Consider the following 110,678-nt stretch of genomic DNA (forward strand, 5'->3'; position numbering starts at 1 on the left):
GATGAGCGCGCAGGTGGTCGCGATGGCGGCCGACACGAGCATCAACGGCGTCGCCCTCACGGTGCTGATCGCCCTCTTCGCGCTGGTCACGGTGGCCGGCTTCATGGCCTCGCGCTTCAAGCGCGCGGACTCGCTGGAGTCCCTCGACGAGTGGGGGCTGGGCGGGCGCAAGTTCGGCACCTGGATCACCTGGTTCCTGCTGGGCGGCGACCTCTACACGGCGTACACGTTCGTCGCGGTGCCGGCGGCGATGTTCGCGACCGGCGCGGTCGCCGGCTTCTTCGCCGTGCCCTACACGATCGTGCTCTACCCGATCATCTTCATCTTCATGGCCCGGCTGTGGTCGGTGAGCCACCGCCACGGCTACGTCACCACGGCCGACTTCGTACGCGGCCGCTACAACTCCCGCGCCTTGTCGCTGGCGATCGCGATCACCGGGTTCGTGGCGACGATGCCCTACATCGCGCTGCAGCTCGTCGGCATCCAGGCGGTCCTCGAGGTCGCCGGCCTCGGCGGCGGCGACAACATCATCGCCAAGGACGCGCCGCTGTTCATCGCGTTCGCGCTGCTGGCGGCCTACACCTACTCCAGCGGCCTGCGGGCGCCGGCGGTGATCGCGTTCGTCAAGGACATCCTCATCTACCTCGTCATCATCGTCGCGGTGATCTACCTGCCCGGGCAGGTGGGCGGCTGGTCGGAGATCTTCGGCGCCGCGCAGGACAAGATGGCGACCACCAACGAGGCGACGGGCAAGCCCACGGGCCAGTTCATCTCCGTCGACGGCACCCATTGGGCCTACGCCACCCTCGCGCTCGGCTCGGCGCTGGCGCTGTTTATGTACCCGCACTCGGTGACGGCCTCGCTGTCGTCCAACAGCCGCAACACGATCCGGCGCAACGCCTCGATCCTGCCGGCGTACTCCTTCGTGCTGGGCCTGCTCGCGCTGCTCGGCTGGGTCGCGATCGCGGCCGGCACGCAGCCGATCGGGCTGGACGGCGAGCCCAACGCGCAGCTGGTGATCCCGCAGCTGTTCGAGGACATGTTCCCGGCCTGGTTCGCCGGCGTGGCCTTCGCCGCGATCGCGATCGGTGCGCTCGTGCCGGCCGCGATCATGTCGATCGCCGCGGCCAACACGTTCAGCCGCAACATCTACAAGGAGTGGATCAAGCCCCACGCCACCCCGGCCGAGGAGGCCAAGGTCTCCAAGCTGATGTCGCTGATCGTCAAGGCGTTCGCGCTGGTCTTCGTGCTGACGCTGGACAAGCAGAACGCCATCAACTTCCAGCTCCTCGGCGGCATCTGGATCCTCCAGACCTTCCCCGCCGTGGTGTTCAGCCTCTACACGCGGTGGTTCCACCGCTACGCGCTGCTCGCCGGCTGGGCGGTCGCGATGGTCTACGGCACCGTCGAGGCCTACAACGTCATCAACCCCGCCACCGGCAAGCACTTCGGCGGCTCGCTGGCGCTCATCCCGGGGCTGGAGGAGATGGGCTACATCGCCATGACGGCGTTCGTGCTCAACCTGGTCATCGCGGTCGTGCTCAGCGCGATCCTCAACGCGACCAAGGTGTCCAACGGCGAGGACGAGACCATCCCGTTCGACTACATCGCCGACGCGGACGACCCGCGCGTCCAGAAGGACCTGGCCGAGCACCACTCGCACACCGACCCGTACGGCGACCCGGACGACATCCCGGGCAACGCCCCGGCCCGCTGAGCCCAGCCCGGCCTCACGCAGCGACAGGGCCCGCTCCCCTCACCCGGGGGGCGGGCCCTTCGCCGCTCACCGGGGGATCTGGAACCTCAGCAGCTCGGACTTCCCGTTGGCCGGGTTGGTGAGGGTCACCACGACCGTGCCGAGCGGCTGGGCAGCGAGCGTCTTGCTGGTCGCGGTGAGCGTGGCCGCCTGCCGCGTGAGCTTCTTCGCCTTCTTCTTCAGCTTCTTGGCCTTCTTCTGCAGCTTCTTCGCCTGCTTGAGGAGCTTGGCCGCCTGGGCGGGCGGCACGGTCGCGGCCTGCTTCTTGAGCTTCTTGGCCTTCTTGGTCAGCTTCTTGGCCTTCTTGGTGTTCTTCTTCGCCTGCTGGGTGGCCTCCTGGGCCTGGGCCAGCAGGGCCGCCGGCTGCGCCTTGGCCGCCTGCACCGCCGCGATGCCGGTGGGGGTGTTGGTGATCACCAGGTTGCCCGACCCACCGGCCGGGATGGTGACACTCCCCGTGCCGAGCGGCGTGGTGACCCGGGCCGCCCGCGCGTTCCGGCGCGGGACCACGTCACCCCAGCTGTAGAACGAGGCGGCGCCGTTGACGGTCGTCGGGATCGGACCGGTCGGCAGGTTGCTGACCAGCGGGACCGTGAAGGTCGACAGCGTCGGCGAGAAGCTGCCGGTCGTCCCCGGGGCGACGACGACACCCGTCGTGCCCTCGAACGGGTCGACCGCCAGCGACTTGCACTGCCCGGCGGCCAGCGTCTCGTAGCGGACGTTGTCCACGAGGGCCGCGCTGTCGAGGATGCCGTCGCCCTGGTCGAAGATCGTCAGGTAGAGCGAGTTGGTCGAGCCCGGCGCGACGGGGGCGCGCGCGACGAGCGGCAGGGTGCTGCCGTCGTACGTCGAGCCGGCCGCCTGCGCCGCGGTCATGGCGCTCGGGCCGGCGCCGTCGACGGAGATGACGTCCCCGGCCCCGGCCGCGAAGTTGCCGGGGGCGTTGACGGTCTGGGTCGCGGGGTCGACGGTGACGCCCCAGGTGTTGAGCTGGGCGATGAAGGCGTCGTTGAAGCCCATGTCGACGAACTCCGGGTACTCCTCGGACATGAACTTGAAGTCGAAGGCCAGGCAGTTGCCGGTCGCGGCACCGAGGTCGACGCGCAGGACCTGCCAGTCGTAGACCTCCGGGCCGATCGGCGTCGCCTCGACGCCCCAGTCCCAGCCGGAGCCCTCGTCGTCGTTGGGATCGTCGGCCAGCGCGGCGTCTCCCGAGGTGATGACGGTGTAGGTCGGCCCGTGGGTCGGGAAGCCGGCCAGCGGGGTGGTCCCGACGCCGGTCGGGCACAGGCTCTCGTCCTCGGGCGTGGCCGGGTCGTCGGCCTCGCACTCGTAGTCGACGGTCAACGCGGCGCCGGTGACTGTGGTGGCGGACATCGCCGCGGCGAGCGAGGCAGCGTCGTCGCCTGCCTGGACGACGGCTTGCGCCGACGACGCGACGAGGGCCAGGGCGACGGCCCCGGCTCCCGCGACCGCCACGCGTGAGCGGCGGTTCGACAAGGCAGCTCGCATGGGACACCTCCCGACGACGGCCGAGCCTCTCCCGGCCCCTCTCGGAACGTAGACCCGGCCGAGAGGTCGCCGCATGCCCGAGACTGGGGGTCTTCCCGACCCCGAGCACCGCCGTGGCTGGCTAGTCTCGGCGCATGGTGGACGTGCGCGTGGTCACCGCCGAGGAGGCGCCGTTGGTCGCCCGGCTGCTCGACGACTTCAACCGCGAGTACGACGAGCCGTCACCCGGTCCCGTGTGGCTCGCCGGCCACCTGGCCGACCTGCTCGGCGGGGACGACACCGTCGCGCTGGTCGCCGGGGAGGCCGACGGCCTGGGGGTGGTGCGGCTGCGGAGGTCGCTGTGGGGTCCGGCGCTCGAGGCCTACCTCGCCGAGCTGTACGTCGTGCCGTCGCTGCGCGGGCAGGGCATCGGCCGGGCGCTGCTGGAGGCCTGCATGGCCACCGCCCGCGAGCGGGGCGCGGACTACATGGACCTCACCACGACCGAGGACGACGTCGCCGCCCGGCGGCTCTACGAGTCGGCCGGGTTCGACCGTACCGAGGGCCGGCCGGACGGCGCACTGTCGTTCTACTACGAGCGCACGCTGGACTGAGCCCGTAGCAGGACGACGAACACGTGTCAGGCGCGGAGCGAGGTGCCCGCCGAGCGGAGGTTCTCGCAGGCCTCGACGATGCGCGCGGCCATGCCGGCCTCGGCGGCCTTGCCCCAGGCGCGGGGGTCGTAGGCCTTCTTGTTGCCGACCTCGCCGTCGACCTTGAGCACGCCGTCGTAGTTGGCGAACATGTGCGCGGCGACGGGGCGGGTGAAGGCGTACTGGGTGTCGGTGTCGACGTTCATCTTCACGACGCCGTAGTCGACGGCGGCACCGATCTCCTCGGCGGTCGAGCCGGACCCGCCGTGGAAGACCAGGTCGAAGGGCCGGGCGCCGGCCTCGAACCCGAGCTCGGAGGCCACGGCCTCCTGGGCGGTCTTGAGGATCTCGGGACGGAGCTTGACGTTGCCCGGCTTGTAGACGCCGTGCACGTTGCCGAACGTCAGCGCGGTCATGTAGCGGCCCTTCTCGCCGGCGCCGAGGGCGCGGACCGTGGCCAGCGCGTCCTCGGGGGTGGAGTAGAGCTTGTCGTCGATCGCCCCGACGACCCCGTCCTCCTCGCCACCGACGACGCCGATCTCGACCTCGAGGATGATGTGCGCGGCGGCGCACTTCTCGAGCAGCTCCTGCGCGATCTCGAGGTTCTCCTCGAGCGGCACGGCCGAGCCGTCCCACATGTGCGACTGGAAGAGCGGCGCCTCGCCGCGGGCGACCCGCTCGGCGGAGATGTCGACCAGCGGACGGACGAAGCCGTCGAGCTTGTCCTTGGGGCAGTGGTCGGTGTGCAGCGCGATGTTGACCGGGTAGTTCTTGGCGACCTCGGCGGCGTACGCGGCGAAGGCGACGGAACCGGTGACCATGTTCTTGACGCTGGGGCCGGAGAGGTACTCCGCGCCGCCGGTGGAGATCTGGATGATGCCGTCGGAGCCGGCGTCCGCGAAGCCCTTGAGGGCCGCGTTGAGGGTCTGGGACGAGGACACGTTGATGGCCGGGTAGGCGAAGGACTTGTCCTTCGCGGCGTCCAGCATCTGCGCGTAGACCTCAGGAGTGGCGATGGGCATGGCGGATCCTTTGGGAGGACTTCTCGGGACGACCCCGACCCTAGTGGCTACCCGTCGGTCTGCGAACGGCCCCCGAGCGGCTCCGGGACGGATACGCTGCAGCCTCACGGGGGTCGCGGTCGCGCGGCCGCGACACAGGGGGAACCACCATGACCGAGCAGCACGACGTCTCCGGCGGTCGCACGCGGCCCGTCGCTGCCGCGCACGCGCGCACCATGGCCTTCCTGGGGCTCGGACTCGGCCTCGTCGGCCTGATGGGCGGCGGCACGTTCGCCAACGCGCTCTTCTTCATGACGATCGACGACGCGTCGTTCGGCTCGAGCACGAGCGCTGTCGTGCAGGGACTGCCAGGCCTGGCGATGGGCCTCATCGGTGCGGGCCTGGGCTGGTCCGCGTGGACCTCCGACGAGGAGGTGGCCGGACCTGCTGGGCTCGCAGCGGGGGTGCTCGGCGGGCTCGCGGTCCTCGGGTCGATCGCGGTGATCCTCGCGGGGCAGGCCTGAGAGCAGTCGCACGACCGACGCAACCAACGGGGCGCCGGGTGCGTCTTGACTGAGGGCACCGCCGCGGGGGCGGACCGGAGCAGCAGGACCGGCAGCAGGACCGGCAGCAGGACCGGCGAGGGGGACACGCCATGACCACGACCATCGACTGGGTGCACGAGATCGACGCGTCGTTCGACGGGTACGACGTCGCCGACCAGGTCGCGCACGACGCGCGCCGCCGGCCGTCGACCCGCTGGCGCTCGCGCCGCGACGTACCGGCCGAGGGGCTCGCCGACTACGTCGCCGACCGCCACCAGCACGTACGCCGCGTGGCCCACGCGATCTGCTGCGACTGGGACCGGGCCGAGCACGCCGTACGCCGCACGGTCGCCGACCTCGAGGCCGCCTGGCCCCACCTCGCGGACGCCGCCGAGGCGGACGCGTTCGTCCACCGGGCGCTGGCCCGGCTGGACGTGCAGGACTCCCCCCGCCCCCGCAGCTGGCGCGAGGACCGCGCCGAGGACTTCCCGGTCGAGGACCAGTCGCTGATCTTCGACGGCCTCCAGTCGCTGCCGGCCGTGCAGCGCAAGGTCCTGGTCCTGCACGACTGGCTCGACCTGCCGGCCGAGGAGGTCGCCACCGCGCTCGGGATGGATGTCCCGACCGTGCTCCGGCACGCCGCGCGGGGCCGGGCGGCACTCGCCCTGCTGATGCCCGACACGGCCTGAGTGACAACCGATCGGCCCCTGGTTCCGTACTCACGGCGACGGGCACGACAGCAGGCGCGACGGGGAGGGGACACTGGTGACCGACACCAAGTGGGCGGAGGAGATCGAGAGGTCCTTCGGCAGCGGACCCACCCTGCCGCCGACCGCGACGTACGTCGCGAGCGGGCGCGCCGCCGTACGCCGCCGGCGCATCGCCGCGGGCGCGGCCTCGACCTTCGCGGCCGCGCTCGTGATCGGCGGGATCGGCTGGTCGGTGATGTCCGGGGACGCGCGTCCCGATGCCGGGCAGGTCGCCACCGATCCCACGCCGACGGCCGCGGAGAGCCCGACAGAGGAGGCCACCCCGTCCACCCGGGCGACGCCGACCGTCGCCCCGCTGGCGGACTCCCCCGACGACGTCCGGGTGGCCCGTGCCAGCGAGCGCGAGGAGATGGAGGGCTCGGCCGCGGTGACCGTCCTGGGCGACGGCACCCTGATCAGACGCCCCGGCTGGACCGTCGAGCGCCTGGAGGTCCAGCAGTCCACGGACCGGATGCGCATGTGGGGCATCGCCACGTCGCGGGACGACGGCGCCGAGGGCGAGTGGATCCTCCTGACGTGGGAAAGCCGAGGCACCAGCTCGGCGACCTGGAACCCTCCCGGTCAGCGGTTCGCCACGTTCGACGAGTGGCTGGCCGTGACCCTCGACGAGCAGCTGGGCGAGCCGGGGAAGCCGATCGCCGTGGTGCGCGACGGTGCCCTGGTCGTCACCGCGCGAGCGATCACGATCCTCCAGGAGGTGCCCGCGCCGGCCCAGGCGGCGGCGTACGGACCGGTCGAGGACCAGGTGGCGGTCAGGCTCCGGCTCGCCGACGGCACCGAGCTCTTCGGGCGCGTCGACCCCGCGGGCATCACCACGGTCGACCCGGCCGTCCTCGAGACCCCCACCATGGCGGCCTTCCTGCGTCACCTCGAGGCGCAGGGCGCCAGCGGGGAGGGGGTCCGATGAGGCGCGCCGAGCGCGAGGCGGCCTTCGTGGACTACGTCGCCGCCCGCCAGGTCCACCTGCGCCGGGTCGCCTACGCGATCTGCGGCGACTGGCACCGCGCCGACGACCTGCTCCAGACCGCCCTCACCAAGCTGTACGTCGCGTGGCCGCGCGTGTGCGGCAAGGGCACCGAGGACGCCTACGTCCGCCAGATCATGGTGCGCGCCAACATCGACGAGCACCGCCGGCCGTGGCGCCGTGAGCGGGTCACCGACGAGCTCCCGGAGACCGCGGGTGGTCCCGAGCACCAGCTCGAGGATCGGTCCGAGCTCTTCGCGGCGCTCCAGGACCTGCCCGAGATGCAGCGCAAGGTCATCGTGCTCCGGCACTGGCTGCAGCTCTCGGTCGCCGAGGCGGCTCGCGAGCTCGGGATCGCCGAGGGCACCGTCAAGAGCCACAGCTCGCGGGGGCTCGCGGCGCTGCAGGAGGTCCTGGTCGGGCGCTGACCGGCATCAACCGCGCAGTGCTGGTCGGCGCGCTAACCGCGCCAGGCGGCGTCGCCGGCGAGGTCGGCGTACCGGCGCACCCACGTGTGCATCGCGATCGCGGCGGCGGCGCTGGCGTTGATCGAGCGCGTCGAGCCGAACTGCGCGATCGAGAAGGTGCCGTCACAGGCGGCCCGGGCCTGCGCCGACAGGCCCGGGCCCTCCTGGCCGAACAGGAAGCACACCCGTCGCGGCAGCTCCATCGTCTCGAGGTGCTCCGAGCCCGGCAGGTTGTCGATGCCGAGCAACCGGACGGGCTCGTCGAGCGAGTGGAGGTACGCCGCGAGGTCCTCGGGCGTCGGGTGGTGCCGCACGTGCTGGTAGCGGTCGGTCACCATCGCCCCGCGGCGGTTCCAGCGCCGGTTGCCGACGATGTGCACCTCCCGGGCGAGGAACGCGTTGGCCGACCGGACGACGGTGCCGATGTTGAAGTCGTGCTGCCAGTTCTCGATCGCGACGTGGAAGTCGTGCCGCCTCGTGTCGAGGTCGGCGACGATCGCCTCCATGCTCCAGTAGCGGTAGCGGTCGACCACGTTGCGCCGGTCACCCTCGGCGAGCAGCGCGGCGTCGTACTGCGGTCCGGTCGGCCAGGGACCCTCCCACGGCCCGACGCCGACCTCGGCCGGACCGTGCGGCATCGGGTCGTACGGCGCCCGGGGCTCGTCCATGGGGAGACCCTAGGCCGCGGAAGTTAGGGTGAGCCGGTGACCCTGCTGCTCGACGCCCAGCACCTCCTCCAGCCGTTGTTGCTGGGCATGGACTGGATGGATCCCAACTGGCTCCTCGACAACTTCGGCGAGACCCTGTTCTGGCTCAGCCTGGCCATCATCTTCGTCGAGTGCGGGCTCTTCTTCCCGTTCCTCCCGGGCGACACCCTGCTGTTCGCGATGGGCCTGTTCCTCGCGACCGAGCGGATCGACATCTTCCCCGGCCCGACCTGGGCTGAGCTGCTCGTCGCCATGGTGCTCTTCGTGATCGCCGCCGTCGCCGGCAACATCGCGGGCTACGAGATCGGGCGCAAGGTCGGGCCGCCGCTCTACGAGCGCGACGGGCGGATCCTCAAGCGCAAGTACTTCGACCAGACGACCGCGTTCTTCGACAAGCACGGCAACAAGGCGCTGGTCATCGGGCGCTTCGTGCCGTTCGTGCGCACCTACATCACCGTGGTCGCCGGCGTGACCCGCATGGACCGGGGCCGCTTCTTCACCTGGAGCCTCGTCGGTGCGGTCGGCTGGGTCCTGTCGATCACCCTGCTCGGCTACTTCCTCGGTGCCGCGTTCCCGACCCTGGGCGAGAACATCGACAAGGCGATCATCCTGATCCTGGCCTTCTCGGTCCTGCCGATCATCTGGGAGTGGTGGCGCCACAAGCGCACCTCGGGCCACGAGGCCGAGGACAACGACCACGACGGCCGTCCCGACCGCGACATCGCCGGGCAGGACGTCCCGCCGCGGCAGCGGCCGACCCCCTGAGTCTCGGTCCCCTGATCGGCGCCGGTCCCCCGGTCAGCCCTGGGCGGCGTCCAGCTGGGCGCGGGTGAGGACCGAGCGGACCTCGAGGCCGACGTCGGCCAGCGGGTCCTCGCCCTCCGGCGACCGGTCGATGGCGCAGACCACGACCTCGACGGTCGCGCCCGCCGCCCGCAGCTCACGCGTCGCGTCGCGGACTGCGCCGCCGGTGGTGATGACGTCCTCGATGATCGTGACCCTGCGACCGGCTACGTCCGGCCCCTCGGCCAGCTTGCAGGTGCCGTACTCCTTGGCCTTCTTGCGCACGAACAGCGCCGGCAGGCCGGTCTTGGCCGACACCATGGTGGCGATCGGGATGCCGCCGAGCTCCAGCCCGCCGAGGAGCTCGGTGCCCTCCGGGAGCAGGTCGAGCATCTGCGTGGCGACGCGGTCGAGCAGCGCCGGCTGGGCCTCGAAGAGGTACTTGTCGAAGTAGGTGTCGGCGACCTGGCCGGACCGGAGGGTGAACTCCCCCGTCAGTCGGCAGGTCGCGTCGATGTCGCGGGCGAGGGTCTGGTCAGGCACGGCCCCGACCCTACCGATCCGACTACCCTCGCGAGCATGCAGACATCGTCAGCACGGGTCCGCTCGATCCCGCCGACCGTCTTCTCGGAGATGTCGGCCCTCGCGCTGCGCACGGGCGCGGTCAACCTCGGCCAGGGCTTCCCCGACGTGGACGGCCCGCCGTCGGTCATCGCCGAGGCGGTGCGGGCACTGGAGGGCGGGGCCAACCAGTACGCCCCCGGGATCGGCGTACCGTCCCTGCGCCAGGCCGTCGCGCGGCACCAGCAGCGGCACTACGGGCTCGAGGTCGACCCCGACACCGAGGTCGTGGTGACGACGGGCTGCACCGAGGGGATCGCCGGCGCGCTCCTCGGGCTGGTCGACCCCGGCGACGAGGTGGTGGTGCTCGAGCCCTACTACGACTCCTACCTCGCGATGATCCAGATGGCCGGCGGCGTACGACGTCCCGTCACCCTGCGCGCCCCCGACTTCCGCCTCGACGTCGACGCGCTGCGCGCCGCGGTCACCCCGCGGACGCGGCTCGTCCTGCTCAACACCCCGCACAACCCGACCGGCACCGTGCTGACGCGCGACGAGCTCCAGGCCGTCGCCGACGTCGCGATCGAGCACGACCTGGTCGTGGTGACCGACGAGGTCTACGAGCACCTGGTCTTCGACCACCACGAGCACGTGCCCCTCGCGACGCTGCCGGGGATGTGGGAGCGGACGGTGACGCTGTCGAGCGTGGGCAAGAGCTGGTCCTTCACCGGCTGGAAGGTCGGCTGGGCGACCGGTCCGCGGGAGCTCGTCGGGGCGGTGCTGGCGGCCAAGCAGTGGCTCACCTTCACCTCGGGGTCGCCGCTGCAGCCCGCCGTCGCGCACGCGCTCGACCACGAGCCCGACTGGCCGGCGGCGCTCGCGAAGTCGCTCCAGGAGCGCCGCGACCTGCTCGTCGCGGGTCTCGCGGACGCCGGTCTCACCGCGCGGGTGCCCGAGGGGACCTACTTCGCCACGACCGACATCAGCCACCTCGGCTGGGCGGACGGCCGGGAGTTCTGCCTGGCGCTGCCCGCCGTGGCCGGGGTGGTCGCCATCCCCAGCCAGGCCTTCTACGACGACGAGGAGGCCGGGCGCCACCTGGTGCGGTGGGCGTTCTGCAAGGAGCCGGACGTGATCCGCGAGGGCGTACGACGCCTCGCGGCCGCCGACCTGTCACGGCGCTGAGCGTGGGCTCGCCCCGGCTCCGGCAGGCCGTCCGCGCCCTGCTCCTCGACGACGAGGACCACGTCCTGCTCGTGCACTTCGACGGGGAGGGACTGGCGATCCCGGGCGGGTTCTGGGCCTGCCCCGGTGGCGGCATCGACCCCGGCGAGACCCCCGAGGACGCGCTGCGTCGTGAGCTCTCGGAGGAGCTGGGCCTCGACGACGCCGACATCCGGGGATCGGTGTGGCGGCTCACCCGGCTCTTCCCGATGGAGCACTGGGACGGGCAGACCGACGTCACCTACCTCGTGCGGGCTGCCCGCTTCGAGCCGCGCCCTCGGGTGGACCTGGCGGCGGAGGGTGTCCACGACGTCCGGTGGTTCTCCCCCGCCGAGGTCGCCGCCGGGGTCGTGACGTTCAGTCCGCGGGACCTGCACGCGCAGCTGTCCACGGTCCTGGGCGACGGCGTGCCGCACGGGCCGCGTGACATCGCCGCGCTCTGAACAGTGCCGGCGCGCGGCGCGATCCGAGCCGGGGGCCGTGAGGGGACGTCAGGACAACCGTGGGCCCGCGTGACCGGCCAGGCACTTCCAGCGCCTGCCTGAGCGGACCCAGACCTGGGTCATCGGCATCCGGAAGGTCTCCGAGGCGTGCCCGTCCGACTCCACCACGTCGTGCACCTCGGCGTACAGGACGGCGGTATCGCCGACTACCACTACCTCGGGATCGACCAAGGTCTGCGATCGCCAGACCGTGTGCCCCTCGGTGTTCCGGCGGACGTACTCGGCGCGGTCATAGGTGTCGCCCACGTGCGCGGTCCACCTGAAGTCCTCGTGCAGGAGATCGGTGAGTCGTTCGGCATCACCGTCCGCGAGGGCCACCGCTCTCGAGTCCGCAGCCGCAAGGACCTCCTGATCGACCGACATGTCCGCCAGCGTGCCACGCCGAAGCCTCCGCGCTCCGACAGCGTCGACCAGCGCCACACGCGGGTGTGCAGCGCCGGCCCACCAGTGGTCGTAGCCTCGCCGGCATGAACATCACCCGCACCGAGCAGGCCACGGCCGCAGCTCTCGTCACCGTGGGAGCGTTCCAGGTCGCGCTCGCGGTCGGCGCACCGTGGGGCAGGGCGGCGTACGGCGGAACACGTCCCGGCCCCCTTCCGAGCCACCTGCGCGTGATCAGTGGCGTGGCTGCGGTGGGCTACGGCACTGGCGCGGTCCTCATCGTGCGAGGAGCCGGCTCGGCGCAGGCCCGCGCCCGTGCCTTCACGACGCTGAGTGTGTTCATGACGATCGGAACGATCGCCAACGGCGCATCGCCTTCACTCGTCGAGCGAGCCATCTGGACCCCGGTGACGGCTGCGACGGCTGTCCTGGCCTGGCGCGCACGCAGACGCATCTGAGGGACCGCGTCCGTCAGTGTCGTGGATGGCATTCCCCATTTGCGTGGTCGTTCGGCCCGAATTTCGGTGGTCCGTGATCGCGGACGCACCGAGCTCCTATCTGCGGCGGTGGAACCGGAGGTCGCCGTTGGGGAGGCGGTCGTGGAGGTAGCGGTCGTCGTGGGCCCGATGGTGGTGATGACTGCAGAGCAGGACGCCGTCGTTGAGGTCGGTCTTGCCGCCCCGGGACCACGGCACCAGGTGATGGGCTTCGCACCATGCGGCCGGGGTATCGCATCCCTCGGCGCGGCAGCCTCCGTCGCGCAGGCTCATCGCTCTGCGCGACGCGGCCGGGTAGAGCCGTCTGCCCCGGCCGAGGTCGAGGACCTCGGACTTCCCGCCCAGGACGGCGGGGACCAGGTGGGCGGTGCACGCCAACCGGCGCGCCTCGGAGGCGGTGATCCGACCGCCGGTGTCGGTGGTCGCGACCCCGATCCCGGACAGCAGGGTCTCGAGGGGCATGGTCACCACGACGGTGGTGGCGGTGCCACCGTGGACCGGCAGCTTCGTGGGGTCGAGGTGCTCGAGCAGGTCGCAGAACGCATGCCCTAGCCGGACCGGGTACGTCAGCTCGCGCCTCGCGTCGCTGTCACCGGGTGCTCCGCCGGGGGTGCCGTCCTGCTTTCGCGGGTTGGTCCACGCGTGCAGGTACGTCAGGAGCCGGTCCGCGGTGGCGTCGGGGACCCGGATCCGGATCGTGGTCGTGCCGTCACCGTGCGAGTGGGTGGTCAGGCTGGTGGTCCTACGGGCGGCGCGTTCCTCGGCCTCGAGGCGCTTGCGTTCCTCGTCGTCGGCGACCTCGGGGGCCACGACGTCCAGGATCCGCCGGCCCAGGACCCGCAGCTCGCGGGGCGCGAACGACGCCGCGTGCTCGACCAGCACCCGCTCCGCCTCGTCCAGGATCCCGGCCGCGATGACCTTCGGCAGCGCCTCCAGCGCGCGGGCGATGACGTCGGCCTGCACCGTCGAGACCTCACCCGCGGCATGTGCCTGCGCGAGGACGGTCCACCGGCCCAGCGACCGGGCCAGCACCATCTCCCGGCGGGCGGCGCCCCGGTCCATCCGGGTGGTGCGTTGGCACCACGCGGCGATGTCCCGGTCCCCGGTCTCCTCGGCCACGTCCCCCGCCTGGTCGGCGGCGGCCACGACCCGTAGCCGGGTCGAGGACATCCGGGACTCCAGCCGGGCCAGCTGCACCAGCGCGTCGGCCTTCTCGGCCGCGGACAGGTAGAGCATCTCGACGGCTTCGACCTTGTCCAGGGCGGCAGCGATCGCCTCGCCTGCTTCTGCGACCAGGTGTCCACTCGTCATCTCAGCCCCCGCTGAATCGGCAGTGGGGCGTCCCCGTGGCGGTCCCGGCTGCGTGCAGCCGAGTCTAGTCGAACAGGTGTTCGAAGGCAAGGGTCGTGGGAGATCCGGTGGACAGGGATCAGGGCGGAGGATCGCACCGTCCAGGACCGTCACATCCTCCGTTCGGGGTCTCACCCGCGCCCCGCGACCGGACGGCGCGCACCCGGCGGGCGGCGTACAGCAGCGCAACCAAACCGCTGCTCGGCACGATCCAGCGCGACGGAAGTGCCCGGTCGACACGATCCAGCGCAACGAAGCTGCCCGGTCGGTGGGGCACGGCTGCGGGTCACTGCGCCCGTCCTCGTGCACTGGAACCCACCCGGATACATTCGCGGCCATGCGCGACGTCCTGACCACCACGGCCGGGGACGGACGTCGAATCACCCTTCGTCCCCTGAGGGCCGAGGACGCGCCGCGGGTGCAGGAGGCTTGCTCGGACCCGGAAGCGGTCAGGTGGCTCGGCGGCGAGATCATCAACGAGCGGTACAGCTTGGAGCACGCCCACGGGTTCATCGAGCGTGCGCTCTGTGGGGTCGGGAATGGAAGCCACATGAGCTGGGCGATCGCCGCCACGACGACCGACGAGCTGCTCGGACACATCAGCCTGATCGGGAGCGGCGGCGAGCTGACCGACACCGCAGCACTGGGCTATTGGGCCCACCCATCAGCCCGCGGCACCGGTGTGACCACTGCTGCCGCAGCAGCCGTCGTCGACGAGGCACTCACGCCGACATCCGACGGAGGCAGCGGTCTGCGTCGGCTCACCCTTCGTGTAGCCGTCGGTAACCTCGCTTCACAGCGAGTGGCTGAGGCCGCCGGATTCATGCGGACCGGCCGCACGCGGCAGAGCGATCACCTGGTCGATGGGACGTTCACCGACGAGTTCACGTACGACGTACTGGCGACCGATCCTCGCTGACCGCACGCTCGCGGCCAGGAGCAGCCTCCGGTCTGTGCGGTCCAGGGGCCACGAGCGGGGGACGTCGGCGGGTTCCAGCGGCACGAAAGTGCCCGGTCAGCGGCCGCCGGCGAGCCAGGCGCGGACCTCGGGCCGCCGCAGGGCGGCGACGGTGATGATCGAGGCGAAGGCGGGGAGGGCGAGGAGGAGCGAGGCGAAGGTGCCGATCACGCAGAGCACGGCGCTGACGGCCGCCGAGGCGGTCAGGGCCCGCGCGGCGCCACGGTTGCGACGCAGGGTGAGGAAGGCCAGCACGATCGCGACCGCGGCCCAGACGATGAGGAAGCCGCCCATCGCGTAGGTGGTCGTCTGGAGCAGCCCCTGCGTGACGCCCTGCTCGGCGAGGTCGGGCTGCTGGCGCTGCACCTCCTCCCACATCAGGTCGGGCGAGACGGCCATGACCACGACGCTGACGCCGGTCAGCAGCAGGACGAGGCCCGCCGAGACGAGGGTCAGCACGAAGGCGAGCGTGACGCCCTCGGGCCGGCGATCGGGCGCGGGCGTGGACGGCAGCGAGGGCCACGTGCCGTGCTGCGCGGGCCGGTCCGGGGTCGCGGTCTGCGGTCCCGTCCAGCCGGCCTGCGCACCGGACCCCGCCTGCGGACCGGCGGCAGGCAGCGACCCGGACACGGGCGGTCCTCCCGCGGAACCCGACCCGCCAGCCGTCGAGCCGGTGGACGAGTCCGAGGAGTCCGAGGAGCCCTCGTGCGGCGGAGGCGGCGGCCAGACGGGAGGCCGCGGCGCCTCGGGCGGCGTACGGTCCGGGATCGGGTCGCCCCGGAACCACTCGCGCGACGGCGAGACCCAGAGCAGTGCGATGGCGACCGCGACGATCGACGACATGAAGCCGCCCGCGACGATGCCGCTGAGGAAGAGCGGGACGGCGAGCACCGACAGCCCGATCCGCGCGGGCCGGTGGCCGCGGAGGGCGTAGACGCCGAGCACCGCGGCGACCGCGGCGCAGACCCCGGCGACCGTGGCGACGGCCCGCAGGATCTGGAGGGTGCCCTCGACCGTGAGGCCGAGGTCGCTCCCGGGCGGCTCGGAGACGAACTCCTCGACGGACTCGCGCGACTCGATCCCGCGCAGGCCGGTGATGGACTCCCACACCGTGAGGAGCAGGAAGACGGAGCCGAGGACGATCATCCCGCCGGCGAAGGTGGTCTGCCGCGGTCTGGTCTGGGTGCTCACGGGGTCATTCCACCATCGAGGTGGTGACCGGGCCCCGGCCGGGAGTCGCCGGCCGGAGCCCGGTGGCTCGGTGGATCGATCTGCGAACCGGTCAGCGGACGAGGCAGGGACGCTTGGGGTCGAAGCTCCAGTCCGGCACGAGGTACTGCATGGCCGCGGCGTCGTCCCGCGCCCCGAGCCCGTGCTCGAGGTAGAGCTCGTGTGCCTCGACGAGGCGGTCGCGGTCCAGCGAGACGCCCAGCCCGGGCGTCTCCGGCACGGCGACGTGCCCGTCCACGATCTCCAGCGGCGCCCGGGTGAGCCCCTGGCCGTCCTGCCAGATCCAGTGCGTGTCGAGCGCGGTGATCTCCCCCGGCGCCGCGGCGCCGACCTGGGTGAACATCGCGAGCGAGACGTCGAAGTGGTTGTTGGAGTGCGAGCCCCACGTCAGCCCGAAGTCGTGGCACAGCTGCGCCACGCGCACCGAGCCCGCCATGGTCCAGAAGTGCGGGTCGGCGAGCGGGATGTCGACGGCGTTGATGCGCACGGCGTCCGCCATCTGCCGCCAGTCGGTGGCGACCATGTTGGTGGCGGTGCGGAGTCCGGTACGCCGCTTGAACTCGGCCATCACCTCGCGGCCGGAGTAGCCGCCCTCGGCGCCGCACGGGTCCTCGGCGTACGCGAGCACGTCGCCCTTGCCCCTGAGGAGGCTGACGGCCTCGTCGAGGAGCCACCCGCCGTTGGGGTCGAGCGTGATCCGCGCGTCGGGGAACCGCTGGTGCAGCGCGGTGACCGCGGCGACCTCCTCCTCGCCGGCGAGCACGCCGCCCTTGAGCTTGAAGTCGCTGAAGCCGTAGCGCGCCCGCGCCGCCTCCGCGAGCCGTACGACGCCCTCGGGCGTCATCGCCTCCTCGCGGCGTACGCGCTCCCAGGCGTCCACGCCGTCGGGCTCCCGCAGGTAGGGCAGGTCGGTGCGGTCGGGGTCGCCGACGTAGAAGAGGTAGCCCAGCATCGGCACCCTGGTGCGCTGCTGGCCGTCGCCGAGGAGCTCGGCAACGGGGACGCCGAGCTCCTGCCCGGACAGGTCGAGCAGCGCCGACTCCAGCGCGGTGACCGCGTGGATGGTGGTCCGCAGGTCGAAGGTCTGCAGCCCGCGGCCGCCGGCGTCGCGGTCGGCGAAGCGGGTGGCGACCTGCCGCAGCAGGGTGCGGTAGCGAGGGACCGGCTGCCCGACCAGCAGCTCGACCGCGTCGGCGATCGTGGCGCGGATCGCCTCGCCGCCGGGCACCTCGCCGAGACCCTCGCGGCCCTCGGAGTCGGTGACGATGGCGATGTTGCGGGTGAAGAAGGGGCCGTGGGCGCCGCTCAGGTTGAGCAGCATCGAGTCGTGGCCGGCGACCGGGACGACGTCGACCTTCGCGATGGTCGGTGCGCTCATCGTTCGAGGGTCCCGTCGACGCGGCGGGTCAGGCCCCACGGGTTGTCGTCGCGCACGGCCTCGGGCAGCAGGTCGGCGGGCACGTCCTGGTAGGCCACCGGGCGCTGGAAGCGCTCGATCGCCAGGCTGCCGACGCTGGTGGTGCGGCTGTCGGAGGTCGCGGGGAACGGGCCGCCGTGGACCATCGCGTGGCCGACCTCGACGCCGGTCGGCCAGCCGTTGAAGAGGATCCGGCCGGCCTTGAGCTCCAGGACCGGGATGAGCTTGGCGGCGTCGGCGCTGTCGGCGGACGTCGCGTGGACCGTGGCGGTGAGCTGGCCCTCGAGGTCGGCGAGCCGCGGCAGGAGCGCGTCGACGTCGTCGTACCGGACCACGACGCCGGAGGCGCCGAAGACCTCGTGGGCGACCGCGCTGTCGGCGGTGAGCAGCTCGACCGGCGCCTCCGCGACGATCGGCGCGGGTGCGTGGTCGCCGCCCTCGGAGCCGCTGGCCACGACGCTGACGCCCTCGGTGTCGCGGAGCGCGGAGGTGCCGCTCGCGTAGGCCTCGGCGATGCCGGGGGTGAGCATCCGCTGGCCTGTGCTGGCCTTCACGGCCTCGGCGGTGGCGGCCAGGAACGCGTCACCGGCGTCACCGGCCGGCAAGAAGAGCAGGCCGGGGTTGGTGCAGAACTGGCCGGCGCCCAGCGTCAGCGACCCGACGTACGCCTCGGCGAACGCCGTGGTGTCGGCCTCGGCGAGCGCGCCGGGGAGCACGACGACCGGGTTGATCGACGACATCTCGGCGTAGACGGGGATCGGCACGGCGCGCTTGGCGGCCGTCTCGACGAGCGCGAGGCCGCCGGCTCGGGAGCCGGTGAAGCCGACCGCGGTGATCCGCGGGTCACCCACGAGCGCCTGGCCGAGCTCGATGCCGCTCTGCCCCTCGCCGGCGAGCAGGAACGAGAACGTGCCGGAGTGCAGGCCCGCGCGCTCGACGGCGCGGCCGACCGCGGCGGCGACGAGCGCGCCGGTGCGCGGGTGGGCCGGGTGGCCCTTGACCACCACCGGGCAGCCGGCGGCGAGCGCGGAGGCGGTGTCGCCGCCCGCGGTCGAGAACGCGAGCGGGAAGTTGCTGGCGCCGAAGACGGCGACCGGGCCGAGCGGGACCATCCGCTGGCGGATGTCGGCGCGCGGCAGCGGCTCGCGCAGCGGCATCGCGGGGTCGATGCGCACGCCGAGGTGGTCGCCCTGGCGGACCACCCCCGCGAACATCCGCAGCTGGCCCGTCGTACGCCCGACCTCGCCCGTGATGCGGCCCACCGGGAGGCTGCTCTCGGCGACGGCGGCCTCGATGATCGCGTCCTTGTCGGCCTCGATCTCCTCGGCGACGAGCTCGAGGAACTCGGCCCGCTGGGTGGGGGTGGTGGCGCGGTTCGACGCGAACGCCTCGGCGGCAGCGGTGGTCGCGGCCTCGACGTCGGCGGAGTCGGCCGGAGTGCCGGCGATGACGGAGCGGGCCTGGTCAGCGGTGCTGGTCATGGGTTCCTCTCGAGAACGGAAGACGTGGCTGGTGTCGTGGCTGGTCTCGACCGTACGACGTCAGGAGATGCGGGCGATCAGGTCTCGGAGCTCGGCGACCTCGGACTCGAGGAGGTCGGTCAGCGGCGGGCGCACCGGACCAGCGGGACGGCCGATCGCGGCGAGGCCGCCCTTGACGATCGAGACGGCGTAGCCCTGGGTGCGGTCGCGGATGTCGAGGTAGGGCAGCACGAACTCGTTGAGCCGGCGGTAGACCTCGTCGCGGTCCTGGGCGATGACGGCGTCGTAGAACTCGATCGCCCACTGCGGCACGAAGTTGAACAGCGCGCTGGAATAGGTGCTGACGCCGAGCTGGAGCAGCGGCAGCGCGAAGGTCTCCGCGGTGGGCAGACCGCCGACGTACATGAGGCGGTCGCCGACGCGGGCGTAGGTGCGGGTCATCTGCTCGATCGAGCCGACGCCGTCCTTGAAGCCGATCATGGTGGGGTTGCGGTCGGCGAGGACTGCGACGGCCTCGTCGCGCAGCACGGCGTTGGCGCGGCTGTAGACGACGACGCCGAGGTCGGTCGCCCGACAGACCTGGGTGACGTGCTCGACGAGCCCGGCCTGGCTGGCCTCGGTGAGGTAGGGCGGCATCAGCAGGATGCCGTCGGCGCCGGCGGCCGCGGCGGCTTCGGCCTGGGCGACCGCGTTGAGGGTGCTGCCGGTGGCGGGGGCGAGGACCGGTACGGCGCCCGCGACCTCCTCGACGGCGGTGCGGACGACCTTGTCGGTCTCCTCGGAGGTCAGCGAGAAGCCCTCGCCGGTGCCGCCCGCGGCGAAGAGACCGGCGACGGGGAACTGGGCGAGCCACGCGAGGTGCTTGCGGTAGCCCTCCTCGTCGAAGGAGAGGTCGTCGGCGAAGTGCGTCACCGGGAACGAGAGCAGACCGCTCTTCAGCTGGGCGGCCAGGTCGGTCGGGCTGTACTCGGTCACGGGGCGTCCTTCTCGTCGTCGCGGAACCGGCTCCTCGCCGGCCCGCATCACGCTAGGGGCGCGCGACGATGCCTGTCCAAGCCCGGTTTTGTATCCGATGATGCCGCGCGGGCATCAATACGCACGGCCCGCGATCGATCCGGAGGAACCCGAACGAGGCATTCCCGTCACCGCTGGTCGCGGCGCACAGTGGGTGTGGGGTCGCCGGACTGGAGGACACCCATGCGCCTGATCACCCCACTCATCTCGGCACTTCTCGTCTCGGTGCTCGTCGCCCCCGCATCCGCACACCCGCGGGACTCGTCCATCCCCCTCCCCGACGACTTCCAGCCCGAGGGGATCGCGGTCGGCGAGGGCAACACCTTCTACGTCGGCTCGTTGATCGACGGCGACATCTACCGCGGCGACCTGCGCAGCGGCGACGGCGCGGTCTGGGTCGACAACGACGCCGACGACGAGCGCGTGGCGCTCGGCATGCGGGTCGTCAGGCACCGGGACTGGCTGGTCGTCGCCGGCGGCCCCACCGGGCACGCCTACGTGTACGACACCGACGACGGCACGACCGTGGCCGACCTGGTGCTCGGCCCGGCCGGCTCCACCTTCGCCAACGACGTCGCCGTCACCCATGACGCGCTCTACTTCACCGACACGTTCGCACCGACGATCTACAAGGTCCCCCTCGGCCCCCACGGCACGTTCGGCGCCACCGAACGGATCGCGGTGGAGGGCCCCGCGGCCGCGACCGGCGGCTTCGGCCTCAACGGCATCGACTCGACCCACCGCGGCTGGTTGATCGTGAGCCACACCGACCTCGGGATCCTCGCGCTGGTCGACCCCACGTCCGGGGAGAGCAGGCAGATCCCGCTGACCGGCCCGGCCCTCGTCGCAGGCACCCTCGACGGCGTCCAGCTCGAGGGCCGCACCGCCTGGGTCGTGCAGAACTTCGCCAACTCGGTGGCGCGGGTGAAGCTCTCGCCGGACCTCACCACCGGGCGGGTCGTCCAGCTGATCACCTCCGAGCTGTTCCGGGTGCCGACCACCGTGGCGCTGCACGGGTGCACGCTGGCGCTGGTGAACGGCCGGTTCGACCTCGGCTTCCCGCCGCCCTTCGGTCCGGGGGCGCCTCCGGGCACCGACTTCGACGTGGTCCTGGTCCGCCCCTGACGCGGACGCGCCCGAGGCCAGTCGACATCACGCGACGGCTTCCACCCCTCGACGCACGAAGGGCCCCGACCGCGGGTGCGGTCGGGGCCCTTCGTGGTTGCGTCAGGAGACGCGGACGTTGTCCGCCTGCGGGCCCTTGGGGCCCTGGGTGAGGTCGAACTCGACCTTCTGGTTCTCGTCGAGCGACTTGTAGCCACCGGACTGGATCGCGGAGTAGTGGACGAAGACGTCCTCGCCGCCGCCGTCCTGGGCGATGAACCCGAAGCCCTTGTCAGCGTTGAACCACTTCACAGTGCCTTGAGCCATGTTCTTGTCCTTTGTTCGGTCGGGGGCAGGGTGCCCCGCGAGGCGCTGAAGACATCCACCATGCTGATGTCCAGCGAACCGAAGACCAGGAGTACGACGAGCCGCGGATCGTCCGCGGCCAGGCCGGCTGCAGCCGACCCTTCAACGCCGTCCACGGTACGGCATGGAGGGTGGGTTCGACGTTTCGGCGACGATCAGCTTCCCGGGGGCGAGTAGTCCACGCCGAGCTGGGAGGCGGCGTCGATCTGCTCGGCGGTGAGCAGCACCACGGTCTCGTAGCTGCTGAGCGCCCCGGTGCTCGTGACCGTCGCCGCGATCGCCGCCATCGCCTCGTGGCTCGGCGCATCGACGATGACGTAGACGTCGTCACTGCCGAAGGCGAAGTAGAAGGACTCCATCGAGCCGCCCACCCCCGCCGCGAGCTTGGAGATGGCTTCGGCCCGGGCGGTCCCGCCCTTCGCCAGGACACCCTTGATGCCCTCGGGCGAGTACGACGCCTTGATCAGGTACTTCGACATGTTGCCTCCCTAGGTCCGCGGCCCTCCTGTCATGGAATGACCGGGGTGGTGGCGCGGTCAATCGCCCGTCGGGGCTAGGACCGTGGAGCCCTGTCCGCGGGCCCGCGTCACGCCGCTCGTTCGAACCAGTCGAGCGCGAGGTCGGCGACGGCGGCGGGCGCGTCGTCGGTGATGTAGTGCGCCGCGCCGTCGACATGGGCGAACTCGGCGCGATCGGCGTACCGCTCGGGGTGACGGCAGACGCGCCGCATGATGCTCTCGTTCCAGTAGCGGTCGCTCCGGCCGAAGACGAAGAGGGTCGGCACCGTGAGCCGCCGGCGGCGGTAGACGCCGGCGAGCATGCGCATGCCCTCGGGCACGGCGATGCCGCGGGTCGTCGTCCGCACGGCGCCGTCGATCTCCGGCAGCTCCATCGGGGCCAGGTGTGCCTCGATGACGTCCTCGGGCAGGGGTCGGGCGACGTACCGCTCGGAGAAGATGTAGCGCATCGAGGCGCCCGGGCGGTGCCAGATGAAGGAGGGCAGGTGCCGGAACCCCGGGATGGTCCTGGGGCTGATCGTCATGAAGCCCGGCGGCACGGAGAGCTGCACCGCCGCCCGGACCCGGTCGGGGTGCTCGTAGGTCAGCTGCATCGCGGTGACTGCGCCCAGGTCGTGGGAGACGAGGTGGAACCGGTCGACCCCGAGGACGTCGAGGAGGTCGAGGACGTCGCGCAGCCGCGTCTCGCGCTCGACCCGGGGATCATCGGCGACGGTCCAGCCGGCCCCGCGCAGGTCGGAGCAGAGGACGCGGTAACCGGCCGCGGCGATGACCGGAGCGACGGCGCGCCACTGCCACCAGTGCTGCGGGAAGCCGTGCAGCAGCACGACAGGCTCCCCGTCGCCGATGGTGGCGAGGTGGGTGTGCAGGCCGGGCGTCTCGACGAGCTGGTGGTCGAACCCGGGCGCCTCGGGCATCGGCGGCGTCCAGACCGGGACGGGCGTGGCCACGGCGACCTCCCTCACGCGGCACTACTATCTTCATAGTAGACCTCGCGGAAGGGGGCGTCCATGGCCGCGGCCACCCGGGAGCGCGCGCTCGAGGCGGCGGTGGAGCTGCTCGGCACGCAGGGCGTGCGCGCGCTGAGCCACGCCCGGGTCGACGACCGGGCCGGCCTGCCGCCCGGGTCGACCTCGAACTGGTTCCGCACGCGCCGGGCGCTGCTCGCCGGGGTGGTGGACTGGATCGCCGAGCACGAGAGGGCCGAGTTCGACCCGACCGCGATGCCTGCGATGTCCGGGCTCGACGCCCTGATCGATGGCTGGTGCGCCATGGCCGACCTGGAGGCGGGCCCGTTCGCCACGCGCACCCGCGCGCGCTACGCGCTCTTCCTGGAGCTGGCCGGTGACCCCGAGCTGGGCGAGCCGCTGCGACGCCAGCGGCGCGAGTTCGAGAGGTGGACCGAGGCGATCGTGGTCGCGGTCGGGGTCGCGGACCCGGTGCCGGCCGCGCGGGCGCTCATGGCCCTCAGCGACGGGCTGCTCCTGCACCGGCTCACGGTCGACCCGGACCTCGACCTGCGCCCGGCCATCGAGCGCGCGGTGCGCGCCCTCGCGGCGTCCTGACCCGGTGCCAGACCGGCTCTCACACGCCTGTCCGGGAGGCCCGCCCCGGCGTACTGTCCAAGGACCCGGGCTCGACATGTCGCGGCGGATCGTGGTCGAGCGGCACAGCGGCGGGATCGAGGTGGACTCGCGTCCCGGGGACACGGTCCCGCGGGCCCCGCGCCGGCGGGCTCAGCCACCGAATCGATCGGCCACTTCGTCGAACCGATCGCGCGATCTCGCCACGATCTCGTGGTAATCGTCGTCGTCGAGCTGCAGGATCTTCATCACGGGCGTGACCTCACGGCGTCGGGCCACCTGGCTTTCCCGCTCCTCCGGGTCCGCGTCCCGGGTGGTGACCTCGAACGACATCGCGCACGCCAGCGCCACTGCCGCACTCACGGCGGACAGGTCTTCGTGCGCCTCGTGGTGGTCCCGGATGCCGTCGACGATCGTCAGCGGGAGTCCCCAGGCCTCGGCCACCGTTCCGCCGATGTCGGCGTGGGTCAGTCCGAAGACCACCCGCTCGGTCTCGAGCAGGTCCAGGCCGTCGGTGGCGGCGGCCAGGGCCAGCGTCTCCAGGATCTGCTTACCGAAGTGTCGGGCCAGCACGATCTTGCCGAAGTCGTGCAGCAGCGCGGCGGTGCCTGCCTCCGCCGGGACCGGAACACGGGCGCGGGAGCGGATCACCTCGGCCGCGATCGACGCGGCCACCGAGCGCTCCCAGAGCGCGCCCGACTGGAGGCCGTACGTCGGCAGCGCCTGCAGCATCCGGTCGCCCACACGCGAAGCCAGCGTCAGCGACAGCAGTGTGCTGATACCGAGCCGCACCACGGCGTCACGCACCGACGTGATGTTGGCGCGGTGGCCGAGTGCGGCCGAGTTGGCCAGGCGCAGCACGTCCGCGCTCAGCGAGACGTCGAGGGACACCGTCTCGCTGATCATGCCGATGTCGGAGTTCGGGTCCGCAACCAGCGTGGCCAGCCGGGCGACGGTGTGGGGCAGGGGTTCGACGGACTCGGCGGCGGCCAGCAGGTCCGCCGGGTCCACGAGCGGTGCGGTGGTCACGTCCAGGTGATCGGCACGCCGGGGCGAGACCTGAGGGAGACGGGGTCAGCAGAGGAAACTCGCATCGGAAGCGGTCGTAGCAGCGGCGCAGCTCGAGCACGCGAAGAAACGCCCAGGGGATGGCCGTGTGCCAATCCCGAGCACAGGCGCCAGGAGAGGAGCACTCCCATGCCGGGCGAGGCCGGCCTCCTCGCTCGGCGTACTCGACCGCTTGCCCGGGCCGATAGTGGACGAACACGTCCTCGCCGCCACCGTCCTGAGCGATGATGCCAAGCCCTTGTCAGCGTCGAACCACGTGACCGTGCCCTGAGCCGTGATGTGTTCCTTTGTTCGGTGCCGAGGACACGATGCCGTCCAGCCGCTGAGGACACGTGCATTGATGTCCAGCGAATCGAAACCAGGAGTACGAGAGACAAGCCACGCCATGTGTGCGGCCAGGACGACCGGTGCGGCCGTCCCTTCAACGGGACCCGCCGCGCGGCAACCCGCGGGGGCGCGAGGATTCCGCGCTGGCCTCACAGGGGGAGGCGGATGTGACGCTTACCGGCAGTGACGTCGACGGTGAACGCGCCCACCGCCCCCGTCCCACGCAGGGAGAAGGACCCGTCCCTCACGCGGGCGGACCTGACCGCCTTCCCGTTCTTGAGCAGGCGCACGCGGCTGCCGTCCTTGGCCGTCGTGCTGCACTTCAGGGTCCAGCCCCTGCCGCGCTTGGTGATCTTGCAGCTCGAGATGGCCGGAGCAGGCACGGCAGCGACACTGCCGGCATAGCCCCGATGCGGCTGGAGCGCGACGCGTAGCGAGGTCATCGACTTCTTGACCCGCCAGGTGAGGGCGAAGCGCCCCGATCGGTCGGCCTTGTCGCTGTCCACGACCTGCCACGGTGAGCCGACGCCCCGTTGAGCCTCGAGGACCAGCCGCGCTCCCTTGAGCTGCTTCGTCGTCTCGAACTTCGAGGTGAAGCGACCCACGCGACCGGTCACGGTTGCGGGCAGGGACTTGCGAGTCGGCTCGGGCTTCTTCACCTTGATGGCCGTGGCCTGGGAGGACCCCGGGCCGACGGAGACGGATCCGGGCGGCGGACCACCCGCGGACGCCGCCACGGTGAAGGTACGTTGCGTGCTGACCGTGGCTCCCGACGCCAGAATTCCGCGGGCCGTGGCCGTGTAGGTGCCGGCGCCCAGGGTGAAGTTCGCGCTCCATCCGCCCAGTGCGTCGACATCGGCAGCCACGGTGACGTCGTCGATGGTCACCGTGACGCCGTTGACCGACTCCGGCTGCGAGCCCGTCAGGGCCGCGGCCAGGGACGCCGGGCTCTGCACCACCTCACACGTCTCCCCGGTGGCGCTGGCCATCTTGTACAGGCTGGCAGAGCTTGCGCAGGTGGCGCCGGAGCCGACCCCGAAGCTGCGGAGCCGGACCTGGGACTGTTGCAGCTGCTGGAGAACTGCATCGGCGACGGGAGCGTCTCCGTCGGAGAGGAACATGATCCACTTGGGTCCGGCCGGCGCGGTCGCGAGCGTCGAGAGCGCGACCTGGATGGCCGCGTCGAAGTTGGTGCCTCCCTCGAGCTCTCGAGGGTCGTAGAGCCCGACGTTGAACATCGTGACGCTCCTGGCGACACTCTCGATCCGCGGGCGAGGATCGCCGCCGGTGAAGGTGGGCGGGACGAAGGACGCTGAGCCCGCTGGGTCCAGGTCGGCCGCGGCAGCCGTTCCAGCCACCCCCACGAGACCCACCTGGACTCCAGTCGTGGGAAGGCTCTTGTTGAGGGCAAGCACACCCGAGATCTCGCAGTCCAGGACGTCACCGACCGAGGCGTCGCCGTTGAAGTCGTCCTCCCCACCAGCCACGCCGTTGCCGGAGCAGTCAGATCCTTGCGGATCGCCCGTCGAGCCGGAGGCGTCGATCACGTACAGGACGCTCGTCACCCCGCTCGCGCCGGGCCCGACCTTGCCGGTCAGCCTGACCGTGCCGGCGACGGGCGCCCCCGGATCGTCGATGCTCACTGACGCAGCCGCGTTCACCGGGGATGCCGAGACCCCCACCACTGCCATGGATACCGCCACTGCGAGCGCCGTGCCGACGCCAACCGGTCGTGCCGCCATAGTCCCCACACCCTCAATCGGCCTGCATCGTGGAGAGGGAGAGGTTCCAACGGTCACCCACCCCGCCCTCGAAGTTCGTCCGAGCGATCCGCTGTCGCGTCACACGCCGGACCACTAGCAAGCAATAACTAGTCGTCGCTCACGGAACGCCGTGATGCAGTTACCCCAAGTTCGGTACTCCCGCGGAGCCGACGCACTCAGCCCTTCTCGCCCGCACGCAGGTCGAGGGAGTGCAGCAGTGTGTGCTGCACCTTGCTCCACTGGGCGCTCCAGGCCTGCAGCGGAGCCAGCGAGCTCTCCAGGACCTCCAGCTGGTCGTCCAGGACGGCCAGCTCGGCCGTGATGGCCTGGATGGTCAGCCTCTTGGCACGGATCTCCTTCAGGACGATCTCGAGCTCTGCGCCGACCTGCGGCGCCGACTCGACTGCATTGCGCATGGACACGAGCATGTGGTTGGCCGACGAGAGGACCGACTCAGGGACGACCGCCTGCGCGCCGGCCCCTCCCGCCTGGGCCACCTGTTCCACCAGCACCCGCGTGCTGTTCAGGAACCGATCCGTCGCCGAGTGCACGATGCCCTGGTGATCCTGCCGCGGCACATCGCTGGACCTCTCGGTGTCCACGCTGTCGTCCTGGTCCATGTCTCCCATTGTGGCTCACGCGGCCACCGCGGGTGATGCGTTGCGCAGGACGCGGCTCGCCGCCAAGGGCGGCACCCCAGCACCGTTTACTTCAATGGGGACGTGCGAACATGCTTGCGAACGGGCTCCGCGTTGGGCAGCGTAGGAGGCACGTTCCACGGGTCACCGGGTAGTCGAGATGCCGAGCTGGTGGGGCGAGTTGCGAGGGTGTGAGTAATAGTCCGAGATCCGGGCCTCCAGGAGCGACGACCGTTGAGTGTCACGCATGCGCGTGACGTCACCGTCGTCGAGAGGAGGCCGACCTCGACAACGCCGTGCTCCTCTGCAGCCACCGTCACCACCGGGCACACGACACCGGCTACCGCACCGACCGCCTCCCCAACGGCGACATCAGGTTCCACCGACGCAGATAGGTCTGCTCTCACGACCACACCGTGCCCTTGCGGGCGGAAGGTTCGTCGGACCACTCTGGTCAACCGTGTCGAATCGCGGCGGGACCACACGTCGAAGGAGTGTCGGCCGCGCACGGCCGCCTGTGCCACTCGACCCCACTGACTTTCGGGAGACCACGTGAAGCTGCTCCTCACCTCCGGCGGTGTGACGAACCCCAGCATCCGCGACGCACTCGTGGACCTCCTCGGCAAGCCGATCGAGGAGTCCACCGCCGTGTGCATCCCCACCGCGATGTACGGGCACCCGATGGTCGGCCCCGGGACGAGGGCCTGGCAGTTCATCAGCGGCAGCTCCGAGAACCCGATGATCGACCTGGGCTGGAAGTCCGTCGGCGTGCTGGAGCTCACCGCCCTTCCCAGCATCGACGAGGAGCGGTGGGTGCCGCTGGTCCGGGAGGCCGACGCCCTGCTCGTCGCGGGCGGCGACGTCCTCTACCTGAGCCACTGGATGCGGGAGTCCGGGCTCGTGGACCTGCTGCCGTCGTTGCGCGAGACCGTCTGGGTGGGACTCAGTGCCGGGAGCATGGTGATGACCCCCTACGTGGGGGAGGACTTCATCCAGTGGCGACCACCCACCGGGGACGAGACCACGCTGGGCCTGGTCGACTTCTCGATCTGCCCTCATCTGGCTGCCGACGGCATGCCGGGCAACTCCATGGCCGAGGCGCAGGACTGGGCGGCCGGCGTCCCGAACACGGCGTACGCCATGGACGACCAGACGGCGATCACGGTGGTCGACGGCGACGTCGCCTTCGTCTCCGAAGGGCACTGGAAGCAGCTCCGGACCTGAGTGTCGATCCCGGCGGCAGACGCTCTCCGCAGTCCCCCGAGGGCTCGGCAGGGACCGCGGCGGACATCGTCGGTGCCTAAGGTCGACCGAGCCGGGCCGTGCTGGGGATCAGCAGTGCCCGCGACGTCATGCCGACCGTGTGTCCCAGCGCGTCGAGGAAGCGGTCGCGGAGAATGGTGGTCCGGCGCAGCGCCCACAGCGTCTCGGCACTCACCCAGCCCAGGTCCCGGGCCTTGTCGATGTTCCACGTGCTGAGCAGGTGCACGACGGGGCCGATCCGGTCGTCGACCTCTCGCCCCAGCGTGTCGAGGAAGGACCGCCGGACACCCGACTCGACCTGGGCCAGCACGTCGTTGACCGCCTCGTAGTCATCGTGGAGATCGCCGGGGTCGAGGCCGAGGGCACGACACGTGTCGACCACGGCGACGGGCAGGTCGTGCTCGATGTGGGTGTTCATCCCGGCGATGGCGTACTGGACGGGGAGCCGACCCCCACGGCGCGCCTCGAAGATCGGCCGCCACGCACGCGTGACCTGACGGCCTGCCGCGTCGGCGTCGTACGCCTCCAGCCAGAGGTTGGCGAAGCGGACGTCGAGCTCGGCCATCGCCGGACCGTTGCGGAACGAGGTCCCGTGGGGGTTGCCGGGATCGGTGAGCGTCGCGGCGATGCGCTCGGTGACCGTGAGGTACATCCGGTTGAACACCCGGACGCCGTCACCGGCGGGCAGGTCGGCGTCGATCTCCTGCATGCGGGCGATGACCTCGTCGACGGTCCTGGCCGTGGCCATGATCGGAGTATGCCCGTCCTGCAGCCCACGTGTCAGCGACCAACGGCCCCGTCCGAGCGGGGCGGGCCGTCACTCTCCGCGCTTCTCGGCCTTCGGCTTCTCATCGTCCGTCGCCTCCGACCGCGAGCGACGCGTGGCGCGGATCGGGTGGAGGACCCGGCCGTTGTCGAGGTCCACCTCGTCGCGGGGAGCGTCGCCGAAGCGCCACATCACCAGGCGCGCGCCACGCTTGGGCGGGACGAGGAGGGCGATGGAGCCGAGCGGGGTGCCGTCCTTCGCATGACCGCCGGTGTAGTGGATGCCGAGGTCGGCGTCGACGGGCGGCGTGGACCCCGACCGGGCCGTCGGAGCCAGCGCCTCGGCGATCGCCTGCGTGGCCAGGGCATGCGGGAACCCGTACCTGCCGCCGCCTCCCACCGACGAGATGAGCGTGACCTGGGGCCTGATCCGCTCGATCAGCTCGGTGTTGATGCCGTGCTTCGAGGCGTGGTGGGAGACCTTGAGGATCTCCGCAGCCAGGTAGTCCCGCCCACGAGCCTCGGCGAGCCCGCGGTAGAGCGCCGCGTTGTGACCGCGGTGCAGCTGGGGGAACTCGGTCGTGGTGTGGGACCACGACCGGGTCTGGGCATCGGCCCCGAGGATGAGGGACCAGGGCCTGGGAAGGCGCAGGTCCATCCGGGACTCGCGACCGTCCCGGAGCCGTTCGGTCGCGATGCGGACCGCCGGGAACTCGACGCGCAGCACGATCGAGGCATCGTTGCAGTCGACGCCGTACGAGTCGTACGCGGTGCGCAGGTGCACGCTCGGCGCGAGCACCGTGATCTTGGTGCCGTCGACGTACAACGTGGTGCCCGCCGTCGGCTCTCCGTGCCGGATCCGCTCCTCTTCCACCGCCACCATCATCTCGGCGAAGGCGCCGGTCGGGGCGTGGTAGCCCGTCTCCCAGAAGTCGGCGATGCCGGCCGAGCCGTACGCCGTCAGCAGCTCGGCCATCCCCTCGATGTGGTCGTCGTGCGGGTGGGTGGCCACGACGAGCGCGCAGACCTCCTCGGTCCCCCCGGGCGAAGGGACCAGCCCCTCGGCGGCGAGACGACCGAGCAGGGCCGGCAGCTTCCGGGTCGTCCCGGCATCGACGACGATGACCCGCCGGAGCCCGGTCTCCGCCCGAGCCGGGAGGAGCAGCAGCTGGGTGTCACCGTCGCCCACGTTGAGCAGGAAGTAGAACATCGCTGTGGGGTTGCTCCGTATCGCGTCCACGACGTTGCTCGGCTCCTGGAGCCGTTTCGCCGGCAGCTCCCAGCGGACCGGTGACTCCCCCTGCCCGGGGACGACGTAGGGCCCCTTCCACGGGACCCGTCGGACCGTTCCGGTGCGCGCCTTCTCCTCCGGCAGACCGGTCGGGACCTGCCGCTGGGCGATCGCCTGCTCCATCGGCTGCACCCCGGACACGCCTGCGTAGAACGCGAGCTTCGCGACGTTCCTGGCCTCAGCAGTGAGGTCGCAGACCGTCCCCGGCAGCACCGTCGCCAGCCGGAGGTCGGCATCGAGCACGACGTCCTCACCCCGCCGCAACCGCTCCCCGACCTCGGCCGCCACCGCAGTCGCGAACACGTCCCCCGGGCGTGGGTCGCGGCGCAGCCACCCCTGGTAGAGCAGGTCGTGGAGCTCCCGCTGGTGCACCAGCAGGTGCCCCGGTCCGGAGACCGGGGAGCTCGTCGCGAAGAACCGGACCCTTCCGTGCCGGTCCGCGTCCGGCCACGGGCTCACGGTCATGGTGACGAGGTTCCCGACGACCTCGTCCACGATCACGTAGCTGAGGTCGGCGAGCCGCTCGCGGAGCTGGTCCGGGAGACAGGATGGGCGCCACGGGACAAAGGCATCTCGGTCTTGCCTCGACGACCCGGACATGGCGCCCCCTTCACGCCGACATGAATCACGGTGACCGCGTCGCGGAGGGCTGTCAAACGCCGGGCTAGACAGGGCGTGGAGCACGCACGGGAGGCCTGGGCGGACGTCCCACGGCGCTCGCTCCGCGATCGCGGGCCACTGCCGAAGTCACCCGTTCGGGCTATGTCCCGAGTCAAGTCGCCGGAGGATCGTGGCATCAGACTCCGGACGCGGGAGGGGCCATGGCGGACGTCGTCGCCGAGGTGGAGCTGCTGGTCCAGGACGGCTCGGTGTCCCTGGCAGGTCCGGGCGTGACGGCCGGCGCTCCCGAGAAGGAGACGAAGGAGCTGACCCTGCCCGGCGACGGGAACGACCGGTTCCTCGACGGGCCGGCGACGCGCCGCTTCGCCGTCGTCGACTTCGACCCGGCGACCGGAGCGCCCCTGCCGCCCCCCGCGACGTTCGTCCCGTTCCGGTCCAACCCGAGGTCGGGCAGGTACGTCGCCGGCCACGGGGACGCGTCGGCCGGAGACCTCGCGATCAACGCGTTCGGGACCGTCTTCCAGACCGTGCGCATGTTCGAGGGTCCGGACGCGTTGGGGAGGCGGGTCCAGTGGGCCTTCGGTGGGGAGCAGCTGCTGGTCGTGCCGCGAGCCGGCGAGTGGGCCAACGCGTTCTACGACCGCGGGACCCGCAGCCTGCAGTTCTTCTCCTTCGACGGCGCGACCGGCGCACGGGTCCACACGGCGCTGAGCCGCGACGTGGTGGCGCACGAGTGCGGGCACGCCCTCCTCGACGCGGTGGTGCCGTCGCTGTACGACAGCTCGACGCCGCAGTCGGTCGCCATCCACGAGGCCGTCGCCGACCTGGTCGCGGTGGTCATGGCCCTCGACAGCCGACGCCTGCGAGAGGCGGTCCTGGCCCGCAGCGACAACTCCCTGGCCGGGGAGAGCGCGTTCAGCTCGATCGCCGAGGAGTTCGGCATGGCACGGCCGAGCGCGGACGGGATGTCCCGCCGCGCCCTGCGGGAGCTGAGGAACGTCGACACCGTCCACACGTTGGCCGACGCGCGACCGCACGTCCTGAGCACCCTGCTGTCGGCGATCTTCTACGACTGCCTCAGCGGGATGTTCGCGACCCGGTTCGAGGCGGAGCAGTCGACCGACGCGAGCGGCGGCTCCACGGCGGCGGCAGCCAACAAGGCCCTGGGTACGGCGCACATCATCTTCCGGCGGTTGCTGTTGCGGGGGATCGACTACCTGCCGCCGGGTGAGCTCAGCTTCGCCGACGTGGGACGGGCGACGCTGGCGGCAGATCGTGCCGTGCGCCCCGACGCGGACGCCGGCGCCGCTCTGCTGCGGCAGCGCGAACGTCTGGCCGCGCAGTTCGTCGAACGGGGCCTGGTCGCGACGGCCGCGGACCTCCTCAGTCCTCGACCAGCCGACCTCTCCGTCCCTCCCGACGAGCTGCGGCGCATCCACGGCAGTGATTGGGCGGCCTACGAGTACGTCACCCGTCACCGCGCCACGATGGGTATTCCCCGGGACGTGGCCTTCACGGTGCTGCCGCGCGTCGACAGCACGAAGGTGGTCGGCCCCAGGCGCGACGGCGTGGCGCCGGTGCAGCGGGAGCTGATCCTGAAGGTCGCGTGGAACGTCACCGAGGACGCGGCCGGTGCGACCGGCCGGACACGCGTGGTCCCGACCGGTGCGACCGTCACCCTCGACTGGGACACCGGGGAGTGCCTGGCCATGGTGAGCAGCGACGTGACCGGACACCAGCACCGGACCGAGCGGGACACGTTCCTGCTCGAGCTCGAGCAGGAAGGACTCCTCGAGCAGGACGACGAGTCGGGAGTCGCGGTGCGCGGCGACGAGGACGCCGGTCTGCGCAACAGCCACCGACTGCTGCACCTGGCGGGGTGGTGGGGGTGAGCGACCTCGTGGTCCGCGCGTACAACGTCGGTTTCGGCGACGCGGTCCTCGTCTCGGTTCCGGAGCTGACCGAGGACGGGCACGAGGAGACCCGCCACGTGCTCATCGACGTCGGCAACCTCCTCGCCGGGGACGGCAACGATGACGAGGTGTTCACCGGAGTGGTGCGGGAGGTCGCGGACCGCACCGGGGGCACCGTCGACCTCTACGTGATGACCCACGAGCACCTCGACCACGTCCAAGGCCTGTTGGCCGCGCACCGGGCCGGGGTCGGCCTCGCTGCGCGCCACGCCTGGCTGACCGGCTCCGCGCACCCCGACTACTACGCGACCCACCCGGAGGCCGAGAAGAGGAGGCGCGTCGCTGCGCTCGCCCTGGAGGACGCGCACCGCATCGTGCAGGCGGCACCCGACCCGTGGTTGGACATGATGGTTCGCAACAACTCCGCTGGGCTGCCACCCGGAGCGCTCGGGCTCAGGACCAGCGACTACGTCGACCACCTTCGGGACCTCGCACCTCGCGAGCGGACCCACTACGTCGATCGCACCACCGACCTGCAGGGCAAGCACCCGTTCACGGAGGCGACCGTGCGCATCCTCGCGCCGGAGGAGGACACGTCGACGTACTACGGGCGTGCCCTCGACGGGCCGGCGCTCACGGCGGCCGGCGCGGCGGAGGCAGCATCAGGAGGACCGGCGACGCCTGCCCTGTCCGTGCCACCGGTGGGGGTGGAGCCCGGGGCGTTCTTCGACCTTCAGGCCTCCCGGCGAACGGGCACCCGTCGCCGGATCATGGAGATCGACAAGGCCAACAACAACACGAGCATCGTCTTCCAGCTCGAGTGGCGCGGGTGGCGGTTGCTGTTCGCGGGCGACGCCGAGCTGAAGTCCTGGAAGCGCATGCACGCACACGGACTGCAGCCGGTGCACTTCGTCAAGATCTCGCACCACGGCAGCCACAACGGGACGTACGACGAGCTCTTCGACGAGCTGATGCCGGCGCAGAGCCCGGACGGCCGGGAGCGGCACGCGTTGGTCTCCACCCACGACGGCGACTGGGACAGCGTTCCGGACGCGGAGGGGACGCTTGCCCTCTACTCGTCGCGCTGCCTCCTGCACGACACCCGCTCCGTGGCGCACGGCGCGTCCCTCGAGGTCACGTTCGCCGGTGGTCCCGACGTCCTCGGACCCAGCGACAGGAGGTAGGCAGATGAGCAGCGACGACGCACCGTCCTCGGCGCACGTACGGCGGGTCCCGGCCGAGGACCCCGTCCCGCAGCAGTCCGGCGGGGGTGACGCCCCGCCGTCGACAGGGACGGCGCTGTGCCTCTCGGGGGGCGGCTACCGGGCCATGCTCTTCCACGTCGGCGTCCTCTGGCGGCTCAACGACGCCGCGATGCTGCCCTCGCTGGACCGCGTGTCCAGTGTCTCCGGCGGATCGATCACCGCAGGAGTGCTGGCCCTGGCCTGGGACCACCTCGACTTCGACGACACCGGCGTGGGCCGAGCCTTCGTGACGCAGGTCGTGGACCCGGTCCGGCGCATGGCGGGCGTCGGGGTCGACGTCTCGTCGGTCGTGATGGGGCTCGGCCTCCCGTTCACGTCGGTCTCCGACCGGGTGGTCAAGGCCTATCGCAAGCACCTGTTCGGGAAGGCGAGCCTGCAGGACCTGCCGGAACGGCCCCGGTTCGTGATCAACGCGACGAACCTCGAGTCGGGGGTGCTGATGCGCTTCAGCAAGCCCTACCTCGCTGACTACCGCGTCGGGCAGGTCCTGCGGCCGGACCTTCCCCTGGCGGTGGCGGTCGCCGCGTCGTCGGCGTTCCCACCCGTGCTGTCGCCGTGCACCCTCGACCTCGAGCACGAGGACTGGGTGACCCTGGCGGGCAACGACCTCACCGGGCCGGAGTTCCGCGGTCAGATCCGCCTCACTGACGGCGGCGTCTACGACAACCTCGGTCTGCAGACGGCGTGGAACGAGTGCCGCACGCTGCTCGTCGCCGACGCCGGTGGTCGGCTGGACGCCGACCCGGAGCCGCCGACCGACTGGGCGAGGCACACGGCGCGGGTGCTGCACGTGATCGACAACCAGGTCCGGTCCCTGCGCAAGCGGCAGCTCGTCGAGGCGTTCCGGGCCGGCCGGCGCGATGGGTGCTACGTGGGCATCCGGAGCGAGGTCGAGGACTACCGGCTGGCGGACTCGCTGCCCGCACACCCGCGGGTCACGTCCCGGCTCGCGGCCACTCCGACTCGTCTGGACGACCTGCCGGCGGCGCAGCAGGAGCTGCTCGTCAACTGGGGGTACGTCATCACCGACACGGGTCTGCGCAAGCACGTCCGTCCCGACCTGCGTCCCGGCAGCCTGCCCTACCCCGAGCGCCCGCTGGTGGACTGAGGCGCCCGCCCGCGTCGCCGCCCCGACAGGGCCGCACCCGACGTTCCGATCGTGACCTCCCGCGGGCGCTGCCGGACCTAGACTGGGAGCAGGGACGGTGCCCATGTCGGAGGAGACAATCGCGCTGACGATGGGGAGTCTCTTCCTGCTGATCGCGATCGTCGGTGGAGGCTTCTCCGTCGAGCGTGCCCAGATACCGCAGGTCCCGACGTGGGCACGCGTCGTGTCCTCGGTGATCGGTGCGTCGTTCCTCGCGTTCTTCGCCTACGCCACGCTCGGCGGCAGCGGCGTCACGCCGGTCGTGGACCGCGCCACGGACTCCGTCGTCGAACGACAAGCCCCGACCGAGGCGCGTCCCCCGGCCGACGGCATCCACCGTGACGCCGGGCCCCACGCCACGGCCAGCGGGATCGAGCTCACCGACCTCGTGGCGTCGTGGCAGGACCCCCTGGTCGTCAACGACACGCTGGCCATCGGCTACCGGCTGACGAACGCCGGCGACACGTCCGTCGAGCTGGAGTACGTGTTCGTCGGCGTCCGCGACCCGGCCGACACGAACCGGGACAAGGAGGTGGACCAGCTGGTGACGCTCGCCCCCGGTGACTCGATCGACCTGCAGACCACGCTCCTCCTCGACCAGGAAGGGGTGTGGAGCATCTGGCCCTGCTTCGGTATCGCCGGTGGCACGGAGTGCCCCGACGAGTGGCGTGCCTTCGAGGTCGCGGTGACGGCGGGCTGAGGGCCGGGTCTCACGGCTCGGGCGCCGGCGGGCTGCTCCGGGCGGCACGACCGCCACCGGCCGCCAGCCGGGCCACGAGGTGGAGGACGATCGCCGGGGCCAGACCGATCGCGAGGGCCAGCACGGTGATCCCCATGGCCATCGCCATCCGCGCGCCGAACGACTCCCCGGAGTCCGCCACGGCTCCAGCCAGCCCGAACAGGATCGCGGCGGCGAACCACAGCAGCGCCCACGCCAGGGACAGGTAGTAGAGGACCCACGCCACCCGGGCCACCACCGTGCCGGGCTGGTGGTCCATCAGGAGCACCGCGCGGAGGAGGTCGGCGGACCGCCCCCGGTCCTCGTCCTGCTGCGCATCCTCCGTCGCGAGGCGCAGCTCCGCGTACGCCGCATCGAGCTCCCTCCTGAGCATCTCCTTCGTGGCTTCGTGGCTGTCGCTCGTGTCGTCGCCGTACGCAGCGAGCATGGACGTGATCGTCCCGATCCTCGCCTGCGCCGCACTCACCCTCCGCGCACTGCGCTGCGTGCCGCTGCGGGCACGCAGCCACACGCCCGCGGCCGCGAGGACGGCGGCCACGATCGGCGGTGTCGCTGCGATCAGCAGGTCCTGCATGCTTCGCACCCCTGTGCATGACCCGAGAGGACGAGCGTGGCAGATCATCCGTCCCGCGCCAAGGGCGGCGGCGTGCCGCTCGCTCCGGTCCTCGTCGTCGTCGCGCGTGGGCCGGACGACGGACGGTCAGGCGTCCACGTCGGTCCTCTGGCGGAGGACGTCGGGGAGCAGGTGCTCGAGGACGCCGACCTCCTCGACGTTGTGCACCACCCATGCCCGGGCCATCCGCTCGGGGAAGACCCTGGTGCGCAGGTACCGGTTCACGGGCGACAGGAGGGGTGACCTCGCACCGAGGTCCAGGACGCTGACGTAGTGGGTCCCCTGCCCACAGGCCGACCACGTGTGCTCCAGCTGGAACACCTGGATCCCGGCCAACCGCCGGACCAGCCGGATGCCGGCCCCGTCGAGCTTCTCCACGGTCTCGGTGCTGTCGACGTAGAACTCCGGCCGTCGGTCGAACGCCTCCACGATCCGGAACCGGGCTCCCTCGCCCACTCCCCCGCCGGAAGCGGGCCGGGCGAGCTCCCAGCGGATGTGGTCGAGCGGGTGCCACGCCAGGTAGCCCGGGATCTGCTTGCCGCCGTACGTCGTGGAGTCCCCGATGTGCTGGAACCACCAGAGCAGCATCGCCGGCGTGATCCCCGCCAGCGGTTGGTGGTCGATGGTCACCCGCATCCGGTGGTGCGGCAGGAGCTGGACCGTGCTCCGAGCGCTGTCGGCCGTACGCAGCGGATGGAGCAACGGCCGAGGGGCCGGGATCGGGCGTCGGGCCATGGCCCCACCATGGAGGCCCGTGGCGCTCGTGGCAACGACACCGTGCGCGGCCGATCTGACCGCGAGGCAGGGACGGGCCGTCAGATGCTTGTCACGGGCCCCGTTCGGGGCGCACGCTGGTCTGGCCGACAGGGGGTCAGTGATGGCGAGCTCGAGGGACACACCCGACGAGGTCAAGATCCGCGCGACTCCACGAGAGCCGGTGACCGACCCGACCCTCGGTGTCGAGGTGCCGCGGCCGGCGGCCGTGAAGGCGAAGCACCGCTTGGTCACGATCGGGGACTCCCTCACCCAGGGGTTCATGAGTGCGGCGGTGCACCGGACGGACCTGTCCTGGCCGGCGATCACGGCGTACGAGCTGGGCCTGACCGCCGAGCGGTTCACCTTCCCGACGTACGAGTGGCCGACGGGCCCGGGCGGACTGCCCCTGGACCTCGAACGGCTCGCGAGGTCGTTCGAGAAGCGATTCGGCGCGCGCCTGGACTTCTGGGAGATCGTCACGGCGGCCCTGTGGCTGCGGTCCTACATGGACCGGATCGAGGACCACTGGGAGCGCGGTCCCGGCTCGAAGACCCCGCCCGGCGGACCCGCGTTCCACAACATGGCGGTCTACGGCTGGGACCTCCTCGACCCTCAGCTCCTCACCTCGACCAGGGTCGCCGCCCGGCTGGCCCGCCCGACCTCGGACGACCCGCTGTCCCAGCTGGTCGAGCACCACCAGGACCGCGCCGCCTGGCCCGTGCTCCAGCGGGCCCGCAAGGGCAACCGCGGCCGCTCCGTGCTGGACGCCGTGGCCGACATGAGCGGACCGGGCCAGGGCATCGAGACGCTGGTGGTCGTGCTCGGCTCCAACAACGCCCTCGGTTCGGTCGTCTCGCTGGAGCCCGCGTGGACGCCGGAGGGGTACGCCGACCTCCCGGCCGAGAAGCGCCTGGCGGCCCGCGCCGGGTGCAACCTGTGGCGTCCCAGCGCGTTCGATGCCGACTGGGCCCTGCTCGAGGCGAAGCTGCGCGGCATCGACGCCCAGCACACCATCGTCGCGACGGTGCCGTCGGTCACCATCGCGCCGATCGCCCGGGGCACCTTCCGGAAGGTGTCACCGAAGTCCCGGTACTTCCCCTACTACACGAGGCCGTGGATCAGCGACGACGACTTCGACCCAGGGCGGGACCCCCACATCACCGAGGACGAGGCCCGGGCGATCGACTCCGCCATCGACGCCTTCAACGAGACGCTGGTCGCGTCCGTGGCGGCCGCGCGTCGCGACGGCCTCGACTGGTACCTGTTCGACATGGGGTCGCTCCTCGACCGGCTCGCGACCCGTCGCTACATCGACAGTCCCTGGGCGCGGCCGGAGTGGTGGACGCCGTACGAGCTGCCTCGCGCGCTGCGCCTGCTGGACCCGGTGCCGAACACCCGGTTCTTCCGGTCGGGCCCCGGAGGCCGCACGGACGGCGGGCTGTTCTCCCTCGACGGCGTGCACCCGACGACGGCCGCCTACGGCATCCTCGCCCAGGAGGTCATCAGGGTGATGGAGCTGGCCGGGGTCGAGTTCGCCGACCGGAACGGGCACCCGCGATCGGGTCCCGTGATGGTCGACTTCGAGCGGCTGCTGCGGGCCGACACCCTCCTCAGCGACCCGCCCGCGGCCGTCAGCGACACCCTGAGCCTGATCGGCTGGCTCGACGACCAGCTCGACCTGGTCAACCGGTTCCTGCCCTTCGTCCACTCGCCCCTGTGACGCGTGGGCCGTCACCTCAGCGGCGCCGGCGGGCGGCCGTGTGACCGCAGCGTGGCGGGCGCACCCCCGACGGCGGACCAAGGGCCGGGTACGTCGATGACGGCCACCGCCGACGTCGGCAGCCGCACCTGTCCACCGGTCAGGCTCTCCGCCAGGTCCTCCATGCCCGGGTTGTGGCCCACGAGCACGACGGTCCCCGTCTCCGCCGGCACGTCCCGCAGGACGTCGAGGAGCTCCCGGGCCGAGGCGGCGTACACGCGCTCGTCCTCGCGGACCGGCGGAGCAACCGCAAGCTCCGCGGCCGCGAGTCGCCAGGTCTCGCGGGTGCGCTCGGCGGGCGACACGATGGCGAGGTCGACGACGCCGACGTTGTCGGCGAGCCACCGACCGGCCTCGGGCACCTGACGCCGCCCGCGGCGCGCGAGTGGGCGGAGGTGGTCGGGTTCGTCGCCCGACCAGTCCGACTTGCCGTGGCGGAGCAGGACGAGGGTGCCCACGGGCGAGGCCGGGTCAGAAGCCGCCGAAGTCGAAGCCGCCGCCGTCGAAGCCCCCACCGTCGAAGCCTCCGCCGTCGCCGCCCCCGTCGAACCCGCCGCCGTCACCGCCGCCGTCACCGCCGCCGTCGCCACCGTCGCCGCCACCGTCCCCGCCGTCGTCGTAGCCACCGCCGAAGCCGCCGAACATCATGCCGCCGAGGAACATCCAGGTCATGGGTCCGAAGGCGCCGAAGTAGCCCATCGCGTAGGGCTCGTAGGCGCGGCCGCCCTGCCAGTAGGGGACCCGCTGGGCGCCGACCATCACCTTGCGGATGTCGGGCTCGGCGCCGGCGCGCACGCGCTCGACGTCGAGGGCGCACGCGGGCACGTCGCGCTCGACGCCGTCCGGCGGGACGAACGGGACGTCGGCCACCGAGGGGCCGTGCCGAGGATCGAAGAAGCAGGGCGGCCGCCGGGTCGGCAGCGGCTCGCCGGCGACGCGGGCGCGCACGCACGCGACGGCGTAGCGACCGTCCTCGACGATCTCGGTGATGTGCTTGATGTCCTCGGGCTTGCCGATCGAGTCGCCGGCGACCTTCGCCGACTCGTAGGCGTCCAGCGCCCGTTGGTAGTCGGCGTTCGCGCCGGCATCCAGCTCGTGGCCGCTCATCTCGAGGTCGAGCTGCTGCAAGTCCTCGCCGAACGCCGTGATGTCCTCGAAGGCCAGCTTGCGCACCGGGGCGAGCTCGTCCTCGCGACGGGCGAGCTCGCGCTCCTTGTTGCGGCGTGAGGCACCGACCGCCACGGCCCCGAGCACCGCGAGGACCAACAGCAGCAGGATCAGCTCCATGACGAGAGCCTACGTCCGGCGTGGAAGCGGGCAACCCGTCCTGCCTGACTATGCTCCCCCGCGTGAGCGCCACCCTCGTTGCGAAGAACCTGTCCGGCGGGCACGGACACCGGGTCCTCTTCGAGGGGCTCGACCTCACGGTCGCCCCCGGTGACGTGATCGGCGTCGTCGGCGCGAACGGCGCCGGGAAGTCGACGCTGCTCTCCCTGCTCGGCGGGGTGGCGCAGCCGATGGCCGGCACGGTCGAGTGCGCGCCGCGGGACGCCTTCGTCGGCTGGCTGCCGCAGGAGCACGAGCGGGTGCCCGGCGAGACGGTCGGCCACTACCTCGCGCGGCGTACGGGCGCGGCCGAGGCGACCAGGGCGATGGAGGAGGCCGCCGGAGCCCTCGGCTCGGGCGACGCCGCGGCCGACGACGCCTACGCGGTCGCGCTCGACCGGTGGCTCGCGAGCGGGGCGCCCGACCTCGACGACCGGGTCGCGCCGGTGCTCGCCGACCTCGGGCTCGACGTCGGCCCGGACGCGCTCATGACCACGCTGTCGGGCGGCCAGGCCGCGCGGGTGGCACTGGCCGCGCTGCTGCTCAGTCGCTTCGACGTCGTGCTGCTCGACGAGCCCACCAACGACCTCGACCTCGACGGGCTGGCGCGGCTGGAGGCCTTCGTGCAGGGCCTGCGCGGCGGCGTCGTGCTGGTCTCGCACGACCGCGAGTTCCTCGCGCGCTGCGTCACCCGGATCGTCGAGCTCGACCTCGCCCAGGGCCAGGTCACCGTCTACGAGGGTGGGTACGACGCGTTCCTGGAGGAGCGGGCCGTGGCCCGACGCCATGCGCGGGAGGCCTACGAGCAGTACGCCGAGACCCGCGCCGACCTCGTGCAGCGCATGCGCACCCAGCGCGAGTGGAGCTCGCAGGGCGTGCGCAACGCGATCCGCAAGAACCCCGACAACGACAAGATCCGGCGAAGGGGGTCCATCGAGTCGGCGGAGAAGCAGGCGCAGAAGGTCCGCCAGATGGAGTCGCGGATCGCTCGGCTCGAGGAGGTGGAGGAGCCCCGCAAGGAGTGGGTCCTGCAGTTCGACGTCGCCGCCGCGCCACGCTCGAGCTCGGTGGTGGCCACCCTCAACGAGGCGACCCGGACCCTCGGCGACTTCCGGCTCGGCCCCGTCTCCGTCCAGGTCGACGCCGGCGACCGGATCGGCATCACCGGTCCCAACGGGGCCGGCAAGACCACGCTCCTGCGGCTGCTGCTGGGGCTCACGGACCCGGACACCGGCACGGCGTCGCTCGGCGCCTCCGTCGCGGTCGGCGTGATCGACCAGGCCCGCACCGGCCTGGCCGAGGACCTACCGCTCGGCGCCGCCTTCGAGGCCGTCGTGCCCGAGATGACGCAGGCCGAGGTGCGGACGCTGCTCGCCAAGTTCGGCCTCAGGGCCGACCAGGTCACGAGCAAGGTCGGACGCCTCTCCCCCGGCGAGCGCACCCGCGCGGCCATGGCACTCCTCCAGGCGCGCGGGGTCAACCTCCTCGTCCTCGACGAGCCCACCAACCACCTCGACCTGCCCGCCATCGAGCAGCTCGAGCAGGCCCTGGAGTCGTACGCCGGAGCGCTGCTGCTGGTCTCGCACGACCGGCGCCTGCTGGAGAACGTCCGGCTCGACCAGCGGTGGGAGGTCGACGCGGGCCGGGTCGTCGTGCGGCACGCCTGACGGGCCCACGGCGTACGATCGGCGACTGCGGCGAGGGGGAGATGATGGACGAGAGAGAGTGGCAGCTGCTGTCGGCGATCGCCCGACGCTTCTACCTCGAGGACGCCTCGAAGATCGAGCTCGCCGCGGAGTTCGACATCAGCCGGTTCCGCGTCGCGCGGCTCCTGCAGCAGGCACGCGAGCAGGGTGTCGTCACGATCGAGATCCACGACCGCGACGAGACGCGGGAGGGGCTGAGGACCGAGCTCGCCGACCACCTGGGCCTCGACGAGTGCGTGGTCGTCAAGGCGGGCGACAGCGAGGACGACAACCGGCGGCGCCTCGCCAGGGCCGCCGCGCCAAGGATCGCCGGGACGGTCCGCGACGGCGACGTCATCGGGCTCTCCTGGGGTCGGACCCTCGTCGCGATCGGCGAGGAGCTGCCGGCGCTCCCGCCCAGCACCGTCATCCAGCTGACCGGGACGGTGGGCAACGACTTCCGGCAGTCGCCCGTGGAGGTCATCCGCCGGATCAGCGGGCGCTCCAGCGTCGAGGCCGTCGCGGTCTTCGCCCCGCTGTTCGCCGCGTCGGAGAGCGCCGCGGAGACGTTCCGGAGCGACCCCTCGATCCAGTCGGCCCTGAGCCGCTACGCCGATCTCGCCGTGGCGGTCGTGGCCGTCGGGTCCTGGGACCCGCCGATCACCCAGCTCGGTCCGCTCCTCACGCCCGCCGAACGGGCCGAGCTCGAGCGGGAGGGAGTCGTGGCGGAGATCGCCGGCATCTTCCTGCGCGGTGACGGCTCGGTCATCGAGACCGACCTGAGTCGGCGCCGCATCTCGGTGTCGGCCGACGAGCTGATGCGCACGCCCCGCGTGATCGCCGTGGCGGGCTCGCCCGAGAAGGCGGGGGCGATCGCCGCCGTCGCGCGCTCCGGGATCCTCACCTCGCTCGTGACCGACGACCGCGCCGCCGCCGCCCTGCTGCGGCTGCAGCGGGTCGACGTCCAGGCGCAGCCGCGACGCCGCGCCTCCGGGCGCTGACGCACCCCGTAGCCCGACCGACCCCCTCCTCCGCCCGATACCGGAGGGATCGCGCCGCGTCCGTGCGCGACCACACGGCGCACCTCAGCGCTCAGATGAGCACCCTCCCAGTCCTGCGCGCCCTGCGGCGCCGGCGCGGCCCTTGACCCTGCCGCCGGCCCGTGCTGTAATCCAGATCACTCTCAAATGTGCAGAGTTGCTCATATGAGCATCTGGAGGTTCCCCCCATGACCACCGACTCCCCCGCGCCCCGACCGGGCGACCGCTCCGTGCGGACCCTGGTCAACGGCCTGGAGGTGCAGGCCCGCGTCGACCGGCACCTGGTCGAGGAGACGCTCCTCCCCGCGCTGGGTGCCGCGGCGGCACGTCCCCGCACGCACCGACGCGCGTACGCGTTCCTCGTCGGCCCTCCGGGCGTGGGCAAGTCGACCCTCGCGACGGTGCTGGCGGACGCCGCCCGACGTCGCGGGGAGCACGTCGACGCCGTGGGCATCGACGGCTTCCACCACCCGCAGAGCTACCTCACGACGCACCACCTGCACACCGACGCCGGCCCGGTCCCGCTCAGCACCATCAAGGGCGCACCCGAGACCTTCGACGTGGCGTCCCTCGCCCAGCACCTCGCGGCCTCGGCCAACCGGGACGTCGTCTGGCCGACCTACGACCGACGGGTCCACGACGTGGTGCCCGGGACGGACCGGGTCAGCGCCGACCTCGTGCTGGTCGAGGGCAACTGGCTGCTGCTGGACGAGCCCGGCTGGCGGGACCTGTCGACGTACGCGTCGTACGTCGTCTTCGTGGCCGCCGACCCGCAGCTGCTCCGCGACCGCCTCGTCGAGCGCAAGGTCCGCGGCGGCCTCAGCCGCGCGGAGGCAGAGGCCTTCTACGAGCGCAGTGACCGCCGCAACGTCGAGCGGGTCATGGCGTCCTCCGACCTCAGCAAGGTCGACCTGGCGTTGACGGTCCAGGCCGACGGAACCATCGAGCAGGGAACGATCCGACAAGGAGAGAACCGATGAGCGAACCGATGACCGAAGTGTCCGAACGCAGTCCCGCGACATCGTCAGGCAGGAGCGTCCGGGCACGTATCCAGGCCTTCGGCGGCTTCCTGACCGCGATGGTGATCCCCAACGTCGGGGCCTTCATCGCCTGGGGCCTGCTCACGGCCCTGTTCATCCCGACCGGCTGGCTGCCCAACGAGGACCTGGCCGCACCGGTGAGCCCGATGATCACCTACCTGCTGCCGCTGCTCCTCGCCTACACGGGCGGCCGGTTGGTGCACGACCACCGGGGCGGCGTGGCCGGCGCGGTGGGGACGATCGGGCTGATCGTCGGCGCGGACATCCCGATGTTCCTCGGCGCGATGATCATGGGCCCGCTCAGCGCCTGGCTGATCAAGCAGGTCGACCGCGCCCTCGAGCCCCGGATCCGCTCCGGGTTCGAGATGGTGGTCAACAACTTCACGCTGGGCTTCCTGGGCCTGGGGCTGATCCTCTCGTCGTACAAGGTCATCGGGCCGGTCATCAGCGCGCTCAACGACCAGCTGCTCCGGGCGATCAACTCGCTCGTCGAGACCGGAGCGCTGCCTCTGCTCTCGGTCATCAACGAGCCCGCCAAGGTGCTGTTCCTCAACAACGTGATCGACCAGGGGATCTACTACCCGCTCGGCCTCCAGGTGGCCGCGGAGGAGGGCAAGTCGATCTTCTTCATGGTGGCCTCCAACCCCGGTCCGGGGCTCGGGCTCCTGCTGGCGTTCTGGCTGTTCGGTGACAACCGGGTCATCCGGGACAGCGCGCCGGGCGCCATCATCATCCACTTCCTGGGCGGCATCCACGAGATCTACTTCCCGTACGTGCTGATGAAGCCGCTGACCATCCTCGCGATGATCGCGGGCGGCGCGTCCGGCATCGCGATGTTCATGCTCTTCGACGTCGGCCTGACCGCCGGCCCCAGCCCGGGCTCCATCTTCGCCTACCTGGCGCTCACCCCGCCCGGCGACCACATCGGCGTCATCGCGGGCGTCCTCGTCGCCGCCCTGGTCAGCTTCCTGACCACCTCGGTCATCCTCAAGCTCGGCATGGGCGCGAGCGAGGACAGCACCACGGACCTGGACGAGTACGCCGACCGGTCGCGGGCCATGAAGGCCGAGGGCAGCGCGGTCCTCGCCGACGCCATGGGCGACTCCGGCCGCGCCGGCGAGGACAGCGAGGACGTCCGCAAGGTCGTGTTCGCGTGCGACGCCGGCATGGGCAGCAGTGCCATGGGCGCCAGCGCGTTCGGCAAGCGGCTGCGCGAGGCCGGCCGTGACGACATCACCGTCGTCCACGCGGCGATCGAGGCCGTCCCCGCCGACACCGACGTGATGGTGGTGCACCAGGACCTCGCCCACCGGGCGGCGTCCGCGCGACCGGGCGTCGAGATCGTCACCATCCGCAACTTCCTCGGCGACCCCGCGCTGGACACCCTGGGCGACCGCCTGACCGAGAGGACCCACCATGAACAGCACTGACCCGACCACCGACCTCCGCCCCCGGACGACGGAGCGGCTGACCCGGGCGGCCCGCATCCACGGGACGCACAAGGTCGCGGTGAGCGAGTTCGCGCTCCCCGACATCGGCCCGGACGAGCTGCTCCTCCGCGTCGTCAGCAGCAGCATGTGCCTCTCGACGTACAAGGCCCTCTCCCTGGGCAGCGAGCACAAACGCGTGCCGGACACGATCTCCTCGGACCCCGTCATCACCGGCCACGAGTTCGCCGGCGTCATCGAGGAGGTCGGACCGGAGCTCGAGGGCGAGTACTCGGTCGGGGAGAGCGTCGCCATCCTGCCGACGATGGGCCTGCCCACCGGCGAGTCCCCGGGCTACAGCTACCCGTTCTTCGGCGGCGACGCGACGTACTGCATCGTCCCGCGGATCGCCATCGAGAAGGGCTGCGTCCTTCCCTACGACGACGGCTACTACGCCAACGGGTCCCTGGCCGAGCCGATGTCCTGCATCATCGGCGCGTTCCACGCCAGCTACCACACCGAGCCGCTGGTCTGGGAGCACCAGATGGGGTTGCGCCCCGGCGGCAGGCTCGCGCTCCTCGGCAGCGGCGGCGCGATGGGCATCGGCGCCCTCGACTACGCCCTCAACGGGCCCTTCGCCCCGAGCTTGGTCGTGGCCGTGGACGTCAACGACGAGCGGCTCGCGAGGCTCCGCGCCCTGTTCCCGCCCGACGAGGTACGACGGCACGGGTCCCGCCTGGAGCTGGTCAACGCCTCCGAGGTGGACGCGGTCCAGACCCTGCGGGAGCTCTCCGGCGGTGACGGGTTCGACGACGTCGTCGTCTTCGCCGCGGTCCGGGAGCTGGTCGAGGTGGGTGACGCCGTGCTCGCCCACGACGGCTGCCTCAACTTCTTCGCCGGACCGACCGACCGGTCCTTCGCGGCCGAGCTCAACCTCTACAACATCCACTACGAGAGCACCCACCTCGTGGGCACCTCCGGCGGCTCCCGCAGCGACATGGAGGAGAGCCTGCGCCTCTCCGCCTCGGGGGACATCAACCCCTCGCTGATGGTGACGCACGTCGGCGGGCTGGACGCCGTGCCCGACGCGTTGACCAGCCTGCCCACCTTCACCGGGGGCAAGATCCTGGTCTACCCCCACGTCGACATGGACCTCACGGCCATCGCCGACTTCGCCGACGCCGGGCGCCACGACCCCCGGTTCGCGAGGCTCGCCGAGCTCTGCGCCCCGCACGACGACATCTGGAACCGGGACGCGGAGGCCTACGTCCTCGAGGCGTTCGCCGGCCCGACGAACGGAGCCCTGCGATGAGCGGGGCCGGAGGCACCGTGCTGGGCGACGACGCGATCGTGCTGCCCGGCTCCGCCCGGACACGGGACGAGGCCATCACCGAGGCCGGGCGGCTGCTCGTCGCCAGCGGCGCGGTCGAGCCGTCGTACGTCGACGCGATGCACGAGCGGGAACGCTCCGTGTCGACGCACATGGGCAACGGCCTGGCGATCCCGCACGGCACGCTCACGGCCAAGGCCGACATCCGTCGCACCGCCATGACGTTCGCGCGCTACCCCGACGGGGTCGACTGGAACGGCAACCCGGTCGAGTTCGTCGTCGGCATCGCGGGCGCGGGCGACGACCACCTGGAGCTGCTCTCGCGGCTGGCGGGCGTCTTCACCGACGACGACCAGGTCCAGCGGCTGCGCGCGGCACGAAGCCCCGCCGAGGTCCGCGGCATCCTCGACGGCGCGTGAAACCCGGGTGCCGGCGGGGTGGGCCGGATCCTAGGATCCCGCCGTGACGCTCCGCCTGCACACGCCCCGGTTGCTGCTCCGCCCCGTTCGCGAGGGCGACCTCGACACGATGCTCGCCATCCGCAACGCGCCCGCCGTGGTGTCGACGACCGGCACCGGCCAGGCGCTGCCGCGGGAGCGCATGGCCGGCCAGCTCTCCCGCCGGTGTGCGAGCTGGCGCGACCACGGCCTGGGGTCCTGGCTGGTGCTGCTCGACGGCGACCCGGTCGCCTTCGTCGAGGTGACCCCGATCGGTGAGGGCAGCGGCGTCGCCCCGGACGCGATCGAGATCGGCGTCGTCGTGCACCCCGACCACTGGGGCAAGGGCTTCGCGCTCGAGGCCGGGTCCGCCGCCGCCCGCGACCTGTTCGAGCGCCTCGGCCACGAGCGGGTCTACGCCGGCGTCGACCCCGACAACGAGAAGTCGCTGCGCGCGCTCGCGAAGGCACCCGGCGTACGTCGCATCGACGACGAGCTCTACGAGGTCACCGCCGGCGCATTCCTCGACCAGCCGGGAAACTCGGGTGCAGGAGAGCCGGGCGGCGACGTACGTTCGCGCCCATGACCTCGGAAGACTTCGTGCCGGCCGGGTTCGACCCGCCGACCTCGCTCACCACCGACGACGTGCGCCTCGAGCCGCTGGGACCGCAGCACAACGACGCGGACCACGCCGCCTGGATGTCGAGCATCGAGCACATCCGCTCGACGCCCGGCTACCCGGACGGCTCCTGGCCGCCGCCCGAGGGCATGACGCTCGAGGCGAACCTCGCCGACCTCACCCGCCACTCCGACGACTTCGCGCGCCGCGTCGGGTTCACCTTCACGGTCCTCGACCCGGCCGACGACGTCATCGGGTGCGTCTACCTCTACCCCACGGACTCCGAGGACTGGGACGTCACGGTGCAGTCGTGGGTGCGGGCCGACCGGGCCCACCTCGACACCCCGCTCGCCGACGCCGTCGCGGGCTGGCTCGCCGCCGACTGGCCGTGGGAGCGCGTCGACCGCTGCGGTCGCTGAGGACCCGCTCCGCTCAGCCCGACGGGCGGCGGGTCCCCCAGCCGGGACCACTGTCCCACTCCTCGCTCCTGGTCAGGTTGACCTTGCGCACCACGTGCCGGCCGTCGGTCAAGATGCGGAACACGTCCGCGTTGCCCTCGTCGCCGACGCCACCCGTGCGCCCCGCCGTGATCCAGCCCCGGCCGTGGCGGAAGCGCGGCGAGAAGCCGGAGCCGAGGTACTGCTTGTCCGCCGAGGGTGCGGTGAGCCGGCGCCGGTCGGTGCCGTCGGGACGCGCGAGGTAGAGGTTGGACGGTCCCTCCTCGCCCTGGGGCGTGCAGCGGAAGAGGAGGAGCCTGCCGTCCGGGGAGAACGTCGGTCGGTCCTGGCAGTTCATCCGCCACGGGGTGATCCGGCGAGCAGCTCCCGGCGCGCCGACCGGCTGCACGAAGACGGCGCTGTTGTCGGTCGGGTCGTGGCGGGTGCGGATGAAGGCGAGCCGGGTGCCGGCGGGCGAGAACGTCGGGTCGGTGCTCTCCGGCGTGGGCGACCCCTTGCGCCGTGGCGGGGTGCTGGTGACCTGACGGGAGTGGCTGCCGTCCAGCCGCACCGTGAAGACGGCGGTGTAGAGCGTCCACTCGGGCGGGCGCGGGGTCGGTGGGGAGACCGTGCGCGCATAGGCGATGGAACGGCCGTCGGGCGAGAACCACGGATCGATGGCGTAGGCGCACCTCGGGCCCGTGCACGGGACGACCGCGCGCGTCGCGCCGGTGCCGGGGTCGACCACCAGGATCCGGCTCGTGCTCTCGTCGGACTTGAACCGCTCAAAGGCGATCCTCCTCCCGTCCGGCGACCAGGCAGGGACGTTGTCCCGCCACCCGCGTGGCGGGAAGGTCACCTGGCGCGTGTCGCTCCCGCCGGGGTTCATCACGAAGACGGCGCCCTCGGTCTGCGCGGCGTCGAAGTAGCGGCGGAAGACGATCTGCCCGTTGCGGTCGGTCTGACCACCGATCTCCCGGCGTCCGTCGGGCTTCTCGTCGTCGGCGAACCCCGGCACTGCGGCGACTGTCGTGGTCAGGAGCAAGACGGTGAGGACCGACCCGAGCCCGGTCAGGGACGTGCGCATGACTGGTCCTTTCGTCCGGTGGAACGACGGCCCGGCCGATTCCATTGTGACCCTCGAAGCGGCTGTCGGCATGGGAGAGATCGGCCGTCTGCCGACCGGTCGCGAGGCCTAGACTGGTGTGGTGCTCAGCCGGCCGACCGCCTCCGGCGAGGGTGACGAGGGGGCCGTCCTCGCCTCGTGGAGCCGCGTGGCACTGATCGCGGGATGGGTCGCCGGGGTGGGGCTGGTCCTGCAGACCGTGCTCTTCCTCCTCGACGCCGCCGACGTGCTGGCGGACGAGCCGGAGCGCCGTCGGACGGGGGCCGGCCCGGAGGTCGATCGGGCGCAGTACTACGAGGACTACTTCGAGCGTCAGAACTCGATCCTGTGGGACATCGTCGTGCGTGACACGGTCGGACCGGTCGCCTTCCTGGCCCTGGCGATCTGGGCGTTGGCCGTCGTGTCCGCGCTGCGACCCGCGGGTCCCGTCGGAGTCCTCACGGTCTTCTTCTTCACCGTCGGGGCACTGCTGCACGCCATCAGCGACCTGATCTACCTCAGCCTGGAACGCTTCTGGAGGTTCGAGGGCTTCTCCGCCGACCCACCGGGACCGATGAACGCCTTCGGCGCAGCCGTGGACGCGGTCGACATCTCCACGACCTACCTCGAGGCGGCGTCGTACCTCGTCCTCGCGGCCGGCGCCTGGGGCCTGTCCCGCGTGACGCTGCGCGACGGACGGATCCCACGCTGGCTCGGAGCGGCCGCCGCGATCGAGGCGGCAGCCCTGGTGCTGCTGGGCTTCGGGTTGGCGCTGCAGCAGGACCTCCTGTTCCAGGTCGGGGGCGCCTTCGCGGGGATCGTGCTGGGCCCGCTCGTGGCCATCGGGCTCGGCCACGTCCTGGCACGTGCCGACCTCACGAGCCCGTGACCCGACGACTCACGGATCCTGGCCCGGTGGTCGGTAGAGCTCCTCCACGGCCTCCTTGATGTCCTGGTCCTGCTGCTCCACGGGTTCGACGTACAGCCGTGCCGCCGCCATCGTCCCGTCGCGGACGGTCGCGATGATGACGCCGCGCATGGCGAAGACGGAGCCGTCGACGTGGTGGCCGCGCCACGAGACCTCGCCCCACTCCACGTCCCCGTCGTGGCACGAGGCCAGGAGCTCGGCGCGGAAGTCCGGGACCCCGGCGAAGACCGCGGACCAGTTCTCGTGGACGTGGGCCCGCCCGGTGAACCGGCGGCCCGGGTGCGCGGGCTGGTCGCTGCGGTAGTCGTCGGCGAAGAAGGAGGCGAAGAGGTCGACGTCGTGGGCGTTCTGCGCCTCGGTGAGGCGCTCGAGGAGAGAGGCCATGGCTCGAACCTAGGCCGGTCCGGCGGATGCGGGAATGCCCCGTCCGGGGGGCTCACACCACGCGCCCGACCCCGGGCAGCCGGGTGACGGCGTACCCGACGGCGAAGCACACCGGCACCGCGACGACGGACACGATGAGGAACTTGAGCTGTGCCCCGACCGGCACGGCCCGGAACGCGAGCATCACCGAGACGAGCACGACCGGGTGCAGGAGGTACGTCGCGTAGGAGCCGCGCCCGGTCTTCGTCAGCAGGGGACCGTGGGTCGGCCAGCGGCGGCGCAGCCAGGCCAGGCACCACAGCGTGAAGGAGATCGAGACGACGCCGTAGAGGACCGCGAACGACACGCTGGCCCAGTTGAGGCCGCCCAGCGCCATGTCCAGCTCGTCGCGGGCGCCTGTCCAGGAGACGACGACCAGGGTGAGTCCGACGCCGACGGCCGCCACTCGGCCAAGTCGGTGCTCGGCGCGACGGGAGAGCCGTCCGTCCCACCCCGCCTCGGCGGCCATCACCCCGAGCGCGAAGAGGACCGCCCCCTGCGTCCAGTCGCTGACGCGGGCGTTGAGCAGGTGGGTGTCCAGCAGCGTGGTGGCCTGCCACACGGCCAGCGACACGAGGCTGATGACCGAGCCGCCGACGACGAGCGACCTGGTGCCCGGCGGCGGGCGAGGACCGGTGAGCGGGCGGAGCGACCGCAGCGCGGCGTACCCCACGGAGCAGACGAGCAGCGCGACGACGAACCACATGATCGAGAACTCGGTCTCGGCCAGGTTCCCCGCGAACGTGAGTCGGTCCTCCTTCCACACGTCGCCGAGCCAGTCGGCCAGCGGGTTCACGAGCAGCACGAAGACGACGAGCGGCACCCCGAGCCGCAGCAGCCGGCTGCCCAGGAAGCCGGCCGGTCCGCGTCGGGACAGGGAGCCGACCGAGAACCATCCCGCCACCACGAACAGCGGGCCCAGGCCGAAGACGCCGCCCATCAGCGCCGGCAGGGCGAAGGCGATGGACACGACGCTGTTGGTGACCCGCTCGTCGTCGTAGTAGTAGCCGGCGAAGTCGGTGACGTAGGCGGTCGCGGTGTGCACGACGATGACGCCCGAGATGAGGACGACGCGCAACGTGTCCACCCACTGCTCGCGCTGCCGGCCCTGCACCGAGCTCTCGGTCGAGGTCATGAGCACCTCCCCGCTCACCCCCCACTGTGCGCGGGTCAGCGCCGCAGGTGCAGGGTCGGAGGGCCCCGACCTGACACACTCGCGTCATGAGCGACGACGTCATCCCCGAGAACGGCTCCGCGGCGCGCGAACGCGGGGCACCGTCGCCGACCGTGGCCTGGCTGCCGGGCACCGTGCTGCTCTTCATCGGCCTGGGCATGGTCACCGAGGGTGGGCTCGACGTGGGATGGGCGTTCGTGGCCGTCGGCCTGTCGATGACCCTGCTCGGCTGCGTGGCGCAGGGCGTGGCGTGGGGCATGGACATCCACGAGGAACGTCACCCCTGACCTCGGCGGTGTCGCCCTAGACTCGACGCATGCCCGGCCTGCAGCACACGGTCACGATCGACGCGCCGCCGCACCGCGTCTGGGCGGTGCTCGTCGACGTCGAGCGCTGGCCGGAGCGGATCCCGACCGTCACCGCCGTCGAGCGTCTCGACGCCGGACCGCTGGCCGTCGGCTCGCGCACGCGGCTGGAGCAGCCCCGGCTGCCCGCCGCGGTGTGGACGGTCACCGAGCTGGCCGAGGGGTCGTCGTACACCTGGGTCTCCCGCTCGCCGGGCGCCACGATCACCGCCGCGCACGTCGTCGAGCCGCACCCCGACGGGAGCCGGCTCACCCTCGCGGTGACCGTCTCCGGACCGATGTCCGCGATCGGCTGGCTGATGACGCGGTCGCTCACGAAGCGGTACGTCGAGACGGAGGCCGCCTCGATCCGGCAGGTCTCGCAGGACCCGGCCGCGTAGGAGGCGAGGGCATGGTGACGACCCGGGACCTGGAGATCGAGACCGGGCGCGGGCCGATGCCGGCGTACTGCGCGGTCCCGACGGCGCCGCCCCCGTGGCCCGGGGTGGTCGTCGTCCACGACTTCTCCGGGATGGGCCACGACCTCCGCGCGCAGGTCGACTGGCTGGCGAGCGAGGGGTTCCTCTCGGTCGCCCCCGACCTCTACCACTGGGGCAGCAGGCTCGGCTGCCTCCGCACGATCATGAGGGACATCGGACAGCGGCAGGGGCCGACCTTCGACGACATCGAGGCCGCGCGGCAGTGGCTGCGGAGCCAGCCGGGGTGCACGGGCACGGTCGGCGTCATCGGGTTCTGCATGGGCGGCGGCTACGCGTTGGCGCTGGCCGAGGGCCACGGGTTCGACGCGGCGAGCGTCAACTACGGCGGCTGCCCGGGCGACGCCGAGGAGTGGCTGCGCGACGCGTGCCCCATCGTGGGCAGCTACGGGGACGCCGACCACTCCCCCCTCGGAGGCGCCGCCGGCCGGCGCCTCGGTCGACTGCTCACCGACCTCGAGGTCCCCCACGACGTCAAGGTCTACGGGGGCGTCCGCCACGGCTTCATGAACGACCCCGCGCCCGAGGACCAGACCGTGCTGCTGCGCCTGCTCGCCCGCATCTCCGGGATGGCGTACGACGACGAGGCGACGCAGGACGCCCGGCGACGCATCGTGGCGTTCTTCGACCGCCACCTGCGGGACGACGGTCCTCCGGCCCTTCCGCCCGACCGGTAGGGGTCCGTAGCCTTCGCGCCATGGCGAGCAAGAAGTGGTCGGAGCTGAGCAGCTCCCAGAAGCGTGCGATCACCGTGGTCGGAGCCGTCGAGGCGATCATGACCCTCGCGGCCTGGCGCGACCTCGCGAGACGGCCGGACGACGGCGTCCGGGGTCCGAAGTGGGCCTGGGCCGGGGCCGTGCTGGTCCAGCCGTTCGGTCCACCGGCCTACTTCACCCTCGGCCGCAGGTAGCGGCCGTCAGCCTCCGGCGGACTGGGCGTCGCGCTCGATGTCGCCCTGGTCGGCCTTGAGCTCCTTGGCCTTCTTCTTCTCGGCGCGCTCCATGGCCCGCTCGATCCTGGAGGCCATGTCCGAGACGCCGACGACGATGAGGCCGGCCTCGCCCTCGTCGAGGGACTCGCCGAGCTCCTTGAGGTCGTCCCGGCTCATGCCGGCCACCGCGTGTCCCGCCAGCGCGCCGAGGATCGACCCGCCCAGCGTGGTGGCCGCCAGGAGGCCGCTGCCGATCGCCGCGAACGGGAACAACGCGACCACCAGGCCGGTCGCGAGCCCGACGCCCCCGCCGAGCACGCCGCCCGCCCGGGTCGGCGTCTCGTGCTTCCGCACGATCTTGACCTTGCCGTCGTCGCGGCGCTCGATCACGGCCGCGTCGTAGGCGTCCATGAGCTGGGCCTCGGCGTGCAGGTCCTTGACCCGCTCGTAGTCGGCCTCGGCGGCGTACACGTCGGGATAGACCCCGACGTACACGATGAAGGTGTCGATGGGCATCGCCTGCTCCTCGTCGGTCGCATCCGGGTGGTCGCCCCCACTGTGGTCACGCGGGCGTCGCCGCGTCCTCACCCGGACCGGGCGAGCGGGCGGCCGTGACCCGTCAGGCCTCCAGCGCCGTGAGCCGCGCACGGTCCGCCTCCGACAACCAGGTCTCCTCGAGCAGCGCCGCGCCGGCCTGCCGCAACGACGTCGCCAGCGGCCCAGCCCACAGGTGCTCGACCAGGGCCACGACGGCCACGCCGCGCTCGGGCACCAGGTCCGCCAGCGACCAGGTCTCGCCGGTCTCGTCCGGGTCGCTCCCGTCGGCGTCACCGAGCAGGGCGGCCGCGACAGCGCCGTGCCCCTCGAGGAGGTCGTCGACCGTCTCCAGGGATCCGTCCGCCGTCCGTCGTACGACGAGGAGGTCGACGAGGCGCACGACGCCGGCGTCCCTGAGCCGCGCCAGCTCCCGGAGCGCCGAGCCGTCGAAGTGCGGCTCGCCGAAGCCGAGCACCAGCACCTGCACCGGTCCGGTGGTCACTGCCGCACCCTCGCCGCAAAGGTCTCGAGCTCCTCGTCGGTGATCACGCCCTGGTCGTGCAGCTCGCGGAGCCGGCGCAGCGCCTCAGGCTCCTCCGGCGGCGCCGACCGCGTCGGGGGTGCCGGGGTCCGGCCCAGCGGGAGCCCCAGCGACGCGGGCACCGGCTCGCCCGGGTGCTCGAGGGCGTAGATGTGCGCCGGGGTCAACCGACCCCCGTAGTAGGGGACCTCTCCCGTCATCGACGCCCGCCGGAGCTGCCGGGGCACCAGGATCATCCGCGCTCTCCTTCGACGGCTCGGAGGCTACGACTCGTCGGGCCCGGCCCGGCTCCCCCGTTTCGGGCGGCAGGCGACGCCTCCTCAGGCTGTCCTCAGCCCGGCCGCGCACACTGGAGGCCGGCACCAGCAGGGAGCAGCGATGGACGGCACGACACTCACCCCCCGGGCCCAGCGGGCTCTCCAACTCGTCGAGGCGTGGGCGCACCGCGGCCGGGTCCGGGCGCTCCTCGTCAGGATCGGTGTGACCGTCCTCGGCCCCCTCGTGGTCCTCGCGGGAGTGGCGATGCTGGTGCTCCCCGGACCGGGCCTGGTGGTGATGGCGCTGGGCGGCGCCCTCCTGGCACTGGAGTACGACTGGGCCCGCCGCGTCCTGACCGCCTGCGGCCGGACCCTGGACAGGGGGCGGCGGGCGGTCGTCCCGCGGGACGCCTCGACCGTCCGCCGGGTGCTCGGCGCGGCCACGGCGGTCGCGCTGGTCGTCGCCACGACGGGGACGACCGCGGCCGTCACGACCCTCGTGGGCTCGACGTTCGTCTGAGCGGGGGCGGCACCTCCTCCCACTGGTGTGGGAAAGGTCAGCAGAGGTCCTTCGGCATCTTGTGTCCGTCTCAGACGCGAGAGGATCGTGGCTCCTGCGGGGGCCAGGAGGCATGGGCCATGACCACGTGGATCGGACCGGAGGACGCCGAGTACGACGAGCGGCGGGCGTTGTTCAACGCCATGATCGACAAGAGGCCGCGCCTCATCGCGACCTGCAGGACTCCCGAGGACGTCAGGGAGGCACTCGGACGAGCCGCCCACGACCTCCTCCCGGTGGCCGTGCGCTCCGGCGGCCACTCGGTGGCGGGACAGTCCACCAACGAGGACGGGCTGGTCGTCGACGTCCGGCCCATGAAGGACATCGTCATCGACCCGAAGGCCAGACGCGCCCGGGTCGGCGGCGGCTGCACCTGGGGCGAGCTTGACGCCGCCGCGCAGGAGCACGGGCTGGCCACCACCGGTGGGCGGGTGTCCACCACCGGCGTCGCCGGGCTCACGCTCGGCGGCGGCTCCGGCTGGCTGGAACGCCAGCACGGGCTCAGCTGCGACAACCTGCTGGCCGTCGAGCTGGTCACCGCCGACGGCCGCGAGGTCCGCGCCGACGACACCCAGCACCAGGACCTGCTCTGGGCCAGCAAGGGAGGTGGCGGCAACTTCGGAGTCGTGACCACCCTGGAGCTGCGGCTCCACCCCGTCGGGCCGACGATCCTCGGCGGGCTGATGGCCTGGCCCTTCGACCGGGCTTCCGAGGTGGCACGCGCCTTCCGGGACTGGGCGGACGACGCCCCCGACGAGCTCGGCCCCGGGCTGGTGGTCCTCACCGGGCCGCCGGAGGAGTTCATCCCGCCGCACCTTCAGGGACAGCCGCTGGTCGCGATCGCGCTCTGCTGGAACGGCGACATGGCGACCGGCGCGGACGTCGTACAGGTCATGCGCGACCTGTCGCCGGAGGTGGACCTGGTCGGACCGATGCCCTACGCCGGGCTCCAGTCGATGCTCGACGACCCGCCGGGGTTCCGCCAGTACTGGAGCGCCGACTACCACGACTCCTTCCCCGACGAGGCCATCGAGGTATTCCTCGACGGCGGCGCCCGCCGGCCCTCGCCGCTGACCCAGCACCTGCTGGTGCCGTGGGGAGGCGCGCTGGCGCGCACGGACGCGGACGCCACCCCGCTGGCCCAGCGCGCTGCGCGCTGGGTGAGCCATCCGTTCGCCACATGGGAGGACCCCGCCGACGACGACGCCAACATCGCCTGGGTGCGCGACTACCGGCGGGCCAACGCGCCGTTCACCACCGGCGGCGTCTACCTCAACTTCATCGGGGACGAGGGCGACGAGCGCATCAGGGCGGCCTTCGGCACCGAGAAGTACGACCGGCTGGCCAGGATCAAGGGGGAGCACGACCCCCACAACGTGTTCGCCGGAAACCAGAACATCCGCCCGATGGCGCCCGCCTGAGCACTCCGACAGCATGACCTGGACGACCCGCCTCCCGGCCGGGTTCGGTGGCTACCCGCTCATCCCCTGGATGCACTGGGCCAAGGGTCCCAGTTGGTCAGGGTCTCGACCGCCCACGCGATGCCTCGCCAGGCGGCCACGGTGAGAGCCGCGGTCGCGGCCACGGCGGCGAGCACGACCACCTCGTCCTCCGAGCGTCCGGTGCCGTCGCTGACGACGTGGACGACCTTGCGGAACCCACTGTTGCGGTTCACGGTCCGACCTCCTTGCGCGCGCCCCGGCCACTCGTGGTCCGGGCGGCTCACTCCCCCACGATGCCTCCCTCAGCGGGGCGGGCCCTCACCCTCCGCAGGTGAGATGACCCGGGGGGGCGTCACCTGTCGGCGACGACGGTCTCCCAGACGAGCTCGCCGCGGTCGTGGCCGCCGAGCGTCCTCGTCACGAAGGCGGCGCCGTAGCCCGCGCCGGGCTCACCCCAGGCGGAGCACCCGCCCGCTCCTCCCATGCCCAGCTCGGTGCGCCCGTCCTCGTCGCTGACCTGGAACCCCAGGGTCCAGGTGACGGGCCGGTCGAGCACCAGGTCGTGACCGGTGGCCGCGGGCTCGACGTACGCGCGCCACGTGTCATGGCCCAGGCGGTCGGCGACCCGGCCGTCGGGCCTGATCACGTCGTCGTGGAAGGCGGCCAGGGCACGCGCCGTCGCGTGCAGGGCCACCGCGGGGAACGCCGTGCCGCGGAAGCGGTCGGAGTTGAGCACCTCGGGATCGAGCAGTCCCGGCGGTCGGCCCAGCGCCGGCCCCCACCGCGGGTCGTCGAGGTAGCCCGACCGCCAGGTGCCGGTCGGGCTACCTCGACGAGGGTCGCGACGCGCGACAGGTCGCGCCCCTGGACGCGCAGGTGCAGGTCCCAGCCGGCGACTTCGGCGATCCGCGCGAACCTCTCGGCCAGGGGCTCGCCGGTGGCTCGGCGCAGCACCTCGTCGAGCAGGTGGCCGTAGGTGAGGGCGTGCTCGGCGACGGCGGCGCCGGGCGGGTGGACCGGAGCTGTTCGCGCGAGCAGGTCGACGAGCGTCTCGCGGTCGTCGTACTCGACCCCGAGGGCCTCCTCGGGGAAGACCGGCAGCCCCGCCTGGTGCGAGAGCAGGTGCCGCACCGTCGTGCCCTCCTTGCCGGCCTCGCCATACGCGGGCCAGACCGAGTCGACGGGCTGGTCCAGGCCGAGCTCGCCGTCGGCCACGGCGTCGAGCAGGGCGAGCGCGGCGAAGGGCTTGGCGATCGAGAACGTCATCACCAGGGTGTCGGACGTCCAGGGGTCCGTGCCGTCCCGGGTGCCGGCGCAGTGGTCGACCTCCACCACCCCGTCCCGGACCACCGCCACGGCAGCCCCGGACTCCCGACCCGAGGCGACGAGGTCGTCGAGGACCTGCGAGGGATGGAGGCTCACGCCGCTGACGATAGGCGCGCGCGCTCGCCGGCGCGCGGCATCACCGCCGCTGCGCGGCCAGCGTCCCCGGGGTCGGGAACCGGCGGCCCACGACCGCCGCCTGACCCATGGTCCAGCCCTGGCTGAACACCCAGTAGGCGATCAGCGCGAGCGGCACGACCCCGCCCGCGACCACCATGCCCACCGCGGAGAGCACCGGCATGAGCTGCTGCGCGCTGGCCATCGCCTCCGGCAGCCCGTCCACCACCGTGTTGGGCGCGACGAGGAAGCGCTGGGTCACGAAGGACATCGCCGCGGCGGTCAGCGCCAGCCCCGCGACCACGGCGAGGTGGGACGGCCCGGCACCGAGGTAGCCCCGGTCGGCCAGCGGCACCCCCATCAGCGTCGCGGCCCCCAGCGAGGCGACGAGGTCCGGGCCCATCGCCCCGACGGACGCGCCGTCGGCGAGGTCGGCGAGCAGGTGGTAGAGCGAGATCCAGATCGGCAGCTGCACGAGCAGCGGCAGGCACCCGAGCCGCGAGACCCCGTGCTCGGCGGAGATGCGCCGCCGCTCCTCCATCATCCGGCGCACGGTCTCGGGGTCCTTGCTCCCCCGGTGGCGCTCGGCAAGCTCCTTGAGGTGCGGACGGGCCCGGGCGGAGGCGTGCGCGAGGCGGACGCCGTGGACGACCAGGGGCAGCAGCGCGAGACGTACGACGACCACGACGGCCGCGATGGACAGCAACCAGGTCGCGCCGGCGGCGGGTTCGGCGCCGACGGCCGTCAGGCCGGCGTGGGCGGCCGCGACGACCGCGGCGAGGGCATGGGACAGCGGGTCGAGCAGGGACATGGCGGTACTCCTGGGGTGGTGTGGGTGAGGTCCGTGCGGCGTCGCCGGGGCGACGCGTCAGACCAGCCCAGGAGCGCGCGGGCGCAGGGGGCTCCGCGCGGTGTCGGTGACCCGCCCGGCGAGGTACGCCGGCACACGGTCCACGCCGCGCAGCGGCAGCGCCGGCGGGACCCGCACCACGGTCACCCGCGGCCGCTCGCGCTCGACGACCGCGGAGACGACCGCGGCCGCGACGGCGGCCAGCGCCGCCGAGGAGTGCGAGTCGACCAGCATCGACTGGGCGAGCAGGGCGCTCAGCCCGCCGACCACGAGGGCGAGCGCGAGTCGGAAACGGCTCGTCTCCCCGCCCGTCCCGCTCATGCGCTGGAGCGTACTCCGCGGACGGCGACCGTCCAGCCATAGCCGACCCGGGCCGGTCCCCACAAGGGCCGGAAGGACCTTGGTCGCCCTCGCCGGCGTTGCTACCTTCGGCACCAGCATCGTGTTCCCGCTCAGCCGGGAGCCCCACCCCAGACCTCGGTGGCCCGTACTGATCGACGGAGAGGGTGGCACATGCCTCCGACCCAGCGGACCCCTGCGCGCACGCCGTACCGCTTCCAGGCGATCGCGACCCCGACCCATGACTGACACCGTGTCGGACGTCGCCGTCGTCGAGCAGGCCAAGGGAGCGCTCATGCTCCGCTACGGAGTCGGCTCCTACGAGTCGCTCGGCGCCATGGTCGCCTGGGCGCGGGAGGCCGAGGTCACCCTGCACGAGGTCGCGCACGCCCTGGTCAAGGGCGTCTGCCAGGGACACGTCACGCCGGACACCCGGGCCATGGTCCGCTGGCTCGAGAAGCGCCTCCGCTCCGACATCGTCGAGGCGGGTGAGGACGCCGGGGAGGGGGACGGGGCGCGGCGCCGCAGCACGGTCGTGGGACACCTCCCGAACCAGGTCCCGCGACCACCGGCGACGGCCACCTCGACTGCACCGAGGTGGCGCTACACGTCCGCCGTGCATGCGGCCCGCGCCCTCGGCAGCTCCTGAGCCGGCGTCCGGGACGCCACGGGGGACGTCCCGGACGTCACTGCCTTTCGACCCTGATGTCGGGCGGTCCCGGCTCTGCACGATGGATGCATGACCGCAACCCACCACATCAGCGCCGCGGAGCAGCTCGACGCCATCGGCCAGGCGGTGATCACGACCGATCCCGGCGGCGTGGTCGTCTACTGGAACCCGGCCGCCGAGCGGCTCTACGGGTGGACTGCGCAGGAGGCGGTCGGCCGCAACATCGCCACGCTGGCGATCCCCGAGGTGGCCCAGGAGGTCGGTGCCGAGATCATGGCCGCGCTGCGGGACGGGACCGCGTGGTCGGGCGGGTTCCCGGTACGCCGCAAGGACGGCAGCCTGTTCCCCGCGCTGGTGACCGACGCGGGCATCTACCGCGACGGGAGCCTCGTGGGCATCGTCGGGGTCTCCACCAACCTCGGCTCCGCGCTCCGTCCGCTCCTGGAGCGCTCGACCGACGCGGCGCTGCTGCTGAGCAGCGACGCCGTGATCACCTACGCCAGCCCGGCGGTGGAGCTGCTGTTCGGCTGGGAGCAGGACACCCTGGTCGGCAGCTCCATCGTCCCGCTGCTGCACGAGGAGGACCGCCCCGACCTGGCCGTCCTGCTCGAGGACGTCGTCGCCCACCCGGGGGTCCACCCGCCCGCCGAGGTCCGGGTGCAGGCGTGGCACGACTGGCGGTGGGCGGAGATCGCCTTCACCAACCTGCTCGACGATCCCTCCGTGCGCGGCGTGGTGTGCAACATGCGTCCCAGCCCCGCCCGGGTGGTGCAGGAGCAGGCCGAGCTGCGGGCGCGGCAGCTCGAGACCGCCCTCCAGTCCAGGCTGGTGATCGAGCTCGCCAAGGGCTACCTCGTCGGCCGCGACGGGGTCACCCCCGACGACGCCTTCGCCTCGCTGCGCACCTATGCGCGCTCCCACCACCTGTCGATCCACGACGTGTGCCGACGGGTCGTGGAGGGCGAGGACCTCGTCGCGCCGCCGACGGTGACGTGAGCGTGTGTCTCACATCAGCTGCTCGAGGCGGGCCACGGCCGGCCCGGTGTGCGTCATGACCCGGGCCACGGCGTCGTCGAGCGCGGCGGACGGCTCCTGGTCGGGCCGGACGCGGGTGGGGTTGAGCGCCGTCGTGTCGGACCACTGCTTGATGTCCTTCTCGGAGATGAAGGACATGGTGGCGCGGGTGCCGCGGACGTTCATCTCGGCCCACTGCGCCATCGAGTCGCCGTAGTTGGACGGCGGGCACAGCCGGTTCTTCTCGTCGTCGTCGTCGCGGGTGGCCTCGACGTACCCGATGAGGGCCGCGCCGAAGCACGGGAAGCCGGCCCGGATCGGCTGGAGGGTGATGTCCTGCGGGCGCCACACCGGGACGAGGGGTGGGTACTTGAGGCCGTCGGCCGCACAGTGGACGACCAGGGCATCGTCCGCGATGCCGACCGTCCCGCCGGCGAGGGCGAGCTTGCCGCGGCTGACCGACTCGACGTGCCCGCGGCGTACGACGTCCTCGATGGTGCGCAGCTGGTCGAGCTCCCACGTCGCCAGCGTCGGCGTCTTGGCCATGGTCGGCATCACGGACCGGTCGATGCGGAGCATGATCCCGTGCTCCTCGAGCCGCAGGAACAGGTCCTCGAGCGAGGCCGCCTCGGCGGCCGACTGCATCAGGTCCGCCGCCATGCCCAGGAAGATCGGGAGGTCGGGCTGGATGAGCGCCCGGTTGAACATCCACGGCTCGCGCGGGCGCACCCAGCAGATCGCGTCCGGGTCCACGCCGCGACCCAGCAGCCAGACGCACGCGTCGGTGGCGGTCTTGCCCGCTCCCACGACGACGTACTGGCTGGGCGCCTCCTCGAGGCGCGCGAGGTCGTTGACCGGTAGGACACGGGCGCCGTCGCCGACGCCGAAGGGCGGCGGCTTCTCCGCGGGGATGCTCGGCGCGAGGTAGTGCGCGTTGACGATCCGGCAGCGGTCGGGCACCCGGACGGTCTCGCCGGAGATCCGGGAGGTGATGGTGCGGTCGCCGTCGTACTCGCTGTTGGGCAGGAGCTCGACCCGGCCCGTGTCGACGAGGCGGTCGAGCACCCGCGCGTAGTAGGCGACGATCTCGGCCTGGGTGGCGCGCTCCTGCAGGCCCTTCTCGGGGCCGCGCTCCTGCAGCCGGCCGCCGCCGAGGAGCGTCGAGGCGACGCCGTAGAACGCGGAGGACTGGTGCAGCCGGACGAACGGGTAGGCCTCGAGCCAGTGCCCGCCGGCTCCGTGGCGGCGGTCGACCAGCAGGACCCGGGCGTCGGAGTGGTCGACCAGGGCGTCCGTGAACGCCATCCCCGTGGCGCCGGCCCCCACCACGAGGTAGTCGGCGTCGACCGTGCGCGTCATGTGTCCACGGTGGCACTCCGACGGCGGCGCGTCCACGGGTCGGGCGGGCTAGCGTTCGGCGCATGACCTCGGACGTGCTGCTCGTCGGCTGTGGTGACCTCGGCTCGGCGGTCGGGCTGCGGCTGGCCGGGCTCGGGCACGACGTGCTCGCGCTGCGCCGCAACGCCGGGAGGGTGCCCGCCCCGCTGCGCGGGCTCTCCGTCGACCTCTCGCGGGAGGTGCCGGACCTCGCCGACCTCCGTGCCCGGTACGTCGTGGTCGCGCTCACCGCGCGGCCGCGGACCGAGGAGTCCTACCGGGCGACGTATGTCGAGGGGATGCGGCGCGCGCTCGACGCGCTCGCCGCGACGGGGACCGATCCGGAGCACGCCGTCCTGGTGTCCTCGACCGCGGTCCACGCGAGCCGGGACCTCCCGCCGCTCGAGGACGAGACGGCTCCCCCGCGTCCGTCCGACGGACCGGGCCGCGCGCTGGTGGAGGCCGAGGAGCTGTTCCACGACCGGCTGCCGGGCGGCACCGTGCTGCGGCTCTCGGGCCTGTACGGCGGGTCGAGCACGCGCCTGCTCGACATGGTGCGCGAGGGGCGGGTCACCGACCCGCACCGCTGGACCAACCGCATCCACCGCGAGGACGCCGCCGCGGCCGTCGTCCACCTGCTGACGCGCGCCGACGAGCCCGAGGGGCTCTACCTCGGGACCGACGACGAGCCCGCCCAGCTGGGCGAGGTGGCGGCGTACCTCGCCGCACGCCTGGGCGCCCCCGTGCCGCCGGCCGCCGACCCGGCCCGGGGCCACGGCAAGCGGCTCTCCAACGCCCGGCTGCGGGCGACGGGGTGGGCGCCGAGCCGCCCGAGCTACCGCGAGGGCTACGCCCAGGTGTGCTGAGGGGTCCGCGCGGGACTCAGGTCGCAGCGCCCGGATCGGCCCCGCGGTCGAGGTCGAGGACGACGTGGCAGGTGTCGCCGGCGTGCAGGCCCTCGGCGCGGCGCACCGCCTTCTTGAGGGGCAGGACGTAGCAACCGATCTTCGCGTCAGGGAACAACGAGGTGCGCCAGGTCGAGGAACCGACGGTCACGACGACCCGGACGCTGCCGAACCCCTCGGGTGGGCCGGCCTCGACCCTGATGTCGTCGGAGACGTCACCCGGCACGGTCAGGAAGTGCCAGGAACCGGGCTCGTCGGGCGAGTGCTCCCAGACCTCGGCGTCGAAGGCGTGCTCGGCCATGGGGAGATCGTGGCACGGCAGGGGCCGGCGCCTCAGCCCCCGAGGGGGAGGGTGACGGTGACCGTCGTGCCCTCGCCGAGCCCGGAGTCGACCGCGATGCGACCGCCGTGGCGCCGGACGATCCGGTCGACGATGACCAGGCCCAGGCCGCTGCCGGGGCGGGCCAGCGCCTCGGGGTTGCTGGAGCGGAAGAACTCGCGGAACAGCTCGCGCTGGTCGGACTCGGAGATGCCCAGCCCGCGATCGGTGACCCGGAGCGTCGCGTGCTCGCCGTCGGCGGCCAGGTCGACGGTCACCGAGCCGCCCTCGTCGGAGTACTTCACAGCGTTGCTCACCAGGTTGGCCAGCATCCGGTGCAGCTCGTCGGGGTGGCCGGCCACGCGGACCGGGACGGCCGGCAGCCCGGTGCCGATCGTCACCGAGCGGGCCGCCGCGGCATGGGCGCACTCGTCCTGCACGTCCTTCACGACCCGGTCCAGGTCGACCGGCTCGGGGTGGAACCCGGCTGCGGGGTCGGAGACGTGCGCCGCGGTGAGCAGGTCGTCGATGACCCCCTCGATGCGCCGGGCGCCGCGCACCGCCGACTCCACCGACCGGCGGCCGCGGTCGGTGAGGTCCTCGTCCTCGAGGAGCTCGAGGTTGCCGACGACGGAGGTGAGCGGGTTGCGCAGCTCGTGGGCGACCGTGCTGACGAGCCCGGCGCGGTAGCCGTCGAGCTCGCGCAGCCGGTCGACGACCGCACGCTCCTGGTCGCGCTGGCGGGCGTTGGCCACCGCCCGGCCGAGGTCGCGGCCGATGTCGAGCGCGGCGTCGTACTCCACCTGCGTCCAGACCGGGTCGTCGGAGACCCGGGAGAGCGCCAGGAACCCGAGGCACTCCAGGCCCGCGCCCAGCGGGACGAAGAGGATCGAGCCGATGTGGATGCCGTCGAGGAAGTCGAGCATCGCGCGGGCGTCCTCGGGCTCCAGGCCGGGGTGCTCGCTGCGGCCGACGGAGAAGTGCGCGACGTACTGGTCGGCCCAGTAGCGGTGCGCGAGGTCGAACAGCACGTCGTCGAACGCGTCCAGCACGGGACGGTCCTGTCCGCCCTCGGCGAACCACGTGCTCGACGTGCTGCCGTCGGTCTCGAAGGCCGAGAGCCACATGCCGACCGCGTCGAAGGAGGAGACCACCGCGGCGCGGCAGGCCTCGATCACCCGCTCCAGCGACGGCTCGCCCATCGCCCGGCGCACCATCTCGCGCGCCTCGGTCGCCATCCGCACGCGCTCGCCGAGCTCCTCGCGGTCGAGGGCGAGGATGACCGAGCTGCGGGCCACCTCGGCGTACCTCGCCAGGACCTCGCGCTGCTGCGGACCGGGACGCCGGCCGTCCACCGGCGCGTCGACGGTGAGCAGGCCGCGGAGCTCACCGTCCGCGTCGAACAGCGGGGCGGCCAGCAGGTCGAGCGGGTGCCAGCCGTCGGGGCCACTGACCGGCTGGAGGTCTGGGACGTGGCTGTAGTCGAGGACCTCCTCGCCGACGCGGTCGTGCGGGACGAAGCGCAGGTCGCCCCACTCGTCGGCCTTCTGCAGCTCCTTCTCCAGCACCTCGACCGGGAGCCGAGTGCCGACCATGTCGGCGAGCTCGGCCCCGGACGCGGCGACCAGCTCGAGGGAGTCGCCGCGACGCACGCTGATCGCCGACCGGGCGAAACCGGCCAGCGCGGCCGCGCCCTCGGCGAGCACCTGCAGGGAGGCGCGCGTCGGCGCGTCGGACCACGAGTCCTCGACGCCCGTGCCGCGCGCACGGGAGTGCACCACACCGACTCCCATCCAGCGTCGATCCCTCGACACGTCCGCCTTCGACGGCCCAGCATAGTGAGCAGTCCTCAGACATGCTCCAGAATCTGTCAAGACGTCCATGACGACTTCTGGAGAACTAGAATCTGGGCGTGAACGACGTCCACGTCATCGCCTACTACGCCGACGACCCCACGCGCAGCTACCAGCTGGTCCAGTGGCTGGAGGTGCTCGAGGTGCTCGACGACCTCCACCCGGTGGGCGTCGTCGTGCGGGACGCGGACGTCGCGGCACTGCTCGCGGAACGGACGACGCTGCCGGTCCTGCTCGCGCCGAGCTTCCCCGAGCTCACCGAGCTGTACGACGCGCTCGACGCCAAGCTGGTGCTCTACTGCAACAACTCGATCCTCAACTTCCAGTCGCTGATCGACGGACGCATGCTGCACGCCCACATCAACCACGGCGAGAGTGACAAGCAGTCCATGGCGAGCAACAACGCCAAGGCCTACGACCGCGTCCTCGTCGCCGGCGAGGCCGCGGTGCAACGCCACGTCGACGGACTCCTCGACTTCGACACCAGCCGCCTGGTGCGGATCGGCCGGCCGCAGCTCGACCTGCGCCCGGAGCCGCTGCTCGCGCCGAGCACGCGTCGCACCGTCCTCTACGCCCCCACCTGGGAGGGCGACGCCGGCTACAACGACTACACCTCCCTCGACACGATCGGGACCCGGATCGCGGCCGCGATCCTCGCGGTCCCCGACGTGCGGTTGGTCTACAAGCCGCACCCCAAGGTGACGACCAGCCTCACGCCGGCGGTGCAGGAGGCGCACCTGGCCATCCTGGACATGATCGCGACGGCGGCCGAGCGCGAGGCCGACGCCGGCCACACCGCGGTGCTGCGCGGCGACATCCTGGCCGTGATGCCGGACTGCGACGCGATGGTGACCGACGTGTCCTCGGTGGGCCTGGACTGGCTCTACCTGCGCACCGAGGCCCCGATCCTGATCACCGACCGCCACCAGGACCCCGAGCGCTTCCACGCCGACGTGCCGGTCAGCCGGTGCGCCGACGTCATCGACGAGTCGACCGTGGACGGGCTGGCCGACCTGCTCGCCGACCGTCTGGTCCACGACGAGCACCACCTCGCCCGGCAGGCGATGCGGCACCACTACTTCGACGACATCCAGGTCGGCGACAGCACCCACCGCTTCCTGGAGTCGGTCACCGAGCTGGTCACCCTGCGCGACCGACTGGTCGAGCGCCGGCTGCACGGCGACGCGATCACCGCCTGAGCCGGCCCGACGTCATCCGGGCCGCGCCGGTCCAGTCCGGTGCCACCCCCACGGTCACCGGATGTGGGGACGTGCGTCCGGAACCCGGACGACTCGGCCCCCGAGTGCCCCACCATCACGATCGTGACGACGCCGGCCGCCCCGTTCCCCATCGAGGTGTCCGTCGCGCCGACCGTTCGGGGCAGGTGGTGGCGCAGCGGGTGGCCGCCGCTGCTCCTGGCCCTGGCCTGCGCCGGGGCCTACGCCGTGTTCTTCGCGCTCCCCTACTACGTCAACGACCTCGACCGGTTCCCGCTCGCCGAGCTCGCCACCGCCGCCCCGGACCCGCGCGAGGCGTGGCCCCACGACCAGGGGCCGTCGTGGGACGCGTTCCGGACGGGCGCGATGGCGACCTTCCTGCTCGACCCGGCGGTCGCGCTCGCCACCTTGGCGTGGGCCGGGCTGCGGACCCGGCAGGGCATCGCCGCCGGCGACCTGCGGCGCACCGGCCCGGCGCTGGTGGCCGCGGCGATCGCGCTCGGCACCCTGGCGTGGGTGCTCTCTCCGTTCGGCCGGGCGCTGATGGGCTGGTCCCTCGGCTGAGGGGCGCTACTCCGCGACGCGGGTGAGCACGTCGAGCACGCGTCGCACGACGGGCGTCACGGACTCCCGCGACCACACGGCGTACAGCTCGACGGGGCGCTCGGGGTCGGCGTCGAGCTGGGTGTCGCCGCCACCGTGGGCGAGGTCCTTGAAGACCACGCCCTCGACGTGCAGCGACGTGGCCGACGCGGGGGCCAGCGCGAGGCCGCGGTCGGCGGCCACGAGGAGCATCGCGGTGAGCACCTGGTGGACGCGCTGCTCGATGCGAGGGTGGGCGTTGGCCAGGAAGCGCACCGACAGCTCGTGGAAGTAGCGCGACTGCTGCGGGTGGTAGCCGATGACGGGCTGGCCCTCGAAGTCGTGCGGCGTCAGCGGCCGGTCGAGCGCGGCCAGCGGGTGGTCGGCGGGCACGACGGCCATCAGCGGCTCGCGCTGGATCACCCGCGACGACAGCAGCGAGGTGTCGAACGGCGGGCGGGCCAGGCCGATGTCGAGCTCGCCGCGGCGGATGCCGTCGACCTGGGCGAGCGTGACACGCTCGGAGAGCAGCACCTCGACGTCGGGCAGCTCGGCGGTCAGCCGGCGCAGCAGCGGGCCGAGGACGGAGATCGCCGAGACTGCGGTGAAGCCGAGGCGTACGACGCCCGCGACCCCGGCGTCCACGCGGCGGGCCAGGTCGCCCGCGCCCTCCACGAGGTTGAGCAGCCGGTAGGCCTCGTCCAGGAACGCGGCGCCGGCGCCGGTGAGGGCGACGCGGCGGTTGTCGCGCTCGAGCAGCTGGGCGCCGACCGCCTTCTCCAGCTTCTGGATCTGGCGCGAGAGCGGGGGCTGGGTCATCTGGAGCCGCTCGGCGGCCCGGCCGAAGTGCAGCTCCTCGGCGACTGCGACGAAGGAGCGGACCTGGTCGAGCGTGATCACCGCCCCAGACTAGTCGACGATGCGCGCCGCATATCATTCCATGCCGAATCGGGCTTGGACGGGCATCGACGCGCCTACCTAGTGTCGGTGATCACATCAAGTCGGAGGGTCGCACCGCGGCACCTCACCAGCGCAACCAAGGAGCACAGCATGCGCAAGCAGACCCTCAGCCTCGTGGCCATCGCGTCAGGCGCGGCCATCGCCCTGTCCGCCTGTGGCGGCGTAGCCACCTCGACCGGTGGTGGCGACGGCGAGGAGTACCCCTCGGGCTCGGTCGAGATGTACGTCGGTGCCTCCGCCGGCGGCTCCAGCGACCTGATCAGCCGCGCGGTCTCCACCGGCCTCTCCGAGGAGCTCGGCGAGCAGTTCCCGGTCATCAACCGCGAGGGCGCCAACGGCGCACTGGCCGCGAGCGAGGTCAAGTCGGCCGACAACGACGGCTCGGTCATCTCGATCCAGAACGCGTCCCTCTTCGCCATCACCCCGCTCGCGGTCGCCGAGGACGAGGTCACCAGCATCGACGACTTCGACGTGGTGGGCGGCGTCTCCCGCGACGACTACGTCCTGGTCACCAACTCCGACAACGGCTGGACCTCCATCGACGACCTCAAGAAGGAGGACCGTCGCATCACCTACGGCACCACCGGTGTCGGGACGGGCGCGCAGCTCTCCTGTGCCCTGACCTACGAGGTCGGCGAGATCCAGTCCGAGGCCGTGCCCTTCGACGGCGGCGCTCCCGCGCTGACTGCGCTCCTCGGCAACCAGGTCGACACCGCCTGCCTGCAGACCGGTGAGGCGATCGAGAACATCGAGAACGGCAAGCTCACCGCCCTCTCGGTCTACGCGCCCGAGCGCATCGACTTCCTCCCCGACGTGCCCACCGCGTCCGAGCAGGGCACCGACGTCGAGGTCTACCAGTACCGCTTCATGACGACCCCCAAGGACACCCCGCAGGACGTCAAGGACACGATCTGGGACGCCATGCAGGCCACCTTCGAGACCGAGGACTACCAGGCCTTCAACGAGCAGAACAGCCTGACCCCGCTCGAGGTGTCCGGCGATGAGATCGTCGAGATGCTGAAGTCCGACCAGGAGCGCTACGCCTCCCTCGTCGAGGAGTACGACATCGACCTCGGCGACGCCAGCTGACCCCACCCGGTCGGCAGCACCAGCACCACACCACCAGCAGAGCAGAAGGACGACGATGAGCGACGAGCGCACCGCACGAGGTGGCCCCGACATCCTCGACGAGATCGAGGCCGAGGTGGCCGAGACCCTCTCGGAGGACGACCTGCCGCCGGGCGGCCCGGTCTACCAGACCGTCGGTGCGCTCGTCGCTCTCGCCATCGGGATCGCCGGCCTGGTCCTGGCCCTGGACTACGGGCTCGACGGCCTGCGCCGCCCCGGCCCCGGCCTGTGGCCCTTCGTGATGTCGCTGGTCATCACGGTGCTCTCGCTCGTCCTGCTCGTGGTGGGGCGCAGGCTCGAGGACAGCGTCTCCTTCAGCCGCTCGAGCCTGCTCCCCGCGGTCGGCGTGCTCACCTTCATCGGTCTGGGTGTGCTCATGCCGCTGATCGGGTTCGAGATCCCGTCGCTGGTCCTGTGCGTCATCTGGCTGCGCTTCCTGGGCGGTGAGTCCTGGCGCAGCACCGTGCTCGTCTCGGTCGGCACGGTGGCCGTCTTCTACGTCCTGTTCCTCTACGGGCTCAGCATCCCGCTGCCCCACCTGCTGGCCTTCTGAGAGGACACCGCCATGGATGCATTCCTCAACGGCTTCGCCGTCGTCGCCCAGCCCGACACCCTGCTCTACTGCCTGATCGGCGTCCTCATCGGCATGCTGATCGGCGTGCTGCCCGGCCTGGGCCCCGCCGCCACCATGGCGATCCTGCTGCCGATCGTCGTCTCGATCGGTGACCCGATCTCGGGCGTCGTGATGATGGCCGGCGTCTACTACGGCGCGCAGTACGGCGGCACCATCACCTCGGTCCTCCTGCGCCTGCCGGGCGAGGCCTCGTCGGTGGTGACCGTCTTCGACGGCTTCGCCCTCGCCAAGCAGGGCAAGGCCGGCACCGCGCTGGGCATCGCCGCGATCGGCAGCTTCGTCGGCGCCACCGTCTCCATCATCCTGCTCAGCCTCAGCGCGCCGCTCGTCGCGGGCTGGGCGGTGGACTTCGGTCCGCCGGAGTACGCCGCCCTGGCCCTGCTCGGCGTCCTGCTGGTCTCCACCATCGGCAGCGGCCACCCGATCAAGGCCCTCATCGCCGCCTCGATCGGCCTGCTGCTGGCCACCGTCGGCCGCGACCAGTTCAGCGGCGCGGAGCGCTACACGTTCGGGAGCCTCGAGCTCAGCCAGGGCATCGACTTCGTCGTCGTGGCCATGGGTCTCTTCGGTGTCAGCGAGATCCTGCACAACCTCGAGGAGCGGCACGGCAAGCCCCACGTGCCGGCGACCGTCGCCGACATCTGGCCCTCGCGCGCGGACCTCAAGGTCGCCGCCCCCGCCATCGGCCGCGGCACCGGCATCGGCTTCTTCCTCGGCGTGCTGCCCGGCGGCGGTGCGGTGATGTCGTCGCTGGCGGCGTACGCCACCGAGAAGCGCATCTCCAAGACCCCCGAGGAGTTCGGCCGCGGCTCGATCAAGGGCGTCGCCGCTCCCGAGACCGCGAACAACGCCGCCGCCACGTCGTCCTTCATCCCGCTGCTCACCCTCGGCATCCCGGCCAACGCGTCGATGGCGATGCTCTTCGCCGCATTGCTGGTCCTGGGCATCACCCCGAGCCCGGCGCTGGTCGACGAGAACCCGGACCTGTTCTGGGGCGTGGTCAACTCGATGTACGTCGGCAACGTGATCCTGCTGCTGCTGAGCATCCCGCTGGTCGGCATCTTCGTCCGGATCCTCCGGGTCCGCCCGGCGATCCTCGCCCCGATCACGGCCCTGATCACGATCCTCGGCGCCTACACGCTCAACAACTCCACGTTCGACGTCTTCTTGATGATCGCCTTCGGCGTCATCGGCTACCTGATGAAGAAGGGCGGCTTCGAGCCCGGTCCGATGGTGCTCGCCTTCGTCCTCGGCGCGATCCTGGAGAACAACGTCCGCCGCTCGCTGATCATCTACGACGGCGACCCGACCGGGTTCGTCAAGGACCCCATCTCCGGCACCATCCTCGCCGCCTTCGTCCTCGTCGCCGCGTGGCCGGTCGCCAAGACGCTGCTGGACCGCCGGCGAGCCCCAGCCACCACCACCCCCGACCGCGACCACGCAGGAGTCTGAGGAGACCGCGATGACCATCCTGATCGGATACGTCCCCACCCCCGTCGGCGAGGCGGCCCTCGAGGCCGGGATCGCGGAGGCCGCGGCCCACGGCGACGACGTCGTCATCCTCAACAGCCCGCGCCGCGGCAGCACCGTCGACGCCGACCTGGTGGGCGACGAGGCCGAGGCACGCATCGTCGCGGCGGCCGCCGAGCACGGCGTCACCGCCGCGGTCGACCACGCCGACCACGGCTCGGACATCCTCGAGGCGTTCTCCGCCGTGATCGGGCGCACCGGCGCCCGGATGGTCGTCATCGGCCTGCGCCGCCGCTCCCCGGTGGGCAAGCTGGTCATGGGCAGCGACGCGCAGCGTCTGCTGCTCGAGCTCGACGTGCCCGTGCTGGCGGTCAAGCCCGCCCGCCGCGCATGAGCACGAGCTGCATCTCCCGGGTCGTCGTCACCCCGGTCGCGTTCGCCGACCCGCCGCTGCTCAACGTCGTCGGGGTCCACCAGCCGTGGGCGCTGCGCGCGATCGTCGAGGTGCACACCGACTCCGGCCTGCTCGGCCTCGGCGAGACGTACGCCGACGAGGCACACCTCGCGCGGCTCTCGGCGGTGGCCTCCGCGCTGCCCGGCCTGGACCCGTTCGACCTCGCCGCGGTGCGGCGTACGGTCGTCGACGTGCTCGGCCGGGAGACCGGCGGCGCGGGCGCGTCGTTCGGCGGCATGCTCGACGTGAGGTCCGCCGTCGACACCGTCCACTCCCCCTTCGAGGTCGCGTGCATCGACCTCCAGGGGCAGGAGTCCGGGCGGTCGGTCAGCGAGGTCCTCGGCGGCCGGGTGCGCGACCGGGTGCCGTTCAGCGGCTACCTGTTCTACAAGTGGGCCGGCCACCCCGGCGCCCCCGACGACGAGTGGGGCGAGGCGCTGACGCCGTCGCAGCTGGTCGACCAGGCGCACCGGATGGTCGACGGATGGGGCTTCGGCTCGCTCAAGCTCAAGGGCGGCGTGCTGCCGCCGGAGCAGGAGTGCGACGCGATCGAGGCGCTGCGCGACGCCTTCCCCGACCTGCCGCTGCGCCTCGACCCCAACGGGGCGTGGACGGTCGAGACCTCGCTGAAGGTCGCGTCGCGCCTGGCCGGGGTCGTGGAGTACCTCGAGGACCCCACCCCCGGCATCGACGGGATGGCGGCCGTGTCCGCCGGCACCGACGTGCCGCTCGCGACCAACATGTGCGTGATCGCGCTGGAGCACCTGCCGCCCGCGATCGCGAAGGACGCCGTGCAGATCGTGCTGTCCGACCACCACCTGTGGGGCGGCCTGCGCCGCTCGCAGCTGCTCGCCGGGATCACCGAGACCTGGGGCCTGGGGCTGTCGATGCACAGCAACTCCCACCTCGGGATCTCGCTGGCCGCGATGACGCACCTCGCCGCGGCGTCGCCGACGCTGACCTACGCGTGCGACACGCACTACCCGTGGAAGACCCAGGACATCGTCAAGCCGGGCGTGCTCTCGTTCGTCGACGGCGCGCTGTCGGTGCCCACCGGGCCGGGGCTCGGCGTCGAGCTCGACCGGGACATGCTCGGGGTGCTGCACGAGCAGTACCTCTCCTGCGGCGTCCGCCGGCGCGAGGACACCGTCTACATGCGGTCGATCCAGCCGGACTTCGAGGTCAACACCTCCCGCTGGTGACGTGAGAGGGCACTTTCGTACCGCTGGGACCCGCCGACCGGGCACTCCATGACCGCTGGGACGTGCCGACCGGGCAGTTCCTGACCGCTGGGACGTGCGTCGTACGACGGACGGCTGGGGAACCAGCCCGGCCGCGGCGAGGCGCCGTACGCCGATCTCGTTCCGCAGCGCCGGCGGCACCCGGAGGTTACGTACACGAAAGTGCCCGGTCGCCACGATCCAGCGCGACGAAAGTGCCCCGTCGCCACGATCCAGCGCGACGAAAGTGCCCGGTCGGCCCGGCCGGTCAGGAGGACAGGCGGCGGCGGGTGTTGCCGAGGTGCAGGCGCATGGCGGCGCGGGCGGTCTCGACGTCGCCGGCCAGGACCGCGGCGGCGATGTTCTCGTGCTCGCGCTGGACGCGCTGGACGTGGGTGGCGTCGGTCATCGTGTACTCCTCGCCGAGCCGGGTGCGTGGGAGCATGATCATCATCGGCCCGAGCGAGTCGAGCAGGTCGACGTAGAAGCGGTTGTCGGTGGCCGCGGCGATCGCCCGGTGGAAGGCGAAGTCGGCCTCCACCGCGCCCGCGTGCCCGGCGGCGACGAAGTCGGCCATCGCGTCGGAGATCGGCGCGGCCGACGCGGGCGTCACCCGGGCCGCCGCCAGCGCGGCCGCCTCGGTCTCGACCCCGATCCGGAAGTCGACCATCGCCAGCACGTCGTGGTGGCTGCGGATCGCCGAGGTCTCGAGGGTGAACGACGACGGCTCGGGCACCGCGAGCACGAACGACCCGCGTCCCTGGAAGGTCTCGACCAGCCCCTCGGCCTGGAGGCGGGACACCGCCTCCCGCACCACGGTGCGGGAGACGGCGTACTCCGCGATGAGCTCGGCCTCCGACGGCAGCTTGGCGCCGGGGCCGAGCTCGCCGCTCAGGATCTTCTCCTTGAGCCCGGCGACGACGTGCTGCGGGCGGGTCCTCATGGGCGGCATCATGCCGGGTCCAACCGGTCGACGGTCGGCCGGACGTCAGGCGCCGAACGTCGCGGTGTCCTCGGTGTACGTGCGCATCTGCTCCGAGAGCGTGAAGCCGAGGCCGGGGCGCTGCGGCACGTGGATCTGGCCGCCCCTGATCTCGATGCGCTCCTCGAAGAGCGGGTTGAGCCACTCGAAGTGCTCGACCCACGGCTCGGCGGGGTACGTCGCGGCGAGGTGCAGGTGGATCTCCATCGCGTAGTGGGGCGCGAGGTCGAGGCGGTGGTGGGCGGCGAGGGTGGCGAACTTGAGGAACGGCGTGATGCCGCCGATGCGCGGGGCGTCGGGCTGCACGATGCCGCGGTAGCCGGCGTCGACCAGACCCATGTGCTCGGCGACCGAGGTCAGCATCTCGCCGGTGGCGATGGGGGTGTCGAAGGTCTGCGACAGGTCGGCGTGGCCGACGTGGTCCCAGGCGTCGAGCGGCTCCTCGATCCAGACGAGGTCGAACTGCTCGAGCTCGCGGCACATCCGCCGGGCGCGGGCGCGGTCCCACTGCTGGTTGGCGTCGACCATCAGCGGCCCGTCGCCGAGGTGCTCGCGCAGCGCGGCGACGCGGCGCAGGTCCTCGCGCCAGTCGGGCTGGCCGACCTTGATCTTGATGCCGCCGATGCCGGACTCGATCGAGGCGGTCGCCTTCTCCTTGATCTCCTCGACCGAGGCCTGGAGGAAGCCGCCGGAGGTGTTGTAGACGCGGCAGGAGTCGCGGTGCGCGCCGAGCAGCTTGGCCAGCGGCAGGCCGGCGCGGCGGGCCTTGAGGTCGTAGAGCGCGACGTCGAGGGCGGCGACGGCCTGGGTGGCGACACCGGACCGGCCGACCGAGGCGCCCGCCCACATCAGCGACTCGTAGATCTTGGCGATGTCGTTGGGGTCCTGCCCGATCGCGACGTCCAGCACCTCCTTGAGGTGGGCGTACTGCGCCTTGCCGCCCGCACGCTTGGAGTAGCTGAACCCCATGCCCTCGAGCCCCTGCTCCGTGGTCAGCTCGACGAAGAGCATCACCGTCTCGGTCAGCGGCTTCTGGCGGCCGGTGAGCACCTTGGCGTCGCTGACCGGGTTGGGCAGCGGCAGCACGACGTGGGAGAGCTTGATGCTGCGGATCGAGTCGGACATCGGGGGTTCCTCCGGGGTGGGGCAACTTGTATGATGAGTCGAGAACTTATCCGATGAGTGAGGGGCTGTCCAGAGCATGACGACGCACCGACGGATCCCGAGGTGGGCCGACCTGGCCCCGTTCCTCGTCACCCGGCCCTGGTCGCGGGACCCCGTCGTACGACGCCTCGCCCACTGCGTGTGCGTCGACGACCTGGCCCGCGAGGCGCGCCGCCGGGTGCCGCGTGCGGTGATGGACTACGTCGAGACCGGCGCCGAGAGCGAGCGCACGATGCGCCGCAACCGTGCGGCGTACGACGCCCTGGAGCTGCGGCCCTCGACGTTCGAGACCGTGGGCGAGCCGGACACCTCGACCACGATCCTCGGCCGGCCGGCGAGCGCACCGATCGTGCTCGCGCCGACGGGCTACACCCGCCTGTCCCACCACGAGGGCGAGCGCGCCGCCGCCGCGTCCGCCGAGGCCGCGGGCCTGCCCTACACCCTCTCGACCTACGCCACGACCTCGATCCCGGACCTCGCGGAGGCGGCGCCGGGCGGCCGCAACTGGTTCCAGCTCTACCTGATGAGGGACCGCGACGTCAGCCTCGAGCACGTCCGGCAGGCGCGGGCGGCGGGTTACGAGGCGGCGGTGCTCACCGTCGACACCGCCCTGAGCGGCGCGAAGTGGCAGGACCGGCGCAACGGCTTCTCCATCCCGCCGGCGCTGACGCTGCGGACCTTCGCCGACATGGCCCGGCGGCCGAGGTGGGTGGGCGACATCCTGACCACCGAGCCGCTGCGGTTCGCGACGTTCCCCGAGGGCTCGCACTACGCGCGCTGGGGGATGTCCAACACCCTGCGCGAGCAGGCCGTGCGGCCGGCCGACGTCACGTGGCTCAAGGAGCAGTGGCAAGGTCCGGTCGTGGTCAAGGGGGTGCTGACCGTGGCCGATGCCGTGACCGCCGTCGACGCCGGCGCGGACGCGGTCGTGCTGTCCAACCACGGCGGCCGCCAGCTCGACCGGGCGCCGGTGCCGCTCGAGGTGCTTCCCGAGGTGGTCGCCGCGGTCGGCGACCGCGCCGAGGTGATGGTCGACTCCGGGATCCGCACCGGGTCGGACGTCGCCGCGGCGCTCGCCCTGGGCGCGAGCTCGGTGATGGTGGGGCGCGCCTACCTCTACGGCCTCATGGTCGGCGGCCGGCGCGGCGTCGACGCCGCCCTCGGGTTCCTCACCGCCGAGCTCGCGCACACCATGGCCCTGCTCGGCGCGGCGACCGTCGCCGACCTGCGCCCCGAGCACGTGGCGCTGGGCCGGCCGGCCCGGTGAGGTCAGTCGACGGGGGTGACCAGCTCGCCGCGCTCGAGGAACGCCTCGATGTTGTCCAGCACCAGCCGGGCCATCGCCTCGCGCGTCTGCACGGTGGCACTTCCGACGTGCGGGAGCAGCACGACGTCCTCGCGCTCGAGCAGCGCCGCCGGGACGTGGGGCTCGTCGGCGAAGACGTCGAGCCCGGCGCCGGCGATGCGGCCCTCCTCCAAGGCGGCGACCAGCGCGTCCTCGTCGACCACCGACCCGCGGGCGACGTTGACCAGGTAGCCCTCGGGGCCGAGCGCGTCGAGCACCTTGGCGTCGACGAGGTGCTCGGTGCCCTCGCCACCGGGGGTGAGCACGACCAGCACGTCGCTCGCCTCGGCCAGCGCGACCGGGCTGTCGTGGTGGGCCCAGGCAACATCCTTGGGGCGGCGCGAGTGGTAGGCGATCTCGGCGCCGAAGACCTCGAGCCGCTCCGCCACCGCGCGCCCGATCCGGCCCAGGCCGAGGATGCCGACCGTCGCGCCGCGGACGTCGCGGGTCAGCGGGAACCGGCCGCCGGCCGCCCACTCCCCGCGGCGCAGCCAGCGCTCGGCGGCACTGATGCCGCGCATCACGTCGACGACCAGCGCCACCGACAGGTCGGCCACCGCGTCGGTGAGCACGTCGGGGGTGTTGGAGACGACGATGCCGCGCCGGGTGGCCTCGGCGACGTCGACGTTGTCGTAGCCCACGCCGAAGTTGGTGACGGCCCGCAGGTCGGGCAGCGCGTCCATCTCCGCGGCCCCGACCACGGTGCCGCCCCCGGCGACCGCGACCTCGAGCCCCGCGGTCCGGTCGCCGACGTCGGCGAGCGACGGGGCGTCGTACGTCGTGGTGAGCGCCTCCTCGAGGAAGGGCATCAGGGGGCCGACACGGACGACGCGAGGAGTGGTCACCCGGTCATCCTTCACGCCGTCCTCCGCCGGCGTCCATTGCCCCCTGCGCATCGCGCCATGCGTCAGGAGCGCTCGTGGACCTGCTGATCGGCTTCACCACGATCCTGGTGGTCATCGGCTGCGGCATGGGGCTCGCGCACGCCGGCGTCCTCGACGCCCGGTCCCAGCGGACGCTCGGCGAGATCGCGTTCTTCGTCGCCTCGCCCGCGCTGATGATCGTGGTGATCAGCGAGGTCGAGATCGGCGGCGCGGTCGCCAACCTCGCCGCGTCCGCCGCGTCGCTGGCCACCTGCTTCCTGCTGTACGCCGCGTGGGCGCGGTTGCGGCACGGCCTCGACGCCGGCGCCGTGCTCATCGGCGCGCTGGCGTCGTCGTACGTCAACGCGGGCAACCTCGGCATCGCCGTCGCGGCCTTCGTCGTCGGCGACACCACCGTCGTCGTGCCCACGCTGCTGGTGCAGATGCTGATCGTGCAGCCGGCCGCGCTCATCGTGCTCGACCGGCTGACCGGCCGCGGCGACGGCGTCGGCGCCGCACTGAGGCGGCTCGTCACCAACCCGCTCACCGTCGCGTCCGCGATCGGCGTGCTGCTCGCCGTCACCGGGTGGGAGCTGCCGCGGGTCCTGGCGTCGCCGATCGAGCTGCTGGCCGGGCTCGCGATCCCGGCGATGCTGCTGTCGTACGGCGCCGCGCTGCGGCTCAGCCCGTGGCCGGGCCGCGCCGGGCACAACGGCGAGGTGCTGGTCGCCGCGGTGCTCAAGCTCGGCGTGATGCCGGTCGTCGCCTGGCTGGTCGGGACCGCGCTCGGGCTCGACGGGCGGGTGCTGCTCGGCGTGGTGATCACCGCGGCCCTGCCGACGGCGCAGAACATCTTCCTGCACGCCACCCGCTACCGAACGGGCGAGGACATGGCGCGCGAGACCATCCTGGTGACCACACTGGCCTCGTTGCCCGTGGCGCTGCTCGTCGCCGTCCTGCTCGGCTGAGACCTAGGAGATCACCTGATGACCGACCACCCCGACCTGCTCGCCGGACTGCGCTCCGTGGTGGGTGACGCGCACGTGCTCACCGACCCGGCCGAGCTGGCGGGCTACGACACGGACTGGCGCGGCGCCTACAGCGGTCGGCCGCTGGCCGTCGTACGACCCGGGAGCACCGACGAGGTGTCGGGCGTGCTGGCCCTCACCCACGAAGCCGGGGTGGCGGTCGTCCCCCAGGGCGGCAACACCGGGATGAGCGGCGGCGCGGTGCCCGACGGCACCGGCTCGCAGGTCGTGCTCTCGCTGGGACGGATGCGCGCGGTCCGCGAGGTCGACGCGGTCGGCGGCACCATGACCGTCGAGGCCGGCTGCGTGCTGGCCGACGTGCAGGCGGCCGCGGCGGAGGTCGACCGGCTGTTCCCGCTGACGCTGGGCTCGCAGGGCAGCTGCACGATCGGCGGCAACATCTCGACCAACGCCGGCGGCACCGCGGTGCTGCGCTACGGGATGACGCGCAGCCAGGTGCTCGGGCTCGAGGTCGTGCTGCCCGACGGGCGGGTGTGGGACGGGCTGCGGTCGCTGCGCAAGGACAACACCGGCTACGACCTCAAGCAGCTGTTCATCGGCGCGGAGGGCAGCCTCGGCGTGGTGACGGCTGCGGTGCTGGCGCTGCAGCCGGCCACGCCGGCGCGGGCGACCGCGTGGGTGGCGCTGCGCGACGTGGCCGCGGCGGCCGAGCTGCTCGGGGTGCTGCGCGACCACGGCGGCGACCGGCTCACCACGTGGGAGCTCGTGTCGCGCCCCGCCCGCGACCTGGTCGTCGCGGCGGGGCTCACCGACCCGCTGCCGACCGCTGCCGACTGGTACGGGCTGGTCGAGCTCGCCGGTCCCGCGGGGGCCGACGTGGACACCGCGCTCGAGGCCGCGCTCGGGGAGGCGGTCGAGACGGGGCTGGTGCTGGACGCGGCGATCGCGGGCTCGCCGACCCAGCGCGCCGGCCTCTGGGCGCTGCGCGAGCGGGTCTCGGAAGCCCAGGAGGTGCACGGGCCGACGGTCAAGCACGACGTGTCGGTGCCGATCACCGGGCTGGCCGACTTCGTGGCCCGCACCGGGCCGGCCGTCGAGGCGCACCTGCCGGGGACCCGGCTGTTCGTCTACGGGCACGTCGGCGACGGCAACCTGCACTACAACCTCTCGCGGCCCGAGCACATGACGTCGGAGGAGTTCAGCACCCACGCCGACGCGCTGTCCGAGGTCGTCAACGCCTCGGTCGCCGAGTCGGTCGGGAGCATCAGCGCCGAGCACGGCCTCGGGAAGTCCAAGGCGGCCGCCGCGGCGGCGTACAAGAGCGACGTCGAGGTCTCCCTGATGCGGGCGGTCAAGGACGCGATCGACCCGGCCGGGCTGATGAACCCCGGTGCCGTGCTGCCGCTGCCGCCGGTCCTCCTCGGGTAGCGGCCCCTAGGCTGCACGCATGAGCGCAGCCAGCACCGCCGCCCGCCTCCTGCTCGGTACGGCGATGGTCGGCGCCGGCGTCCTGCACCTGACCACGCAGCGCGAGGAGTTCCAGGCACAGGTGCCGGCGTGGCTCCCGCTCGACGAGGACCTCGTCGTCGTCGCGTCCGGGGTCGTGGAGATCGGGCTCGGCGCGGCGTTCGTCGCGCTGCCGCGGCGCAAGCCGCTGGTCGGCGGGCTGCTGGCGGCGTTCTTCGTGGCCATCTTCCCCGGCAACGTCGCGCAGTACGTCGAGGGCGTCGACGCCTTCGGGCTCGACACCGACCGCGCGCGCCTCGTCCGACTGTTCTTCCAGCCGGTGCTCGTGCTCTGGGCGCTCTGGGGCGGCGGCTGGCTGACGCGGCGTACGCCCGTCGCGGCCGAGCGGGAGCGCGACGCGGTCGAGACCGGGGAGTGAGCCGCTCGACCCGCACCGGCACCCCGGGGCTGTCGGCGGAGATCCGCGTCCTGCTGGTCGCCGCGTTCGTCATCGCGGTCGGCTACGGCCTGGTCTCCCCGGTCCTCCCGGCCTACGCCCGCAGCTTCGACGTCGGCGTCGCGGCCGCCTCGGTCGTGGTGTCGGCCTTCGCGTTCTTCCGGCTCGTCTTCGCCCCGGCCGGCGGCGCCCTCGTGCAACGGCTCGGTGAGCGACCCGTCTACCTGGCCGGCCTGCTCGTCGTCGCCGCCTCCTCGCTGGCCACGGCATTCGCGCAGACCTACGTCCAGCTGCTGGTGCTGCGCGGGCTCGGCGGCATCGGCTCGACGATGTTCACCGTCTCGGCGATGGCGCTGCTCGTGCGGCTCGCGCCCACGCACATGCGCGGACGCGTCACCTCGGCATACGCCAGCGCGTTCCTCATCGGCGGCATGCTCGGTCCGGTGCTCGGCGGTGCGCTCGCCGGCTTCGGCCTGCGGACGCCGTTCATCGTGTACGCCGTCGCGCTGGTGCTCGCGGCCACGCTCGTCGGCGTACGGCTCGACGGCACGCGCCTGCGGCCGGCGACGACCGGCGGGCCCACGGCTCCGCCCATGCGGGTGCGCGAGGCGTTCGGGCACCGGGCGTACGTCGCGGCGCTGGGGTCCGGCTTCGCCAACGGCTGGTGCAACTTCGGCGTCCGCGTGGCCGTGCTCCCGCAGCTGGCCGTCGCCGTCCACGACGACACGTGGGTCGCCGGGCTGGCGCTCGCCCTCGCGGCCGCCGGCACCGCGGCCACCCTCCAGGTGTCGGGGCGGCTGGCCGACTCGCTCGGCCGACGGCCGCTGGTCGTGGGCGGCCTCCTGGTCACCGCGGCCTCGCTCGGACCGCTCGGGTGGAGCAGCTCGCTCGTCGTGCTGCTCGCGCTCTCGGTCCTCTCCGGGGTCGGCGCCGGGCTGGTCAACCCGGGGCAGCAGGCGAGCGTCGCAGACGTCGTCGGCAGCGGGCGCAGCGGCGGCACCGTCCTGAGCACCTTCCAGATGTCGCAGGACGCGGGCGCGATCCTCGGCCCCGTCCTGGTCGGGCTCGTGGCCGACGCCGCGGGCTTCGGCTGGGCGTTCGCCACGACCGCGCTGGTCAGCCTGCTGGCCATCCCGCTGTGGCTGGCCGCGCCGGAGACCCGGCCGACGGCGGCGCGGTCCTCCTGACGCGTCAGAGGGTCGGCAGCCAGTCCACGCGGCCGGCCAGCGCGGCGTACCCGACGAAGGCGCCCACGTCGAGCAACGTGTGGGCCACCACGAAGGGCATGACCCGCCCCCACCGCCGGTAGAGCAGGCCGAAGAGCAGGCCCATCGCGAGGTTGCCGACGAAACCGCCGAGCCCCTGGTAGAGGTGGTAGCTGCCGCGCAGCAGCGCCGCGAGACCGATCGCCGCGGTGTCGCCGAAGCCGAGCTGGCGCAGCCGCACCTGCACGAAGCCGAGCACGATCACCTCCTCCAGCACGGCGTTCTCCGCCGCCGCGAGGACGAGCACCGGCACCTGCCACCACTCCCCCGGGAGCGACTGCGCGACCACGGTGAGGTTGGTGCCGAGCGCGAAGGTCGCGAGGTAGAAGACCACGCCCACCGAGCCGACGCCGGCGGCCAGCAGCGCCCCCCGCCCCCAGTCGCCCCACGTGCTCCAGCCGCCGTCACGCGCCCAGACCTCGCGCAGCCGGGTGCCGGAGCGGACCAGGAGGTAGCCGGCCAGCGCCACCGGCACGAGGGCGAAGCCGATGCGCAGCAGCTGGTAGGTCAGGTCGAGCCACGGCCGGTCCGGGGCGAGCGAGTCGTTGAGGTTGGCCGCCTGGGCCGACAGGGGGCCGGGGGCGGTGAGGGCGGAGACGATGCTGACCACGGAGTAGACCGCCGAGCGTCCCAGCGACACGAGCAGGACCAGGGCGAGCTCGGTCCAGAGCAGCGCCTTGGCCAGGTCGGGCACGCCGCCCGGCACCGGGGTGTCGCGCAGCCGCCACCACGGGCGTGCGTCGTCGGTCGTCGTGGTCACGGGACCCAGCATCCCCCAGCAGGCTTGCGCGGCGTCGTACGGACTGACGCCGCGCCAGGCCGACGGGGCCCGGACTTGCTGGCCGGCCTTGACGCTTGCTGGCCGTTGCATCGGCCAGCAAGCGCCAGATTCACCGCTTCAGCGGTGACTCCGACCCGGGCCCCCGCCCCAACCTCAGCGCAGCACGAGCCCGTCGTCCCCGACGTCGACGGTGACCGAGCCCCCGTCGGCGACCTCACCGGCGATGAGCATCTTGGCGAGCCGGTCGCCGATGGCCGACTGGATCAGCCGGCGCAGCGGGCGGGCGCCGTACGCCGGGTCGTAGCCGGTCTCGGCGAGCCAGGCCCGCGCGGCGTCGGTGACCTCGATCGAGATCCGGCGGACCGCCAGCCGCTTGCCGAGCAGGCCGAGCTGCAGGTCGACGATGTGCGCCAGGTCGTCCTTGGTGAGGGCGTCGAAGAGCACGATCTCGTCCAGCCGGTTGAGGAACTCGGGCTTGAACGACGCGCGCACCACGCCCATCACCGACTCCTTGCGGGCGACCGGGTCCATGGTCGGGTCCACGAGGAACGCCGAGCCGAGGTTGCTGGTCAGGATCAGCAGCGTGTTGCGGAAGTCGACCGTGCGGCCCTGGCCGTCGGTGAGCCGGCCGTCGTCGAGCACCTGGAGCAGGATGTCGAAGACCTCCGGGTGGGCCTTCTCCACCTCGTCGAGCAGCACGACGCTGTAGGGCCGACGCCGCACCGCCTCGGTCAGCTGGCCGCCCTCCTCGTACCCGACGTAGCCGGGCGGGGCACCGACGAGCCGCGCGACCGAGTGCTTCTCGGAGTACTCGCTCATGTCGATGCGCACGATCGCCCGCTCGTCGTCGAACAGGAAGTCGGCCAGGGAACGCGCCAGCTCGGTCTTGCCGGTGCCGGTCGGGCCCAGGAAGAGGAACGAGCCGGTCGGCCGGTTGGGGTCGGCGATGCCGGCACGCGAGCGGCGTACGGCGTCGCTCACCGCGGTGACGGCGTCGCGCTGGCCGATGAGCCGCTGGCCGATCACCGACTCCATCTCGAGCAGCTTGGCGGTCTCGCCCTGGAGGAGCCGGCCGGTCGGGATGCCGGTCCACGCCTCCACGACGTCGGCGATCTGCTCGGCCCCGACCTCGTCGCCCACCAGGGGCTCGAGGTCGGCCTGCTCCGACTTCTCGATCTCGACGATCTGGCGTTCGAGGTTGGGGATCGACTCGTAGCGGATCTTGGAGGCCGCCTCGAGGTTGCCCTCGCGGAGGTACTTCTCCTCCTCGACCTTGAGCTGGTCGAGCGCGCGCCGCAGCTCGCCCTCGCCCTGGAGCGTCGACTTCTCCCGCTCCCAGCGCACCTCGAGCCCGCGCAGCTCCTCCTGCTTGTCGGCGAGGTCGGCGCGCAGCGCGTCGAGCCGCTCGCGGGAGGCCTCGTCGGTCTCCTTCTCCAGCGCGAACGCCTCCATGGTGAGCCGGTCGACCTGGCGCCGGAGCTGGTCGATCTCCTCGGGCGACGACTCGTGCTCCATCCGCAGCCGCGAGCTCGCCTCGTCGATGAGGTCGATCGCCTTGTCGGGCAGCTGGCGGCCGGTGATGTAGCGGTCGGAGAGGGTCGCGGCGGCCACCAGCGCGGCGTCGGTGATGCGTACGCCGTGGTGGGCCTCGTACTTCTCCTGGATGCCGCGCAGGATCTGGACGGTGTCCTCGACCGACGGCTCGCCGACGAAGACCTGCTGGAAGCGGCGCTCCAGCGCAGGGTCCTTCTCGATGCGCTCGCGGTACTCGTCCAGCGTCGTCGCGCCGATCATGTGCAGCTCGCCGCGGGCCAGCATCGGCTTGAGCATGTTGCCGGCATCCATGGCGGAGTCGCCCCCGGCACCGGCGCCGACGACGGTGTGCAGCTCGTCGATGAAGGTGATGACCTGCCCGCCGGCGTCCTTGATCTCCTCAAGCACGGCCTTGAGCCGCTCCTCGAACTCGCCGCGGTACTTCGCGCCGGCCACCATCGCGGCCAGGTCGAGCGCGAGCACCCGGCGGCCCTTGAGGCTGTCCGGCACGTCCCCGTCCACCACGCGCTGGGCGAGGCCCTCGACGACGGCGGTCTTGCCCACGCCGGGCTCGCCGATGAGCACCGGGTTGTTCTTGGTGCGCCGCGAGAGCACCTGGATGACGCGGCGGATCTCGGCGTCGCGGCCGATGACCGGGTCGAGGCGGCCCTCCTCGGCGGACCGGGTGAGGTCGACGGAGTACTTCTCCAGGGCCTCGTACGACGACTCGGCCTCCGGGCTGGTGACGCGACGGTTGCCGCGGACGGCGGTGAGGCCCTCGCGCAGGCCGGACTCGCTCAGCCCGGCGTCGGTCAGCAGCTTCTTGGCCGAGCTGTCGACGGTGGCGGTGGCGATGAGCAGGTGCTCGGTCGCGACGTAGTCGTCCTTCATCCCGGCCGCGAGGTCGAGCGCGCTGGCCAGCACCCGGGTCAGCGAGGCGCTGGCGGCGGGCTGCTGGACGGTCGAGCCGCTGGCGCGCGGCAGGGCCTGCATGGCCTGCTCGGCGCGGGCGGTCAGGGACGCGGCGTCGACGCCGGCCTTGCCGACCAGGTTGCGGGCGGTGCCGTCCTCCTGGCGCAGGAGGGCGACCAGCAGGTGGATGGGCTCGGTCTGGGTGTTGCCCGCCGTGGTGGCGGCGAGCTGCGCGGCCTCGATGACCTCGCGGCTGCGGCTGGTGAACTTCTCGGCACCGAACTGGCTCAACTCCGACTCTCCTTGCTCGTGCTCGGCCCGCCTCGGGGCTCGTGCTGGTGGGCGCCTTCAGGACCACTGTGGTCCCACTCGCCACAACGCACCAGAAGTTGAGTCGATTCCCCTCAACTTTGAGAAAAGTTGCCCCAACTGCGCGATACCCCGGGCGGGCACGACGGGCGTAGCGTCGAGGACCGGACGGAGACCGCCGTTCACGAGGAGGAGACGCGGGAGGACGACATGTTCGTGCAGGTGATCCAGGGCCCGGTGAGTGACGGCGACGCGGTGTTCGCCCTGATGGACGACTGGGTCCGTGACCTCTCCCCCGGCGCGACGGGCTGGCTCGGCAGCACGACCGGGGTGACGGACGACGGGACGCTGGTGGCGCTCGCACGCTTCGAGTCCGAGGAGGCGGCGCAGGCCAACAGCGACCGCCCCGAGCAGGGTGCGTGGTGGGAACGGATGGCCGCGCTGTTCACCTCCGACCCGGAGTTCCGCAACAGCACCTCGGTCGAGGTCGAGACCCACGGCGACCCGGACACGGCCGGCTTCGTGCAGGTGATGCAGGGCCGCACCAGCGACCCCGAGCGCACCCGCAAGCTGATGGCCGACGACTCCACCGACTGGGAGGCGTTCCGTCCCGACATCCTCGGCACGGTCTCGATCGAGCACCCCGACGGCGAGTGGACGATGGCCATCTACTTCACCTCCGAGGCCGAGGCCCGGGCCGGCGAGCAGAAGCAGCCGCCCGCCGAGATGCAGGAGATCATGGACGAGCTCGACTCCCTGGCCGTAGGCGAGACGCGCTACCACGACCTCCGGGACCCGCGGATGGTCACCGCCTGACCCGGCGACCCGGTCACCCGCGCAGCAGCAGCGGGACCACGTGGTCGGCGAGCAGCGGAGCCAGGTCGTCGTGCTCACCGTCGAGCGCGGTCCAGCGCAGCTCGGCGATCTCGCCGGCCGCGGCGGGCTCGACCGCCACGCGGTCGACGCCGTGCGGCAGGGACGCGACGTAGACGGTCGACTCCACGAGGTGCCCGGGCTCGTTGGCCGCGTCGGCGGTGAACTCGCCCAGCAGGGTCAGCCCGGCCACGTCGAGGCCGACCTCCTCGCGGACCTCGCGGACCGCGGCGTCGTACGCGCTCTCCCCCGGCTCGAGCTTGCCGCCCGGCAGCATGAAGCGGTCGGTGCCGTCCTTGCGGACGGTGAGCACGTGCCCGTCGCGCACGAAGGCGACGGCGGCCACGACGAAGGTGCCGGTCATGGGAGGAGTCTGCCGCCCGCCCGGACCGGACCAGCCGCCCGGTCCGGTGACAGGACGGCCCCTGGCCGCCATGCTCGTCGCCATGACCTGGCTGTTCGTGCTGGTGGTCGGGGTGCGCTTCGTGCTGCCGCTGCTGATCCCGCGCTACCCGCTGCCGGCGATCGTGGCGTGCCTGGTCGTGGACGGGGTGGACCAGACGATCTTCCAGGCGTTCGGCTACGACCCGCCGGGCTACCAGGGCTACGACAAGGCGATGGACGTCTACTACCTCGCGATCGCCTACATGGCGACGCTGCGCAACTGGGTGTCCCCGGGCGCCTTCGAGGTCGGGCGGTTCCTCTACTTCTACCGGCTCGTGGGGGTCGTGGCGTTCGAGCTGTTCAACAGCCGCGCGCTGCTGATGGTCTTCCCCAACACCTTCGAGTACTTCTTCATCGCCTACGAGGCCATCCGCTCGCGCTGGGACCCGGTGCGGTTCGTACGACGCTGGTGGATCGCGCTGGCCGCCGCCATCTGGATCTTCGTCAAGCTCCCCCAGGAGTACTGGATCCACGTCGCGCAGCTCGACGTCACGGACGTGCTCGCCGAGCACGTGTGGGCGCGGGTCGTGCTGGTGGTCCTCGTCGTCGTCCTCGCCGCGGTGCTGCTGCTCGTCGTGCGGCCGCGGCTGCCGGAGCCGGACTGGGCCACGCGGATGGCCCCCGACCCGCTCCCGGAGGAGATGGACACGGCCGCCGAACGGGCGGCGTGGCGGGCCGACACGTCCCGGGTCCGGTCGGGGGTGACGATCGAGAAGGTGGTGCTGGTGGGCCTGCTGTCCGTCGTCTTCAGCCAGACCCTGCCGGGGGTGCGGGCCAGCGACCTCGAGCTCTTCGTGGGGACCTCGGCCTTCGTGGTCGCCAACGCGGCGATCGTGCTGGCCGCGGCGCGGCGGGCGATCAGCTTCGAGAGCCTCGCGGTCACCTTCGCCGTCCGGATCGGGGTCAACGTGGCGCTCGTCGTGGCCGCGCGCCTGCTGCTCGGGCCGCGGGACATCGACGTGAGCAGCACCCTGTTCTTCGTGGTGCTGCTCAGCCTGCTGACCACGCTGCACGACGCCTGGCAGCCGGTGCACGCCCACCGCGTCCGCACCCCCGCGCGCTCCTGACGGGCGGCCGCCCACGGTCGGCCGCGCCGGCGTACCCGCCATGATGGCCGAGTGACCCTCCCCGTCCTGCAGGCCGACTGCGCACGCTGCTTCGGGCTCTGCTGCGTGCTCACGCCGTTCACCCGCGAGGCCGGCTTCGGCGCCACCAAGCCCAGCGGCGTCCCGTGCCACCACCTGCAGGCCGACGACCGCTGCGGCATCCACGCCACGCTGCGGGAGGACGGCTGGCCGGGCTGCACCGTCTTCGACTGCTTCGGCGCCGGGCAGCAGGTCTCGCAGGTCACCTACGGCGGCGTCTCCTGGCGGGACCACGACGACCTCGGCGAGATGGCCGCGGTGCTCTCGGTGATGCGGCAGCTGCACGAGATGCTGCGGCACCTCGTGGAGGCCGAGGACCGGGTCGCCGGGGTCACCGGGGACCTGCTCGACCGGCTCACCGACCTGGTGGCCGAGACCCCGGCGACGCTGCTCGCCCTCGACATCGACCGGCTGCGCGCCGAGGTGGGCGAGGTGCTGGCGGTGGCCAGCGCGCGGGTGCGGGTCGCCTGGCCGGCCGGCACCGACCTCACCCGTGGCGACCTCGCCGGGAGGGACCTCCGGGGCACCGACCTGCGCGGGGCCGGGCTGCGCGGGGCCCTGCTGATCGGTGCCGACCTGCGCGGGGCCGACCTCACCGGTGCCGACCTGCTCGGCGCCGACCTGCGCGGCTGCGACGTACGGGGTGCCTCCCTGTCCGGCGCGCTCTTCCTCACCCAGCCGCAGGTCAACGCCGCCCGCGGCGACGCCGGCACCACGCTCCCCGGGGACCTCGCCCGCCCCGGGCACTGGCTGGGAGAGTGACGCCCATGTCCAGACCCCCCTGGTTGATCGTGATCGACCCGCAGCGGATCTTCGCCTCTCCCGACAGCCCGTGGGGGTCGCCGATGTTCCCCGGCATCCTCGAGCCGGTGCACCGGCTGGCCGAGGCGTACGCCGGTCGCACCGTGCTCACCCGCTGGGTCGCCCCGGACCCGGCCGTCGGCAGCTGGGGGCCCTACCTCGACGCCTGGCCGTTCGCGCGCGTCCCCGCGGACGACCCGCTCTACGAGCTCGTCGACGAGGTGCGGGACATCGATGCGCCGGTCGTCACCGCGACGACGTTCGGCAAGTGGGTGCCCGACCTGGTCGCGATCACGGGCGAGACGCCCCACCTGGTGGTGGCCGGCGTCTCGACGGACTGCTGCGTGGTCTCCACCGCGCTGGCGGCCGCCGACGCGGGGGCGACGCTGACCGTGGTCACCGACGCGTGCGCCGGGTCGACGCCCGACAACCACCGGGCCGCGCTCGACGTGATGGCGCTCTACCCGCCACAGATCACCCTGGCCACCACCGCGGAGGTCCTCGGGTGAGCCGGGTCATCCACACCGGCCAAGCGCTGGTCGACGTGGTCGTGGAGGTCCCGTGCCTGCCACGTCGCGGGCAGAACGTGATGGCCGGGTCGAGCACACGGTACGCCGGGGGCTCGGTCAGCGTGCTCGTCGCCGCCGCCCGCTTCGGGGCCACCTGCGTCCACGCCGGCGCCCACGGCACCGGTCCCAACGGCGACCTGGTGCGCGCCTCGCTGGCCGCCGAGGACGTCACGCTGTCCGCGCCCCCGGTCGCCGAGCGGGACACCGCCACCTGCCTGGTGCTGGTCGAGCCGTCGGCCGAGCGGACCTTCGTCACCACGCTCGGCGCCGAGCGCGAGATCACCGTCGAGTCGTTGTCGACGGCGGCCCCGGTGGCCGGCGACCTGGTCTGCGTCACCGGGTACTCGCTCGTGCTACCGCAGACCCGGGACCCGCTGCTGGCGTGGCTGCCGACCCTCGAGGAGGGCGTGGTCGTCGTCCTGGACCCGGGGGCCGCGTTCGCGCACCTGCCCGCCGAGGTGCGCGACCCCATGCTGGCGCACACCGACGTCTGGTCGGGCAACGCCGAGGAGGCCGCCGACCTGCTCGCCGCGCTGGGCCGGCCGCTCGGCGAGGACGCCGACACGATGGTCGAGCCGGCCCGGGCCCTCGCACCGCTGCTGCGCGGCGACGCGGTCACGGTCGTCCGCGACGGCGCCGCGGGCTGCGCGGTGTCCGTGGGCGGGGAGACGACGCCGGTGGCCGGCTACCCGCAGACGCCGGTCGACACCAACGGGGCCGGGGACACCCACACCGGGGCGCTCGTCGCCGACGTCGCCGCCGGACGGTCGTGGGTCGATGCCTGTCGGCGGGCCAACGCCGCCGCCGCGATCAAGGTGACCCGGCGGGGACCCGCCACCGCCCCGACCTCCGCGGAGGTCGAGGAGTTCCTGGCCTCACGCTGAGGGGGGACGCCGTCAGCGCGTGCGGCGCCAGACCATCAGCGCCTGGCCGGGGTCGGGGCCGCGGAGCACCGGGAGCTTGTTGGACGAGGCCGACTGCGCCACCGCCATGGCCTGGCGGAGAGCCTCGCGGGTCGCGGCCAGCTCGGCGGCGAGCTCCTCGTTGCGGGCGCGCAGGGCGGTGACCTGGTTGTCGAGGGCGAGGATGCGGCGTACGCCCTCGATGCCGATCCCGGCGCTGGTCAGGTCGGCGATCTCGCGCAGCAGCTCGAGGTCGCGGTGGGAGTAGCGCCGCCCGCCGCCCGGCGTGCGACCGGGGGAGATCAGCCCCATCCGTTCGTAGGCGCGCAGGGTCTGCGGGTGCAGGCCGGTCAGCTCGGCCGCGACGCTGATGACGTAGACCGCCATGTCCGGGGCCGGGCTGCCGAACGGCGCTCCCGCGGTGGCCATCTCAGCTCGCCTCGAAGAGGTTGGTGCGCAGCGCGGTGCCGGCCGTCGCGGCCCGGTATGCCTCGAGCGCCTCCCGCGCCGTCGCGTCGAGGGTGGCCGGGACGTGGACCTCGACGGTGGCGAGCAGGTCGCCCTTCGAGCCGTCCTTGCGCGGTGCGCCCTTGCCGCGGACCCGGAAGGTGCGGCCGTTGGGGGTGCCCGCCGGGATCTTGAGCGTGACGGGCGCGCCGCCGAGGGTGGGCACCTTGATCTCCGCACCCAGCGCGGCCTCGTCGAAGGAGACCGGCACGTCGATCGTGAGGTTGTCGTCCTTGCGCCCGAAGACGCGGTGCGGACGGACCTTGACGGTGACGAACAGGTCACCGGCGGGTCCGCCGTTCTCGCCCTTGGCGCCCTTGCCCTTGAGCCGGATCCGCTGGCCGTCCTTGACGCCGGCGGGGATGCGGGCCTGGATGGTGCGGGCCGACGTGCCGCGGCCGGAGCCGTGGCAGGTGGGGCAGGCCTCGTCGTAGACGAGCTGGCGGCCGCCGCAGGCGGGGCAGGTCTCGTTCATCGAGAAGCCGCCGCCGGCGCTGGCGACCACGAAGCCGGCGCCCTCGCACTCGGGGCAGATGTGCGGCCGGGTGCCCGGCTTGCCGCCGGTGCCCTGGCAGGTGGGGCAGGCGGCGTCCGAGGTCAGCCGCAGCGAGATCGTGACGCCGTCGAGGGCCTCGACGAAGCCGATGGTGGCGGTCGTGTCGACGTCGCTGCCCCGTCGGGGTCGGGCCTGGCGCGTGCGCGTGCCACCGCCGCCGAAGATGTCGCCGAACATGTCGCCGAAGCCGCCCGCGCCGCTCCCGGCACGGTCGCGGAGCAGGTCGTTGATGTCGAAGCCGCCGCCGAAGCCGCCGGGCTGCCCGCCGCCGGGGAAGCCGCCGAAGCCGCCGCTGGACTGCAGCGTGCGGAACTCGTCGTACTTGGCGCGCTTGTCCTTGTCGCCGACGACGTCGTAGGCCTCGGCGACGGCCTTGAACTTCTCGTGCTTGGCGGCATCGTCGGGGTGGGAGTCGGGGTGGTTGGCCCGCGCGAGCTTGCGATAGGCCTTCTTGATGTCGTCGGCCGAGGCGTCCTTGGCCACGCCGAGGACCTTGTAGAAGTCCTTGGTCGCCCAGTCGTTGCGGAAGCCGTCGTTGTCAGCCACGCCCACCCCTCCTCTCGTACGTCGTGCGTGTGTCGTGCCTGCGGGCGCGGCCCGACAGGGTCACCTGCCGGGCCGCGCCGCCGCGTGCCATGGGTTCGTCAGCCGTTCGGGGCCGCCGGGTCGACCACGAGCACCTGCGCCGCGCGGACCACCCGGTCACCGATCGTGTAGCCGCCCTTGGCGACGTGCTTGACGGTCGTGACGCTGACCTCGGCGTCCTCCCCCAGGTGGCTCAGCGCCTCGTGCCGGGTCGGGTCGAACGCGTCGCCCGGCTCGCCGAAGCGCGTCAGCCCGGACGAGGCGACCGCCCGCTCGAGCTGGTCGGCGACGGCCTTGAACCCGCCGTCGAGCTCGCCGTGCTCCCGCGCCCGGTCGATGGTGTCGAGCACCTCGATGACCGGCGCGAGCGCCTTGTACGCCGCGTTGTCGGCCACCAGCTGCCGGTCCCGGTCGACCCGCCTGCGGTAGTTGGCGTACTCCGCCGACAGCCGCTGCAGGTCGTTGGTCAGGTCGGCCAGCGACCCCTTCATCGCGGCGAGCTCGTCGACCTCGGTGTCCTCGTCCTGGACCGGCGTCCCGCCGACCGGCTGCTCGCCAACGGACTGCTCGCCAACGGGCTGCTCGCCGCCGGGCTGCTCGTCGACCGGGGCGGCCGTCGGCTCCGCCGTGTCACCGGCGGCTCCCGTCGGACCGGGGGTGCCGGCCGAGGCCGAGGTGTCGCCCTGGGGCGTCACCTCGACCTCGGTCTCGTTGGCCATCTCGCCCGCCGCGTCCCCGAAGGAATCGTGGGAAGAGGTCACTTGGTCTCACCCTCGGTGCCCTCGGTGGGCTCGTCCACGATCTCGGCGTCCACGACGTCGTCGTCCGACTCGCCGGTGGCCTCGGACGTGCCACCCGCGGCGGCCTGGTCGGCGTCCGCGGCGGCGTACATCGCGGCACCCATCTTCTGGCTGGACTCACCGAGCTTGGACACGCCCGCGGTCAGCTCCTCGGCCGTGGCGTCGTCCTTGGCGAGGGTCTCCTTGAGGGCCTCGACGTCGGCCTTGACCTCGGTCTTGACGTCCTCGGGGAGCTTGTCGTCGTTGTCGGCGAGGAACTTCTCGGTCGTGTAGACGAGCGAGTCGGCCTGGTTGCGGACCTCGATGGCCTCGCGACGCTTGGCGTCCTCCTCGGCGTACTGCTCGGCCTCCTTGACCATCCGGTCGATCTCGTCCTTGGACAGCGCGGAGCCGCCGGAGATCGTCATCGACTGCTCGCGGCCGGACGCCTGGTCCTTGGCGGAGACGTGCACGATGCCGTTGGCGTCGATGTCGAAGGTGACCTCGATCTTCGGGATGCCGCGCGGGGCCGGCGGCAGGCCGGTGAGCTCGAAGTTGCCCAGCGGCTGGTTCTCGCCCCACATCGGGCGCTCGCCCTGCGCGACCTTGATCTCCACCGACGGCTGGTTGTCGTCGGCGGTGGTGAAGATCTCGCTGCGCTTGGTCGGGATCGTGGTGTTGCGCTCGATCAGGGTGGTCATCACGCCGCCCTTGGTCTCGATGCCGAGGCTGAGCGGGGTGACGTCGAGGAGCAGCACGTCCTTGACCTCGCCCTTGAGGACGCCGGCCTGGAGGGCGGCGCCGATGGCGACGACCTCGTCGGGGTTGACGCCCTTGTTGGGCTGCTTGCCGCCGAGGAGCTCGGTGACCAGGTCGCTGACGGCGGGCATCCGGGTGGAGCCGCCGACGAGGACGACGTGGTCGATCTTGCTGACCTCGACGCCGCCGTCCTTGAGCACGCTCTGGAACGGGGCCTTGGTGCGGGCGAGCAGGTCGGCCGTCATCTTCTGGAACTCGCCCCGGGTGAGCTTCTCCTCGAAGTGCAGCGGGCCGCCCTCGCCGTGCGTGATGTAGGGCAGGTGGATCGTGGTCTCGGAGGACGAGGACAGCTCGATCTTCGCCTTCTCCGCGGCCTCCTGGAGGCGCTGCTTGGCGATCTTGTCGGCGCCGAGGTCGACCCCGTTGGAGTTCTTGAACTTGGTGACCATCCACTCGACGATCTTGTTGTCCCAGTCGTCGCCACCGAGGTGGTTGTCACCGGAGGTCGCCTTGACCTCGACGACGCCCTCGCCGATCTCGAGCAGGGACACGTCGAACGTGCCGCCACCGAGGTCGAAGACGAGGATCGTCTGGTCGTCGCCCTTGTCGAGGCCGTAGGCGAGCGCGGCCGCGGTCGGCTCGTTGACGATGCGGCTCACGTTGAGGCCCGCGATCTCGCCGGCCTCCTTGGTCGCCTGGCGCTGGGCGTCGGAGAAGTACGCCGGGACGGTGATGACCGCGTCGGTCACCGGCTCGCCGAGGTAGGCCTCGGCGTCGCGCTTGAGCTTCTGCAGCACGAAGGCGCTGATCTGCTGGGGCGTGAAGGACTTGTCGTCGATGTCGACCTTCCAGTCCTCGCCCATGTGACGCTTGACGGACCGGATGGTGCGGTCGACGTTGGTGACGGCCTGGCGCTTGGCGACCTCGCCGACCAGGACCTCACCGGACTTGGCGAACGCGACCACCGACGGGGTGGTGCGGGCGCCTTCTGCGTTGGCGATGACGGTGGGTTCGCCACCTTCGAGTACGGCGACCACGCTGTTCGTCGTACCAAGGTCGATGCCGACGGCACGTGCCATGGGGGGTTACCTCCGCTGCGTTTGACTGAATGGGGATAGCTGGTGTCTGGGGTGTGCGGCCATCCTGCCGCGACCGCGGCGAGTGTGGCAAACAAGTTGAGCCGGATCAACTCAAGTTCGTTCACGGGTCACAACGCAGGCCCCGCCCGGCTTGTTCCCGCCGCGTCTGGCCGGTCACGGACCCGTCACCAACTCGCGTCAATTTGCGGCAAACCGCTGCACGCGGGCCGGTCCAGACCGGACGATTGACCCGTGAGGAGTCAGTCCGTGGCGACCCGGGTGCGCCTGCGCTACACCGCGCCGGCCGCGCTGGTCGCGCTCCTCGTCGCGACGCTCCTCACCGTCCAGCTCGTCGAGCGGGCGGGCGCGGACGGCTCCTACTGCGCGCGGCACGCCGTCCAGGCGTCCGAGCGGGCCCGCATCGTCACCGGGTCGGGCGACCCTGTCGTGGTGATCGGCGACTCGTGGTCGGTGGGCCTCGGGCTGGAGCGACTGGAGTCCTCGTGGCCCGCGCGGCTGCCGGGCCGGGTGCGCGTCGAGGGCTTCTCCGGGTCGGGCTTCAGCCGCTCGGCCAGCCCCTGCGGCGACGAGTCCTTCGGCACGCGCACCGCCGGCATCTCGGCCACCGGGCTGGTGGTCGTGGCGGGGGGCCTCAACGACTTCGACCGCTCGACCACCGCGATCACGCTCGGCTTCGGCCGGCTGCTCGCCGCGCTCGAGGGGCGCGAGGTCGTCGTCGTGGGGCCGGCCCTGGCGCCGTCACGGGCCGCCGAGGTCCCGCGGGTGCACCGGCTGCTCGCCCGGCTCGCGGCCGACAGCGGGGTCCCGTACGTCGCCACCAGCGACCTGCGGCTGCCCTACCTGCCCGACCGGCTGCACCTCACGGCCGAGGGCCACGCGATGTTCGGCGACGCCGTGGCGCAGCGGCTGGCCGAGCGCGGCCTGCTGGGGTGACCCCGCGTCGTACGACCTCGGGCGAGTCCCCACCGGATCCGGATAGTTTGGGACGATCTCGTAGGAGATCCGGCCGGATGACCGACGAGTTCGTCCCAAACTAACCCGAGTGGGACGGTCCGGAGCGGCTCAGCGGGTCCAGACGTACGGCGTCGTGGTGGTCACCGGCAGCAGTCCCGAGCGCTGCAGGATCGGGCGGGACATGTCGGTGGAGTCCGAGTGCAGGTAGCGGACGCCGCGGTCGACCGCCGAGCGCGCCCGCGCCGAGACGAGCGCGCGGTAGATCCCGCGACCGCGGTGCTCGGGCAGCGTCGCACCGCCCCAGATGCCGGCGAACTCGGTGCCCGGCACCACCTGCAGCCGCCCGGCGCACACGACCGTGCCGTCGACCTCGGCCAGCCACATCTCGGCCTCGCCGGACTCCAGCGAGGCCAGCGCCGACTCGACCGAGGGTCCGCGGCCGCGCCCGAAGACCGACTCCTGCATGGCGAGCATCGCCTCGACGTCGCCGCGCACGTCCCCGGTCTCGCCGACCCGGCGCACCGTCACGCCCGGCAAGTCGACTGGTACGGCGAGCGCCGCGGCCTCCCCGATCATCACCGTCTCGGCGGGCTCGGCCACCAGCCCGTGCGCCGTCAGCCGCTCCCCGAGGTCCTCGGGCCAGTCGTGGCCGCGGGTCTTCCACTCGAAGGTGGCGACGTCGGTGCGGTCGCGGAAGTGCACGATCGCGCCCGAGATGAGCGTGTCCACGTCGTGGCCCTCCAGCGAGCGGTACGTCACGAACCCGCCGTGCTCGAAGGTCGCCAGCAGCAGCGGTCCGAGCTCGACCACGTCGTCGGCCCGACCCACCTCCGCCTCGAGCCGCAGCTGGTCGTCGTAGGCCTCGCGGAGGTCGTCCACCGTCGTCATGGGCACATCCTCACGCACCGCGCAGCAGGTCGAGCTGGTCGCCCCAGCCGACGAGGATCGCGGTCAGCTCCTCGGCCGCGGGGTGCCCGGCGACCGCCCGCTCGACGCGTACGAAGGTGGCCCGGACCGCGGACGGGTCGCCGTCGAGCGCGCGCTCGAGCAGGTCGAGGGTCTCCTCCACCGGCCAGCCCGGCAGCGGGTGCGTGCGCAGCTCCCACGGGAGGTACTTCATGTAGGGCCGCACCCGTCCCTCCAGCGCGAAGACCGTGTCCAGCAGCCACGGCACCGACTCCGCGGCGTCGAGCCGGCGCTCGAGCGGCCGGCCGTCCCGGTCGCTCTTGAGCGCGCGGAAGGCGTAGTTGACGTAGCCGTCGAGCCGGTCGTGGGCGACCAGGACGTCGTGCTGCTCCCGCGGCGACAGCGTCGCCTGGCGTCGTACGGCCTCGGCGACCGCACCGTCCGTGCGGTCGAGCAGGACCGGCGCCCACGCGCACGACCAGCGGTACCACCAGCCGTCGGTGCCGAACGCCGGCAGCTCCTCGAGCTCGGCGAGGGGCCACGGGATCTCGTCGACGTCGGGCGACTTCGTCGTACGCCGCCCTGCCGCGGCCTCGTCGGTGAGCACCACGAACACGTCGAGGTCGCTGCGCTCGGTGGCCATCCCGCGCCCGGCCGAGCCGCTGAGCACGAGGCCGAGGAACCCGGCCCCGTGGTCGCGGTCGTTGCGGTCGGCGATCTCCTGGAGCGCACGGACCCGCGGCGGCGAGACGTGGGCAGGGACGTCGAGGTGCGGCACGCCGCGACCCTAGTGCCCGCCTGCCGGGGTGGTCTCCGGAATATCGGGCCGCCCACGCGTGTAGGACCTCGTATGACTGTTCCGAACATCAAGCTCCATGACGGCACGTCCATCCCCCAGCTCGGCTTCGGCGTCTTCCAGGTCCCGCCGGAGGAGACCGCGGCCACGGTGGCCCAGGCCCTCGAGGTCGGCTACCGCCACATCGACACCGCCCAGATGTACGAGAACGAGGCGGGGGTCGGCGCCGCGATCAAGGACTCCGGCATCGCCCGTGACGACCTCTACGTCACGACCAAGCTCAACAACGGCTTCCACCGCCCCGACGACGCGCGGCGCGCCATCGACGAGTCCCTCGAGCGCCTCGGCCTCGAGCAGACCGACCTGTTCCTCATCCACTGGCCGCTGCCCACGCAGTACGACGGTGACTTCGTGTCCACCTGGAAGGCCCTGATCGAGGCGCAGAAGGCCGGCAAGACCCGCTCGATCGGCGTCTCCAACTTCCAGCCCGCCCACCTCGACCGCATCGTCGAGGAGACCGGCGTCGTGCCGGTGGTCAACCAGGTCGAGGTGCACCCGTTCTTCGCCAACGAGGACGTGCGCGCGGCCGACCGCCGCCACGGCGTGCTCACCGAGGCGTGGTCCCCGATCGCCCAGGGCAAGGTCAACGACGACGACACCGTCGGCGAGATCGCCACGGCGGTCGGCCGTACGCCGGCCCAGGTCACCCTGCGCTGGCACGTCCAGCGCGGCGACATCGTCTTCCCCAAGTCGATGAAGGCCGAGCGCATGCGCGAGAACTTCGAGATCTTCGACTTCGAGCTCTCCGCCGAGCAGGTCGCCGCCCTCGACGGCCTCGACCGCGGCGAGGCCGGCCGGATGGGGCCCAACCCCGACACGTTCGACTACATCCCCGGCTGACGCGCCTGCCGCTCAGCGACCTACCTGTCGCCCGGTCCCCGACCCGGGTCGACGCCCCGGGCGGTGCACCAGCCACAGTTCCGACACCCGGGATCGTGGCTGTGGCACCGCTCGGGCGCGGGTCGCGAGGGACACGCCGTACGGGCGGTGCACCAGCCACCGTCGTGACACCCGAGAGTGTGGCTGACTCACCGCTCCCGCGGTCGCGCGCAGGGACTCACCGCTCCCGCGGTCGCGCGCAGGGAGCACCGACCCGCGACGCGCGCAGGGATGGTCAGGCGCCGAGCGCCCGCGCCCACTGCGCGAGGAGCTGCGTGAGCTGCTGGCGCTCGGCGGCGGAGAAGGTCGCCAGCAGGCGGTCCTCGTTGGCGAAGTGCTCCGCCACGACCCGGTCGACGAGCTCACGGCCCGCCGGGGTGAGCGCGATCCGGCGTACGCGGCCGTCGTGGCTGTCCACCGAGCGGGTCACCCAGCCGGCGGCGACGAGGCGGTCGACCCGCTTGGTGACCGTCCCCGAGGTGATCATGGTGCTCTCCGCGAGCGCCCCGGGCGTGAGCTCGAACGGCTCGCTCGAGCGCCGCAGGGCGGCCAGGACGTCGAAGTCGCCGTCGGAGAGGCCGGCGGCGGCGAAGACCGGCCGCAGCTCGTCGTGCAGCACCGCCGCGAGGCGGTGGAGGCGGCCGACGACGGCCATTGCCGAGGTGTCGAGGTCGGGTCGTTCGCGCGTCCACTGGGCCTGGATCCGACCGACGTGATCGAGGTCATCCGTCACGCGGGGAATAATACCTTCCCCAGAAGATATTCTCTCTTCCATGGAAAAGATCTTGGCGCACCGGTTCGGCATCGTCCTGCTGACCGCGGTCGCCCCGGCCGCCTGGGGCACGACCTACATCGTCACCGAGCAGTTCCTGCCGCCCGACCGCCCGCTCTTCGCCGCCCTCGTCCGGGCATTGCCGATCGGGCTGGTGATGCTCGCGTGGCGCCGGCGGCTCCCCCGCGGCGACTGGTGGTGGAAGGCCGCGGTGCTGGGGGTCCTCAACATCGGCGCGTTCTTCCCGCTGATCTTCCTGGCCGCCTACCACCTCCCCGGCGGCCTCGCCGCCACCATCCAGGCCGCCTCGCCGCTCGCCGTGATGGCCTTGGCCTGGCCGATGATCGGCGAGCGCCCCGCCCGGGTCCGCGTCGGCGCGGCCCTCGTCGGGCTCGTCGGGGTCACCCTGCTGGTGCTGCGCAACCCCGACGGCGTCACCGCCCTCGGCCTGGCCGGCGCGGTCGGCTCGGTGCTGGTCAGCGCGCTCGGCTACGTCCTCGCCAAGCGCTGGACGTCACCCGTGGACATGCTGACGCTGGTGTCCTGGCAGCTGGTCGCCGGCGGGCTGGCGCTGCTGCCCGTCGCCGTCCTCGTCGAGGGCCCTCCTCCGGCCATCGACGTCCCGGCGGTGCTGGGCTACGCGTGGATCGCCGTGGTCGGCACCGGTCTCGCCTACGTCTGCTGGTTCACCGGCCTGCGCGCCATGCCCGCCGGTGCGGTGTCCCTCATCGGCCTCGTCAACCCGGTCGTCGGTACGGCGCTGGGCGTGGCCTTCGCGGCCGAGGCCTTCGGGTGGGTCCAGGCGTTCGGCATGGCGCTGGTCCTCGGCGGGGTGCTGCTCGGCCAGCGCAGCACGCGTCCCCGTCCCCGTCGCGTGGAGCGTCGCACGGAGCGTCCCGCCGAGAACGTCCTGGGCCGTGCCGCCGCGCGTCCGCAGCCGGAGCGCGAGCTGGTCGCTGCGAAGATGGGTGAGTGACGGGCTCGGGGGACTTCCGCTTTCGCGACATCGCGCTGGCGGCGTACGGGCCCTCGGTCGTCAACTCCATCGGCCACGGCGCGGTGATGCCGATCCTGGCGCTGCGGGCCCGTGACCTCGGGGCAGACGTCAGCACGGCCGCCGTCGTCGTCGCCCTCATGGGCGTCGGCAGCCTCGTCGCGTCGCTGCCCTCCGGGGCGCTGGTCGCCCGCATCGGCGAGCGTCGGACGCTGGCCATCGTCGGCTGCCTCGACGCGGTCGCGATGGCCGCGGCCGCGCTGACCGAGTCGGTGCTGGCGCTGGGGATCGCGGTCACGCTCAGCGGGATGACCTGGACGGCGTTCCTGATGGCGCGCCAGGGGTTCATGATCGACGTGGTGCCCTACTCCTACCGGGCGCGCGCGATGTCGATGCTCGGCGGCAGCATGCGCGTGGGCGTCCTCGTCGGACCGCTGCTGGGGGCCGGGCTGATCCGGGTGGGCAGCATCACCTGGGTCTTCTGGCTGGCGGCGTTCATGTCGCTGGTCTCCGCGCTGCTCGCGCTGACCATGCCCGACCTCGGCTCGGAGGCCCGCGGCCGGACGGCCGCCCACCTGTCAGTCCTCTCGGTGCTGCGGGCCCACCGCCGGGTCCTGCTGACGCTCGGCACCGCCGTCGTCATCATCGGCGCGAGCCGGTCCCTGCGCGTCGTGCTGCTGCCGCTGTGGGCCGACCACGTCGGGCTGTCGGCGAGCACCACGTCGCTGATCTTCGCGGTCGCCGCCGCCGTCGACATCGCCTTCTTCCTGCCCGGCGGGTGGCTGATGGACGCGCGCGGACGGGCGGTGGTCGCCGTACCGGTCGTCGCCTCGACCGCCGTCGCCTGCCTGCTGCTCCCGCTGGCCACCACGGTCGCGACGGTGACGGCCGTGATGGTGCTGGTCGCCGCGGGCAACGGCCTCGGCTCGGGGATCGTGATGACCCTGGGCGCCGACGCCGCGCCCGAGGAGGGGCGGGCGCAGTTCCTCGGGGGCTGGCGGCTCTGCGGCGACATCGGCGTCTCGGGGGCGCCGGTCCTCGTCAGCGCGCTGGCCGTGGTGGCACCGCTGGCCACCGTCTGCGTGGCGATGGGCGGGCTGGCGGCCGCCGGCACCCTGTGGGTCGGCTACTGGACGCGCCGCGTGGACCGGCAGGCCCGGCTCAACCGACGGTGACCTGGACCTCGTTGGAGGTGCGGTCGGAGTCGGTGTCGATCACCCGGAACTTGTTGACGCCGGCCTGGCTGGTCTGGACGTAGGTCGCGAAGGTCTGGTTGCTGACGGACACGGTCACCGGGAAGTCCGACCACGCGCCCCCCTCGAAGCGCTGGACCTGGAGGATCGCGCCCTCGCCCTGCGGGTAGGTGCCGGTCAGGTCGATCTGCTGCATCGGGCTCACGCTCTGCTGGCCCACCGACAGGGAGATCGCCTCCGCGGGCTTCGACTCGGCGTCCGACGGGGTCTCGCTCGGCGCCGCCTCGGGGGTCGGCGTCCCTGCCGTGGTCTCCGTGGGCTCCGGCTCGGGGAGGTACATCGAGGTCTCGCTGCCCGCCGTCGCGTCGGCCGAGGCGTCCACGCTGTCGTCGAGGCCGAGCACCTTGGTGCCGAGCAGGGCGGCGAGGCCGAACAGCAGGCCGACCACGGCGGCCACGGCGACCAGGGCCACCAGCCCGGTGAGGACCGGACGGTCTTCGCTCTGGGACACGGTGCTCCTCTCGCTCGTACGACGGTCGCGGGCGGGGGTCGGTCCACGACTGCCCGCCATTGTGGGTGACACGGCCAAGGGCCACCAACCCGGCCCGCCGTCAGGTCCCGGAGCGCCGCGACTCAGGTGGCGGCGCCCCGGCGCTCCCGCTCGGCGACGGCGTGCTCGTCGGTGCGGTTGTCGTAGGACCAGAAGTCCCGCAGCACGGCGGCGGTCAGCAGCACGCCACCGACGCACGCCAGGCCGCCTGACACGATCGACCCGCGTACCGACCAGGCGTCGGCCACGAAGCCGGCGCGGACCTGGCCACCGAGCGGGCCCACCGAGTAGGAGAGCATCTCGATGCCGGCCAGCCGGCCGCGCATGTGCTCGGGGATGGTCTGGTTCCACACGGTGCTGCGGAACACCGCCGAGATCATGTCGGCCGCCCCGGCCATCGCGAAGCACAGCAGTGCCACGGCGAACGACGGCGCGAGGCCGGCAAGCGCGATGCACGCGCCGTACGCCGTGGCGGCGATGACGATGGCCCGCCCGTGGTGGTGGACGTGCGAGGTCCACCCCGAGAGCGCGGTGGCGACCAGCGCGCCGACGGTCTCGGCGGAGTAGAGCAGGCCCAGCAGCTCGGGGCGCGCGAACACCTCGGACGCCAGCGCCGGGAACAGCACGATCGGCATCGCCAGCAGCATCGCGGCGATGTCGACGACGTAGGTGCCGAGCAGGTCGCGGCGGCCGACCGCGTAGCGCCACCCCTCGACGATCCCACGCAGGCTCGGCGGCGTCGTCTCGCCCCGGTGCGGGTAGGGGCGCATCGCGGCGTACAGGGCGCACGCGACCGCCAGGGCGCCCACGTTGACCACGAAGCACCAGCCGATGCCCACCCACGCGATCAGCACGCCACCGATGGCCGGCCCGACCAGCACCCCGACCTGCATCCCGAAGCTCGACAGCGCGTTGGCGGCGGTGATCTGGTCGTGGCGGACCGTGCGGGGCTCGAGCGCCTCGCGGGACGGGCGCTGCAGCGCGGAGGTGGCGGCCAGCAGCGCGGCCACCACGAAGACCAGCGGGATGCTGGGCTCGTCGCGGAACGAGTTGGCGCCCAGGACCGCCATCAGCACGAGCTGGGCCAGGCCGCTGCCGATCAGCAGCCTCCGCCGGTCGACGTGGTCGGCGAGCGCCCCGCCGTACAGCCCGAAGACGACCAGCGGCACCAGCTCGACGAGGCCGATCGCGCCGACCATGAAGTTGCTGCCGGTCAGGTCGTAGACCTGGAACGGGATGGCGACGTAGGCGACCATGGCGCCGAGGTAGAAGACCGTGCCGGCGGAGAACAGCAGCCGGAAGTCGCGCGACTCGCGCAGGGGCGTCACGTCCATCCGCAGGCGGCGGAGGCGGTCTCGCAGGGTGGGGCCGGTGCTCACGAGGGGCGATCGTCCCACGAGGCCGGTGCCGCACGCACGGGAGTTGTCGCGGTCAGCGAGCCGTGACCCGGATCCGCGCCCCGCCGCGCGGGACGCTGGTGATGTTGCGGACCTTGGGACGGTCCTCGGCCAAGGACTGCACCGAGCACGCCGAGAGCACCTCCCGCAGGACCACCACCCCCTCCATCAGCGAGAACCCGGCGCCGATGCACCGGCGGACACCGCCGCCGAAGGGGATCCACGTGTTGGGCGCGGGGGTGGCGTCGACGAAGCGCTCGGGCCGGAACGCGCCCGGGTCGTCGAAGTTGTCGGGCCGGGCGTGCGCGAGCAGGATCGACGGCCCCACGGTCACGCCGGCCGGCAGGTCGATGCCGCCGATGCGGGCGGGAGCGGTGAGGGTGCGGACGACCATCGGGATGACCGGGTGGAGGCGCATCGACTCCTTGAGGACGGCCTCCAGCCACTCGTCGTCACCGGCGTCGGCGGCGGCCGTGGTCCGCGCCAGCAGCGCCGGGTCCCGGCCGAGCTCGTGGAGGGCCCAGGCGAGCGCGGTCGCCGTCGTCTCGTGGCCGGCGAGCAGCAGCGTGACGAGCTGGTCGCGCAGCTCCTCGTCGGTGAGGGTGTCCCGCTCACCGGCACCGTCGTCCCCGCCCACCCGGATCAGCCGCGACAGCACGTCGGTGCGGCTCCCCAGGTCGGGCGCGGCCCGCCGCTCGCGGATCTCGGCGTGGATGAGCTGGTCGAGCTCGTAGGCGTTGCGCTGGGCCGCCGCCCACGGACCGACCCGACGCAACCGGGGCATCGACCAGCCGAAGAGGACAGCCGGGCTGATGTCGACGACCCGGTTGACCCGCGGGCGCAGCAGCGCGAGCCGGCGCTCGTCGGTCACGCCGAACACGACGCGCAGGATCACCTCCAGGGTGAGCCGGTTCATCCGGTCCAGCGCCCGCAGCTCCTCGCCGTCGTGCCAGGTGGCCACCTCGGCGCGGGCGACCTCGGTGACCAGCGCGCCGTACTCGCGCAGGGCGTGGCCGTTGAAGGCCGGCATCAGCAGCTTGCGGGCACGCTGGTGCGCCGGCCCGTCCTGCAGCAGCAGGGAGTGCTCGCCCATCATCGGGCCGAGGATGGCGTTGGCCTTGCCGGCGTGGAAGGTCGCCGGGTCGGCGGCGAAGATCTCGCGGGCGTGCTCCGGCCGGGTGAAGAGCACCAGCGGTCGGTCCGGCACCATCCGCACGGTGAAGACGTCGCCGTAGGTGCGGTGCGCCCACGGCACGAACTGGTGGCGGAAGCGCAGCAGCGCGACGCTCTGGAGGACGGCCGGCCAGCGCGGCCCCGGCGGAAGCACCTCGTGGTCGATCCGGGGCCCGCGGCTGCCGAAGGGCCGCATCCGCCGCAGCCGCTTCTCGGTGAGCGCCGCCGTGGCGGCGTCGTGCGGCAGCTCCGGAGGCAGGTGCCGGACGGCGGTCATGGGCCGATCGTAGGCCGCTCAGCCCGGGCGGGGCTCCCAGCGCGTGCGCGGCTTCTCGACGAGGTCACCGCAGCTGGCACGCCGCGGCGCCACGGGCACCTCGACCAGCTCGACGTCGGGGTCACCGCCGGCGAGCACGTGCAGCTCGCGGACCTGCCCGGACTCCGTCAGCCCGGCCCGGCCGCGCGAGTGCTCCAGGGGGACCTCGCCGCGCTCGAGGGCGGCGCACGCCTCGACGGAGCTGGTGGCGTCGAGGCGGCCCAGGGTGTGGCCGGACGGGAGGGCGAGCAGGGTGCCGGAGAAGCGGTGCCCGCCCAGGTGCGTCGTCTCCCAGGTGGCCTCGGGCCACTTCTCGGCGAGCGCGGCGGCGATCGGGCGGCCGATCTCGGCGCAGCAGCGGTCCCGGCGGCCGTTGGTGCAGACCAGCCACAGCGCTCCGTCGTACGACGCGAGGTCCCGCTCGACGTCGAGGTCGAGCAGGTCCTCCGGGCCGCCCAGCACACCGGTGCGCACCTCGAAGCCGGAGCCGGTGGCGCGGGCGTGGAAGACCCGGGTCCCGGTGCCCGCTCCCCCGCCGTGGCGGCGGACCAGCTGCACCCGCACGTCGGCCAGGCCGGCCAGGTGGTCGCGGACGGCCTCGGGCAGCCGGCTCTCGGCGACGGCCTGGCGGCCCCAGGACCCGGCGTGCTCGACCAGCAGGAGCTCGGTGTCGGTCGGCGCGGTGCCGGCCATCGGCTCCTCGTCGTCCCGGCTGGCGACGGAGCAGCGGAAGTCTGTCACCGCGCCAGTGTGCCGGGCGGGTCCTCACGACCCGCAGCCCGGGCCGGGCACCGGCTCCTCAGAGCAGCCCGGACCGCCGGGCGATCGCGGCGGCCTCGGTGCGGGACGCGGCGTCGAGCTTGCCGAGGATGTTGGAGACGTGGACGGACACGGTCTTGGTGGCGATGAACAGCTGCTTGCCGATCTCGCCGTTGGAGCGCCCCTCGGCGACCAGGGCCAGGATCTCGGCCTCCCGGGGGGTGAGCGTGGCGGTGGCGGCGGGCCGGGGCGCGGGGCTCGAGCCCAGGCCGGTGAGCTCGTCGAGCAGAGGCTTGAGGCCCACCTGCCGGGCGGTCTCGCGAGCCAGGTCGGCCACCTCGCGCGCCCCGGCGGCGTCGCCCGTCGCGCGCAGCACCTCGGCCACGCGGAGCCGGACGCGGGCCAGCTCGGGGACGTGCCCGAAGGTGACGAACGCCTGCTCGGCCGCGCGCCAGGCCGCCACGAGCTCGGGCGCCCCCGGCGGGTCGAGCTGGCTCAGCCACCGCCAGCGCAGCGTCTCGGCCGCGCGGAGGGCCACCCAGGCGTGGTACTCCGGCCCGTGGCTGATCTCGAACTGGGCATAGAAGTCGATGACCCGCTCGCCGTCGTCGAGCAGGCGGCGTACGACGTGGGCGGCGGACTCGCGCTCGGCCGCCGACTGGTGCGCGGCGCAGGACGCGAGCAGGCCGACGACGACCGTGGAGAGCCTCAGCCGGGCCTGGAACCACTCGTGCCAGATGGGCCGGACCGTCTCGACGACGAGGTCGTAGACCTGGACCCCGCGGGCGGCGTCGCCCCGCTGCTCGGCACGGGCGAGCTCGGCGGTCGCGGCGTTGATCGCGGTGAGCCCGTCGGTGGGCCAGTAGGCGCGCAGCATCTCGAAGGCGGCTTCCTTGGTGTGGCCGCGCAGCACCTGCACCTGCATCTGGAGGGCGTAGTAGAGCCACTCGTAGACCACCGGCGGGTTGAGCCCCGAGACGTCGAGCCGGTCGTAGGCCTCCCGCAGCCGGCCTTGGGCGACCAGCACGCTCGCCACCATCTGCCGGGCCTCCGCCGGGAACGGGGCCCACGCGAGGCCCTCCTCCTCGCCGCGGGTGACGACCCGGCCGTAGGCCTCCAGGGCTCCGTCGAAGTCGCCGAGGTCGTGGTGCAGCCGCCCCAGGAAGTAGAGCGCCCGCAGCTCGGCATCGACGTGGCCGGCGGCCCGAGCCCGGTCGGCGGTCTCGAGCCACGTCGCGCGGAGCCGGTCGAGGTCGAGGGTCTCGTCGAGGCTGGTCAGCGTGGTCGCGATCTCGACGGCGATGCCGGTGAGGTTGTGCTTCTGGGCGAGGGCCAGGCCCTCCATGGCCACCGAGCGGGCACGCTCCTCGTTCCACCGGCCCAGGGTCTGCGCGTGCACGCTCAGCGCCCGGGCGCGCAGCCTGGGCGGGGCGTCGGCCAGCAGCTCGACCGCCTCGGCGGCGATGGCCTCGGGGTCCTCCGTGGAGTCGGTCAGCAGCAGGGCGGCCGCGATGGAGGTGAGCACCTGGCCGCGGTCGGCGGCCGGGGCGTCGGCCGGCAGGGACGCGAGGTGGGCGCGCAGGACCTTGATCGCCCTGCCGACCCGGCCGGAGGCGACGAAGGCCTCGGCGCAGCGGCGTACGAGCGCATGCACGTCCACGTCGTCGGGGACCTCCGGCAGGCCCTCGAGCAGGTCGAGGGCGTCGAGGAACTGCATCGCCGCCTCGTGCGGCCCGCCGACGGCGAAGGCCTGGTTGCCCGCCTCGATGCCGGCCCGGACGGCGGTGAGTCGGTCGCCGGCCCGGCGCGCGTGCAGCGCGAGCTCGGCCGCAGTGCCCGTCGCGGCCCCGGATCGCAGCGCCTCGCTGAACGCGGTGTGCAGCCGGGTGCGCTCGCCGGGCAGCAGGTCGTCGTAGACCGCCTCGCCGAGCAGCGCGTGCCGGAAGGCGTAGGCCGACCCGCCGGACCTGGTGAGGACGTTGGACTCCACCGCGCTGCGCAGCGCGCCCTCGAGATCAGTCGCGTCGAGGCCGGTCACCGCGGCCAGCAGCTCGTGGGACACGTGCCGGCCGGCCACGCTCGCGACCCGGACGACCTCGCGGGTCCGGTCGTCGAGCCGGTCGAGGCGCACGAGCAGCACGTCGGCCAGCTCGACGGGGACGTGGCCGCCCGTGGCCCACGTCGCGCCGATCAGCTCCTCGACGAAGAAGGCGTTGCCCTCGGCGCGGTCGACGATCTCGGCGATGCTCGCCTCGCTGATCGTGGTGTCCTTGTGGATCCGGTAGATGAGCAGGCGCACGTCGGCGTCGCTGAGCGGCTCCACCTGCACCCGCTCGACCCCGCGCAGGCGCACCCACTCCGCGACCTGCGGCCGCAGCGGGTGGCGGCGGTGGAGGTCGTCGGAGCGGTAGGACACGACCAGCCGCACCGGCCCGGCGAACGGCCGGGAGAACAGGAAGCTCAGCATGTCGCGCGTGGACTGGTCGGCCCAGTGGGCGTCCTCGACCACCACGAGCAGCGGGCCGTCCTCGGCCACCGCCTCGAGCAGGTCGTGCACCGCGGCGAAGGTGTTGCCGCGGTCGAGGGACTGGTCCTCGTCGCGGTCGTCGGTGGCGCGCAGCCGTCGGCCCGGCTGGAGGCGGGCGAGCGTGGGGTGACGGTCGGTCACGCTCGCGGCCACCTCCGGCCGCTCCGCGAGGATGCGCCCGAGGATCTCGGAGAAGGGGAGGTAGGGCAGCGACCCGTCGGCCAGGTCGAGGCAGTGGCCGGCGAGCACGAGCCAGCCCTCGGCGAGCGCGACGTCGCGCAGCTCGGTCAGCAGTCGGGTCTTGCCGACGCCCGCGTCCCCGGCGAGGAGCACGGCGTGCGGCGTCGGGCCGGCCCCGGACGCGCGAATGCCGAGCCGGGAGACCAGGTCCTCCAGCTCGGCATCGCGTCCGACGAGGTCGGCACTGCGGGCGGTGGGCACGTCCCACATTCTGGCGTGTCCCACCGACATCGGCGCACCGTTCGTCTGTGTGGCCGTCATCGCGTGGCGCGGCGGGTACGACGGGCGGCGCGCTTGCCGAACGTCCCCCAGTCCTTGCGGATCTTCTCCTCGCGATAGGAGACCTCTGCGTTGATGAAGCTGTCCGTGGCGAACATGTCTCTTCCTTTCGGTGCGGTCCGGCTCTCGGACCGTCGAGAAGAGATTGCGCCGCTGAGGTAGGGCGGGACATCGGGCGGGCGCCGTACATCCGGCCGGGGGGCTACCTCAGATCCGCCGGTGCACCTACCTCAGGCCGGCTCGTGCGCTCCCGACCGCCGCTCCGTGGCGTCGCGCCACCACCACACGGTCGCTCGACCGCCGCCCGGCCTCCGCACCGCTCCGCCCGGCCGTACGACGCGTCGTACGCCGGTCCCGCACGCGGCGGCGTGCGCACGGTGTCCACGCAGGCGAACCGCCCGTCGACCGGCGTGGGGATCGACGACAATTGGTCATCGGGTGTATCAGGGAGCCTGGAGCCCACTCCTAGACGACATGGGGGACGTCATCATGGTGAAGGAACGGTGCGTCCCGAGCGAGGATCCGTGGCCGGCCGGGGGGACGGACGCGGACACTGCCACGTTGGTCGGCGAGGCCCTCAGGGGGAGCCAGCCGGCCTGGGACCAGCTCGTGGAACGCTTCCTGCCCCTGGTGGCGTCCCTCATGCGCCGCTACCGGGTCACCGGCGCCGACGCCGACGACGTCAACCAGACCGTGTGGCTGCGGCTCGTCGAGCACCTGCACCGCATCGACGACGCACAGGCGCTGCCCGGCTGGATCGCCACCGTCACCCGGCACGAATGCTTCCGGGTGCAGCAGCAGCGCGGCCGGTCGGTCCCCACGGACCCGCAGGCGACCGCGACCTTCGACCGCCCCGAGCGCGCCGCCGACCTGCTCGAGGAGCTGCTGGCCGCCGAGCGGCACACCGCGCTGATGGACGGGCTCCTCGAGCTCCCCGCCCAGCGGCGCGAGCTGCTGCTCCTGCTCACCGAGGACCCACCCCTGACCTACGCCGAGATCAGCCGGCGCTGCGGCATCCCGGTGGGGAGCATCGGACCCACCCGCGCCCGCGCGCTCCAGCAGCTGCGACGCACCCGCGCCTTTCGGCGCCTGACCAGTCCGCACCCGGACGGGAGCCACCGATGAGCGACCTGACGCCCGAGGACCAGGGCGTCCTCGACGACCTCACCGCCGCCACGGCGGCCCGCCGCGACGTCGACCCCCGTCACCGCGACGCGGCCCGCGCCGCCTTCACGTGGCTCACCGTCGACGCCGAGCTGATGGAGCTGACCTACGACTCGCTGGACGAGCCGAGCGCGGTCCGCGGCTCCGTGGGCGCCCAGCCGCGGGCCCTGGCGTTCACGTCCAGGACCGGCAGCCTCGAGGTGGAGGTGGACGGCGACCGGGTCCGGGGCCACGTGGTGCCGGCGCGTGCAGTCACCGTGGTGATGCGCAACGCCGCCGGCGAGATGGCGGAGGCCGACAGCGACGAGGACGGCATGTTCGTGCTCATGGGCACGCTCCCCGGACCGGTGCAGTTCCAGGTGCGCGGCGACGTCAGCGGTACGACGTCGTGGGTGCGCCTCTGAGCCGCACGCTCTCCCTCAGCGGGGGTCAGCACGAGCCACGACGAGGCACGACCCTGCCAGCACCAGCGTGACCGGGCCGAGCAGGAAGCGTTCCCACGGGCTCTGGGACGCGAAGTTCGCCAGCGCCCCGAGCACCAGCAGCGCCACCAGGACCCAGGAGCCGATCCGTGCGACAGGCTGCGAGACCCACGGGACCGGGAGACCCGACCGTCGCAGGATGAGTGCGGCGGCAACGGCGTACACGACGATCGACAGTGCGCTGCCGACGCGGAGGTCGGTCGGGAGCCGACCTTCGGTGGTACCGCCCCACGCCGCTTCACCGAGGGGGGCGCCCGCAGCGAGCAGCAGCTGGAAAACGGCGAGGGCTGTGAATCCGACGGCCGCGACGACCGCGGCCGCTCTCACGATCGCGGGGTCCCTCATGGCCGCTCACCGATCCAGCCACTTGTGGTCGTCACGCCACACGACGACCATCGCCAGGACAGC

General features: G+C 72.6%; 117 protein-coding genes (1 of these 117 running past the window's edge). 61 read left to right on the plus strand and 56 right to left on the minus strand.

Annotated elements, in window-relative coordinates; all coding sequences use genetic code 11:
* Positions 1–5, plus strand: the 3' end of a protein-coding gene (locus DAI17_RS13190) for a DUF3311 domain-containing protein (RefSeq protein WP_234412489.1). Its footprint begins 331 nt before the window's first position; 5 of the gene's 336 nt are visible here — the last part of the coding sequence; its start codon lies beyond the left edge, outside the window; it ends in the stop codon at positions 3–5.
* A complete protein-coding gene (gene mctP, locus DAI17_RS13195; RefSeq protein WP_107773657.1) occupies positions 2–1,717 on the plus strand; it encodes a monocarboxylate uptake permease MctP in 1,716 nt (571 codons plus the stop codon). The genes DAI17_RS13190 and mctP overlap by 4 nt, the downstream gene beginning before the upstream one ends.
* Positions 1,718–1,783: 66 nt before the next feature.
* On the opposite strand, the gene DAI17_RS13200 is transcribed toward mctP, so the two are convergent.
* Positions 1,784–3,268 (minus strand): choice-of-anchor L domain-containing protein, encoded by a 1,485-nt coding sequence (locus DAI17_RS13200; RefSeq protein WP_159081525.1) that lies wholly within the window; start codon positions 3,266–3,268, stop codon positions 1,784–1,786.
* Between the two features lie 134 nt (positions 3,269–3,402).
* On the opposite strand from DAI17_RS13200, the gene DAI17_RS13205 reads away from it, so the two are divergent.
* Complete coding sequence (locus tag DAI17_RS13205) at positions 3,403–3,861, plus strand: GNAT family N-acetyltransferase (RefSeq protein WP_107773659.1); 459 nt, start codon at positions 3,403–3,405, stop codon at positions 3,859–3,861.
* 26 nt (positions 3,862–3,887) lie between these two features.
* Here DAI17_RS13205 and fbaA read toward each other — a convergent pair whose 3' ends face one another.
* Positions 3,888–4,922, minus strand: coding sequence for a class II fructose-bisphosphate aldolase (gene fbaA, locus DAI17_RS13210; protein WP_107773660.1), 1,035 nt, complete (start codon positions 4,920–4,922; stop codon positions 3,888–3,890).
* A gap of 149 nt (positions 4,923–5,071) precedes the next feature.
* Here fbaA and DAI17_RS13215 point away from each other — a divergent pair, with 149 nt between their 5' ends.
* From DAI17_RS13215 to DAI17_RS13230, 4 genes are all read left to right on the plus strand, one after another.
* The gene (locus DAI17_RS13215; RefSeq protein ID WP_107773661.1) at positions 5,072–5,425 is read left to right on the plus strand and encodes a hypothetical protein; all 354 of its coding nucleotides are present in this window, start codon (positions 5,072–5,074) and stop codon (positions 5,423–5,425) included.
* Between the two features lie 131 nt (positions 5,426–5,556).
* On the plus strand, positions 5,557–6,135 hold the full coding sequence (locus DAI17_RS13220) for a sigma factor-like helix-turn-helix DNA-binding protein (protein ID WP_107773662.1): 579 nt from the start codon (positions 5,557–5,559) through the stop codon (positions 6,133–6,135).
* A 76-nt stretch (positions 6,136–6,211) separates the two neighbouring features.
* A complete protein-coding gene (locus DAI17_RS13225; RefSeq protein ID WP_107773663.1) occupies positions 6,212–7,123 on the plus strand; it encodes a hypothetical protein in 912 nt (303 codons plus the stop codon).
* Complete coding sequence (locus tag DAI17_RS13230; protein ID WP_107773664.1) at positions 7,120–7,608, plus strand: SigE family RNA polymerase sigma factor; 489 nt, start codon at positions 7,120–7,122, stop codon at positions 7,606–7,608. The genes DAI17_RS13225 and DAI17_RS13230 overlap by 4 nt, the downstream gene beginning before the upstream one ends.
* Before the next feature lie 32 nt (positions 7,609–7,640).
* Here the strand turns inward: DAI17_RS13230 and DAI17_RS13235 are convergent, their stop codons facing one another.
* Entirely contained in the window at positions 7,641–8,315 is a 675-nt protein-coding gene (locus DAI17_RS13235; RefSeq protein ID WP_234412490.1) for a TrmH family RNA methyltransferase, read from the minus strand.
* A gap of 36 nt (positions 8,316–8,351) precedes the next feature.
* Between DAI17_RS13235 and DAI17_RS13240 the strand changes: the two genes are divergently transcribed.
* On the plus strand, positions 8,352–9,119 hold the full coding sequence (locus DAI17_RS13240; RefSeq protein ID WP_234412491.1) for a DedA family protein: 768 nt from the start codon (positions 8,352–8,354) through the stop codon (positions 9,117–9,119).
* Positions 9,120–9,152: 33 nt separating this feature from the next.
* Here DAI17_RS13240 and pyrE read toward each other — a convergent pair whose 3' ends face one another.
* Positions 9,153–9,680 carry an orotate phosphoribosyltransferase gene (gene pyrE / locus DAI17_RS13245; RefSeq protein WP_107773665.1) on the minus strand — a complete coding sequence of 176 codons (528 nt, stop codon included), beginning with the start codon at positions 9,678–9,680 and terminating at the stop codon, positions 9,153–9,155.
* Positions 9,681–9,716: 36 nt separating this feature from the next.
* On the opposite strand from pyrE, the gene DAI17_RS13250 reads away from it, so the two are divergent.
* The gene (locus tag DAI17_RS13250; protein ID WP_107773666.1) at positions 9,717–10,883 is read left to right on the plus strand and encodes a pyridoxal phosphate-dependent aminotransferase; all 1,167 of its coding nucleotides are present in this window, start codon (positions 9,717–9,719) and stop codon (positions 10,881–10,883) included.
* Between the two features lie 2 nt (positions 10,884–10,885).
* Positions 10,886–11,365, plus strand: a complete 480-nt coding sequence (locus tag DAI17_RS13255) for an NUDIX hydrolase (protein ID WP_159081526.1) — start codon at positions 10,886–10,888, stop codon at positions 11,363–11,365.
* Between the two features lie 48 nt (positions 11,366–11,413).
* Here the strand turns inward: DAI17_RS13255 and DAI17_RS13260 are convergent, their stop codons facing one another.
* Positions 11,414–11,845, minus strand: a complete 432-nt coding sequence (locus DAI17_RS13260) for a nuclear transport factor 2 family protein (protein ID WP_107773668.1) — start codon at positions 11,843–11,845, stop codon at positions 11,414–11,416.
* Between the two features lie 47 nt (positions 11,846–11,892).
* Between DAI17_RS13260 and DAI17_RS13265 the strand changes: the two genes are divergently transcribed.
* Positions 11,893–12,264: a hypothetical protein gene (locus tag DAI17_RS13265; protein WP_107773669.1), complete on the plus strand. Its 372-nt coding sequence runs from the start codon at positions 11,893–11,895 to the stop codon at positions 12,262–12,264.
* A gap of 96 nt (positions 12,265–12,360) precedes the next feature.
* Here the strand turns inward: DAI17_RS13265 and DAI17_RS13270 are convergent, their stop codons facing one another.
* Positions 12,361–13,614: an HNH endonuclease signature motif containing protein gene (locus DAI17_RS13270; protein WP_159081527.1), complete on the minus strand. Its 1,254-nt coding sequence runs from the start codon at positions 13,612–13,614 to the stop codon at positions 12,361–12,363.
* Positions 13,615–13,990: 376 nt separating this feature from the next.
* Here DAI17_RS13270 and DAI17_RS13275 point away from each other — a divergent pair, with 376 nt between their 5' ends.
* On the plus strand, positions 13,991–14,572 hold the full coding sequence (locus DAI17_RS13275) for a GNAT family N-acetyltransferase (protein ID WP_107773821.1): 582 nt from the start codon (positions 13,991–13,993) through the stop codon (positions 14,570–14,572).
* A 96-nt stretch (positions 14,573–14,668) separates the two neighbouring features.
* Here DAI17_RS13275 and DAI17_RS13280 read toward each other — a convergent pair whose 3' ends face one another.
* The 4 genes from DAI17_RS13280 to kdgD form a co-directional block, all read right to left on the minus strand.
* Positions 14,669–15,802, minus strand: coding sequence for a hypothetical protein (locus tag DAI17_RS13280; RefSeq protein ID WP_107773671.1), 1,134 nt, complete (start codon positions 15,800–15,802; stop codon positions 14,669–14,671).
* A 91-nt stretch (positions 15,803–15,893) separates the two neighbouring features.
* Positions 15,894–17,219, minus strand: coding sequence for an enolase C-terminal domain-like protein (locus tag DAI17_RS13285; protein WP_107773672.1), 1,326 nt, complete (start codon positions 17,217–17,219; stop codon positions 15,894–15,896).
* Positions 17,216–18,739 carry an aldehyde dehydrogenase (NADP(+)) gene (locus DAI17_RS13290; protein ID WP_107773673.1) on the minus strand — a complete coding sequence of 508 codons (1,524 nt, stop codon included), beginning with the start codon at positions 18,737–18,739 and terminating at the stop codon, positions 17,216–17,218. The genes DAI17_RS13285 and DAI17_RS13290 overlap by 4 nt, the downstream gene beginning before the upstream one ends.
* Before the next feature lie 60 nt (positions 18,740–18,799).
* Positions 18,800–19,714 (minus strand): 5-dehydro-4-deoxyglucarate dehydratase, encoded by a 915-nt coding sequence (gene kdgD, locus DAI17_RS13295; protein WP_107773674.1) that lies wholly within the window; start codon positions 19,712–19,714, stop codon positions 18,800–18,802.
* Positions 19,715–19,936: 222 nt separating this feature from the next.
* Here kdgD and DAI17_RS13300 point away from each other — a divergent pair, with 222 nt between their 5' ends.
* Complete coding sequence (locus DAI17_RS13300) at positions 19,937–20,878, plus strand: hypothetical protein (RefSeq protein WP_107773675.1); 942 nt, start codon at positions 19,937–19,939, stop codon at positions 20,876–20,878.
* 102 nt (positions 20,879–20,980) lie between these two features.
* On the opposite strand, the gene DAI17_RS13305 is transcribed toward DAI17_RS13300, so the two are convergent.
* The 3 genes from DAI17_RS13305 to DAI17_RS13315 form a co-directional block, all read right to left on the minus strand.
* Positions 20,981–21,184: a cold-shock protein gene (locus DAI17_RS13305; RefSeq protein ID WP_107773676.1), complete on the minus strand. Its 204-nt coding sequence runs from the start codon at positions 21,182–21,184 to the stop codon at positions 20,981–20,983.
* A gap of 194 nt (positions 21,185–21,378) precedes the next feature.
* The gene (locus tag DAI17_RS13310) at positions 21,379–21,702 is read right to left on the minus strand and encodes a GYD domain-containing protein (RefSeq protein WP_107773677.1); all 324 of its coding nucleotides are present in this window, start codon (positions 21,700–21,702) and stop codon (positions 21,379–21,381) included.
* A 107-nt stretch (positions 21,703–21,809) separates the two neighbouring features.
* A complete protein-coding gene (locus DAI17_RS13315) occupies positions 21,810–22,706 on the minus strand; it encodes an alpha/beta fold hydrolase (RefSeq protein WP_199905110.1) in 897 nt (298 codons plus the stop codon).
* Positions 22,707–22,751: 45 nt separating this feature from the next.
* Here DAI17_RS13315 and DAI17_RS13320 point away from each other — a divergent pair, with 45 nt between their 5' ends.
* Entirely contained in the window at positions 22,752–23,306 is a 555-nt protein-coding gene (locus tag DAI17_RS13320) for a TetR/AcrR family transcriptional regulator (RefSeq protein ID WP_107773678.1), read from the plus strand.
* 171 nt (positions 23,307–23,477) lie between these two features.
* On the opposite strand, the gene DAI17_RS13330 is transcribed toward DAI17_RS13320, so the two are convergent.
* The 3 genes from DAI17_RS13330 to DAI17_RS13345 form a co-directional block, all read right to left on the minus strand.
* The gene (locus tag DAI17_RS13330; protein ID WP_159081528.1) at positions 23,478–24,353 is read right to left on the minus strand and encodes an HDOD domain-containing protein; all 876 of its coding nucleotides are present in this window, start codon (positions 24,351–24,353) and stop codon (positions 23,478–23,480) included.
* Between the two features lie 515 nt (positions 24,354–24,868).
* On the minus strand, positions 24,869–26,518 hold the full coding sequence (locus tag DAI17_RS13340; RefSeq protein WP_159081529.1) for a hypothetical protein: 1,650 nt from the start codon (positions 26,516–26,518) through the stop codon (positions 24,869–24,871).
* 140 nt (positions 26,519–26,658) lie between these two features.
* Positions 26,659–27,102, minus strand: coding sequence for a hypothetical protein (locus tag DAI17_RS13345; RefSeq protein WP_159081530.1), 444 nt, complete (start codon positions 27,100–27,102; stop codon positions 26,659–26,661).
* 570 nt (positions 27,103–27,672) lie between these two features.
* Here DAI17_RS13345 and DAI17_RS13350 point away from each other — a divergent pair.
* A complete protein-coding gene (locus tag DAI17_RS13350; protein WP_107773683.1) occupies positions 27,673–28,344 on the plus strand; it encodes a Type 1 glutamine amidotransferase-like domain-containing protein in 672 nt (223 codons plus the stop codon).
* Between the two features lie 76 nt (positions 28,345–28,420).
* On the opposite strand, the gene DAI17_RS13355 is transcribed toward DAI17_RS13350, so the two are convergent.
* Positions 28,421–29,131, minus strand: coding sequence for a DUF5995 family protein (locus DAI17_RS13355; protein WP_107773684.1), 711 nt, complete (start codon positions 29,129–29,131; stop codon positions 28,421–28,423).
* Positions 29,132–29,200: 69 nt separating this feature from the next.
* The gene (locus DAI17_RS13360; protein ID WP_159081531.1) at positions 29,201–30,904 is read right to left on the minus strand and encodes a ComEC/Rec2 family competence protein; all 1,704 of its coding nucleotides are present in this window, start codon (positions 30,902–30,904) and stop codon (positions 29,201–29,203) included.
* A gap of 356 nt (positions 30,905–31,260) precedes the next feature.
* On the opposite strand from DAI17_RS13360, the gene DAI17_RS13365 reads away from it, so the two are divergent.
* From DAI17_RS13365 to DAI17_RS13380, 4 genes are all read left to right on the plus strand, one after another.
* On the plus strand, positions 31,261–32,952 hold the full coding sequence (locus DAI17_RS13365) for a gluzincin family metallopeptidase (protein WP_107773686.1): 1,692 nt from the start codon (positions 31,261–31,263) through the stop codon (positions 32,950–32,952).
* Positions 32,949–34,157, plus strand: a complete 1,209-nt coding sequence (locus DAI17_RS13370; protein ID WP_159081532.1) for a ComEC/Rec2 family competence protein — start codon at positions 32,949–32,951, stop codon at positions 34,155–34,157. Before DAI17_RS13365 ends, DAI17_RS13370 begins: the two co-directional genes overlap by 4 nt.
* Positions 34,158–34,161: 4 nt before the next feature.
* Complete coding sequence (locus tag DAI17_RS13375; protein ID WP_107773688.1) at positions 34,162–35,346, plus strand: patatin-like phospholipase family protein; 1,185 nt, start codon at positions 34,162–34,164, stop codon at positions 35,344–35,346.
* Between the two features lie 103 nt (positions 35,347–35,449).
* The gene (locus DAI17_RS13380; RefSeq protein ID WP_107773689.1) at positions 35,450–36,085 is read left to right on the plus strand and encodes a hypothetical protein; all 636 of its coding nucleotides are present in this window, start codon (positions 35,450–35,452) and stop codon (positions 36,083–36,085) included.
* Between the two features lie 10 nt (positions 36,086–36,095).
* Here the strand turns inward: DAI17_RS13380 and DAI17_RS13385 are convergent, their stop codons facing one another.
* Together DAI17_RS13385 and DAI17_RS13390 are read right to left on the minus strand one after the other, a co-directional pair.
* On the minus strand, positions 36,096–36,698 hold the full coding sequence (locus DAI17_RS13385) for a hypothetical protein (RefSeq protein WP_107773690.1): 603 nt from the start codon (positions 36,696–36,698) through the stop codon (positions 36,096–36,098).
* A 126-nt stretch (positions 36,699–36,824) separates the two neighbouring features.
* A complete protein-coding gene (locus tag DAI17_RS13390; RefSeq protein WP_107773691.1) occupies positions 36,825–37,472 on the minus strand; it encodes a hypothetical protein in 648 nt (215 codons plus the stop codon).
* 202 nt (positions 37,473–37,674) lie between these two features.
* Here DAI17_RS13390 and DAI17_RS13395 point away from each other — a divergent pair, with 202 nt between their 5' ends.
* A complete protein-coding gene (locus DAI17_RS13395) occupies positions 37,675–39,213 on the plus strand; it encodes a hypothetical protein (protein ID WP_199905111.1) in 1,539 nt (512 codons plus the stop codon).
* 11 nt (positions 39,214–39,224) lie between these two features.
* Here the strand turns inward: DAI17_RS13395 and DAI17_RS13400 are convergent, their stop codons facing one another.
* Both DAI17_RS13400 and DAI17_RS13405 read right to left on the minus strand, forming a co-directional pair.
* The gene (locus DAI17_RS13400; RefSeq protein WP_199905112.1) at positions 39,225–39,710 is read right to left on the minus strand and encodes a SixA phosphatase family protein; all 486 of its coding nucleotides are present in this window, start codon (positions 39,708–39,710) and stop codon (positions 39,225–39,227) included.
* 13 nt (positions 39,711–39,723) lie between these two features.
* The gene (locus DAI17_RS13405; RefSeq protein ID WP_107773693.1) at positions 39,724–40,539 is read right to left on the minus strand and encodes a hypothetical protein; all 816 of its coding nucleotides are present in this window, start codon (positions 40,537–40,539) and stop codon (positions 39,724–39,726) included.
* Between the two features lie 62 nt (positions 40,540–40,601).
* On the opposite strand from DAI17_RS13405, the gene DAI17_RS13410 reads away from it, so the two are divergent.
* From DAI17_RS13410 to DAI17_RS13445, 8 genes are all read left to right on the plus strand, one after another.
* On the plus strand, positions 40,602–42,245 hold the full coding sequence (locus tag DAI17_RS13410; RefSeq protein WP_107773824.1) for an ABC-F family ATP-binding cassette domain-containing protein: 1,644 nt from the start codon (positions 40,602–40,604) through the stop codon (positions 42,243–42,245).
* Positions 42,246–42,289: 44 nt separating this feature from the next.
* Positions 42,290–43,264, plus strand: coding sequence for a sugar-binding transcriptional regulator (locus tag DAI17_RS13415; RefSeq protein ID WP_159081533.1), 975 nt, complete (start codon positions 42,290–42,292; stop codon positions 43,262–43,264).
* 227 nt (positions 43,265–43,491) lie between these two features.
* On the plus strand, positions 43,492–44,283 hold the full coding sequence (locus DAI17_RS13420) for an AAA family ATPase (protein ID WP_107773695.1): 792 nt from the start codon (positions 43,492–43,494) through the stop codon (positions 44,281–44,283).
* Positions 44,280–45,773: a PTS mannitol transporter subunit IICB gene (locus tag DAI17_RS13425; protein ID WP_234412492.1), complete on the plus strand. Its 1,494-nt coding sequence runs from the start codon at positions 44,280–44,282 to the stop codon at positions 45,771–45,773. The genes DAI17_RS13420 and DAI17_RS13425 overlap by 4 nt, the downstream gene beginning before the upstream one ends.
* A complete protein-coding gene (locus DAI17_RS13430) occupies positions 45,760–47,082 on the plus strand; it encodes a zinc-binding dehydrogenase (RefSeq protein WP_107773697.1) in 1,323 nt (440 codons plus the stop codon). Before DAI17_RS13425 ends, DAI17_RS13430 begins: the two co-directional genes overlap by 14 nt.
* Complete coding sequence (locus DAI17_RS13435; RefSeq protein WP_107773698.1) at positions 47,079–47,519, plus strand: PTS sugar transporter subunit IIA; 441 nt, start codon at positions 47,079–47,081, stop codon at positions 47,517–47,519. Before DAI17_RS13430 ends, DAI17_RS13435 begins: the two co-directional genes overlap by 4 nt.
* 43 nt (positions 47,520–47,562) lie before the next feature.
* The gene (locus tag DAI17_RS13440) at positions 47,563–48,123 is read left to right on the plus strand and encodes a GNAT family N-acetyltransferase (RefSeq protein ID WP_107773699.1); all 561 of its coding nucleotides are present in this window, start codon (positions 47,563–47,565) and stop codon (positions 48,121–48,123) included.
* Positions 48,120–48,575 (plus strand): GNAT family N-acetyltransferase, encoded by a 456-nt coding sequence (locus DAI17_RS13445; protein ID WP_107773700.1) that lies wholly within the window; start codon positions 48,120–48,122, stop codon positions 48,573–48,575. Before DAI17_RS13440 ends, DAI17_RS13445 begins: the two co-directional genes overlap by 4 nt.
* 13 nt (positions 48,576–48,588) lie before the next feature.
* Here the strand turns inward: DAI17_RS13445 and DAI17_RS13450 are convergent, their stop codons facing one another.
* Positions 48,589–49,680 carry a TolB family protein gene (locus DAI17_RS13450; RefSeq protein ID WP_159081534.1) on the minus strand — a complete coding sequence of 364 codons (1,092 nt, stop codon included), beginning with the start codon at positions 49,678–49,680 and terminating at the stop codon, positions 48,589–48,591.
* A gap of 121 nt (positions 49,681–49,801) precedes the next feature.
* Here DAI17_RS13450 and DAI17_RS13455 point away from each other — a divergent pair, with 121 nt between their 5' ends.
* Positions 49,802–50,587 (plus strand): hypothetical protein, encoded by a 786-nt coding sequence (locus DAI17_RS13455; RefSeq protein WP_159081535.1) that lies wholly within the window; start codon positions 49,802–49,804, stop codon positions 50,585–50,587.
* A 9-nt stretch (positions 50,588–50,596) separates the two neighbouring features.
* Here the strand turns inward: DAI17_RS13455 and DAI17_RS13460 are convergent, their stop codons facing one another.
* The gene (locus tag DAI17_RS13460) at positions 50,597–51,010 is read right to left on the minus strand and encodes a nuclear transport factor 2 family protein (protein ID WP_107773703.1); all 414 of its coding nucleotides are present in this window, start codon (positions 51,008–51,010) and stop codon (positions 50,597–50,599) included.
* 52 nt (positions 51,011–51,062) lie between these two features.
* Positions 51,063–52,184 (minus strand): acyltransferase family protein, encoded by a 1,122-nt coding sequence (locus tag DAI17_RS13465; RefSeq protein ID WP_159081536.1) that lies wholly within the window; start codon positions 52,182–52,184, stop codon positions 51,063–51,065.
* Positions 52,185–52,270: 86 nt separating this feature from the next.
* Between DAI17_RS13465 and DAI17_RS13470 the strand changes: the two genes are divergently transcribed.
* Genes DAI17_RS13470 through DAI17_RS13485 form a run of 4 tightly spaced genes read left to right on the plus strand, consistent with a single transcriptional unit; the run spans position 52,271 to position 53,974 of the window.
* Positions 52,271–52,510 (plus strand): hypothetical protein, encoded by a 240-nt coding sequence (locus tag DAI17_RS13470; protein WP_107773705.1) that lies wholly within the window; start codon positions 52,271–52,273, stop codon positions 52,508–52,510.
* Positions 52,511–52,539: 29 nt separating this feature from the next.
* Positions 52,540–52,968 carry an SRPBCC family protein gene (locus DAI17_RS13475; protein WP_107773706.1) on the plus strand — a complete coding sequence of 143 codons (429 nt, stop codon included), beginning with the start codon at positions 52,540–52,542 and terminating at the stop codon, positions 52,966–52,968.
* A gap of 11 nt (positions 52,969–52,979) precedes the next feature.
* Positions 52,980–53,741 carry a dienelactone hydrolase family protein gene (locus tag DAI17_RS13480; protein WP_199905113.1) on the plus strand — a complete coding sequence of 254 codons (762 nt, stop codon included), beginning with the start codon at positions 52,980–52,982 and terminating at the stop codon, positions 53,739–53,741.
* A 20-nt stretch (positions 53,742–53,761) separates the two neighbouring features.
* Entirely contained in the window at positions 53,762–53,974 is a 213-nt protein-coding gene (locus tag DAI17_RS13485) for a PLD nuclease N-terminal domain-containing protein (protein WP_107773707.1), read from the plus strand.
* A gap of 6 nt (positions 53,975–53,980) precedes the next feature.
* Here the strand turns inward: DAI17_RS13485 and DAI17_RS13490 are convergent, their stop codons facing one another.
* The 3 genes from DAI17_RS13490 to DAI17_RS13500 form a co-directional block, all read right to left on the minus strand.
* On the minus strand, positions 53,981–54,511 hold the full coding sequence (locus tag DAI17_RS13490; RefSeq protein ID WP_107773708.1) for a hypothetical protein: 531 nt from the start codon (positions 54,509–54,511) through the stop codon (positions 53,981–53,983).
* 103 nt (positions 54,512–54,614) lie between these two features.
* Positions 54,615–55,034 (minus strand): DUF6325 family protein, encoded by a 420-nt coding sequence (locus tag DAI17_RS13495; RefSeq protein ID WP_107773709.1) that lies wholly within the window; start codon positions 55,032–55,034, stop codon positions 54,615–54,617.
* Positions 55,031–55,309, minus strand: coding sequence for an SHOCT domain-containing protein (locus tag DAI17_RS13500; RefSeq protein ID WP_107773710.1), 279 nt, complete (start codon positions 55,307–55,309; stop codon positions 55,031–55,033). Before DAI17_RS13500 ends, DAI17_RS13495 begins: the two co-directional genes overlap by 4 nt.
* A 142-nt stretch (positions 55,310–55,451) precedes the next feature.
* On the opposite strand from DAI17_RS13500, the gene DAI17_RS13505 reads away from it, so the two are divergent.
* A complete protein-coding gene (locus DAI17_RS13505) occupies positions 55,452–55,850 on the plus strand; it encodes a PGPGW domain-containing protein (protein ID WP_107773711.1) in 399 nt (132 codons plus the stop codon).
* 119 nt (positions 55,851–55,969) lie between these two features.
* Positions 55,970–57,310: an FAD-binding oxidoreductase gene (locus tag DAI17_RS13510; RefSeq protein WP_107773712.1), complete on the plus strand. Its 1,341-nt coding sequence runs from the start codon at positions 55,970–55,972 to the stop codon at positions 57,308–57,310.
* Between the two features lie 59 nt (positions 57,311–57,369).
* Here the strand turns inward: DAI17_RS13510 and DAI17_RS13515 are convergent, their stop codons facing one another.
* The 5 genes from DAI17_RS13515 to DAI17_RS13535 all read right to left on the minus strand — a co-directional run bounded on the left by DAI17_RS13515 (position 57,370) and on the right by DAI17_RS13535 (position 59,942).
* The gene (locus DAI17_RS13515; RefSeq protein ID WP_107773713.1) at positions 57,370–57,564 is read right to left on the minus strand and encodes a hypothetical protein; all 195 of its coding nucleotides are present in this window, start codon (positions 57,562–57,564) and stop codon (positions 57,370–57,372) included.
* Between the two features lie 119 nt (positions 57,565–57,683).
* Positions 57,684–57,977, minus strand: a complete 294-nt coding sequence (locus DAI17_RS13520; protein WP_159081537.1) for a hypothetical protein — start codon at positions 57,975–57,977, stop codon at positions 57,684–57,686.
* Positions 57,974–58,753 (minus strand): serine hydrolase domain-containing protein, encoded by a 780-nt coding sequence (locus DAI17_RS13525; protein ID WP_159081538.1) that lies wholly within the window; start codon positions 58,751–58,753, stop codon positions 57,974–57,976. Before DAI17_RS13525 ends, DAI17_RS13520 begins: the two co-directional genes overlap by 4 nt.
* 40 nt (positions 58,754–58,793) lie before the next feature.
* Entirely contained in the window at positions 58,794–59,582 is a 789-nt protein-coding gene (gene yidC, locus DAI17_RS13530; RefSeq protein ID WP_107773716.1) for a membrane protein insertase YidC, read from the minus strand.
* 57 nt (positions 59,583–59,639) lie between these two features.
* On the minus strand, positions 59,640–59,942 hold the full coding sequence (locus tag DAI17_RS13535) for a hypothetical protein (RefSeq protein ID WP_107773717.1): 303 nt from the start codon (positions 59,940–59,942) through the stop codon (positions 59,640–59,642).
* A gap of 259 nt (positions 59,943–60,201) precedes the next feature.
* Between DAI17_RS13535 and DAI17_RS21005 the strand changes: the two genes are divergently transcribed.
* A complete protein-coding gene (locus tag DAI17_RS21005; protein WP_159081539.1) occupies positions 60,202–60,609 on the plus strand; it encodes an ANTAR domain-containing protein in 408 nt (135 codons plus the stop codon).
* A 90-nt stretch (positions 60,610–60,699) separates the two neighbouring features.
* Entirely contained in the window at positions 60,700–61,626 is a 927-nt protein-coding gene (locus DAI17_RS13545; protein ID WP_107773719.1) for a PAS domain S-box protein, read from the plus strand.
* Positions 61,627–61,635: 9 nt separating this feature from the next.
* Here DAI17_RS13545 and DAI17_RS13550 read toward each other — a convergent pair whose 3' ends face one another.
* Positions 61,636–63,003, minus strand: coding sequence for an NAD(P)-binding protein (locus DAI17_RS13550; RefSeq protein WP_107773720.1), 1,368 nt, complete (start codon positions 63,001–63,003; stop codon positions 61,636–61,638).
* A gap of 62 nt (positions 63,004–63,065) precedes the next feature.
* Here DAI17_RS13550 and DAI17_RS13555 point away from each other — a divergent pair, with 62 nt between their 5' ends.
* On the plus strand, positions 63,066–63,887 hold the full coding sequence (locus DAI17_RS13555) for a Rossmann-fold NAD(P)-binding domain-containing protein (protein WP_107773721.1): 822 nt from the start codon (positions 63,066–63,068) through the stop codon (positions 63,885–63,887).
* Between the two features lie 16 nt (positions 63,888–63,903).
* On the opposite strand, the gene DAI17_RS13560 is transcribed toward DAI17_RS13555, so the two are convergent.
* Positions 63,904–64,227 carry a DUF1905 domain-containing protein gene (locus tag DAI17_RS13560; RefSeq protein WP_107773722.1) on the minus strand — a complete coding sequence of 108 codons (324 nt, stop codon included), beginning with the start codon at positions 64,225–64,227 and terminating at the stop codon, positions 63,904–63,906.
* Positions 64,228–64,259: 32 nt separating this feature from the next.
* Positions 64,260–66,038: a sensor histidine kinase gene (locus DAI17_RS13565; RefSeq protein ID WP_107773723.1), complete on the minus strand. Its 1,779-nt coding sequence runs from the start codon at positions 66,036–66,038 to the stop codon at positions 64,260–64,262.
* A gap of 119 nt (positions 66,039–66,157) precedes the next feature.
* On the opposite strand from DAI17_RS13565, the gene DAI17_RS13570 reads away from it, so the two are divergent.
* Complete coding sequence (locus DAI17_RS13570; RefSeq protein WP_107773724.1) at positions 66,158–67,297, plus strand: CDP-glycerol glycerophosphotransferase family protein; 1,140 nt, start codon at positions 66,158–66,160, stop codon at positions 67,295–67,297.
* A gap of 123 nt (positions 67,298–67,420) precedes the next feature.
* Complete coding sequence (locus tag DAI17_RS13575) at positions 67,421–67,879, plus strand: hypothetical protein (RefSeq protein ID WP_159081540.1); 459 nt, start codon at positions 67,421–67,423, stop codon at positions 67,877–67,879.
* Between the two features lie 6 nt (positions 67,880–67,885).
* Here DAI17_RS13575 and DAI17_RS13580 read toward each other — a convergent pair whose 3' ends face one another.
* Positions 67,886–68,797, minus strand: coding sequence for a LysR family transcriptional regulator (locus tag DAI17_RS13580; protein WP_107773726.1), 912 nt, complete (start codon positions 68,795–68,797; stop codon positions 67,886–67,888).
* A 150-nt stretch (positions 68,798–68,947) separates the two neighbouring features.
* On the opposite strand from DAI17_RS13580, the gene DAI17_RS13585 reads away from it, so the two are divergent.
* From DAI17_RS13585 to DAI17_RS13605, 5 genes are read left to right on the plus strand one after another with little or no spacing between them, the layout of a single operon-like run.
* A complete protein-coding gene (locus DAI17_RS13585; protein WP_107773727.1) occupies positions 68,948–69,946 on the plus strand; it encodes a Bug family tripartite tricarboxylate transporter substrate binding protein in 999 nt (332 codons plus the stop codon).
* Between the two features lie 55 nt (positions 69,947–70,001).
* Positions 70,002–70,538 (plus strand): tripartite tricarboxylate transporter TctB family protein, encoded by a 537-nt coding sequence (locus DAI17_RS13590; protein ID WP_107773728.1) that lies wholly within the window; start codon positions 70,002–70,004, stop codon positions 70,536–70,538.
* A 12-nt stretch (positions 70,539–70,550) separates the two neighbouring features.
* Positions 70,551–72,071, plus strand: coding sequence for a tripartite tricarboxylate transporter permease (locus tag DAI17_RS13595; RefSeq protein ID WP_107773729.1), 1,521 nt, complete (start codon positions 70,551–70,553; stop codon positions 72,069–72,071).
* A gap of 10 nt (positions 72,072–72,081) precedes the next feature.
* Positions 72,082–72,483, plus strand: coding sequence for a universal stress protein (locus DAI17_RS13600; RefSeq protein ID WP_107773730.1), 402 nt, complete (start codon positions 72,082–72,084; stop codon positions 72,481–72,483).
* On the plus strand, positions 72,480–73,745 hold the full coding sequence (locus DAI17_RS13605) for a glucarate dehydratase family protein (protein ID WP_107773731.1): 1,266 nt from the start codon (positions 72,480–72,482) through the stop codon (positions 73,743–73,745). The genes DAI17_RS13600 and DAI17_RS13605 overlap by 4 nt, the downstream gene beginning before the upstream one ends.
* 286 nt (positions 73,746–74,031) lie before the next feature.
* Here DAI17_RS13605 and DAI17_RS13610 read toward each other — a convergent pair whose 3' ends face one another.
* Positions 74,032–74,706 (minus strand): FadR/GntR family transcriptional regulator, encoded by a 675-nt coding sequence (locus DAI17_RS13610; protein WP_107773826.1) that lies wholly within the window; start codon positions 74,704–74,706, stop codon positions 74,032–74,034.
* A gap of 45 nt (positions 74,707–74,751) precedes the next feature.
* Positions 74,752–75,870, minus strand: coding sequence for an L-talarate/galactarate dehydratase (locus tag DAI17_RS13615; protein WP_107773732.1), 1,119 nt, complete (start codon positions 75,868–75,870; stop codon positions 74,752–74,754).
* Between the two features lie 76 nt (positions 75,871–75,946).
* On the opposite strand from DAI17_RS13615, the gene DAI17_RS13620 reads away from it, so the two are divergent.
* The gene (locus tag DAI17_RS13620) at positions 75,947–77,176 is read left to right on the plus strand and encodes an alpha-hydroxy acid oxidase (protein WP_107773733.1); all 1,230 of its coding nucleotides are present in this window, start codon (positions 75,947–75,949) and stop codon (positions 77,174–77,176) included.
* Between the two features lie 2 nt (positions 77,177–77,178).
* Here the strand turns inward: DAI17_RS13620 and DAI17_RS13625 are convergent, their stop codons facing one another.
* Positions 77,179–78,099, minus strand: a complete 921-nt coding sequence (locus tag DAI17_RS13625; protein ID WP_234412493.1) for a 2-hydroxyacid dehydrogenase — start codon at positions 78,097–78,099, stop codon at positions 77,179–77,181.
* Positions 78,100–78,173: 74 nt separating this feature from the next.
* On the opposite strand from DAI17_RS13625, the gene DAI17_RS13630 reads away from it, so the two are divergent.
* From DAI17_RS13630 to DAI17_RS13645, 4 genes are read left to right on the plus strand one after another with little or no spacing between them, the layout of a single operon-like run.
* A complete protein-coding gene (locus DAI17_RS13630) occupies positions 78,174–79,085 on the plus strand; it encodes an AEC family transporter (protein WP_199905115.1) in 912 nt (303 codons plus the stop codon).
* Positions 79,086–79,103: 18 nt separating this feature from the next.
* Positions 79,104–80,534, plus strand: a complete 1,431-nt coding sequence (locus DAI17_RS13635; RefSeq protein WP_107773735.1) for an FAD-binding oxidoreductase — start codon at positions 79,104–79,106, stop codon at positions 80,532–80,534.
* 19 nt (positions 80,535–80,553) lie between these two features.
* Entirely contained in the window at positions 80,554–80,991 is a 438-nt protein-coding gene (locus DAI17_RS13640) for a DoxX family protein (protein ID WP_107773736.1), read from the plus strand.
* Positions 80,988–82,196 (plus strand): MFS transporter, encoded by a 1,209-nt coding sequence (locus DAI17_RS13645; protein WP_199905116.1) that lies wholly within the window; start codon positions 80,988–80,990, stop codon positions 82,194–82,196. Before DAI17_RS13640 ends, DAI17_RS13645 begins: the two co-directional genes overlap by 4 nt.
* Before the next feature lie 4 nt (positions 82,197–82,200).
* Here DAI17_RS13645 and DAI17_RS13650 read toward each other — a convergent pair whose 3' ends face one another.
* Positions 82,201–83,034: a CPBP family intramembrane glutamic endopeptidase gene (locus DAI17_RS13650; RefSeq protein WP_234412494.1), complete on the minus strand. Its 834-nt coding sequence runs from the start codon at positions 83,032–83,034 to the stop codon at positions 82,201–82,203.
* Between the two features lie 174 nt (positions 83,035–83,208).
* Entirely contained in the window at positions 83,209–85,791 is a 2,583-nt protein-coding gene (clpB, locus tag DAI17_RS13655) for an ATP-dependent chaperone ClpB (RefSeq protein WP_107773738.1), read from the minus strand.
* Positions 85,792–86,019: 228 nt separating this feature from the next.
* Here clpB and DAI17_RS13660 point away from each other — a divergent pair, with 228 nt between their 5' ends.
* Positions 86,020–86,625 (plus strand): hypothetical protein, encoded by a 606-nt coding sequence (locus DAI17_RS13660; RefSeq protein WP_107773739.1) that lies wholly within the window; start codon positions 86,020–86,022, stop codon positions 86,623–86,625.
* Positions 86,626–86,638: 13 nt separating this feature from the next.
* Here the strand turns inward: DAI17_RS13660 and DAI17_RS13665 are convergent, their stop codons facing one another.
* A complete protein-coding gene (locus tag DAI17_RS13665; RefSeq protein WP_107773740.1) occupies positions 86,639–87,046 on the minus strand; it encodes an NUDIX hydrolase in 408 nt (135 codons plus the stop codon).
* An 82-nt stretch (positions 87,047–87,128) separates the two neighbouring features.
* On the opposite strand from DAI17_RS13665, the gene DAI17_RS13670 reads away from it, so the two are divergent.
* The 4 genes from DAI17_RS13670 to DAI17_RS13685 are packed head-to-tail and all read left to right on the plus strand — an operon-like array spanning position 87,129 to position 90,525.
* Positions 87,129–88,193, plus strand: coding sequence for a hypothetical protein (locus DAI17_RS13670; RefSeq protein WP_199905117.1), 1,065 nt, complete (start codon positions 87,129–87,131; stop codon positions 88,191–88,193).
* A 51-nt stretch (positions 88,194–88,244) separates the two neighbouring features.
* Positions 88,245–89,033, plus strand: coding sequence for a pentapeptide repeat-containing protein (locus tag DAI17_RS13675; RefSeq protein ID WP_107773742.1), 789 nt, complete (start codon positions 88,245–88,247; stop codon positions 89,031–89,033).
* 5 nt (positions 89,034–89,038) lie between these two features.
* Complete coding sequence (locus DAI17_RS13680) at positions 89,039–89,581, plus strand: cysteine hydrolase family protein (protein ID WP_107773743.1); 543 nt, start codon at positions 89,039–89,041, stop codon at positions 89,579–89,581.
* Entirely contained in the window at positions 89,578–90,525 is a 948-nt protein-coding gene (locus DAI17_RS13685; RefSeq protein WP_107773744.1) for a PfkB family carbohydrate kinase, read from the plus strand. Before DAI17_RS13680 ends, DAI17_RS13685 begins: the two co-directional genes overlap by 4 nt.
* A 12-nt stretch (positions 90,526–90,537) precedes the next feature.
* On the opposite strand, the gene DAI17_RS13690 is transcribed toward DAI17_RS13685, so the two are convergent.
* From DAI17_RS13690 to dnaK, 4 genes are all read right to left on the minus strand, one after another.
* Complete coding sequence (locus DAI17_RS13690) at positions 90,538–90,972, minus strand: heat shock protein transcriptional repressor HspR (protein WP_107773745.1); 435 nt, start codon at positions 90,970–90,972, stop codon at positions 90,538–90,540.
* A 1-nt stretch (position 90,973) separates the two neighbouring features.
* On the minus strand, positions 90,974–92,152 hold the full coding sequence (gene dnaJ, locus DAI17_RS13695; RefSeq protein WP_107773829.1) for a molecular chaperone DnaJ: 1,179 nt from the start codon (positions 92,150–92,152) through the stop codon (positions 90,974–90,976).
* Positions 92,153–92,250: 98 nt separating this feature from the next.
* Positions 92,251–92,952 (minus strand): nucleotide exchange factor GrpE, encoded by a 702-nt coding sequence (grpE, locus tag DAI17_RS13700; RefSeq protein WP_234412495.1) that lies wholly within the window; start codon positions 92,950–92,952, stop codon positions 92,251–92,253.
* Complete coding sequence (gene dnaK / locus DAI17_RS13705; RefSeq protein ID WP_107773746.1) at positions 92,949–94,808, minus strand: molecular chaperone DnaK; 1,860 nt, start codon at positions 94,806–94,808, stop codon at positions 92,949–92,951. Before dnaK ends, grpE begins: the two co-directional genes overlap by 4 nt.
* 252 nt (positions 94,809–95,060) lie before the next feature.
* On the opposite strand from dnaK, the gene DAI17_RS13710 reads away from it, so the two are divergent.
* Positions 95,061–95,762 (plus strand): SGNH/GDSL hydrolase family protein, encoded by a 702-nt coding sequence (locus DAI17_RS13710; protein ID WP_107773747.1) that lies wholly within the window; start codon positions 95,061–95,063, stop codon positions 95,760–95,762.
* Positions 95,763–95,891: 129 nt separating this feature from the next.
* On the opposite strand, the gene DAI17_RS13715 is transcribed toward DAI17_RS13710, so the two are convergent.
* Positions 95,892–96,671: a GNAT family N-acetyltransferase gene (locus DAI17_RS13715; protein WP_107773748.1), complete on the minus strand. Its 780-nt coding sequence runs from the start codon at positions 96,669–96,671 to the stop codon at positions 95,892–95,894.
* Between the two features lie 10 nt (positions 96,672–96,681).
* Positions 96,682–97,467, minus strand: a complete 786-nt coding sequence (locus DAI17_RS13720; RefSeq protein ID WP_107773749.1) for a nucleotidyltransferase domain-containing protein — start codon at positions 97,465–97,467, stop codon at positions 96,682–96,684.
* Positions 97,468–97,539: 72 nt separating this feature from the next.
* On the opposite strand from DAI17_RS13720, the gene DAI17_RS13725 reads away from it, so the two are divergent.
* Positions 97,540–98,385 (plus strand): aldo/keto reductase, encoded by an 846-nt coding sequence (locus DAI17_RS13725; protein WP_107773750.1) that lies wholly within the window; start codon positions 97,540–97,542, stop codon positions 98,383–98,385.
* A gap of 274 nt (positions 98,386–98,659) precedes the next feature.
* Here DAI17_RS13725 and DAI17_RS13730 read toward each other — a convergent pair whose 3' ends face one another.
* The gene (locus tag DAI17_RS13730; RefSeq protein WP_234412496.1) at positions 98,660–99,157 is read right to left on the minus strand and encodes a MarR family winged helix-turn-helix transcriptional regulator; all 498 of its coding nucleotides are present in this window, start codon (positions 99,155–99,157) and stop codon (positions 98,660–98,662) included.
* Between the two features lie 40 nt (positions 99,158–99,197).
* On the opposite strand from DAI17_RS13730, the gene DAI17_RS13735 reads away from it, so the two are divergent.
* Both DAI17_RS13735 and DAI17_RS13740 read left to right on the plus strand, forming a co-directional pair.
* Positions 99,198–100,172: an EamA family transporter gene (locus tag DAI17_RS13735; protein WP_107773752.1), complete on the plus strand. Its 975-nt coding sequence runs from the start codon at positions 99,198–99,200 to the stop codon at positions 100,170–100,172.
* The gene (locus tag DAI17_RS13740) at positions 100,169–101,365 is read left to right on the plus strand and encodes an MFS transporter (protein ID WP_234412497.1); all 1,197 of its coding nucleotides are present in this window, start codon (positions 100,169–100,171) and stop codon (positions 101,363–101,365) included. The genes DAI17_RS13735 and DAI17_RS13740 overlap by 4 nt, the downstream gene beginning before the upstream one ends.
* Here the strand turns inward: DAI17_RS13740 and DAI17_RS13745 are convergent.
* From DAI17_RS13745 to DAI17_RS13765, 5 genes are all read right to left on the minus strand, one after another.
* Positions 101,352–101,894: a hypothetical protein gene (locus DAI17_RS13745; RefSeq protein WP_107773753.1), complete on the minus strand. Its 543-nt coding sequence runs from the start codon at positions 101,892–101,894 to the stop codon at positions 101,352–101,354. The genes DAI17_RS13740 and DAI17_RS13745 overlap by 14 nt on opposite strands.
* 122 nt (positions 101,895–102,016) lie before the next feature.
* Entirely contained in the window at positions 102,017–103,312 is a 1,296-nt protein-coding gene (locus DAI17_RS13750; protein ID WP_234412498.1) for an MFS transporter, read from the minus strand.
* 52 nt (positions 103,313–103,364) lie between these two features.
* A complete protein-coding gene (locus DAI17_RS13755; protein ID WP_199905118.1) occupies positions 103,365–104,780 on the minus strand; it encodes a cytochrome P450 in 1,416 nt (471 codons plus the stop codon).
* Between the two features lie 18 nt (positions 104,781–104,798).
* Entirely contained in the window at positions 104,799–105,560 is a 762-nt protein-coding gene (locus tag DAI17_RS13760) for a sucrase ferredoxin (protein ID WP_107773754.1), read from the minus strand.
* Positions 105,561–105,618: 58 nt separating this feature from the next.
* Complete coding sequence (locus DAI17_RS13765; protein ID WP_159081541.1) at positions 105,619–108,546, minus strand: helix-turn-helix transcriptional regulator; 2,928 nt, start codon at positions 108,544–108,546, stop codon at positions 105,619–105,621.
* Between the two features lie 639 nt (positions 108,547–109,185).
* Between DAI17_RS13765 and DAI17_RS13770 the strand changes: the two genes are divergently transcribed.
* Both DAI17_RS13770 and DAI17_RS13775 read left to right on the plus strand, forming a co-directional pair.
* Positions 109,186–109,749 (plus strand): RNA polymerase sigma factor, encoded by a 564-nt coding sequence (locus DAI17_RS13770; protein ID WP_234412499.1) that lies wholly within the window; start codon positions 109,186–109,188, stop codon positions 109,747–109,749.
* Entirely contained in the window at positions 109,746–110,192 is a 447-nt protein-coding gene (locus DAI17_RS13775; protein ID WP_107773756.1) for a hypothetical protein, read from the plus strand. Before DAI17_RS13770 ends, DAI17_RS13775 begins: the two co-directional genes overlap by 4 nt.
* A 15-nt stretch (positions 110,193–110,207) precedes the next feature.
* Here DAI17_RS13775 and DAI17_RS13780 read toward each other — a convergent pair whose 3' ends face one another.
* Complete coding sequence (locus DAI17_RS13780; protein ID WP_107773757.1) at positions 110,208–110,615, minus strand: hypothetical protein; 408 nt, start codon at positions 110,613–110,615, stop codon at positions 110,208–110,210.
* Between the last annotated feature and the right edge of the window lie 63 nt (positions 110,616–110,678).

The sequence above is a fragment of the Nocardioides sediminis genome (assembly GCF_003047295.1).
GTDB classification, from domain to species: Bacteria; Actinomycetota; Actinomycetes; order Propionibacteriales; family Nocardioidaceae; genus Nocardioides; species Nocardioides sediminis.

What these genes read in the sequence shown, in the direction of transcription:
- DAI17_RS13680 (WP_107773743.1), top strand. Translation starts at nt 89,039, where the DNA reads ATGTCCAGACCCCCCTGGTTGATCGTGATCGACCCGCAGCGGATCTTC.
- DAI17_RS13390 (WP_107773691.1), bottom strand. Translation starts at nt 37,472, where the DNA reads ATGGCCCGACGCCCGATCCCGGCCCCTCGGCCGTTGCTCCATCCGCTG.
- DAI17_RS13305 (WP_107773676.1), bottom strand. Translation starts at nt 21,184, where the DNA reads ATGGCTCAAGGCACTGTGAAGTGGTTCAACGCTGACAAGGGCTTCGGG.
- DAI17_RS13490 (WP_107773708.1), bottom strand. Translation starts at nt 54,511, where the DNA reads ATGCCCATCGACACCTTCATCGTGTACGTCGGGGTCTATCCCGACGTG.
- DAI17_RS13715 (WP_107773748.1), bottom strand. Translation starts at nt 96,671, where the DNA reads ATGACGACGGTGGACGACCTCCGCGAGGCCTACGACGACCAGCTGCGG.
- DAI17_RS13290 (WP_107773673.1), bottom strand. Translation starts at nt 18,739, where the DNA reads ATGACCAGCACCGCTGACCAGGCCCGCTCCGTCATCGCCGGCACTCCG.
- DAI17_RS13485 (WP_107773707.1), top strand. Translation starts at nt 53,762, where the DNA reads ATGGCGAGCAAGAAGTGGTCGGAGCTGAGCAGCTCCCAGAAGCGTGCG.
- DAI17_RS13320 (WP_107773678.1), top strand. Translation starts at nt 22,752, where the DNA reads ATGGCCGCGGCCACCCGGGAGCGCGCGCTCGAGGCGGCGGTGGAGCTG.
- fbaA (WP_107773660.1), bottom strand. Translation starts at nt 4,922, where the DNA reads ATGCCCATCGCCACTCCTGAGGTCTACGCGCAGATGCTGGACGCCGCG.
- DAI17_RS13560 (WP_107773722.1), bottom strand. Translation starts at nt 64,227, where the DNA reads ATGGCCGAGCACGCCTTCGACGCCGAGGTCTGGGAGCACTCGCCCGAC.
- DAI17_RS13310 (WP_107773677.1), bottom strand. Translation starts at nt 21,702, where the DNA reads ATGTCGAAGTACCTGATCAAGGCGTCGTACTCGCCCGAGGGCATCAAG.
- DAI17_RS13550 (WP_107773720.1), bottom strand. Translation starts at nt 63,003, where the DNA reads ATGACGCGCACGGTCGACGCCGACTACCTCGTGGTGGGGGCCGGCGCC.
- DAI17_RS13480 (WP_199905113.1), top strand. Translation starts at nt 52,980, where the DNA reads ATGGTGACGACCCGGGACCTGGAGATCGAGACCGGGCGCGGGCCGATG.
- DAI17_RS13535 (WP_107773717.1), bottom strand. Translation starts at nt 59,942, where the DNA reads ATGAGCGGGACGGGCGGGGAGACGAGCCGTTTCCGACTCGCGCTCGCC.
- DAI17_RS13505 (WP_107773711.1), top strand. Translation starts at nt 55,452, where the DNA reads ATGGACGGCACGACACTCACCCCCCGGGCCCAGCGGGCTCTCCAACTC.
- DAI17_RS13265 (WP_107773669.1), top strand. Translation starts at nt 11,893, where the DNA reads ATGAACATCACCCGCACCGAGCAGGCCACGGCCGCAGCTCTCGTCACC.
- DAI17_RS13360 (WP_159081531.1), bottom strand. Translation starts at nt 30,904, where the DNA reads ATGACCGTGAGCCCGTGGCCGGACGCGGACCGGCACGGAAGGGTCCGG.
- DAI17_RS13405 (WP_107773693.1), bottom strand. Translation starts at nt 40,539, where the DNA reads ATGGAGCTGATCCTGCTGCTGTTGGTCCTCGCGGTGCTCGGGGCCGTG.
- DAI17_RS13425 (WP_234412492.1), top strand. Translation starts at nt 44,280, where the DNA reads ATGAGCGAACCGATGACCGAAGTGTCCGAACGCAGTCCCGCGACATCG.
- DAI17_RS13545 (WP_107773719.1), top strand. Translation starts at nt 60,700, where the DNA reads ATGACCGCAACCCACCACATCAGCGCCGCGGAGCAGCTCGACGCCATC.
- DAI17_RS13460 (WP_107773703.1), bottom strand. Translation starts at nt 51,010, where the DNA reads ATGGCCTCTCTCCTCGAGCGCCTCACCGAGGCGCAGAACGCCCACGAC.
- DAI17_RS13285 (WP_107773672.1), bottom strand. Translation starts at nt 17,219, where the DNA reads ATGAGCGCACCGACCATCGCGAAGGTCGACGTCGTCCCGGTCGCCGGC.
- DAI17_RS13635 (WP_107773735.1), top strand. Translation starts at nt 79,104, where the DNA reads ATGACCGACCACCCCGACCTGCTCGCCGGACTGCGCTCCGTGGTGGGT.
- DAI17_RS13300 (WP_107773675.1), top strand. Translation starts at nt 19,937, where the DNA reads ATGCGCCTGATCACCCCACTCATCTCGGCACTTCTCGTCTCGGTGCTC.
- DAI17_RS13385 (WP_107773690.1), bottom strand. Translation starts at nt 36,698, where the DNA reads ATGCAGGACCTGCTGATCGCAGCGACACCGCCGATCGTGGCCGCCGTC.
- DAI17_RS13375 (WP_107773688.1), top strand. Translation starts at nt 34,162, where the DNA reads ATGAGCAGCGACGACGCACCGTCCTCGGCGCACGTACGGCGGGTCCCG.
- DAI17_RS13590 (WP_107773728.1), top strand. Translation starts at nt 70,002, where the DNA reads ATGAGCGACGAGCGCACCGCACGAGGTGGCCCCGACATCCTCGACGAG.
- DAI17_RS13275 (WP_107773821.1), top strand. Translation starts at nt 13,991, where the DNA reads ATGCGCGACGTCCTGACCACCACGGCCGGGGACGGACGTCGAATCACC.
- DAI17_RS13585 (WP_107773727.1), top strand. Translation starts at nt 68,948, where the DNA reads ATGCGCAAGCAGACCCTCAGCCTCGTGGCCATCGCGTCAGGCGCGGCC.
- DAI17_RS13610 (WP_107773826.1), bottom strand. Translation starts at nt 74,706, where the DNA reads ATGAGGACCCGCCCGCAGCACGTCGTCGCCGGGCTCAAGGAGAAGATC.
- yidC (WP_107773716.1), bottom strand. Translation starts at nt 59,582, where the DNA reads ATGTCCCTGCTCGACCCGCTGTCCCATGCCCTCGCCGCGGTCGTCGCG.
- DAI17_RS13475 (WP_107773706.1), top strand. Translation starts at nt 52,540, where the DNA reads ATGCCCGGCCTGCAGCACACGGTCACGATCGACGCGCCGCCGCACCGC.
- DAI17_RS13420 (WP_107773695.1), top strand. Translation starts at nt 43,492, where the DNA reads ATGACCACCGACTCCCCCGCGCCCCGACCGGGCGACCGCTCCGTGCGG.
- DAI17_RS13595 (WP_107773729.1), top strand. Translation starts at nt 70,551, where the DNA reads ATGGATGCATTCCTCAACGGCTTCGCCGTCGTCGCCCAGCCCGACACC.
- DAI17_RS13605 (WP_107773731.1), top strand. Translation starts at nt 72,480, where the DNA reads ATGAGCACGAGCTGCATCTCCCGGGTCGTCGTCACCCCGGTCGCGTTC.
- DAI17_RS13270 (WP_159081527.1), bottom strand. Translation starts at nt 13,614, where the DNA reads ATGACGAGTGGACACCTGGTCGCAGAAGCAGGCGAGGCGATCGCTGCC.
- DAI17_RS13450 (WP_159081534.1), bottom strand. Translation starts at nt 49,680, where the DNA reads ATGCGCACGTCCCTGACCGGGCTCGGGTCGGTCCTCACCGTCTTGCTC.
- DAI17_RS13445 (WP_107773700.1), top strand. Translation starts at nt 48,120, where the DNA reads ATGACCTCGGAAGACTTCGTGCCGGCCGGGTTCGACCCGCCGACCTCG.
- DAI17_RS13670 (WP_199905117.1), top strand. Translation starts at nt 87,129, where the DNA reads ATGACCTGGCTGTTCGTGCTGGTGGTCGGGGTGCGCTTCGTGCTGCCG.
- DAI17_RS13660 (WP_107773739.1), top strand. Translation starts at nt 86,020, where the DNA reads ATGTTCGTGCAGGTGATCCAGGGCCCGGTGAGTGACGGCGACGCGGTG.
- DAI17_RS13600 (WP_107773730.1), top strand. Translation starts at nt 72,082, where the DNA reads ATGACCATCCTGATCGGATACGTCCCCACCCCCGTCGGCGAGGCGGCC.
- DAI17_RS13415 (WP_159081533.1), top strand. Translation starts at nt 42,290, where the DNA reads ATGGACGAGAGAGAGTGGCAGCTGCTGTCGGCGATCGCCCGACGCTTC.
- DAI17_RS13465 (WP_159081536.1), bottom strand. Translation starts at nt 52,184, where the DNA reads ATGACCTCGACCGAGAGCTCGGTGCAGGGCCGGCAGCGCGAGCAGTGG.
- dnaK (WP_107773746.1), bottom strand. Translation starts at nt 94,808, where the DNA reads ATGGCACGTGCCGTCGGCATCGACCTTGGTACGACGAACAGCGTGGTC.
- DAI17_RS13200 (WP_159081525.1), bottom strand. Translation starts at nt 3,268, where the DNA reads ATGCGAGCTGCCTTGTCGAACCGCCGCTCACGCGTGGCGGTCGCGGGA.
- DAI17_RS13640 (WP_107773736.1), top strand. Translation starts at nt 80,554, where the DNA reads ATGAGCGCAGCCAGCACCGCCGCCCGCCTCCTGCTCGGTACGGCGATG.
- DAI17_RS13780 (WP_107773757.1), bottom strand. Translation starts at nt 110,615, where the DNA reads ATGAGGGACCCCGCGATCGTGAGAGCGGCCGCGGTCGTCGCGGCCGTC.
- DAI17_RS13500 (WP_107773710.1), bottom strand. Translation starts at nt 55,309, where the DNA reads ATGATCCTGGTGCCCCGGCAGCTCCGGCGGGCGTCGATGACGGGAGAG.
- DAI17_RS13725 (WP_107773750.1), top strand. Translation starts at nt 97,540, where the DNA reads ATGACTGTTCCGAACATCAAGCTCCATGACGGCACGTCCATCCCCCAG.
- DAI17_RS13380 (WP_107773689.1), top strand. Translation starts at nt 35,450, where the DNA reads ATGTCGGAGGAGACAATCGCGCTGACGATGGGGAGTCTCTTCCTGCTG.
- DAI17_RS13690 (WP_107773745.1), bottom strand. Translation starts at nt 90,972, where the DNA reads ATGGCCACCGCGGGAGCGCCGTTCGGCAGCCCGGCCCCGGACATGGCG.
- DAI17_RS13775 (WP_107773756.1), top strand. Translation starts at nt 109,746, where the DNA reads ATGAGCGACCTGACGCCCGAGGACCAGGGCGTCCTCGACGACCTCACC.
- DAI17_RS13365 (WP_107773686.1), top strand. Translation starts at nt 31,261, where the DNA reads ATGGCGGACGTCGTCGCCGAGGTGGAGCTGCTGGTCCAGGACGGCTCG.
- DAI17_RS13235 (WP_234412490.1), bottom strand. Translation starts at nt 8,315, where the DNA reads ATGGACGAGCCCCGGGCGCCGTACGACCCGATGCCGCACGGTCCGGCC.
- DAI17_RS21005 (WP_159081539.1), top strand. Translation starts at nt 60,202, where the DNA reads ATGACTGACACCGTGTCGGACGTCGCCGTCGTCGAGCAGGCCAAGGGA.
- DAI17_RS13220 (WP_107773662.1), top strand. Translation starts at nt 5,557, where the DNA reads ATGACCACGACCATCGACTGGGTGCACGAGATCGACGCGTCGTTCGAC.
- DAI17_RS13565 (WP_107773723.1), bottom strand. Translation starts at nt 66,038, where the DNA reads ATGGGAGTCGGTGTGGTGCACTCCCGTGCGCGCGGCACGGGCGTCGAG.
- DAI17_RS13430 (WP_107773697.1), top strand. Translation starts at nt 45,760, where the DNA reads ATGAACAGCACTGACCCGACCACCGACCTCCGCCCCCGGACGACGGAG.
- DAI17_RS13735 (WP_107773752.1), top strand. Translation starts at nt 99,198, where the DNA reads ATGGAAAAGATCTTGGCGCACCGGTTCGGCATCGTCCTGCTGACCGCG.
- mctP (WP_107773657.1), top strand. Translation starts at nt 2, where the DNA reads ATGAGCGCGCAGGTGGTCGCGATGGCGGCCGACACGAGCATCAACGGC.
- DAI17_RS13470 (WP_107773705.1), top strand. Translation starts at nt 52,271, where the DNA reads ATGAGCGACGACGTCATCCCCGAGAACGGCTCCGCGGCGCGCGAACGC.
- DAI17_RS13510 (WP_107773712.1), top strand. Translation starts at nt 55,970, where the DNA reads ATGACCACGTGGATCGGACCGGAGGACGCCGAGTACGACGAGCGGCGG.
- DAI17_RS13755 (WP_199905118.1), bottom strand. Translation starts at nt 104,780, where the DNA reads ATGACCGCCGTCCGGCACCTGCCTCCGGAGCTGCCGCACGACGCCGCC.
- DAI17_RS13205 (WP_107773659.1), top strand. Translation starts at nt 3,403, where the DNA reads ATGGTGGACGTGCGCGTGGTCACCGCCGAGGAGGCGCCGTTGGTCGCC.
- DAI17_RS13215 (WP_107773661.1), top strand. Translation starts at nt 5,072, where the DNA reads ATGACCGAGCAGCACGACGTCTCCGGCGGTCGCACGCGGCCCGTCGCT.
- DAI17_RS13355 (WP_107773684.1), bottom strand. Translation starts at nt 29,131, where the DNA reads ATGGCCACGGCCAGGACCGTCGACGAGGTCATCGCCCGCATGCAGGAG.
- DAI17_RS13230 (WP_107773664.1), top strand. Translation starts at nt 7,120, where the DNA reads ATGAGGCGCGCCGAGCGCGAGGCGGCCTTCGTGGACTACGTCGCCGCC.
- DAI17_RS13435 (WP_107773698.1), top strand. Translation starts at nt 47,079, where the DNA reads ATGAGCGGGGCCGGAGGCACCGTGCTGGGCGACGACGCGATCGTGCTG.
- DAI17_RS13615 (WP_107773732.1), bottom strand. Translation starts at nt 75,870, where the DNA reads ATGTCCGACTCGATCCGCAGCATCAAGCTCTCCCACGTCGTGCTGCCG.
- DAI17_RS13250 (WP_107773666.1), top strand. Translation starts at nt 9,717, where the DNA reads ATGCAGACATCGTCAGCACGGGTCCGCTCGATCCCGCCGACCGTCTTC.
- DAI17_RS13555 (WP_107773721.1), top strand. Translation starts at nt 63,066, where the DNA reads ATGACCTCGGACGTGCTGCTCGTCGGCTGTGGTGACCTCGGCTCGGCG.
- DAI17_RS13620 (WP_107773733.1), top strand. Translation starts at nt 75,947, where the DNA reads ATGACGACGCACCGACGGATCCCGAGGTGGGCCGACCTGGCCCCGTTC.
- DAI17_RS13665 (WP_107773740.1), bottom strand. Translation starts at nt 87,046, where the DNA reads ATGACCGGCACCTTCGTCGTGGCCGCCGTCGCCTTCGTGCGCGACGGG.
- DAI17_RS13345 (WP_159081530.1), bottom strand. Translation starts at nt 27,102, where the DNA reads ATGGACCAGGACGACAGCGTGGACACCGAGAGGTCCAGCGATGTGCCG.